Genomic DNA, 88,249 nt, shown 5'->3' with positions numbered 1-88,249 from the left:
TCTCCTCACCCGAGACCCGGCGGCTGATCTCCAGCACCGCCCGGTACTCGGCCGCCGCCTCCTCCAACCGCCCCAGCGCCGCCAGCACGCCCGCCAGCTCGTTCCGGCAGATCAGCGTGTCCTTGTGCTCCTCACCCGAGACCCGGCGGCTGATCTCCAGCACCGCCCGGTACTCGGCCGCCGCCTCCTCCAACCGCCCCAGCGCCGCCAGCACGCCCGCCAACTCGTTCCAGCCGAGGAGCGTGTTCCTGTGCTCCTCACCCAGCACCCGCCGCCGCGCCTCCAGCACCGCCCGGTACTCGGCCGCGGCCTCCTCCAGCCGCCCCGACTCCTTCATCGTGTACGCCAGGTTGTGCCGGCTGACCAGAGTGGAGGGGTGCTCCTCACCCAGCACCCGCCGCTGCACCTCCAGCACCGCCCGGCGCTCGGTCTCGGCCTCGGCCTCCGTCAACCGCCCCAGCGCCTCCAGCACGTTCACCAGGTTGCTCCGGCACAGCAGAGTGGACAGGTGCTCCTCACCCAGCACCCGCCGCTGTATCTCCAGCACCGCCCGGTATTCGGCCTCGGACTCCTCCAACCGTCCCAACGCCTTGAGCACGTTCGCCAGGTTGTTCCGGCAGACCAGGGTGGACAGGTGCTCCTCACCCAGCACCCGCCGCTGTATCTCCAGCACCGCCCGGTACTCGGCCTCGGACTCCTCCAACCGCCCCAGCCCCCGCAGCACGTTCGCCAGGCTGACACGACCGTCCAGCGTGTCCGGGTGCTCCTCACCCAGCACCCGCCGCTGCACCTCCAGCACCGCCCGTTGCTCGGCCTCGGCCTCCGCCAACCGCCCCGACGTTGCCAGCGCGCCCGCCCAGTTCTTCCAGCTGACCAGCGTGTCCGGGTGCTCCTCACCGTCGTCTGCCCAGCGGACATACATCTCCTGCAGGAACCCTTCGGCGGCCAGGGGGTAGCGTCCCTGGTCCCACAGTCGACTGGCCACGGCTTTGAGACCTGGTGCATCGGCATGGCCGATGATGACCCGGACGATGTGGTCGGGCACCTGCGTGGGGAGTGCGATCTGTTGCTGACAGCGGTCGGCCAGGTAGCCGGACACCTCCACCTTCGCCTCATCGCCGGCTACCGGTTGAAGGAGGGCGGTGGCGGACCCGCGCTGCCGGGTCGCCCATGCCCAGGCCTGCTCCAGCGGTTCCGGCCGGAGCCGCTGTCCGCCGCGTCGGTCGAGATAGTCCTGATGCAGCTCCTCCAGCAACGCCTTCGGAAGGGGAGACGGGTAGCCGGCGCGAAGACAGTCGACAGCGGCTGCCACCAGAGCCACACCGCGAGGGTTACGGTCGTCCGCCCAGGGTTCGTCATAGGCGTCCCGCACATACGGCCCCGCCGTCAAGAACTCGGCGATGCCGTACTCGCTCGCGTGGTCCAGCGCATCGGCGATCCGCTCGTCGGCCACCTGTGATCGGGCTCTCTCCAGCTCCGCAGGGCTGAACAGCCGCTCCAGGCGGATGCGCTGCGCTTGCTCCAGCACCTGGCCGGCCTGTTCGCGCAACTCCCTCTGGCCGGCGTCGGCGTCGGCGGGCACCTGCGCGAGCTGATCCTCCTCGGCGCCGCGCAGCGTGGCAACGATCGCCTTGTGCCCCCTGCCGCCCACGATGCGGGCGATCTGCACGGGTGTGATCGCGCCTGAGCGGAGAAAACGCTCTAGGTCGTCCAGCCACAGAACCGCGCGCCGGGATCGAGCGATCCGGTCGACGATCGCGGCCATCACGTCCTTGCCGATGTTCTTGTCGCCCGGCACGAAAAACTCATGACCGGAAAGCCGGGCGTGCACGGCTTCAAAAGCCGTCCGCGATTTACCCGCCGTGGAGTCCCCGATCAGGAGCACGAACCCGCCCCTGCCGAGACAATCACGGAGCTCGGCATCGACATCGCGCCGTACATAGACCGGCACCCGTTCCGGCTGCGAGCCTGCCACCGAAGCCGCAGCGCAAGGATGGACGCCCAATGCCAGCGGGTCACGCACCTGGCGCACCTTCGGTACCCGGCCCGATTCGAGCGTCAGCAAGCCGTCGGCAACCGTGAACCGCTGCTCGCCGCCATGCTGCGCCAGCCTCATGAATGCGGCGATTCGGCCCTGCCTCATCCCGCGCCTCCGGCCCTCGCGATCTTCTTAATGTCACCCCCGATAAATCACAGGAAAACGCAATTCACACGACCGCGCCAGCCCATTTTTGAACCATTTCCTCCCGGGTCTGTCGCGTGGCTCGCACGCTCGTACCTGCGGGGCTCCAGCCACCTGCGAACCTCGGCTCACGCAATCACTTCGGAGCCGAACGCCGGAGACGCAAGAAGATCACGACCCGGGGCCGACCGGCCCCATGCCCTGAGGAGCGAGAGCCACGGCAGGTAGGCGGTCATGCCACCTGACCCCTAATGCTCCAGCAGCAGGAACGAGGCGGTAGCCGTACCGGTGAACCTTGGCAGGGGAACGGCCAGGACACGTGGCGGCACGGCCCTGAGCAGCGAAAAGGCCCGTCAGGTGGATCACCTGACGGGCCTTCGTCGTGGTGGAGCTATGGGGATTTGAACCCCAGACCCCTTCGATGCGAACGAAGTGCGCTACCGGACTGCGCTATAGCCCCAACGACCTCGACTAGATTAGCAAACTCTGCGGGGTGTTCGCGCCACCGACTCAGTCTCCGGCCGCGCGCCGTCCGTCGGCGTACTGGTCGAAGACCTGGACGCGCTTGCGCGCCTCGAACTTGATGATCTCCGCCTCGCGGGCTGCCGCGGCCAGGGCGCGGCGGCGTTCCCGCCGGCGGCGCAGGTGCTCGGCCCGCGCCAGGGCGGCCCTCTCCCGCTGCTCCCTGTCCACGCGTACGGCCACACGCAGCACGATGAGATAACCGACGAGGAGCACGCCCGAGGGCGCGACCGCCCACCAGGGCATCACGCGGACGGCCGCGGTGACCACGGAGGCCAGCACGAGCAGGATGCTCCACAGGAGCCGCCGCCGGCGCCGGGCGAGGATCCGGGCACGCCGGTGGGCGGCGACACGGCGGGCCCGTGCGTGCCGCTCCGCCGCGACCTGGTCCGCGGCCCCGGCCTCGGCGCCACGCACCGCCGTGGAAGACGGAGCGGGATCGGCGGATTCCGCGGACGTGGCCGGGGGCGTGATGACGGTGTCGGCGTCGCCCCCGTCCGCGTCACCAGCGCCGTCGAGGCTCTCGGCGGCATCGTCGGAGCCGGTTTCCGCGTCGTCGGCGGCGGGCGGCTCGGTCAGCGTGAACGCCTCGCCGGGCTGCTCCTCGAAGAGATCGTCGTCGGTGTGCCGATCACGGCGCAGCCACATGGGCAGCAGGACGCTGAGCCACATGACGACGATGGCGAGATAGAGCAGGGCGCTACCCATGCGCCCACCCCCGCACTGCCGTACGGGCACGCCTGCGGGCATGGTGAACACGTCCGTGGACCTGTGTCGGCGGAGAGGTGTTCACGTCACGCACGGTAGGACTGCGTGTCGCTGAATGACGAGTATTCAGTCCGGTGTGTCGCGAGATCGTCAAAGCTCTTCGTGTAATTCGATCCCGAGGATTCCGCGTGGTCCTCACGGACCACGCGGCTCACGGGCTCGACCGGCCGAATCTCGCGGCCTTCCCGGGTGTTCCGGCCCGCACGATCAGGGCCCACGCAATCAGGGCCCGGCCACCAGGGCCGAACGATCCGGGCCCGGGCGGTCGGCCGGCCGATGTGCTGCGGGAGATCAGCCCTCGAAATACACCGTGGCGGACCGGTACCAGGTCTTGCCGTTCTCGTCCCCGTAGTGCATACGACCGGTCATGACCTTGCCGGCCTTCGCCTGCCAGTTGTGGCTGCTCTCCGTGTACTCACCGCTCGTGTCCCCGTCGATCAGCGTCACCTGCCGCCCCTGCCAGTACAGCGCGGCGGTGCGGTACCTCGTGTCGCCGTTCTCGTCGCCCTTGTGCCACCTGCCGGCGATCACCTGGTTGTTGGGGGCGCTGTAGTCGGCCCTGCTCTCCCTCTGCGGGCTCGTCCAGTCTCCGGAGTGCACCTCGACCTGCTCGCCGTTGATCAGGATCCGGCTGCAGTAGTAGATGGTCTGCCCTCTCTCGTCGCCGGAGTGCGAGCGGCCGGTGAGCACCTGGTTCGGCGGACAGGTGACCTGGGTGCCGGTCGATTCCCACACCGACCGGGTCGAGACCTGTTCCACCTTGATCGTCACCGCCGCCGAAGCGGGAGCGGCCATGGTGGCGGCCGACAGAGCGGCGGCCACGGCGACGACGGACAGAGCCTTGCCGTACGTCCTCATCATCGTCTGTTCCTTAACTAGTGGAGTGATGCGCACGGCGGCGAAGATCGAAGAGAGTCCGGCCGGATATTCCCGGGTGCCGATGCACACGGGAATGGTCAGGTTCGGCCGGTTGCGCCGCCGGCGCGACGGTCGGTCGCCGCCCCTATGACGTGAGCGGCAGCGGCGGGGTCAGCCCGCGACGGTCACGGTGGCGTACCGGTACCAGGTCTTGCCGTTCTCGTCCCCGGTGTGCTTACGGCCGGTCATGACCGTGTTCCCCTGCGCCTGCCAGTTGTGCTTGTTCTCGTAGAAGTAGCCGGTGGAGTCCCCGTTGGCCAGCAGCACCTGCCGGCCCTGCCAGAAGATGGTGGCCGAGCGGTATCGCGTGTAGCCGTTCTCGTCGCCTTCGTGCCACCTGCCGACGACGGCCTGGTGGTCGGGGGCGCTGTAGTCGGCCTTGCTCTCCTTCTGGCGGGTGCCCCAGTCGCCGATGTACACCCGGGCCTGCTCCCCGTTGATGAGAATGAAGCTGCAGGTATAGGTGGTGTCCTGCATCTCGTCGCCGTGGTGCGAGCGGCCGGTGAGCACCATGTTCGTCGGGCACGTGATCGGGTTCAGCCACTCGATCACGGTCTCGGTGTGGGCGGGGACGATCTCGATCTTCACCGCCGCGGCGGACGCGGGTGCGGGTGCCACCGTGGTCACGGCCGCGGCCAGAGCGGCCGCTGCGATGAATAACGCCTTTTTCCTCATGTGGGTGTCTCCCCGTGATGCGGTTTCGCTTACGGCCACGAAGCATCACGGGGCCCACTGGTGATCCACTTGTGCGTCGGTTGCGGCGGCGGCGAGGGCGTGCACCGCCCGGACCCGCGTCTCGAGGCGCACGGAGCTGTCGGCAGAACGCTCTGACGATCCGCTTGTGACTCGGTTGCAACGGCGGCAGGACAGCCCTCGTGGCTATCCGGGGCTTGACTCGCTGCGGCGGGCGGCCGAGTTCATGGTGCGGCGCCATTGGACGAGCAGCCCGCGCGGCACGTCCTCGACGGTCAGCGCGTAGCAGATGTGGTCGCGCCACGCGCCGTCGATGTGCAGTTGCCGCCGGCGGATGCCCTCCTCACGGAATCCGAGCTTCTCCACGACCCTGCGACTGGCGTGGTTCTCCGGCCGGATGTTGGCCTCCAGCCGGTGTAAACCGGTCGTGAAGAAGCAGTGGTCGACGGCCATGGCGAGCGCGGTCGGAGTGATGCCCCGACCGGCCAGCGCGCCGTCGATCCAGTAGCCCACCTGGGCGGAGCGGGCCGAGCCCCACACGATCGCCCCCACGGTGAGCTGCCCGGCGAACCGTCCCTCGTACGTGACGACCCAGGGCATGGCCATCCCCTGGCGTGCCTCGCGGCGCAGCGTGCCGACCATCGAGACGTACGGCCCGAGACCTGTGCGGAACAGCGGGGTCTCGGGGTTGCTGGGCTCCCAGGGACGGAGCCATTCGGCGTTGCGCAGGCGCGTGTCGCGCCAGTCCCGCACGTCGCGCAGGCGCAGCGGCCGCAGCCCGACGGGTCCCTCGGCCATGGACGCCGGCCAGCCGCGAAGTCGATCCATTCGTCAATCATCCACCGGAACACGGTCAACGCGCCACGCGGGACGCGCCTCATCCTCAGCGGGCTCAGCGGGCTCCTCAACCGGCATGGTCGCCGCCGTGGATCTGGTCGACGACATGGCCCAGGATCGGGGTCAGCACGGCCATGCCGTCCCGTACGCCTCCGGAGGACCCGGGCAGATTGACCACCAGCGTCTTCCCGGCCTGCCCGGCGAGGCCGCGCGACAGGATCGACGTCGGCACCTTCTCCCGGTTGACCTGGCGTATCGCCTCGGCGATGCCGGGGATCTCCCGGTCCAGCACCCGCGCGGTCATCTCCGGGGTGAGGTCGAGGGGCGTCACCCCGGTCCCGCCGGTCGTGACGATCACGTCGTACCCCTCGGCGACGCCGTCCCACAGCGCGGCCTCGACGGCGTCACCGTCGGGGACCACGCGGGGCCCGTCCACCTCGTGGCAGCCCGCCTCCCGCAGCAGGGAGGCCAGCAGCGGCCCGGAGCGGTCCTCGTAGACGCCCGCCGACGCTCTGTTGGACACCGTCACCACCAGCGCGCGCACGCCTTCACTCCTGTCCGGAACGCGTCCAGTGGCCGGTCTTGCCGCCGGTCTTCTCCTCGACCCGCACGTCGGTGATGACCGCCGCCGGGTCCACCGCTTTGATCATGTCCACCAGGGCGAGCGCGGCGACGGTGACGGCCGTCAGCGCCTCCATCTCGACGCCCGTCCTGTCGGCCGTACGGACCCGGGCGGTGATCTCCACGCCCTCGTCCACAACGGCCAGGTCGACCTTCACGCCGGTCAGGGCGATCGGGTGGCACAGCGGCACGAGGTCGGGGGTGCGCTTGGCGCCCATGATCCCGGCGATCCGCGCCACGCCGAGCGCGTCGCCCTTCGGCACGTCCCCGGCGCGCAGCACGGCCACCGCCTCGGGCGACAGCAGCACGCGCCCGGTCGCGATCGAGGTGCGCGCGCTCACGTCCTTCTCTGAGACGTCCACCATCCGGGCGGCCCCGGTCTCATCGACATGTGTCAGTCTCACAGCGGGATCACCTCCACCTCGGCGCCCTCGGGCAGCGAGGTCACGTCTTCGGGCACCGCGATCAGCGCGTTCGCCCCGGCCAGCGCCGCGAGCTGGTGCGAGCCCTGCCTGGTCACCGGCTCGACTGTCTCGCCGGACAGCACGGCGCGCAGGTACGACCGTTTCCCCTCGGGAGAGCGCAGCGGCGCGGTGACGGTCGCGCGGACCGTCGCCGGCGGTCCGGCCGGAAGTCCCTGCATGACCCGCAGGGCCGGCTTGACGAAGAGCACGAACGACACGAACGACGAGACCGGGTTGCCGGGCAGCGTGAAGATCGGCACCTGGTCCGGCCCCACGACGCCGAAGCCCTGCGGCATGCCCGGCTGCATGGCGACCTTCTCGAACGTCACCGTGCCCAGCGGGGACAGCGCCTCCTTGACCGGCTCGTACGCCCCCATCGAGACGCCGCCGCTGGTGATCACGGCGTCGGCCCGTACGAGCTGGGCGTCCAGCGTGTCCATGAACTCCTTGGGGTCGTCGGTCACCGAACCGGCGCGGTACCCCTCCGCTCCCGCCTCGCGCACGGCGGCGGCGAGCATGAAGCTGTTGGACTCCCAGATGCGGCCCGCGCCCAGCGGGGTGCCGGGCTCGGCGAGCTCGGCACCCGTGGACAGCACGACCACCCTCGGCCGGGGCCGCACCCGCACGCGGCGGCGGCCGACCCCGGCGAGTATCCCGATCTGCGCGGGCCCGATCCTGGCGCCCTCGCGGAGCACCACGTCGCCCGCGCGCACGTCCTCCCCCGCCCGCCGGATCGCGTTGCCGAGCGGGGCCGGCCTGTCGATCCGTACGCGGACGGTGCCGCCGTCGGTCCACTCCACCGGAACGACGGCGTCGGCTCCGGTGGGCAGGGGCGCCCCGGTCATGATGCGGGTGACCAGTCCGGGACCGAGGGCGTTCAGCCCGCCGTCCCCCGCCGCCACGTCTCCGATCACGGGCAGTGTGACGGGCGCGGCGGCCACGTCCTCGGCCCGTACGGCGTAGCCGTCCATCGCCGAGTTGTCGAACGGCGGCAGCGGGACGGGCGAGGCGACGTCCTCGGCCAGCACGGCGCCGAGGGCGGCGTCGATCTCGACCTCGAGCGGTGCGAGCGGACGCACCGCCGCGAGGATGTCGGCGAGATGGCGGTCGACGGGCTTCATCGGCTCACTGTCCGGACTTGTCGAGGAACTCCCGCAGCCACGGCAGGAACTCGGGGGCGAGGTCGTCCCGGTTCGCCGCGAACTGCACCACGGTCTGCAGATACTCCAGCTTGTTGCCGGTGTCGTAACGACGGCCGCGGAACAGCACGCCGTGCACCGGACCACCCTCGTCCGAGCTCGTCGAGGCCAGCGTACGCAGGGCGTCGGTGAGCTGGATCTCGCCGCCGCGCCCGGGCGGGGTGCGCTCCAGTACGTCGAACACGGCGGGGTCGATCACGTAGCGGCCGATGATGGCCCAGTTGGAGGGCGCCTCGTCGGCCGGGGGCTTCTCCACGAGGTCGGTGACGCGGACGACGTCGTCCTCGTCGGTCGGCTCGATGGCGGCGGCGCCGTACAGGGAGACGTGCTCGCGCGGCACCTCCATCAGCGCGACGACGCTGCCGCCGTAGGTCGCGCGCACCTCGATCATGCGCTTGAGCAGCGGGTCGCGCGGGTCGATGAGGTCGTCGCCGAGCAGGCAGGCGAACGGCTCGTGGCCGACGTGCTGCTTGGCGCACAGGACGGCGTGGCCGAGGCCCTTGGGCTCACCCTGCCGCACGTAGTGCATGGTGGCGAGGTCGACGGGTTCCTTCACCTGGTTGAGCCGCTCCTCGTCGCCCTTGGCGCGAAGAGCGTCCTCCAACTCGTACGCTACGTCGAAGTGGTCCTCGATCGAGCGCTTGTTGCGGCCGGTCACCATGAGGACGTCGAGCAGCCCGGCGGAGACGGCCTCCTCCACGACGTACTGGATGGCCGGCTTGTCGACGATGGGCAGCATCTCCTTGGGGGTCGCCTTCGTCGCGGGAAGGAAGCGGGTGCCGAGACCCGCGGCGGGCACGACGGCTTTGGTCACGGGATCGAAGTCAGCCATGAGTAGACACTAACGGAGCGGTCTTTGGACAAGATGAACCTGCGTCGGCGTATCCTCCGCGGCCGGTCGGAACTCGATCCCGGGACGCTGCGCGAGTCGTCGGCGGCGATCAGGGAGTTACTCCTCGACCAGCCGTGGGTGCAGATGGCGGGGCTGGTGGCCTGCTACTGGTCGACCGGCACCGAGCCGTCCACCCAGGGACTGATCCTGGCCCTGTGGAAGCACGGCGCCACGGTGATCCTGCCGGTGCAGCGCCCGGACGGCGACCTCGACTGGGCGGTGTACGACGGCCCGGACTCGCTGGCGCCCGGCCCTAACGGGATCATGGAGCCGGTGGACGTCCGGCGCGGCGTCGACGCGATCCGCACCGCCGCGCTGGTCATCGCGCCGGCCCTGGCCGTGGACCGGGTCACCGGCGTACGGCTCGGCCGCGGCGGCGGGTTCTACGACCGGGCGCTGGCCCGCGTCGGGCCGAACGTGCCGACGGTGGCCCTCCTGCACGAGGGCGAGCTGGTGGAGGGGGTGCCCACGGAGCCCCACGACCAGCGGGTGCGCTTCGCCGCCCTCCCGAGCGGAATCACCCGTTTGGTACAGATATGACAAGATTGTCGTAAGGGACAGCGAAGGGAGCGGTGGGTCTGAACGTCTGGCTGCTCCTGTCCGCCGCCGTCGTCATCGCGTGCGTCGCGTCCGTACGGATCGCGCACCGCACCGGCCTTCCCACCCTGCTCATCTACCTCGGCCTCGGCCTGCTACTCGGCGAGAGCGGCATCCACTTCGACAACGCCCAGAACGCCCAGCACCTCGGGCTCGTCGCACTCGCCGTGATCCTGGCCGAAGGCGGCCTGACCACCAACTGGAGCCACGTACGCAACGCCGTGCCGGCCGCGCTGGTGCTGGCCACGGTCGGCGTCGCGGTCAGCGTGATCGTGCTCGCACTGGCCGTCTGGCTGCTGCTCGGCATGGACTGGCGAACGGCGCTGCTGCTGGGCGCCATCCTGGCCTCGACCGATGCGGCGGCCGTCTTCTCCGTGCTGCGGCGGCTGCCGCTGCCGCCCCGGCTCGCGGGCGTCCTGGAAGCCGAGTCGGGTTTCAACGACGCTCCGACCGTCATCCTCGTGATGGCGCTCAGCGCGGCACCCACGCTGACGCTCTCGCTGTCGGCCACCCTGCTGGAGACCGTGCTCGAACTGGCCGTCGGTGCGGCCATCGGCCTCGCCGTCGGGCCCGCGGGGGTCTACGCGTTGCGCCGGGTCGCGCTGCCGGCCTCCGGCCTGTACCCGATCGCGGTGATGGCGCTGGCGCTGGCCACCTACAGCGGGGCCACGCTGGTGCACGGCAGCGGGTTCCTCGCCGTGTACATCGCCACGGTGATCCTCGGCAACGCCCGCCTCCCCCACCGCGCCGCGACGCGCGGCTTCGCGGAGGGCGCCGCCTGGCTCGCCCAGATCGGGCTGTTCGTCATGCTCGGCCTGCTGGCCGACCCCGGTGAGCTGCCCGCCGTGTTCGTCCCCGCCCTGGTCTCCGGGGTGCTGCTCGTCCTGGTCGCCCGGCCCGCGTCGGTCGTGGTGTCCGCCCTGCTGACGCGGGTGCTGCGGATCGGCGCGATCTCCTGGCGGGAGCAGGTGTTCCTGTCGTGGGCAGGGCTGCGCGGCGCGGTGCCGATCGTGCTCGCCACGATCCCCTGGGCGGCCGGGGTGCCGGGGGCGAAGAACCTGTTCGACGACGTGTTCGTGATCGTCATCGTGTTCACGTTCCTCCAAGGGCCGCTGCTGCCGCACCTCGCCCGCAGGCTCCGCCTGTCCGCCGAGGGCGAGGCCCGTGACCTCGACGTGGAGGCCGCGCCCCTGGAGGAACTGAACGCCGACCTGCTGCAGGTCCGCATCCCGTCGGGTTCGCTCATGCACGGCGTGGAGATCTTCGAGCTGCGGCTGCCCGCGAACACCATGGTCACGCTCGTCGTGCGGAAGGGGCAGTCGTTCGTACCCACGAATACGACCCGGCTGCTGGCCGGGGACCAGCTTCTCGTGGTCACCACGGCCGCCCAGCGGGAGACGGTCGAACGCCGCCTGCGCGCCGTGAGCCGCCGCGGCAAGCTCGCCGGCTGGTACGGAGAGCGCGGCGGCTGACCATCGTCGCCCGGTTCGCGCGGGTCTCATGGCGGAGATCGTACGGGTCTCGTCGTGAAGTTCGCCCGGGTCTCATGGCCGAGATCGCGCGGGGTCCGCGGACTGGCGGTTTCGCGGGCGGACCGGGGAGCGGCGAACGGGACGCCGTGGGGCAATAAACCGGGCTGGAGTGGCGTTTGGGCTTGTTGACTGCTTACCATTAGCAATCGACCCGGTCGAGTGCCAGTCTCAGGAGGAGCGAGTGCCTACCTACCAGTACGCCTGTACCGCTTGCGGTGAGCAGCTGGAGGCCGTCCAGAAGTTCTCTGACGACCCGCTCACGGAGTGCCCGGCCTGCCAGGGCAAGCTGCGCAAGGTCTTCTCCGCCGTTGGCATCGTGTTCAAGGGCTCCGGCTTCTACCGGACCGACAACCGTTCGTCGGGCTCGTCGACGACCACGTCCAGCACGGCGTCGTCGTCCGCGAAGCCGTCCGGTGACTCGGGCAAGAAGGAGACCGCCTCCACGAGCTCGTCGAGCACCTCCTCGTCGAGCACGTCGTCCTCCGGCTCCACCGCCGCCGCCTGAGGTTATCCACAGGGGCCGACGAGTCGCGGCGGGTGTGCGGCGCCGTTCGCTAGGGTCGGCCCATGGTCAATCGCGCAGACATCGGGGTCATCGGCGGTTCGGGGTTCTACTCTCTGCTGGAGGACGCCGAAGAGATCGACGTGACGACGCCGTACGGCCCGCCCAGTGACTCGATCACCGTGGGCCGCATCGGCGAGCGGACCGTCGCGTTCGTCCCCCGGCACGGCCGCGGCCACACCTTTCCTCCCCACCGCATCCCCTATAGGGCGAACATGTGGGCCCTGCGATCCCTCGGCGTCCGCCAGGTGCTCGCGCCCAGCGCGGTCGGGTCCCTCCGCCCGGAGATCGGTCCGGGCGCCCTCGTGATCCCCGACCAGCTCGTGGACCGCACACAGGGGCGCGAGCAGACCTACTACGACACGGGCGGCGCCGTTCACGTGTCGTTCTCCGACCCCTACTGTCCCTCCGGACGCGCGGCCGCCGTGGCCACGGCACGCGAGACGGGCTGGGACACGGTCGACGGCGGCACCCTGGTCGTTGTCCAGGGGCCCCGCTTCTCCACGCGGGCCGAGTCGAAGTGGTTCGCGAACGCGGGCTGGTCGATCATCGGCATGACCGGGCACCCCGAGGCCGCGCTCGCCCGCGAGCTCGCCCTCTGCTACACGACGCTCGCCCTCGTGACCGACCACGACGCCGGTGTGGAGGCCGGTGAGGGGGTCACCCACGAGGAGGTCCTGGCCTTCTTCGCGGCCAACGTCGAGCGGATGCGCACTCTGGTCGCGCAGGTCGTCGAGACCCTTCCGGAGGAGCGTCCCTGCCCCTGCGGCAACGCCCTCGACAGCATCAAGTTGCCGATCGAGCTCCCCTGACACCGACGCGTGCCCGGCGAGGGGCGCGATTCGCACCGAGGTGGTCATGCGTGCCCTGAAACGGCTGTCGGCGCGCCGTCGCCGTCCGATCGCCGCCGTGCTCGCCGGTCTCGCGGTGGCCTGCGTGCTGCTGGCCGTCCGTGCCCCCGGCGGGGTGGAGGTCCTCGCCGCCGCCCGCGACCTCCCCGGGGGCCGGTTGGCCGCCTCCGACGTCGTGGTCGTACGGCTCCCGCCCGACGCCGTACCCGCCGGGGTGTACGCCCCCGGAACCCCCGTCTCGGGCCGCGTGCTCACGGGTCCGTTGCGTCGCGGCGAGCCCCTCACCGACGCGCGACTGCTCGGCCCGGGCCTGTTCCGCCAGGCCCTTGAGGGGCAGGGACCCGGCGGGCAGATGGCGAGTCCTCGGGCAACGGGAGACCAGGCGACGGAGACGGGGACGGGGATGGAGACGGGGATGGGGATGGTCGCGACGCCGGTCCGGATCGCCGACCCCGACGCCGCCCGCCTGCTGTCCCCGGGGGACGTCATCGACGTCATGGCTGCCTTCGCCGAGGGCCCTTTCCAGGCCCGGACCGTCGCCGAGGAGGTGCGGGTGATCGCACGGCCACCGAGCCGTACGGACGGCGGCGCGCTGCTCGTGCTCGCCACGACTCCCGGGCAGGCCGCCCAGCTCGCCCAGGCCCAGGCACAGGGCAGGCTCTCGGTGACCATCCGCCCTCGCTGACGAGCCACACCGGCAGGCCATGGGCGGGCGAGGCGGGCGGTGGTCAGTCGGTGCCCGCGCCGGCCTGCCGCCAGGCCCGCTGGTCACGCGTGACCTGATGGAGAATCTCCTTGAACCCGGCATAGCGCTCGGCACCGAGATTCCGTTCGTGCCGCTCTTCGATGGCGGCGAGGATGGCGCGCGCTTTGGCGATCTCGTCGATGCCGCGCTCGGTGGGGACGACGAGCTTGGCCCGGCGATCGGCGGGATCGGGTTCGCGGGTGACATAGCCGAGTTTGACGAGTTCGTCGAGGATCGTCCCGACGATCTGCTTGTGCTGGCCGGACCGCGCCGCGAGGTCCGTCGCGCGCACACCCTTTCCATCGAGGAACGCCAGAACCGTCCCGTGCCGCGGGCGCACGTCGGGATGCCCCTGCTCGGCGAGAGTCTCGAACAGCTCGTCTTGAAGAGCACGCATCAACTGGCCGGCCAGCACGCCGATGTCAGGGACCCTCACAGTCCACCGTCTTTCCGCAATTTAGTCACGATCATTGACTGTCAACGACCTTGATTATACGCTGGCACCAGAACACGCACCACACCACCCCAGGAGATCGAATGCTGTACATCAATCTGCCGGTCAAGGACCTCGCGACCTCCCGGCGGTTCTTCACCGCGCTCGGATTCGCCTTCAACGACCAGTTCGCCGACGAGAAGATGGAGGCGATGATCATCGGTCCGGACACCTTCGCGATGTTGCTGACCGAGGAATACTTCGCGACCTACACCGACAAGAAGATCGCCGACACCGGCGAGGTGACGGAGGCCATCTTCGCCTTAGGCGTGGAGAGCCGGCAGCGCGTCGACGAGCTCGCCGAGGCCGCCGCGGCCAACGGCGGCGCTCTGTCCGGCGAGACGAAGGACCTCGGCTTCGCCTACACCCGGGCGTTCACCGACCCCGACGGTCACCTCTGGGAGGCCACGCACATGGACTTCACCGCGGCCCAGTGAGGAGAGCCACGACGATGACCACCAGCGAGGTCGACACCTACATCGAGACCAAGCTCGACCCGAAGTACCGCGAGATCGTCGCGGCCCTGCGCGCCCTCGTGGCCGAACAGGCCCCCGGGGCCGTCGAATGCCTCACGTACGGCTCGCCGGCCTGGCGGGGCAACAAGATCCTCGCCGTCATCAGCCAGAGCAAAACTCATCTCACCTTCGCCTTCGAGCGGGGCGCGGAGATGTCCGACCCGCACGGCCTCCTCGAAGGAGTCGGTAAGAAGACCCGACACGTCAAGATCAAGACGCTGGACGGGATGAACGAGGCCGCACTACGCGACTACATCGACCAGGCCGTCCGTCTCGACGCCGGCTGACTCCCGTCAGGACGACGCGTCGCGTGCGGGACCCTGCGATGTGTCCCTCGCTCAGGGACAGTCGCGAGCCACTCCTGGGCGGGCCCCCACCGGCTCCATGGGCAGGCCCGTCACAGGAGTGAGCCGAGCTTGGGGTCGTACTCCCAGTGCCAGGGCTCGAAGGGGCTGTGGTAGGCCCAGTCGGGGTGCATCCAGCCGTACCGCTTGCTGTTGGCCTCAAGCCAGTTGAACTGGACGGAGCGGAAGTTCTGCACACCACCGCACAGGTCGACGGCGAGTCCCAGCCCGTGGTTGCTCTTGCCGGGAGTGGCCGCGAAGCCGGGCCGCCGGTAGTAGATGGACTGCTGCTCGCTGAGGTTGCGATAGCTGTCGGAGATGCATATCGAGGTGCCGAACCGCTTCTTGTAGGCGATGTTGAGATCGGCGAAGGCGATGGCCGCGTCCGCCCGCAGTGTCTCTCCGGCCTGCGGCAGGGGGCACAGGATGTTCTTGGGCAGCAGGCCGTTCGGGTACTCCTCCGCCTGGGTGATCCTGGTGGGGTCGCAGCCCCCCGCCCCCTGCGTCCCTTCGCCGATCTTCACGCCGAGCTTGATCAGCGCCCTGGTTAGCGACCGGACCAGCGTGGATGAGCGCTTGCGCAGAGCGGTGACCTGGGCGCTCAGCTGCGCCTCCTGCAGGAGGCTCGCCGCCCGGAGCTCCTGAGCCTCCTGGGCGAGCTGCTGCTGCCGCTCCAGCAGCTTGATCGCACCGCCGAGCACGTTGTTACGTCCGGCGACCAGGTGGTCGAGGTCGGCGATCCTCCGGAGGGTGCTCGTGCCGCCTCCCGCCCTGAAGAACGGGCTGAGCCCGTCGAGCGAAGGGTCCTGGTATGTGGATGAGACGAGGTCGGACAGCGGCTTGCGTAGTTCGTTGAGCTCCGCCGTGGCCTTCTGGAGACCTTCGAGCTTGGTCGCCAGCTCCTTTTCCACGGCGCCGAACTTCTTCTGGCGCGCCACCAGCGCTCGGTTCGCGTCCTCGATGGACTTGTACGCCTTCTGGGCCTCCCGCCGCAGCTCCGTCAGCGTGGCAGGCTCCTTGCCGAGCTCGCCGGTCCGGGCGCTTCCCCCTGCGGCTTCCGTGCGAGCCTCCGCGGTCGTGACGCCGGCCGAGGCCGCCGCGGCCGTGCCGTACGGCGCGGAAACGGCCAGCGAAGTCATTGCCGTGACGACCGCGATCAGCGTGGCTGATCGAGGAGATGGCACGATCGACTCCCCCGTTTGCGAACTCGTGACCTGGGTCAGGGACGCACGTTACTACAGCGTCCTGTGTGCCCGAGCCCCGGTTCGCGCAAGCGCTATCGACCGGTCACGTCGCATTTGCGCGTTTCCAGCTCGATCACTCGCCCTCGGACCGACTCTCACGTTCGCGGCAGAGCTCCCACAGCCACGTGTCCCGCCACTCCGGCGCACACGTGAAGGTCGTCTCCTCGTGAGGTTCCGGCTTTTCGTCCACCGGCCGCCGCACCTCCTTCGGGGCGTCCCCGGGGACGACATTCCGGACGGGTCGGACGACTGGAAGAACCCGTACGAGCCCCTCGTAGAGACGCGCGGGACCGGACGGCTCGGGCACCGGCGTCGGATTCAGCAGGGGCTCCCTCACCGCTCCCGCCATCGGGACCACGGCGATTCTCGGGGCCTCCCGGCCGTTCGCAGCCGCGCCCGGGACGTTCTCCGCCGGCGGCACGGCCGGCCGCGTGCCGGGCGTCCCGGCGGCGGCCCCGCCATCCCTGGTCCCGCCGGCGGGTCCGGGGGGCACTGCGGCGCGTCCGCCGCCCGATTCCGCGCGTACGGCCGCGCCTCGGGAGAGAACACCCCGCGCCCGATCCCCGTAGCCGATAAAGTCGGCCATGAGCATGCCCGAGGCCAGGATCACCGGTGCGATCAGCGCGGCGACGAGCACCACCGATCGCAGCCCGCGTGCGGATCCACGTCGCGTTAGGGTCACGGTCAGCGACGGTAACCAGCCTCGCCACCACGAGGTACAGCGACTTGCCCTGCCTTTACCGCAGGTCAGCCCGCCGGTGACCGGCGAGCCCGAAACGACACCCCCAGTGGAGGCGCGAGCGGGGCCAACCTTTCGCTAGGCTTACTGGTGCACATCACGCCTCCGTAGCTCAGGGGATAGAGCACCGCTCTCCTAAAGCGGGTGCCGCAGGTTCGAATCCTGCCGGGGGCACTCTTTGATCAGGCCCAATAGCCCCTCACCTGGGGTTTCTCTGTAGCCACGCGGCGATCATGTGCAGCCGTAGGCAGCTGCATGTCAGTGATCGCGAAATATACGCGAAATGATCTTACGGGTGTTTCCCCAGGTCAGGCCGCACATGCGAAGAGGCACGCTGCGCCCCGCCCCTTGGGCCACCTCGGCTGCCGGAACGCCCGCGTTCAACCACAGCGAGACGGTCGGCTGTCACGGTCGCATGGGACCGGGGTACGCGCAGGGTGATCCGCGCCCTCATCAAGGGTCGTAGCGCCAGAAACGCAGCTTGAACAGCTCTACGCGAAAGATGTCAGGCGGGAAGTCCGGATCGACGTCGTTCTCTAGCGTCTTCGCGTGCACTTCGACCGACCATTCGACATCAGCGCATCCCAGGTCGAACGTCTTATGGTTGTCACCCCCGAGGTACTCGCGCGCCTGGACCTTGCCTGATGGCACGCGCACCCGGCCGCCCCACGAGCGCTCCCAGGAGGGATCGACAGCCGGGGGCGGACCGCTCCACAATTCGAACCGCACGTAGACGCTGCTTTCCCTGTCCGCGCTGCGGAGGAAGAACTTGTCGTCAGTCTCGATCCACCAGTAGTCCTCCCACGCTTCTGTCAGCGACGACACGGTCAGATCGTCACCGCTGTCGCCGTCCACGATGTCGAAGCCCCCATAGAGATCCTTGATCTCTTCTACGAAACTCGTCAGACATTCGGCCACGCCGTACCTCATCTCACGCTCGGAGCCCGCATCAGGGATCAAAGCAGGCAGGTACGACAACCCCAGCAGAGCGATCAACGACCGCTGGCACTAACCCCCACGTCCCGCGAAAGCGAAGGGCCCCGGGTAGCCCGAGGCCTTTCCGAGGTAACCCTGTCTCAGTCGTTCAGAGCGGCTGTGATCTTGTGGTTCACCTGGAGTTCCTGGCCTTCCACGCACTTGGCGTAGACGCGTTGGAGAACCTCCACACAGTGCCCGGCACGCTGAGTGCAGGTCGGCCAGCGGAAGCGACGCGGTTTCCAGCCAGCGCAGGACGGCCGCCCGGTTTCTGGGCAGCTCCGCGCGCCGGTCTACCGGGAGCAGGGCGTGATCTCGCAGCACCTCTCGCAGTTCCGCATCGTCAGGCTTACTCGGCAGGTCCTTGACGAAGGCAGCGGCCGGGCCAGCCTGGGACGCGCGGCCGTCGCCGTACGCCAAATCCACTCTGAAAGATTCAGGAAAGTTCGCCTAGAAAGTTTCTCTGCTTGCGAGCGCTTCAGATCGGCGTCGACGACAAAGGAGCTGGTTATAGGTGCAGTGGACCAGTCGGCGAGAGGGCGAGGCTGCCCGCGTAGGGCGTCAGTGCCGAGGTCGGGTGGACCGAGACGCACCTAATCCCTAGATTATGTTTCGTGCTACTCCAGTGGAAAGTTTCTGTTCTGAGATGGTGCGGCGGGTCGCGCGGACCGCTCCTCATCAACGGAGAGTCCCTGGTGCGCACGAGGCCTAGTACGCGCCGATCGTCTCCATCTACCTGTCCACATACCTGATCGTCCGCTGCCGTTCAGCAAGGAAGTACTGATCGGCGCCGCCAAGGTCGACATCGAGGGGGACCGATCGTGAAACCGCCTAGCTTACGAAAGTCCGCCTGCGGATCGGCGCGGTCCTCGCCACGCTGACCCCGCTTGTGTCGACGGGGATGAGCTCGCCTTCAGCGAGTTGAAGGACATGTGGGGCATGGAGATCATCCACGGTGTCGAATGGGTGGCCTGTGAGCAACGCGTCGGAGTCATGCTGACGGAGTGCGTGGTGGGGTTCGACAACATTCCCACGGCCGACCTCGTGACTCCTCCACTGACCACCGTCTGCCAGCCGAAACAGCAATGTGGCCAAATGGCCGTCGATCTTCTGGTCGACCTGCTCAACGAAGCGAACGGCCCGGCAACTCGCGCCGGATCGTGCCCATGCAACTCGTCGTGAGGAAATCAACCGCTCCCGGTCCGGCCTGACGGGCAGGGAAACGCACGTATTCACGCCGCTGATCCGCTGGGATCAGCCCTTTTCGAGAGGAAGTGATCGACTACCGGTCGTGATGCCAGTCGCTCAGGCCTCCATGCCCTCCCACAACAAGGAATCCCCGTGAAGATCAAACCTTTGGCGAAGCTATTAATCAGCACACTGCTTGCCGTTGGCGTTGGCGTCGGGACGACCGCCCTGGTGACGCCGGAGCACGGCGCGATTGCGGCGACCAGCCCTGCCGGCAACGACTCGGCCGCCCTGGCAGCCGGCGGCTGCGTCGCCGATCCCGCGCTGCCGGGCGCCACGAAGAGTTCCCTCTACACCGTCACGGCGGACGGCTCCCCGCTGTTCGTCGAGAAGATGACCAAGTACGCTCCCGAGATGCAGGTGCACTACGCGCACTGCTCGATGGCGGCAGCGGGCACCGCCAGGTTCTCCGTCACCGTCGCCCAAAGCTTCAACTCCTACACCGTCAGCCCCAAGAGCCGGAAGCTGGCGGTCACCAGAAGCGGCAACACCATCACCTTCGACAGCGGCCCAAACTATTTGGTCGTCCAGTTCGACTCCGCAGAGCTGCTGTTCATCCTCATCGACGCACCCGAGTCCGATGCGCCGCACCTGGGGGACGCCAACGTCAAGAGCCTGGCTGACTACGGGGTCGACAAAACCGGGGGGACACTCGTCACGGCCAAGATCCAAAGTGCCATCAACGCCGCGTCGGGAGCGACCCGCAATATCCTGTACGTGCCGCCGGGCAAGTACCTGGTCGGCGAGCTCTGGCTGAAAAGCAACATGACGTTGTATCTGGCCGCCGGCGCGGTCCTCTACGGCTCGAACAACAAGGCGGACTTCAACACCGGCAGCGGCGGGGTGAACATCGAGGGCATGCAGCACGCCTCCCTGCGGGTGTACCAGGTCAGCAACGCGAAGCTGCTGGGCCGCGGTGTCATCGACGGTAACGGGAAGTCGCTGCGGGCGCAGGGCCTGAATCTGGCGTTGCTGAAGATCGAGCAAAGCTCGAACATCCAGGTCGACGGCCCGATTGTCCGTGACTCCAGCTACTGGAACACGCTCGTCTACCGCAGCGACAAGGTCACCATCAAGAACTACAAGCTGATCAACTGTCGGCCCACGACGGGTTACAACAACACCGACGGTGTGGATTTCGACGAGTCGACCAACGGCCTGTTGTCCAACGCCTTCCTCTACACCGGTGACGACAACATGGCGACCAAGAACGAGGACACCACCGCCGGTGCGATCGACACCAAGAACGTCGTCCACGAGCATGTCGTCTGCTACAGCAATTCCGGCTGCGCGAAGATCGGGACCAAGACGGAAGGGCGGTCGATGGACGGGATCGTGTTCCGTGACATCGACGTGGTGAAGGCGGGACGCTCCATGGTGATCGACGCGGTCGACACGGCCGTTGTTTCGAACACCCGTTGGGAGAACGTCAGGGTGGAGAACACCGACAGCCTGATCGACCTGCAGGAGGACCGGCCGCCGTCCTGGCGAACCGTGAAGAACACCGCGACGATCCGCGACGCCTACTTCACCAACGTGTCCTCCGACGTGAAGAAGGTCGTCAACCTGCACGGTCGCTCGTCGAGCGTGAACATCAACGGCGTACACTTCACCAACTTCATCGTCCAGGGCAAACCCGTCACCAGTTCGACCGACGCGGACGCGAGCTGGAACATCAACTCCTACGTCTCCAACATCACCTTCTCCACGGCCCCGACCTCCTCGCCCTCGCCGTCGCCCTCGCCCACCGCCACGCCCTCGCCCACCGCCACGCCCTCGCCGAGCCCCACGCCGTCGCCGAGCCCCACGGCGTCGCCGAGCCAGTCCGGCGCCTGCGAGGTGGGCTACACGATGAACTCCTGGAACGACGGGTTCACCGCCAGCATCCACATCACCAACCGTGGCACATCAACGATCAACGGTTGGACCTTGGCGTTCACCCTTCCTGGCGGGCAGACCATCACCAACGGCTGGAACGCCACCTACTCCGGCTCCAGCGGTCAGATCTCCGCGCGCAACGTCTCGTACAACGGGACGCTGGCAGCAGGCGGATCCACCGACATCGGCTTCCAGGCCACCCATACCGGCAATACCGGCAAGCCTGACCAGTTCGCCCTTAACGGCGTCAGCTGCGCCATTTCCTGACGGGAACGTCGGGTCACCGTGCGCCGTCCGGCAGCAGTTCACGGCGCTCGCTGAAAAGGCCCGGCGGCGAGGACGTCTCGCCGCCGGGCCGTCTCACTGGGGAGGGGTCAGCTCCGGGTCCACTTCTGGCTGGTCGTGCCGGCGCAGGACCACAGCTGCACCTTCGTGCCGTTCGCCAAACATCCCCTCACCTGGGGTTTCTCCCAATCCACCGGGATGGCATCGGCTGTGTTCGTGCAGGTCACATGCCAGGAGTGACAGACCTTGGGATACCCGATGCCCGCCCTTCTGATGAAGGATCAGGTGCGTGTGACCTGCGCTATGACGTGCGCGCTGCCACGGCTGTCGTCCGGCGCGTAGTTCGAGACGTCAGTTACGGCCACGGTGCCGTCCTTGACCTCCACCTTGATGCGACCGTCGTCGTAGAGGAACAGGCCAAGCCCGTTGGGCCAGTCGTACTTGTCGTGATCCCACTGGTCGTTGCGGCTGGCCTGCGGCTGACCGTGACGCAGGTCGACATGCTGTCCGATGGTCTCGCCGTCGCTGTTGTGAGTCCTGTCGAACCAGCCGATGATGTCGGCGACGGTGCCGATCTTGGCAATCCGCTCGTGGAGCGCCCGCTGATCGTGGCCCGGAATGAAAGTGCTGCGGGAGACTTCACCGCACCCGCACTTACATTCCGCGAGGTCGAATGAGGAATCGAGGTAGACGACCGGGTTGCGGGCGCCCTCTATGGGATTGCCAACGTGAGCGTCGTGGGCGCGGTGTCCGGGCTCCAGTGTGCGGCCTTCAATGGCCTTGCGGTCGTGCTCACCTGGAACCTGGACCTGAACGATCTTGTCGATGTGGACGGCGCGGACGACGACCAGCCCCCGTCGCTTTCGATGCCCGAGAAGATCGCGTACTGCTCGCGCTACCTCGTCTCACGCCCGGAGCCTTTCTCACGGCATCCAAGCGGGCAGGTACGACAACCCCGGCAGAGCGTTCAGCGACCGCCGCAGAAAACGGAAGGGCCTCGGGACAGCCCGAGGCCCTTCCAGACAGTTGCCGGGGCGCGTGTAGAGGAACATACGCGCACCGGTTGCGCTCTTCACATGACCGCGGCGGGCCCGGCCTCGCGCCGAGCCCGCCGCTTAGAACTCCACCGGCCCTTATCGCGTTCCGTGTCGACGCTCACCCGCTTCGGCGTACGCCTCCCGCAGTGAACGCCGGGGACATCCGAGCCGGACCGTGTCACACCGTCAGCGCTGCAGGGTCAGCACGCCCGGCCGGTAGGGCAGGAGACCGTAGTCGCCGCCGGAGCTGGGGCTGCGGCCCTGATAGAGCAGCTGCAGGTTGCAGGCGTCGACGGTCTTGGTCTGGTCGGGGTTGTTGCGCACCAGGTCGCCGTGGCTGATGTCGTTGGTCCAGGTCGCGCCGCTGTTGGCCTTGCCGGCGAACGGGGCGCTCTCGCTGGTGGCCTGCGGGGTCCACGAACCGCTCAGGCTGGTGGCCGTGTAGGAGCGGAAGTAGCGGCCCTGGGAGCCGATCGACTCGACGAGCATGAGGTACTTGTTCAGGCCCTGGAGCTTGTAGACCTCGACCGCCTCGAACAGGTTGTTGGTCGAGTCGCTCATGATCTGCGTGTAGTTGGAGCCGAAGCTGCTGGGGAAGTTGCCGATGGGCATGCTCTGCCGGTAGATCTTGCCGTTGTCGCCGGCGAAGAACAGGTACATGTTCTGGCCGTCACCGATCAGCGTCTGGTCGATGGGACCGGTGCCGGAGCCGGAGATGCTCGCGGTGGACAGAGTCTGCTGCGCCGACCAGCCGTTCGGGTTGGTGGGGTCGCTGGAGGTGCGGTAGGAGAAGGCGGTCCCGCCCCACTGGTAGGCCAGCACCCAGATGTTCTTCGGCGCGAAGTAGAACAGCGTGGGCGCGACAGCGGAGAAGTTCATCGTGTTCTGGCTGGCCGAGGCCATGTCGGACCAGTTCGTGAAGAGGCCGAAGTTCATCGACCCCCAGCTCGATCCCGTGTTGTGCGTCGTCGCGTAGACGAGGTGCTTGCCGTTGTAGACGACGTTGGTGAAGTCCTTGAGCGAGACCCAGCCCGACTTCGGGTTCGCCAGCGAACCGGTCGACGTCCAGCGGTACGACGACGGGAGATCGCATGTGCCGCCGGTCGGCGTCACCGTCGGGGACGGCGTCGTGCTCGGGCCGCCGCCGCCGCGGATGCTCCACTTCTGGTTGGTCTGGCCGTTGCAGGTGTACAGCTGGATGGCGGTCCCGTTGGCCGTGCCCATTCCGGTCACGTCCAGGCACAGGCCCGACTGCACTCCCTTGATGGAGCCGTCGGCGTTCTGCTGCCACTTCTGGTTGGTCTGGCCGTTGCAGGACCAGATGACGACCTTGGTGCCGTTCGTGGTGCCCATGTTGTAGGCGTCCACGCACCGGGTGCCGTTGAAGGTCCGCAGCTCACCGGCCGAGGTGAACTCGAACGCCTGGTTGGCCCCACCGCTGCAGTCCCAGATCTGCAGCGCCGTGCCCAGCGCGTCGGTGTTGCCCGCCACGTCGAGGCAGCGGCCCGATCCGGTGCCCACCAGCGGCGCCGCCGCCGCCGACGCGGGCGCCGCCGTTACCAGCGCCGCCGCCAGCACCGTCACCAGCGCGGCGGTCAGACGCACCGCCACTGTGATGGGCGAACGCCACCGGCCGGCGAGCGAACGGATGGGGGGTGGTGAATGCATGTCTACTCCTGGGGGGTGGGTACGTGGGTCATACGACAGGAGCTGGCAGGTCCGGCTGAGCCACTCGCTACCCTTCCGAGGTGCTCGATGCAGCGGGCGAACCACTCGTCGCCGCCTGGAGATCCTCGGTGTGGGTGACCGGCGACGCGCCGGCCCTTAGGCTCCGATGTCCTACGGCCGGCCCCGGGCCCGGGGCGCTCAGGACGCCCCCTCCCGATGCCGGCCACGCCCGGGACGTCTCCACAGTGGCGCGCAGCCGGGAGCCGCTGCCGATCATGGAAACCTCCTTCCCGGGATCGTGACGTGTTAGCGCTAACATTTCGTCCGTAGCGCGAGAAGTCGCGCCCACCGGCCTCGATACCGGTGTTGAAGCCGGAGCAAACTAGGACTCGCCGGGTTGCGTCAAGGGAAAGATCAAGAGCTCGGTAACGCATCGCCCTCCGGGAACGCGCCCACCTGGCATTACCGGCCCCGGCCCGCACCACGTGCGAGACGGCTCGTGATGAAACTTTCAACCAAGCAGCAAGACCGCCGACCGTACGACGCGCGCCCGTCGGCGCCGATCACCCGCGCGCCTCATCGATCGTGCGCGCTCACCGGTTCCTCCATCACGGCGAGATGTCCGTCTCGATCGAACTTCAACCCGTAGACGATGGTGGTGGCCCGCTCGGTGAGCCTCCGGACAGGGTGGGCCGGGCCGCGCCGGCTCTCCCCCTCGCCTCGTCCGCTCACTCGACGGCTTCCCGCTCTTCGGGCTCGCCGGCGAGTGCGCGTGCGGCCGTGACCTCGTCGCCGTCCCAACCCCAGTGGCCTTCGCTCTGACGCCGGGCCTGTTCGTCGATCCACCGCTGGTGCGCTTCCCAGGCGGCCTGCTTGGTGGTTCCCAGCGCGGCACCGATCTGCGACCACGAAGCTCCGGCCCTGCGGGCCGATCGCACCGTGAGCTGACGGCCGTAGCTCGCCTTCCGTGCGATCACTTCGCCCAGCGCGAGAAGTTCCAGCGCCTCCTCCCGGGTCAGAGGCTTCGCGTCCTGGTCGATCGACGGGGATCCGGCCTCGTCCTCCTCCTCCGGTGGGGCGAGGGCCTCCTGAGTGCGCAGCGCGTCATAGCGCGCAGCCGCGGTCAGCAGCGTGAACCGACGCTCAAGATCGTCAGGATTGCTCATACGACCGAGTATCACGTCAGGACAGCCTGACGTCAAGGTGGCCTGACGATCAGATGGCGTGAAACATTCATCGCCGTCCGGACGGCCGGTCTTCCTCATGCACTCGCGAAGCACCTGTTCGAAAGGGATTCCACGTGGCGGAGGTGAGAACAGCGGGAGCCTCACCTCGTTGACTCACCCGTACTCGCCGGGATTGGCTCGCCGCGGCAGAGCACCGTCCGTGGATATCGGCGTCCCGAAACGTCTGCGCAATGACACCACGTCGCGCCGACGCCGATCCTCGACCGGTGTCCCACCAGGGCGTTGTTCGTCGTCCTGGAAACGTCACATCTCGGAGAGTGCGAAATTTCTATGCGACATGGCGACTCTGTGCGCTGGCGATTGCGGCTGTCGGCCGCCGCGGTCGCCGCGCTGCTGACCGCAGGCACCGCCGTGGCCGGTACGCACGCCGCCTCGGCGGCCACGGCCGGGTGCCAGGTCAGTTATCGCGTCACCAACCAGTGGCAAGGCGGCTTCGGCGCGGACGTCAGCATCCGCAACCTCGGTGACCCGATCAACGGCTGGAAGCTGACCTGGTCGTTCCCCGCCGGGCAGACCATCACCCAGCTGTGGAACGGCACCCACACCCAGTCCGGCTCCCAGGTCACGGTGACCGACGCCTCCTACAACGGCGGTATCCCCAGCGGCGGCAGCACGAGCTTCGGGTTCAACGGCAGCTGGAACGGCTCCAACCCGGTGCCGTCCAGTTTCGCCCTGAACGGCGTGACCTGCACCGGCGGCGTGACCTCCGCGTCCCCCAGCCCGGCTTCCTCCCCTTCGCCATCGCCGAGCCCCAGCACCACGCCGAGCACCGGCACCCCGGTCGAACGGCACGGTCAGCTGCACGTCTGCGGCACCACGATGTGCGACAAGAACAACGCGAAGGTCCAGTTGCGCGGCGTGAGCAGCATGTGGCTCAACTGGGAGACCGCGCCGTACGCCGAGAACCTGTCCGCGCTGAAGTGGATGCGGGACAACTGGAACCTGCAGGTGATCCGGGCCGCGATGGGTGTGGAACCGGCCGGCGCCTATCTGAGCGACCCGAACAAGGCGCGCTCACAGGTGGAAACGATCATCAACAACGCCGTCGCCGCCGGGGTGTATGTGATCGTCGACTTCCACGCGCATGAGGCCTACAAGGAGCAGTCGCAGGCGGTGGCGTTCTTCTCCGACCTGGCCAAGCGCTACGGTCACCTGCCCAACGTCATCTGGGAGGACTGGAACGAGCCGCTGCAGCTCAGCTGGACCGGCGTGCTGAAGCCGTACCACCAGGCCGTCGTGTCCGCGATCCGCGCCAACGACCCGGACAACATCATCGTGCTGGGCACCCCGACCTGGTCGCAGGACGTGGACTCCGCCGCGTCCAGCCCCGTCTCCGGCACCAACCTGATGTACACGCTGCACTTCTACTCGTGCACTCACGGCGCCTCCCTGCGCGCCAAGGGCGACGCGGCGATCAGGGCCGGGCTGCCGCTGTTCGTCACCGAGTGGGGCGCGAGCGACGCCGACGGCGGCCTCGACGGCAGGGTATGCCTCGACGAGGCGCAGACCTGGATCAACTGGATGAAGACGAACGGCGTCTCCTGGGCCGCCTGGAAGCTCGACGTCGGCACCGACTCCACCAACATCCTCTCCCCCGGCGCGCCGGTCACCGGCGGTTGGAACAACTACCTGCACGGCCACGCACCGTTCGTCGTCGCCAACATGAAGTAAGGCGCCGACCAGCTCGTCGCCGCCATCAGATCTGAGCTGACAACCGCGATCACCGCGTGTGGGCGGTACCCGCCGGGCATGCCCGGCGGGTACCGCCCATCGTCATGACCGGCAGCATGGCCCGGACGGCACCGGCAGGATCCGCGACCGGATGCCTGATCGCGAACCCTGCCCCGCAGCCCGGCACGGCGCCGACCGTGCACACGGATGGGACCCGGCGCACTCACGTCCGGAGGATCACCCGTCGAGAGATCGGCGACCGAGTGGGCGGGACCATGCGGACGCGGTGTCTGTCCCCTGGCCGTCCGGCACCCCGGTCGCCGACGGCACACGAGTCGGGCCGCGGTTGTTAACGCTCACAAGTGCACTGCCGATCACTATCGCCTCTCCATCGCCAGGTGGAGGTGGTGGTGGGCGGAGCAAACACGAGGCCGGGACACGCTGTCAATGGCCGCGTTGCCCGCCGGGCCGGCCCACGTGAGGCGAAGCGCGCCATCTGGGCCGTTCAGGCCGGCGCACCTCGACACCCGGCACATTGCGTGAAATTTTCATCATCTGCCGCCTCATTCGGCGTCGCCACAACCCTCGTCACACCGTCGCCCAACGTCGTCACCGCAATGTTTCGAGCTACGACACCATGCGTGAGACGAGGTCGAGGCTCAGGAAAGCCGAAACTTTTCAAAACACTCTTGACACATTTCGGCGCGGTTCCCACACTGAGTCCCCAAGGCGGTCCCCTGCCCGGTGGTGGTGCACTTGCAGGGGCCGCCGTTTACGACGCCCTCGTGGTGTGCGTTCCCAACAGGGGGCGCGGCGTCGGTTCCACGGGACTCCCCCGTGTCTTCCCCCCTTTCCGTACGTTCCTTTATGGAGGCTCAGGCATGGGCGCAAACGCCTTACCCCCGTCCGGAACCCGGCTGCGCCGGGCCCTGGTCGCCGGCGCCCTCGGCGTACTCGGCGCGGCCTCGGCGCTGGTGGCGGTGTCGATCCCCGCCGACGCCGCGGGCAGCACCTTGGCCGCCGCGGCCCAGCAGAGCGGCCGCTACTTCGGCACCGCCATCGCGAGTGGCAAGCTCGGTGACGGGACCTACACCGGCATCGCGAACCGTGAGTTCGACATGATCACGGCCGAGAACGAAATGAAGATCGACGCCACCGAGCCGAACCAGAACCAGTTCAACTTCAGCTCCGGTGACCGCATCTACAACTGGGCGACGCAGAACGGCAAGAGGGTGCGCGGCCACACCCTGGCCTGGCACAACCAGCAGCCCAACTGGATGCGGAACCTGTCCGGCAGCGCGCTGCGCCAGGCGATGATCAACCACATCAACGGCGTTCTGTCCCACTACAAGGGCAAGATCCCCTACTGGGACGTGGTCAACGAAGCCTACGACGACAACAACGGCGGACGCCGCCAGTCCAACCTCCAGGCCACCGGCAACGACTGGATCGAGGTCGCCTTCCGCACCGCGCGCGCGGCCGACCCGTCCGCCAAGCTGTGCTACAACGACTACAACATCGACAACTGGACCTGGGCCAAGACGCAGGGCGTCTACAACATGGTCAAGGACTTCAAGGCCCGCGGCGTGCCGATCGACTGCGTCGGCCTGCAGTCGCACTTCAACAGCCAGAGCGCGTACAACAGCAACTACCGCACCACCATCTCCCAGTTCGCCGCCCTCGGCGTGGACGTCGCAATCACCGAGCTGGACATCCAGGGCGGCTCGGCCCAGACCTACGCCAACGTGGTCAACGACTGCCTGGCCGTCCCCCGCTGCATCGGCATCACCGTGTGGGGCGTGCGCGACAGCGACTCCTGGCTCGGTGCGAACACCACCCCGCTGCTGTTCGACAGCAACGGCAACAAGAAGGCCGCGTACAACTCGGTCCTGAACGCCCTCAACTCCGCCACGCCGAACACCTCGCCCAGCCCCGGCACCTCGCCCAGCCCCGGCACCTCGCCCAGCCCGGGTGGCGGGGACGGCAGCGGCACGATCAAGGGTGTCGCCTCCGGGCGATGCCTGGACGTGCCGAACGCGAGCACCTCGGACGGCACCGCGGTCCAGCTCTATGACTGCCACGGCCAGACCAACCAGGTGTGGAGCTCCACCTCTGCCGGTGAGATCCGGGTGTACGGCAACAAGTGCCTCGACGCGGCCGGCACCGGCAACGGCGCCAAGATCCAGATTTACGGCTGCTGGGGCGGCGACAACCAGAAGTGGCGCGTCAACTCCGACGGCACCATCCAGGGCGTCCAGTCGGGGCTGTGCCTCGACGCCGTCGGACAGGGCACCGGCAACGGCACCCAGCTCCAGCTCTACTCCTGCCACGGCGGCAGCAACCAGAAGTGGACCTGGTCGAGGTAACCCGGTCCCGACCGGCGCCCCTCACCCGGCGCCGGTCCCGCCGGAGCGGCGGATGACCCCACCGCTCCGGATCAACCTCACGCTCTGATTCTCACCGGCCTCCGGTGTGGCGCGATCCGCCACACCGGAGGCCGTCGCCGTCTGCGCGTCCCGCCGTCCGACGCCCTCAGCGCCGCCGCCTGCCGAGACTCCGCGTCGATCCTGGTGTCCGGCCCGCGTCGGCCGTCAGGGGCCCCACGGCGCCCACCGGGCCGACGCCTCAGATGGTCACCGAATCTGAAATCAGTTCATCCCTTGCGACCTGCCGAAAGGCGGCCGGACCGGACGCGGCGGCAGATTCGCTACGCATGGAGTCGGCCTATATGGGGAAGGTCTCCACAATCCCTCGGAAGTGACACGGTTTGGCAACAAATTGGCCAGTCGCTTCAGCCGGGCACCGGGGCAGACCGCTCCGGTACGACCGCCGCCAGTGTTCGGCGGAGACCATAGGACCGAACGATACGGAGGAACGGTGATGCCGACCAACCCCCACCGCCCGCGGAAAGGACTGTCGTCCGGAGCGGGTGGGCCACGCCGGCGCATCTCCCATCCCATGATCCTCGCGACCGCGTTCGTACTCACGGGCGGTGTCGGAGCGACGGCGGCCTCCGCCGCCACCCCCGTCACCCCGCCGGCCGAGACTTCGGACCCTGTCGTGACGGCCACGGTGACGATCACGCCGACGGCCGGTCCGGCGGAGACCGCCACCGGCTTCCCCACGCCGACGCCCACCTCCGCTCCCGCCGCCGCGGAGGTGCCCCTGGTGGGTCCGTTCCTCGGCGCGCTGCACGGCGAAGTGGTCGTGCCGGCCAAGGACGGGTGTGGCACCGTCACGGTGTTCACCCAGACCGGGCAGGCCGTCGCCGTGGCGGAGGGCTCGATCACCGTCCGCAGCCAGGACGGCTTCGAGCGGTCGTACGCGATCGGCGACTCCAAGGTGTTCACCGCCCGTCGCGGTGGTGAGGTCCGGCAGGACGCCTGGGTCTCGGTGATCGCGGCCGCTCAGCCCGGCACGGCGACCCCCACCCCGCAGAGCCCGGAGAGTCCCGTCCCGGAGAGCCCCACGCCGGAGATCCCCGCCCCGCTCCCGACCGGCACGACTCCCGCAACCACGCCGACGCCCACAGGCGTTCCGGCTCCTTCCTCGGGCACACCCGAGGGCACGCCCACCGAAAGCACACCCACGACTCCCGAAGGCACCCCTGTCCCCGGCGAGGCCTCGACGGCGCCCGCGTCGCCGAGCGGAACGAACTCCGGCCTGCCGCAGACCGAGGAGACGACGCCCGCCGCCCCTCAGGGGGAGACGGCGACGGCCGCCTACGTCTTCGACCTCTCGCGGCCGAGCAAGCGGCTGTGGTATTTCGGCAAGAGCGCTCCGCACACCCTGAAGTGGCGCTCGGGCAAGCCCGCCTGGCGCACCCCCGAGCCCTGTCCGACGCCGACGCTCACCCCGACCGAGCCGCCGGCCGAGACATCCGTTCCGACCACGCCCCCCACCGAGACCACGCCCCCGACCGAGACCACGGCTCCCGTTCCCGAGCCGTCGCCGACGCCGACGCCGACGCCCACGGACACACCGACCCAGGCTCCCAGTTCCTGATCCGCCCCAACCGGCCCTCACCTCCGCGGCGAGGGCCGGCCTGTCGCTGTTCCCGGACGGACGGTCACGCGGCCCGCTTCGTCACATCCGGCGACGGCGTGCCCGGTGCGGTCCCGGGGCCGTCCGCTGATCGGTTCGCCGTCCCGCTGCGGCCGTACGAATCACCCGCGAATCCGTCGAGCCGTCCCTAGCATGGTCAGCGATGCGACGGAAATCTCTGACGGGAGAGGGAAATCAGTAGCGACGGGCTTTTCCACATCGACGAGAAGAACGGCCTTGTTGCGATGCGCGTAGCGCCGTACGAAGCCGAAGATGTGCTGCAGGAGTTACTCGCCACCCACCCCGACCTGCTCGCCGGTGGGCAGATGACACCCGATGTTCCTCGCCGCTGGCTGCTGGTACGGCGCGAGTTCGGCGTTCCCGACCGCGACGGCGGCGCCGGCCGCTGGAGTGTGGACCATCTTTTCGTCGACCAGGACGGCGTTCCCACTCTGGTCGAGGTGAAGCGGTCGAGCGACACCCGGGTGCGCCGTGAAGTCGTCGGCCAGATGCTCGACTACGCCGCCAACGGAGTGCGGTACTGGCCCTTGCAGGACCTACGCGTGCACTTCGAGCAGACGCAGCGCGACGTCGGCCAGGACCCTCAGGACGCCATCAGCCGGCTCTGCGGCGACGCGATGATCACTGTGGAGGAGTTCTTCACCAAGGTCGCGGAGAATCTGCGCACCGGCCGGATACGCATGGTTTTCGTCGCCGACGTCATCCCCGACGAGCTTCGCCGGATCGTGGAATTCCTCAACGAGCAGATGAATCCCGCGGAGGTGCTCGCGGTGGAGGTCAAGCAGTACCTCGCGGAGGGCTACCCGGGAAAGACGCTCGTTCCGGTCGTTTACGGACGCACCGCCGCCGCATCCGTGAAGACCACCCCGCAGCGGCCCAACCTTCAGGAGATGCGGCAGAACGCCGACGACCATGTCCGCGCGCTGTGGGAACGGCTCGAACAGTGGGCGCGACAGCAGGGACGTACGCTGCAGAACGCACCGAGCGGTGTCCGTGTCCTGAGCCAGAGCGGCCTGCGGATAGTGCAGCTCTACCCGTTGGACGCGGTCCTCTGCTTCAACCTCGACCCCATGCGGCATCGGGGCCACGAGTCGCTGGCCGCGTCCTGCCTCGCGTCCCTGCGGGCCCTCACCGCGAAGACTCTCACCACGGCCTATCCGAGCGTTCCGGCGCGCGATGCCGTCGCCGGCTGGGACCGCGTCGAGGAACTGCTCGATCGGCTCTCGCGTCTGTGACGGCCGCACGGGCACCTGTACGACGTCTCGGCGGCCTTCCCGGACCACACCGGGAAGGCCGCCGTCGAGGGTGTGCGGCCGGTCAGGTGCGGGCGAGGGTGAGGTTTCCCGCGCCGCTCTTCCTGACGACGACGACCGCGTAGACGCCGGAGACCTTCGGGTCCGCGATGGTCACGCGTTCCGCCTTGCCCGGCCCTCCGCCGATGGAACGGGCGGCCTTCCCACGCGACAGGCCCCACGCGCCGGAGTTCGGCGTCAGCACGAACAGGTCGACGTCCTGCCCGTTGCGGGGCGTGACGGTGAACGTCGCGGGCGCGCTCTGCTCGATCCGGGCCGTACGGATCTCGACCAGCCGGTCGGCGGCCATCGTGATCTCCTGGGGAGTGCCCTTCACGAGGTCGCCGTCGGGCGCCTCGGCCACCTCCAGCGCGTACTCCTGGTAGTCGACGTCCGAGGGGACGCTCGCCACGTAGGCGTCGTCGTACGAGGCGGCCTGCACGACGACGAAGTCCGGGTTCGCCGCGGTCGCGTCCGAACTGGAGACGGCCTGGCCGCCGCCGCCGACGGGATAGACGTCGAGGTCGACGTTCGCGCCGCCCGTGGCGGAGACGGCCGCCACCACGGACCACTTGCCGGTCGTGGCGGGGAAGACCGGCACCAGCGGGACGTTGGCGGGGAAGTGCGCCGTCTTCCGGTCGAAGAGGTCCTCGTAGCGCTTGTCGCGGATCGTGTTCTGGAACAGCACGGGCTCGGCGAGAGCCTGGTCCTGGGGGCTCAGCCCCTTCAGGAACTGGTCGACGTCGTCGGCGGGCGCCTTCCTGAAGGCGGCCACGACTCCCGCGGGGCCGATCCCCGCGACGTCCCAGTACTTCTCGTCGCGGGCGCCGGAGTCGGCCAGGTCGAGGAGGGCGCCGGCCACACGCCCCTCGACGTCGGCCCCGTTGTCCCAGCCCGCGGTGAACCAGGTCGGGCTCTCGACGTCGACCGGGGTGTCGGTCGGGCCCCACCGGTAGTGCGTGTCGTCGTACGTCTGAACGGCGACCCAGTCGGCCCACCCCTCGGACCAGGCGCAGGCCGGGGTCTCCGAGGTCTTGAGGAAGTGGTCGTCGCAGGAGGAGCCGTAGGGCGGCATGCGGCCGTGGGTGTAGTCCATGATGAAGTGCCCGAGCTCGTGGGCGACCGTCATCTTCTGCAGGTGGGCCGAGGCGCTCAGGTGGATCTGGAAACGGGCGTCGCAATCACCGGTGATGACGGCCGGGCAGTAGTACGAGTGCGCGAGGACCTGGTCGGGGGCCCATTTCACGACCACCTGCCGGCAGGCGGCCTCGCCCGGCTTCCAGCAGTCGTCACCCGGCTGGTTCAGCCATCGGGTGTACGCCTTCCACGTGTCGTAGGCGGCGGTGAGGATCCGTAACGCGCCCTCCATCTCGTCGCCGGGCTTGGCCGCGTAGTCGATGGTGGTGGTGTCGGTGCCCTTGGGCACGTCGTTCACCACGGTGCTGTAGTCGAAGTAGAACAGGTTGTCGCCGGCGCCCGGCTCCACCACCTTCCACAGCGGGCTGACGGTGTGCACCTGGAGATAGACGTCCTGCGCGCCGCCGTCTTCGTCGGTCCCGGGGAAGCACACCTTGTAGTCCCCCGCGTCGTCGGTCAGGACCTGCCCGAGCAGGTTGCTCCTCTCGGGGTCCTTGTCCCACGCCTCCACGGTGACTTTGGGCACGCCCCTGACGGCGCCGTCCTCCGCCTTGACGTGCGTGACGCGCCCGTGCACGCAGGTGTCGCCGGCGAGGGCGGTCAGGGGCGCCTGCGGCCGCGGGAGCGGCTGCCGGTCGTCGCGCGTCCGGCCGAACACGGCCGACCGCTCCCCGATCGTGAGGTAGGCGAGCCCTTCACTGCCCGGGCCGGGCCGTCCGTCCCGCGCCTGGACGCGGATCGAGGCGGGCCCGGGGGCGACCGCGGTGACCACGCCCTCGTACCGGACCGGCCTGCCGCGCCGGGCACGTTCCGTACGGCTCGCGCGGTCCACGGGACTGCGGCCGATCGCCGCCGCGGCGTGGGAAAGCCCGGCGGGCGGGCGCACCCAGCGCAGCGTCTCCGGCAACTCGATGATCGTCGTGGCGTCCGGCAGGTCCTCCTTAGCGGTGACCTCGACCGTGAGCGTCGCGGTCTGTCCCATGGCCGGGGCGCGGTCGAGCTTCACGTCGACGGTGAAGCAGTACCCCGGATCACACGAGGGCGGCTTCGCGGGGGCCGCGTGGGCCGGGGCCGCGGCGAGGCCCGCCGCGGCCAGTCCGGTGGCGGCCAGGGCGGCCGCCATCAGTCGGCGTAACATCCATTTCTCCTGATCAGCCCGCGCAGGCGACGGGCGAGTCGAAGTGTCCGGGTGAGGTGGGGTAGGGCGAGCCGCTGTCGCCGGTGGGGATCGCCAGCTCGCGCTGGGCCGAGGGGTCGTTCAGCGCGCGGCCCGCGCCGGCGCCCCAGGCCACCTTGGCCAGGAAGTCGAGCATCGCGGGCGAGTGCTGGCGGACGATGTTGTGCCCGCCGTTCGCCGGACCACAGTGGGTGTACAGGTTGAACGAGCCGTTCCAGTCGATCATCTTGTCGCCCGGGTTTGGCCCGTTGGCGGTGCGGTCGCCCTGCAGCACGTCGCGGTCCGCGCCGCCGTACTGCCAGTCGACGCCCTGGTGGTGCTGGTCGTCGGCGGCGGACGCGTTGTCCTTGTCCGTCATCCGGAACCACAGGCACGGGTCGACGACGGTGGTGAGCGTGCCCTCGGGCATGCGGCCGGGGGCGCAGTCGCCGGGGTAGGAACCACGGGGGTTGTAGTCGAGCAGGTCCGCTCCGGCGCCGCCGAAGACGTGGTCGACGAAGCGGTCACCGGTGCCCCGGGCGGCCGGGTCGAACGCGCCGCCGCTGAGGCAGTCGGCGGTCGCCGCGTCCAGGACGGGGTCGCAGCCCTTGCCGCCCCAGATGACGTCCGCGCCGTCGTCGCCGAAGACCTCGTCGCCGCCGCTGTCGCCGTTGATCAGGTCGTCGCCCGCGCCGCCGTGCATGCTGTCGCGGCCCGGTCCGCCGCGCATGCGGTCGTCGCCGCCCTTGACGAAGCCGTCGTGCGCCATCGCCGAGGTGACCCAGGTGTCGCCGTCCGCGTCGTGCAGCAGGTCGGTACGGCGGTCGTAGGAGCCGGCCGGGAAGCCCCGGTAGGTCTCCTTCGGCGGGGCGTTGAGGCTGACGGTGAAGCCGAGCCGCTGGGCGTCGCCCGCGTCGATGCGCTCGTTCACCACGCCACCCCGGTCGCCCAGCATGGCGTCCTCGCCCGCGCCGCCGTCCATCTCGTCGTCGCCGAGCTCGCCGAACATGTCGTCGTCGCCCGCGCCGCCGTACAGACGGTCGTCGCCGTCCTGTCCCCACAGCCCGTCGTCGCCCGCGTCGCCGTACAGGCGATCGGCGCCGAATGAGCCCTCAGGTTCGCACGTCGGCTGGGCCTGCGTGCAGAACCGGGTGGAGTCGCCGGGCAGGGCCGGGTCATGCGTACGGCTGCGCGTCGCGTCCGCGGGCGCCTGGCCCGCCGGGTAGCGCTCGGTGTAGACGCGCTCGGCGTTCCCGGTCAGCGTGCGGACGAGCGAGCCGTTGTCGCCGAGCAGCACGTCGGCCGCGCCGCCGCCCTCGATGGCGTCGCCCTTGTCGGCCGCGCCCGGCTTCGCCGAGCCGCCGATCAGGTCGTCCTGGCCGGGAGTGGCGTCGTCGCCCTCCAGTTCGGCGGGCGCACTGGCGACGCCCTTCCAGCCGGGGTCGGCGAGCGGCTTGCTCTCGGTCTGGGTGGACTCGGCCGACAGCGGGAGGTCGCCGCGGATCTGGTCCGCGCCGCCGCCGCCCTCGGCGTAGTCGCCCTGGCCGCCGCCGGAGATGTAGTCGTCGCCGTCCTGTCCCCACAGCACGTCGACGCCCGAACCACCGGAGACGCGGTCGTCGCCCGAGCCTGCGCCGAGGAGCGTGACCGCCCGCGGGGTCATCGGTGCACCGGCCGAACCGAGGCGGACCGTGGCCCGCGTGGGCGTGCCCGCCAGTGTCACCACCGCGTTGTCGCCCGTGACGACGTCGTCGCCGGGGCCGCCGAACAACGCGTCGGCGGCGTCGTCCGCCGCGACGTGAGAGCCGCCCACGATGTCGTCGTCGCCCTGGTCGCCCTCGACCCAGTCGACGCCCGCGCCGCCCTCGGCGTAGTCGTTCCCCTCCTGGCCGCGGAGCCGGTCGGCGCCGCCCTGGCCGAAGATCGCGTCGTTGCCCGTGCCGCCGTCGGCGACGTCCGCGCCGGAGCCGCCCGCGAGCGGCTCCACCCGGTGGGTGTGCGCCTGGCCGGGCCGTACGGCGACGGAGGTGGCCGTGCCGGACGTGCTGAGCACGGCGTTGTCACCGGCGATCACGTCCGGTCCGTCCCCGCCGAGCAGGGTGTCGCCCGCGTCGGGGTGCGGCCCGGAGCCGCCGCCGACGAGCTCGTCCTCCCCGGCCTCGCCGAAGACCCGGTCGGCGCCGTTGCCGCCCTCCAGGTGGTCGTCGCCGGTGTCGCCGTGCACCTCGTCGGCCCCGATGCCGCCGAAGGCGGTGTCTTCGCCGTCGCCGCCGTGGATCACGTCGGGCCCGCCGGCCTCCTCCGGCGTCCCGTCCAGGTCGAAGGAGCCGCCGGCATCTCCGTTGTCACCCACGAGGCGGTCGGCCCCGGCGTCGCCGTAGAGCGTGTCGCCCGCGTCGTCGCCGCCCGCCGTACGGCTGCCGCCGACGAGCAGGTCGTCGCCGTCGCCGCCGAACGCGGTGTCCTCGCCGGCCTCGCCGACGACCACGTCGTCCTGGGCCCCGCCGTACAGGGTGTCGTCGCCCGGCCCGCCGGTCACCTCGTCGGCTCCGTCGTCGCCGTAGGCGATGTCGTCGCCGGAACCGCCGCTGACGTCGTCGTCGCCCGCGCCGCCGTACAGGACGTCGTCGCCCTTCTCGCCGCAGACGCGGTCCTTGCCGCCGCCCGCCTCGACCCGGTCGGCTTTCCCGCCGGCCGAGACGGTCTCCGTGCCGGCGCCGCCGAGGACGAGGTCACGGCCGTCGCCGTCCGCGCCGGGCCCTGTGTCGGCCTCGGCGCAGGGCTCGTCGCGCTGCCTGTCGCCGAAGATCGTGGCGCCGCCGTCGCCGCCCACGACGTGGTCGTCGCCGTCGCCGCCGACCAGCAGCTTGACCGAGGGCTCCACCCCCGCGGGCAGCGGCAGGTGCCGCACCCGCCTGGCCGGACCGTAGTCGTCGCGGCCCTCGGCCTCGCTCACGTCGGACGGCTCGGCGATCACCCAGTCGTCGCCGGGGCCGCCGAAGATCTCGTCCTTGCCGTGGCCGCCCGCGAGGACGTCCTCACCGCCGCCGCCGAGGATCCGTGCGGTCTCTCCCGGGCGGGAGTGCCCGGCGACCAGGTCGACGGCCTGACCGCCGTACACCCTGTCGGCGCCCGCGCCGGTGTCGACGTAGTTCGGCCCCGAGTCGGCCGGGCCCGGCGCGTCCGGCCCGAACTCCTCCCGCGGACCGGTGTGGATCTCGTCGGCGGCCGATCCCCCGGTGAGGGTGTCGGCGCCGGGCCCGCCGACCAGCAGACTCGGCTGGGCGCGGTAGCGGGGCGACGGGTCGGTCGCGGCGAGGGGACTGTCGGAGGCGACGCCGATGGTGTCGTTCCCCCCGTTGCCGTACAGCCGGTTCTCGCCGAGCCCGGCGGTGATCCGGTCGTCGCCGTCGTCCGGCCCGTCGGCCGGCGCTCCGGGCAGACCGTCGGCCGTCCAGTCGGCCACCTCGGCCGTGCCGACCTTCCGGGTGGCGGGGGTGAGGTGGCCGTCTCCGGCCACCCAGCCGCCCGCGCCGCCGATCGTCAGGTAGTCGTCGCCGGGGCCGCCGGCCACGATCGGCGCCGGTCCGCCCTGCTCGTGGTAGGAGTCGGTGCTGGTGATCTGGTCGTCGCCCTTGCCGCCGTCGATCACGTTCCGGCCGGCGCCGGCGAGGATCATGTCGTCGCCGTCGCCGCCGAAGGCGACGATCTTCCGGTCGAACGGGTACGGCGCGCCCGAGTCGTCGGCGTATCCCTGGAAGACGAGCGTGAGGCCGCCCTTGGCGCCGCGGCCGTCGGCCAGCACCCGGTCGAGGCCGGCAGTGTGGTGCTCCTCGCGGACGCCGAGGGCGTTGACCACGAATCCCTCGTCGCCGGGGAGCTGGGTGACCGTCCACCGCTCGGCGTCGTCGCCCGGCTTGGCCGTGCTGCCGCCTCTGGCCGCGCGCATCGGGCCGATGTGCAGCACCAGCGCGTCGCCGCTGACCGTTGCGAGCTTGGGCGGGGCCTCGTCGCACTTCGGCTTGGCCGAGAAGTCGAGCAGCGTGGCCTCGACGATCGTCCAGTCGAACCGCTTCTTGAAGATCGAGAGGCCGATCTCCACCCAGGCCTTGAGATAGACCTTGAGCTTGCCCTCCATGGTGAACAGGCACAGCGGGTTGCGCAGCAGGACGCCCGCGAACTCGAAGAACCTGAACTTGCCGTCGTTGGTCGGGTCGGCCCAGAGCATCGAGATCCCCAGGGCGATGCCCCCGCTCACGCCCGCCTTGACGAGCAGCAGATCGACTCCGGCTCCCGCCTCCAGCGTTCCGTACAGGCTGATCGCCGGCAGGGGGCGGCCCCGCTCGTCGGTGGTCTTCAGGTAGAGGCTGTCGAGGATCTGCAGGTCGGCCTTGCCCTGCTCGATGGCCTTACGGATGCCGTAGGTGTCGAAGCCCGCCCTGATCCGCGCCTCCACCCCGGCGGTGCCGGAGATGACGACCATGATGGGCGGCGGCGCGTAGACCGGGCCGAACGACTGGCTGTAGGTGAAGCCCAGCCGCAGCGGACCGGAGTCGAAGGCGACCAGCTCGACGTCCTTGCCCATGAGCAGGCTGAAGACCGACCGCCCGGCGTTCTCCAGCACCGGGAAGCTGAAGCCGGCCTTGGCCGACTGCTGCATCGGGCCCTGCGCGTCCGCCGCGGCCTTCGCGGCGGTGGCGGCCTTGCCCTTGTCACAGGTCCTGGCGCCCTGATCGAGCGCCGCGAACAGGTCGTCCGTCTTGGGCGCCACGTCCGCGATCAGCGAGTCCGCCACGTCCGGCGAGTTCTCCGTGGTGAGCGCCCTGTCGCCGGCCACGGTGAAGCTGCCGATGGGGATGTGCAGCTCGCCCCGGCAGTCGGGCAGCGAGGTCACCAGCTTGGTGATCTCGATCATCCGCTCGATGAACTGGGTCGTGCTGTTGCCGCCCAGGGTGTTGAACTTCTTGGCGATCGTCATCAGGTTCACGTCGCCGCCGCCCGCGGCCCTGCTCAGGTCCGACAGCACCGGGATGGGCGCGTACAGCTGGTCGACGACCGGCCGCACCGGGTCGGTGACCCGCTTGACCTGCGTCACCACCGGTCCGAGGACCGTACGGAAGAAGTCGCCGGCCTCCAGGTTCACGTCGGTGAAGGCGATGGACAGGTTGGCGGGGTCGGGAGAGCCGCCCTTGGTGAGATCCCAGGCCAGGTGGAAGTCGCCGAACAGCCCCGGCAGCATCGGCGATCCGGGCGTCACGGTGAAACGCCAGTCGACGGCCGCGTTGGCGTGCAGCGACGTCTCCACCAGGTCGGAGGCGTCGGCGAGCTGGGAGAGCCCGATCTTGCCGACCGGCTTGAGCCCGACGGTGAAAGTGCCCGCGAACAGGTCGGGAGACTGCGGCGAGCGGTTCTTCACGGTGACGTCGAGGATGGACAGCTTGGCGTTGATCTCGTCGGGCAGCGACACGTTCACGCCCACGGTGGCCTGCGGCCGCTTGCCGGGTGTCGCGTCGATGTAGAAGCCGTTGACGCGGTCGAGGCCCACGGTCACGTCCACGTGCCAGCCGAGCTCGGCCCGCACGCCCTTGCCTGGGCCCTGACGCAGCGCGAGACCGGGAACGCCGATGTCCAGCTGCCGTTCCAGGGCCGCGCAGCCCTCCACGCAGCCCTGCTGCGGGTCGACCACGCCCTTGCCGATGCTCATCGTGAACTTCACGCCGGTCAGCTCGGTGCCCTTGGCGGCGTCACAGGCGGTGGGGTCCGCTGGCTCCGGCGCCTGCACACAGGTGATCACCGGTTGCACGCCGGGCCCGACCTTGGGGGCCAGCTCGGCGTTGTACCACTCGCGCAGGTCCTTGCCGGTGGGCACCCGGCCGCCGTTCGGCAGCGTGGCGATCGCCGCCTTGATCTCCTGACGCTTGACGCCGACGAAGTCCGCGCCCTGCTGGAGGTCGTCGCCGACCAGGGGCAGCCTGCCGCCGTAGGAGACCGTGCGCATGCCGGCTTCCAGGGCGGTGAGGTAGCGGTCGATGCCGTCGCCGAGGTTGGTCCAGTCGAGCTCCAGCCCCGCGGGCAGGGTGGAGAAGTCGAACTCGGGCACCTCGAGCCGGTCGATGTCGCCCGGCAGCTTCGCGGTCAGGTCGAACATGTCCGCCAGCGGAGCGGCCCTGGGCAGACGCAGCACGAGCGCGTGCCTGCCGTCCGCGGTGATCGGGCTGCCGTTCACGTAGGCGGGCAGCACCGCGCACAGCGCGAGGTCGGTCTCGTCGCGCCGCGGGTCGCGGTCGCAGGTGACCGGATCGGTCGTCTCGTTGAGCGCCAGGTCGAGCCCGGCGAAGAAGTCGGCCGGCGCCACGGCGTCCTGCGCCTCGCCGTCGTACCGGAGACTCACGCCGTACGCGAGCCTGGCCTGCATCGGGTCGCCGTCCGCCTTGCCGACGGAGACCGGCAGCGGGCCGATGTTCGCCTTGATCGCGCCGTCGAGCCGGGCGTCCGCCTCCAGGTCGAGGCCGGAGTCGGTGTCGACGAGCAGGTCGCGGGCGAGGTCGAAGTCGCGCTTGAGCGCCACCCGCAGCCCCAGCCGGATCTGCCCGCCGACCGAGGCGTCGAGCGTGCCCGAGCCGGAGGCGGCGACCAGGCTGCTGTCGCCGAAGGAGAAGCGCAGCGGCTCCCGCAGCGCCGCCTTCTTGTCGTACGCGAGCGACAGGTGCAGCGCGCCGTCCTCGTAACCGATGCGGGCCTGGCCGCCCAGCGCCTTGTTCAGCTCGGCCACCAGCGCCTGCACGGTGTCCGGCGGGGCCGCGGTCAGCCGGTCGATCGCGTCCCTGAGCGGCGAGCGCAGCGCGTACGCCGTGCCCGGCTCGGGACGGGTCTGGCCGAACGTGGCGGTGAACGCCATGGTGTGCTCGCCGCAGACGGCCCCGACGGTCATGACGCGTGTGCCGATCACGACGCCGCGTCCGATGTGCGCCTGGGTGAACGTCCGCGAGGGGTCGGTGACGAAGCCGTTCTCGCTTCCACAGGCGCCGTCGCCGTACACGACGCCGGGGCCCGAACCCGTCTCGTCGGCGGCGACGAGGTCGGACAGCGAGCGGCCGAGGAGCGGCAGCTTCGTCGTCATCGCCGTGCCGACCGGTCCGTTGGGCTTGACGTGATCGAGATAGGTGGCCAGCGCGCCCAGCGACTTGACCAGCGCGCCGAACAGCGCCTGCGGGTTGCCGGGGTCGAAGGCGAAGTCCTTGACCTTGCCGATCTGGTCGAAGCCGCGGAAGGTCACGGTGCCGGGCGTGCGGACGTCCGGCATCTGCACATCGCCGGTGACCTTGCCGCCGAAGAAGTCGGCCAGTCCGGGGACGCCGAGGGTCAGCCTGGCCGTGGCGGTGGCGTCCACCTGGGAGGTGAGGATGCCGGCCGGGTCGCTCGCCAGACGTTCGAACAGCCGCGTCAGCGGCACGTCCCCGGCGTCCTTGAGCGCGACCTTCACCACGTCGCCGCCGGACCTGCTGCTCATGGACAGGTCGCCGGTGAGCCGTACGCCCAGGTAGCCGACGACGGCGTCCACGTTGACCGAGGTGAGGACCGACGCGCGCACGCCGAACAGATCCCGGCCGGTACGCAGCATGATCCGGTCGGCGGGCCGGGGCAGCTCGGTGACCACGGTCGCGCTGCCGTCGGGGTTGATGTGCTTGTAGGGGCACGCCTTCTGCTGCCCGTCCGGCCGATTCGCGCACTCCTGCCCGGTGGCCGGGTCGCTCAGGTCGAGCACGACCGTGGCGGCGGCGTGGTAGCCGCGCATCACCCCGGCGACCGCGGTGGTCGCGTTGGCCTGGGCGAGGCCCGCGCGGGCCTTGAAGGTGTCGCCGAAGGTGACCTGGCCGATCATCGGGTCGGCGGCGGCGACGCGGTAGGCCGCCCCGGCCGCCGGCACGCCTCCGCGCCAGCCGTCACCGGTCAGCGTGACGACGTCGGCGGTGTTGTCCGCCACCATGCCGGTCGACGTGCCCGCGGTGATCGTACGGCCGGCGAACTCGCCGGGCGTCCACTTCTGGCCGGCGTGCCTGAGCGTCGTGGCCGTGTAGGTGACGCCGGCGCCCACACCGCTGGTGGCCTGTCCGGCCGGGTTGAGCGGCTCGGGCGCGGCGTTGACGGGACGGTCGACGACGAGCGTGAAGGCGATCTTCTTGGTGGCGTCGTCGTAGCCCGCGTCGGCGACCTTGATGATCGCGCCGCCGGGCAGGTTCCGCGCCCTGCCGAGCGCGGCGAACATGTCCTGGATCGAGGTGAAGGTGGGCTGACCGGTGTTCCGGTCGACGCTGTCGGCGACGAACTTGTCGATGGCCTCGGAGATGCGCACCGCGTCGGCCAGGGAACCCCGCATGAACGGCAGGTCCACGTCGCCCTGGCCGCCCTGATCTCCCTGGTCGCCCCAGCGGGCCCGCTGCACGGCGGTGATCGCCTCGGACAGATGCGTCAGCCCGTCGAGCAGGTCCTTCGGCGTGAGCGTCTGGAAACGGTTCAGCCGGGCCAGATCCGGCTGGCTCACGCTCACCTGCGGCCCGCCGGTGGCGAGATCGGGCCAGTTCACGTCGACGGTCGCGGTGGCGCCCTCGACCTGGGCCCCGGCGAACGGCTGCGCGGTGACCGCGAGCCTGGCGGTCGCCGAGCCCTTCCTGGAGAAGGTGAACAGCCCGGCCGCCGCGCCGTCCGCGCCCAGCTCACGCAGGTCGAGCCTGCCGTCGCCGTCCGGGTCTGAGGCGGTGGAGGTGAACGCGGCGGTGAAGGACAGCGACGAGCTCGGGGACAGGTCGACGCCGAGGATGCCGAAGGCGGCCGTGGGCGCGGCCCCCGCCGCCAGCCGGCCGTCGGCCTGCACGGTCACCACGGCGTCCTTGCCCAGCCAGGCCGTCTTGGTGGCGGGGTCGTAGGCGAAGGGGAGCTTCGCGCTCAGCTTCAGTGTGACGTCCACGCCCCCGGAGGTCGCCAGTGAGACCCTGGGCTCGGTGCTGCTGACGGAGACCGGCCTGCCGGCGACCGTCCTGGCCACCTCCAGGGTCAGGTCGAGGCGTCTGACCCCGCCCTGCGTGCTCGCCTTCGCCAGCAACCGTCCGGTACGCGGACCGGAGAGCGGATACTCGTCCTCCAGGCCGGACAGGCCGGTCAGATTCTTGAGCTGGTCGTACACCGCGACGTCGAACAGGTCGCCGAGACCCAGGCCGTCCTCCCCGCCGGGGACCAGGCCGACGAGAGGCAACTGCTCGCCCATCGGGCCGAGCGCGGCCATGCCGTCGCCGACGGCGGCGAAGCGCTGCACCACGGACAGCAGCGCGGTGGTCTCCTCATCCCGCTGCTCGGCCGCCGACGCGGTCTGCGGCAGGGCGATGAGCACCCCCCAGAGCGTCCCCAGAACGCACAGCACGCTGATTAATCGCCGCCACACCACAAGAACCCCCAGAACCGGCCGATCACATACCGACGACCTGTTCTAGTGAGGGCGACTTGTGATCCGGTTGGAGCCGGCTTCAGCGCGCCGCTCGAGCCCGCCCGGCCCGGGCACGGCGCCCCTCCGCGTACGGCGGTGGACGCGGAGGGGCACATCGAGGTGTGCGGCCGCCGCTCCGGCTCCCCGCCGGAGAATGCGAAAAGTCCGGGCTCCGGCGGTTGAACCGCCGGAGCCCATGCCCTGCTCTGGGGAATGAACGCCGTTTTGTTCATTCCCCAGGACGTCAGGCCGGCCTTTTTAGAAATCGCAGCCGAACAACGCGGGGAGTACATCGGAGCAGTGGCCGGCGACGCAGACGTCCCAGAGGATGTCGTCGAGATCCGAGCAGGTGTTCCGGGAGCATCCGTTCTGGGAGCATCCGTTCCGGAAGCCGTCGTTCCGGAGGCTGGTGTTTTCGAAGGTGTTGTTGAACCCGTTGTCGAACTCATTGGTACCCGGGTTGGTACAACCCCAGCACGTTGGAGCGGTTGACGCGCTCGCCGCCGCGGCGCCCCCGGCGAGGGCGCCACCGCCGAGCGCGGCGGAAAGTGCGAGTCCGGCGATGACCTTCTTGAGCTTGGGCATTTTATATCCCCCTCTAAAGGCACAACTGCCTAATATGTGCGTCATTCCCAAATAGACAGGAATGGCGCTTAATGACCGCTAAGTGGCCATTGCCCCGCGATGTCATATTTTCCAGGCCAGACGAGCGGCAAACGGTGATCAAGGGTGTTTAACGCGTTATTAGCGAATGGGGGGCAGCAGCCGAACACTTATGCCGCTTTCATCCCTCAATGTCCGATTTCCCTGAGTCGCGACCTCAGCCCGCGCGCATCATGGTGACGAGCCCGTGCGCGACGTCGAGGAACTGGTCACGCGACGAGCTCGTCGTCTGCAGGTCGACGAACGCCTCGTGTGCCCCGGCCTCGGCGAGGGTCAGCAGGTAGTCGGCGACCTGGCGTACGGTTCCCGCGTGCGGCACCTGGTCGGCGGGCACCGGTGCGTCCGTGATCTCCGGGTTGACACGCACCACCATGCGCAGCGCGGACGGGTCCCGGCCCGCGCCGGACGCGGCCCGCAGCGCCATGTCCCACAGGCCGGTCAGGTACGGCATGGGCATGGCCGCGCTCAGCCAGCCGTCGGCCCGCCGGCCGACCCTCTCCAGCGCCCCCGGCGTGTAACCGGCCAGCAGGACCGGAGGACGTGGACGCTGACAGGGCTTGAGGTCGATGTGCGACGGCGGCACCGTCCAGAGCGCGCCCTTGTGCTCGACCACCTCACTCGTCCAGACGGCCTCCATCAGGTCGAGCGTCTCTTCGAGCCGGTCTCCCCTGCCCCGCCAGGGCACACCGGTCGCGGTGTACTCGTCGCGCAGCCAGCCGAGGCCGATGCCGACGTCCAGCCGTCCGTTGCTGAGCAGGTCGAGCGAGGTCAGCGTACGGGCGAGCAGGACGGGCGGCTGCCACAGCGCGTTGAGCGTGCTGGTTCCCAGCCGGATCTCGCGCGTGCTGACCGCGGCCAGCGTCAGCGCGGTGAGCGGGTCGAAGAACGTCCCGAAGGCCGGGGGCACCGTCCCGTCCCCTCCCGGGTACGGGTCGCTGGGCGCCAGCGGCAGCAGGATGCGGTCGCCCGCCCACAGGCTGTCGTAGCCCATCTCCTCGAGATCCGCGCTCGCCCGCCGCATGAAATCCGGGTCGGCGAACGCGCCGTACTGGGGAACCGTGTATCCGAGCCGCATGAGTGTCTCCTCGCACTTCGCCGTGGTGGAATCGCCCTGATCGGGCGTCGGCGGAGAGGCTAGAAAGACCCACTTGCGGAAAACTTGGACCTTCCGCCGCCCGTACGGAGGCGAGACCGTGCTGTCGCGGACGTACCCGCGCCGCGGCGGCAGCACCGGGCGGTGACCGGGTGACAAAGCGAACGCCCGGCCGGGACGCCTGTTACGACGTCCGGCCGGGCGTGACCGCTTGCCGGCGTCCGGTCAGACGCCGGCCCCCACTTCGGCGGGCGCCTCCACCGGCTCCGCGCCGGACTTGCCGGTGACGTCCTCGGAGGCGTCCTCGGGGGCGGCATCGGGGTGCGCCGCGATGAACTGCTCGATGACCTCGTCGGCCATCTTCCCGCGCGGGGGCACGTCCAGCCCCTGCTCGCGGGCCCATTCGCGGACGTCGGTCAGGGTGTAGCCGCGCAGGCGCGGGGAGGTGTCGGCGGCCTTCTTGGACCGCGTCGCCTGCTTCACCTCACGGGCGTTCTCCAGCACTTGCTCGATGAACGCGAGAGCCTCGCTCAGCCGCTGCTGGTTCGCGTCGGACAGGTCGATGGCGAAGGTCCGGTTCAGCAGCGGGAACTCCCGTCTCGCCACATCCTCGCCCTCGGAGTGGTCGAGGTCGTCAACCAGAATCACCTTCTGCGCCACGTGCAGCCCTTCCAGGGTGGATCTCCGTCTAACTGGACCGTGGCATCCTACTCGCGCCCGGTCCACCGGCCCGCCTTCCCGGCCACCTCGACCCGAGCACGAGGGCCACGGCGGCGACGGCGTACGCGACCGCCCCGATCAGGAAGGGCACGAAGGTCACCGGACCTTCGTAGGTGAAGTCGGGCTGACTGCCCGCACTGATCTCCGCCGGCGTGATCAGCGCAGGCGGGAGCATGTCCACGGCCACCACCAGATCGACGGCCGCCATGACGCCGAGCGCGACCGCCACGACCGGTCCCGCCCACCGCCGCGGTCCGATGGGGAGGGCCGCGACCAGGACCAGCAGCGGCAGCCAGCCCGCGACCATGAGATCCGGGGCCCAGAACCAGAACCGCCGGGCGGCCAAGCCGTCGACCATGGCCACCACCGAGAAAACCGGCAGATAGGTGGGAAGGCCGTTCCACGTCAGGTTCACCAACCCCGCCGGCACGAGCGACGCGCACACCGCCAGGACCAGCCACGGCCATGCTCGGCGCGCTTTCACCTGACGCGGCGGACGGTGCTCGGACACCACCGAAGTATCCCAGAACTTCGGCACCTCATCAGCGGGCGCGCATGCGGGAGTCAAGGACACGTCGCGACGCCTCAGCGTTTGCGCTTCCTTCCGCCGGTACGGCCCCGGGCGCCGGGTCGCGGGCCGGGCACGAGCCTGAACGGGTGGGCGGGCGCGCGCATGCGGTCGAGCACCAGCCTGCGCAGCTCCTCCATGCTCTCCCCGGCGGGGTGGCCGGAGCCGGCCATCGCCTCGACGAGGGCGAGCGCGTTCGGCCCCGCCATGGCGCGCAGCTGCTCCAGCACCTTCTCCGGCCCCGCGATCTCCAACAGGCCGAGCACGCCCTCCGTCGTCACCCGCAGATGCTCCTCGGCCCCGAGGTCGTCCGCGCCCGGCTCACCGCGCTCGGAGAGCTCCAGCAGGACGAGGGGGCCCAGCACCGGATCCGTACGCAGGCCGGGCAGCATCGACCGCAGGCCCGGATGAATTTCGGTCAGAAGGGAGAGCATCGCGGCCGCCCGGGTGCGGAAGGAACAGGCGCGCACCGCGTCCAGCAGCGGCCCCACGTCGCCTCCGTGCGCCGCGAGCCAGCCGTCCAGCTCCCGTGCGGCGGCGCCCGGCGGGTAGTGCTGCATGAGCACCCCCAGCAGCTCGGCGGCCGGAGCGTCCGCCAGCTCGCCGATCAGCGGGGCGTCCCTGCCCGCGGCCAGCATCCGCTCCCGCATCGCCCTCGCGCCGAGCGGCGTCAGCCGTACGAGGAGGCCCGGCTCGGCGAGACGCCGCAGCAGCCGGGCCCGCGCCTCGCCCGGCAGCGGAAGCCCGTCATCGCCGGTGGGGTCGTCGTCGGACAGCTCGTCGCCGGGAAGATCGCCCGTGAGGTCGCTGGAGTACAGCCCGTCGGCCACGCCGTGGCTCAGCTCCACGGCGCCGAGCTCGGCCAGCACCTCCAGCGCCCGCGTCAGGTCCTGCCCGATCCGATCGCGCCATATCTCCTCCGGCACGCGACCGGACGGAACGTAGTCCTGGCAGACCAGCCAGACCGTCTCCTCCAGCCGGGCCACGGGCATCGGGCTTGCCATGCCGTAGACGCTGTTGAGCACGTCGGGCATCAGCTCGTCGAACGCCGGCCACAGCATCGACGGCGGCGACATGTCGGGGCCCAGCTCGAAGTACGCCTCGAATGCCCGCGACCACAGCGTCGCCGGATCGCGCAGGAGCGGCGCGGCCTTGGCGACGCGGAGCAGGCGGCCCTTGGCCGTGCGGACGAGCCGGGCGCGCTTCGCCCAGGCGAGCATGAGGCCGACACCGGGCAGCTCGGCCGCGCTGCGCCACTCGAGGTCCTCCTCACCCGTGCCGAGCAGTCCGGCCAGCTCGCGGGCATCGGCGACGCGAAGGTTGCCGGCCTCGGTGAGCGTCCTGCCCTCGCCGCCCACCCAGTCGGCCAGGGCCGTCAGCCGTCGTACGACCTCGCTGCGCGCCGCCGCCTCGGCGAGCTCGCGTGCGGGCGGCAGCGCCAGCGGAGGTTGCGGGAAGGCCCGTTGCTCGTCGAGGTGCGGGCGGGCGAGCCTGGCTTCGACCACGCTGTCGAGGGCCTCGGCGTCGTAGGGCACCTGGCCCGCCTCGACGTCGCGGGGGAGCCGCTCCAGCGCCTTGTGGTCGGTCAGGTCGATGCCGTTGTCGAGCGCCGTCTGCGCCCAGAACTTCGCGAGGCCCATGCGCGCGGGATCGTCGAGCGCCGCCGGATAGTCCGCGACAGCGTCCTGCACCGCCCGCTCCAGCTCGGCCGGGGCGCCGCCCCGGGGGTCGCGCAGCCCCTTCGCGGCGAGGTACCGCAGCAGGGTCAGCAGGCTCTCCGGGGCGGTGTCCAGCTCGTGCCGGGGAGCGGTGACGTAGCGCGGGATCCACTCCAGCAGGAACCTGCGCACCTGCGCCTCGTCCCAGTAGGCCGGCCGGCCGTCGACGCTGCGGTGGCGGGAGTCGAGGGCCGCCCCCAGCACCAGCGGGTCGGCGGCCATGCCGCGCTCCCCCGCCCAGACGAGGCAGCGGCGGACCAGCAGGTCCTTGGCCGCCTCGAACTCCTCGTCCTCGTGCGGCTCGAACCAGGTGCGCATCAGACCCCCTCATCCGTGACCATGCAGCGGAGGGTAGCCGTACCCGCAGGCGCGGCACCGGGGAACGGCCCCAATCGAAGGAGCAGGATCAGGAGCCCGTGTGCAGGCGGCGGTGCAGGGCGCGGACCTCGTCGGCCAGTGCGGGCACGGGCCCCGCCACCCGCACCCCGGGCGCGACCTCGCCGACCGGGAGCGTACGCACCGGCGGAGGCGGCACATCCCACTCGGCCAGCCATCGCGCGAGCTGCGCCGACGACGCGACGTAGACGATCCGCCCCAGCCCCACCCATGCGTGCGCCGCCGCGCACATCGGGCAGTGCTCGCCGGAGGTGTAGACCGTGGCCTCCGCGCGTTCCTCCGGCGTCATGTTCCCCGCGGCCCAGCGCGCCAGCTCGAACTCGGGGTGGCGCGTATGGTCGCCGCCCGCGACCCGGTTGCGGTCTTCGGCCAGCACCTTCCCGTCGCCGGAGACCAGGACCGAGCCGAACGGCTCGTCGTCCGCCTCCAGCGCTTCGGCCGCCAGCTCCACACAGCGGCGCAGATGCCGCATCTCCTCAGGTGTCGGCTCGTAACTCATGATCGACACGGTAGCCCGTAAACGGCGCGGGTAGGGCGAGGGCATGCCGGAAGGGCATCTGGTCCATCACTACGCGGACGAGCAGCACGAGGCGCTAGCCGGGCGCGTGATCAGCGCCACCAGCCCGCAGGGCAGGTTCGACGCGCGGCCGTACGACCACAGGGTCGTCGAGGGTGTGGAGGCACTCGGCAAGCACCTGCTTTACCGGGTGGAAGGCGCTCCGCCCATTCACGTGCACCTCGGCATGCAGGGCCTGTTCCTGCGGTACGACGACCCGGCGGCCCGGCCGCGCAAGGGCACCCGGCTGCGGCTGGCGACCGGCGACGTGGCGTTCGACCTGATCGCGCCCGCGCGATGCGAGCCGATGGACGAGCGGGCGCTGGCGGCGCTGCGGGCCGCGACCGGACCCGACCCGCTGCGTGGTGACAACGACAGAACCGAGGCGGTACGACGCCTGCTCGCCGCCCGCACCGCGGTCGGCGCGGCGGTGCTCGACCAGGGCGTGTGGTCCGGAATCGGCAACGCCTGGCGGGCGGAGCTGCTCTTTCTGACCGGGCTCGACCCCAGCGCCCGTGACATCGGCGCCGAGGCCGCCGGGCGGCTCTGGGACACCGCCGTGCGGTATCTCGCGCTGGGCCGGGACGCCGGGCAGGTGGTCAGCGATCCGGACGCCCCGGATGAGCGCTGGGTCTACAAACGTGAGCGCTGCCGCCGCTGCGGTGCCGCCGTACGGACCTGGACGCTCGCCTCGAGGACGGCCTACGCGTGCCCGGCCGACCAGCATTTGAAGGCCGCCTGACCTGGGAAGTTGCACCGTTACCAGGTTGTTATATTCAGGTGAACGAAGGCCAGAGACTGCTGGACATCCGCCGTATCTACGTCGAGCCCGCCGCGGCCGAGCTGCCGCGCGGCAAGGAGATCCTGGAGCACTACCCCGAGGCCGAGCGGATCGATATCGAGGCCCACCACCGCATCCCCGAGCTGTACGGGGACGAGGCCAACGTGGCCCGCTGGGTCAGGATCAAGACCGAGGCGCTGGTCCTCGGCGTCAAGAAGTCGCTCACCGCGCGGCCGAACGGCCGGTCGAGCGACTTCATCGCCCCATCGACCGCCAACGGCTGCGCGATGGCCTGCGCGTACTGCTATGTGCCGCGCCGCAAGGGCTACAGCAACCCGATCACGGTGTTCGCCAACATCGACAAGATCACGGGCTACCTCGCCAGGCACGCCGGACGACAGGGCGACAAGCCCGAGCCGAACCAGGTGGACCCGCACGCCTGGGTCTACGACATCGGCGAGAACTCCGACTGCTCGGTGGACGCGACCATCTCCGGCAACGTGCGCGACCTCGTCGATCTCTTCCGCGACCTGCCGAACGCCAAGGCGAGCTTCGCCACCAAGTACGTCAACCGCGACCTGCTCGGCTGGGACCCGCAGGGCCGTACGCGCGTCCGGTTCAGCCTGATGCCGGCCGCCGACTCCAAGCTGCTCGACATCCGCACCTCTCCCGTCGCCGACCGGATCGCGGCCATCGACGACTTCGTCGAGGCGGGGTACGAGGTGCACGTCAACTTCAGCCCCGTGGTCGTCCGCGACGGCTGGCTGGAGGACTGGGCGGAGCTGCTCGGACAGCTCGACGACGCGCTGAGCCCTGCTGCCCGCGCGCAGCTCGCCGCCGAGGTCATCTTCCTCACGCACAACGACCGGCTGCACGAGGTCAACCTCGGCTGGCATCCCAAGGCCGAGGAGGTGCTGTGGCGTCCCGACCTCCAGCAGCCGAAGCGCTCGCAGACGGGCGGCTGGAACGTCCGCTACAAGACGGGCCACAAGGGGCGCTACGTCACCGCGCTCACCGACCTGATCGCCGAGAAGATCCCGTACTGCCGGGTCCGCTACGCCTTCTGACCACAGCCCGGCAGCGCGAGAGCGCGTACGGCGAGCTCCACCCATCGCACCCGGGCGGGCTTCGAAGGTCCCAGCGCCGGGCGCCCGCGTCCACCAATCTCATGGTCGCATTCAGGGCGCGGTGTACTTAGTACGAACCAGCATCGGCATACCTATTTCTACAGAAAGCACGCAACGCACAAACTGCATTCTTAACAAGATGTCATGCTAAGTTTGGACAAAATCCGATTCATGAGCCGTTGACCCTGTTGCCGGAGGAGATCTACCTTCGCCGTACGTAGGCGAACTCACCCCTCGCCGCGTCCATATATCCAGGGGGATCGATGGCGATTGAGTTCAGGGTGCTCGGTCCGGCGGAAATAGTCATTTCCGGAAAGAGCGTCGTACTTCCGTCCAACAAGCCCAGCATCGTACTCGCGACCCTGCTTCTTCACCCGAATGAAATCGTCGCCGTGGATCGTCTGTATGACACCATCTGGGGCGAAAGGCCGCCGGCCAGCGCGCGAGCGACCCTCCAGACATACGTCATGCGATTGCGCCAGCTCCTCGTGAAGTTCGACGACAAGTGCGCGATCTCAACCTCTCCGGGCGGTTACTCGATCACCGCGACGGCGGCGAACCTGGACCTGCTGAAGTTTCGTGAGCTACGCGACCGCGCAAGGGACTTCCGCGGCGAACCGGAGGAAGAATCCCTCTATCTCGGGCAAGCGCTCTCGCTGTGGCGCGGCACGCCCCTCGCCAACATCCCGTCCGACACCCTTGTTCGCGACGGGATCCCACAGTTGGCAGAGGAACGCCTGGAGGCCGCCGAACGGCGGTTCGAACTCGAACTCGCGCTGGGTAGACACCGGACCATCATCGGCGAGCTACGCGCGTACACGGCAGCGCACCGCGAGCGGGAGCAATTCTGGGAGCAGCTCATCGACGCGCTCTACCGTTCGGCGAGACAGGCCGAGGCGTTGGAGGAGTACGCCAAGGTCAAGCAGTACTTACACGACGAGCTGGGAGTGGACCCCTGCCGCAGGCTCCAGGAACTCGAGGTCAAAATCCTGCGCGGCGAACAGCAGCCCGAGGCTCCTCCGGCAGAGCCCGTCAGAACGGTCGCGGCTCCCCCGGCGGTCACACCGATCGCTGACCCGGGTCCCCGGCTGTACCAGCTCCCTCCGGAAGTGGCCGACTTCGTGGGCCGCGAACAGCTCGTTCACGATCTTCTGGCCGACGTGCGGCACGATCTGAGCACAGGACGGCCATCGCTGACGCTCATCCACGGCGCCGCGGGCATCGGGAAGAGCGCCCTCACTGTGCGGGTGGCCCATCGCTTACGCAACCTGTTCTCCGATGGCCAGTGGTACGTGCAGCTGAGCGGCGCCGACAGCAGACCGCGGAGCCCTCTCGACATTCTGGAAGAGCTCCTTGTCACGGCAGGAGTGGACCCTCACGCGGTCCCCTGTGGACTGGCCGCCCGCGCCGCGGCGTTCCGGTCCGCCATCGCCGATCGCAAGATCCTATTTCTGTTCGACGACGCCGCCGACGCCCAGCAGGTGTGGCCGCTGCTGCCCGGCACGCCCGGCAGCACCGTTCTGCTGACCAGCAGGATGCGGATGACCGAGCTCACCGCCCTGCTGAGTTCGCGCTCCCATCTGCTGCCGCCGCTCGACCCGGCCCAGTCATTGGAGCTGCTACGGCTCTTCCTCGGCCGGGGCGCGGTACGGATGGAGCACTCGTCGGCCGTCGAACTGGCCGAACTGTGCGGACATCTGCCGCTCGCCCTGCGCATCGCCGCCGCCCAGATAAGCGGGCTGCCCGGCCAGCGAATCTCCCACCATCTCAACTGGCTGCGGGCCGACGTACCCCGGCGCATGTCGATCGGGCATCACCCGCGGCTCTCGCTCTTCCATCTCTTCGACGTCTCCCTGGCCCGGCTCAGCGAGGCCGCGAGAGCGTTGTTCCTGCGCCTCGGGCACCTGCCCGCCGGGTCGGAGTTCACCTTGAGAGATCTCGCCGCCGGACTGGACGCCAGTGGCGACGAAATCGAGTTGCTGCTCGGCGAACTGCGTGACGCGAGCATGGTGCTCTATCTCGCTCCCGGACGCTACGCCCTCCACAGCCTGGTTCACACCTACGCGGCGTTCCGCTGCGTGGAGGGCGCAGTGGCCGTCTGAACTCGTCAGGGGAACGGATGCGGCACCCGGTGGAGATCCGCGTCGGTCAGGTCGCCGGAACGCAGGCCGGCGCGGCGGGGGGCATGGCGGAGGCGGGGCAGGTGCAGGGCCCGCTGCTTGCTCCAGCCGAAGTCGATCGGAATGAGTCCGGGCACGATCACCGACACCGTCGACAGACCCAGCAGCCGCTGCTCCGGGCTCGTCTGATCCACCACAATCACATCGAGTCCGGCAGCGATCAGGACATCGCGGCAGAACCGCAGGTCGTCCGTGAGGTTCAGGCCGTTCGGCCGTTCGGCCGTCCAGTCGGCGTACAGGTCGGCCACGGACCGCTTGGGGCGCTCGCCTAGCAGGAAATCCGCCGTGCCGGCCATCGCAGGATGGCCGAACAGCGTCGCGTGGTCGGCCAGTTCGCGTACGCGCGAGTAGTCGCGGACCATCTCCTCGACGGCATCGCGGCGCTGCGCCACCCGCTGCGGCAGTGACGGAATGTACGACGCCACCTCGCACAGTGCGGCGCGCACGGCGTCCTCCGGCTCCAGGCCCGCGCCCGCCGCGAAACACAGCGTCCCCATGTCTCCGTCCCGGCGGACCGCTACGGCGGTGACGACGGGGATTCGCAGGTCGATGCGATTGTCGAAGAGGCGGACATCGTAGCCGTTGAGGCGTATCCGGTCGCACATGAACCGTATCGCCCGATCCGTGCACGTGGCCGGGTCTATCTCCGGCAGTTCGAGCCTGCCGTACCAGCCGATCAGGAAGGCATCACGCTCCACGAGTTCGAGGATGCCGTGCAACGTCGCCTCCTCGATCGACCCGCCGCCCGCACAGCCGTTGGAGCACTCGTGCACGAAGTTGTCGGCTCCCCCGTGGCGGCCCATGTAGTACGCGATCCGCTCGGGAACGAGCACCGGCCGTTCGTCGCGCAGCGAGTAACCCCATACCCAGGGAATCGGCGTCCCTGGGTCGAAGGGGCGCAGCAGCGGCTCGGAGCGGTAGACCTCATCCGAGTACACTCCGCACTCCCGGGGATCGAGCGCATCCTCGCGGATCTCGTCCAGAGCGGCGACCAGCGGCTCACCCGTCCGGCGGCGGCGACCGCCCGCATAGCGCTCCAGCCCTTCGAAGACACCGAGCACGCCGCTGTCGTCGAAGGAGTCGGCATGACCGCCCCAGTACACGTCGAACAGACGGCCCGACACCCGCAGGCGCATCATCCCGTTCACCGGGGCCGTGGTCGGGCAATCGACCTCGGGTGTCGCCGCCATGCCCAGCATGCCGCAGACGGGATTGGCGAAGGCTTTGAGGTCGAGCCCGTAATCACGGGCGTGCTTCACCCGGTAACGGCCGGGGGCCGGTTTGCGCCGGCTCCTCAGCGTGATTACCGCCGACTCCGCACTGTCGGCGACCGAACCACCGCAGACCCGGCAATCCGGATCTGCCAGCAATGGAAACGACCGCACCCGCAGGGACCGCAGGTCCAGTTCGTGAACGCGGCCCGGCACGGGCGCGACGTCCAGAACCCAGCGGCATATCAGGCGGGCGGCCTCCAGAGTGGACTGGGTCAGGTAGGGCGAGGGTGCCAGGCGATTGACCCGCCGGCCTTCCTCCAGTGCCTCTCGCTCCGGGGCCGTCCGGATCTTCTGCCAGCGCAGCGCGAGGCAGCCGCCGCAGGGGCCGCTGCCGTACGGGCCGAAGATGATCGACTCGGGGGTCAGCCACACGGGGTAACCCGGGAGATCGTGGTCCTCCTCCAGGGCGTCCCGCAGGCCGAGCGTGCGCACGCTGACCCCACTTTCCTCGGCAAGGTGGGACGCGAGCAGCCAGTAATCATCCGGCACTGCAGGGGAATCGATGTCGAGAGCGCTCATGGCCGTCACCTCTCATGGAACAGGCGGGCCGGCGGCACGCACCGGCCCGCCGGAAATGGGAGCCTTACCCGCAGCTGATGCAACTGGTGCAGCTGGTCGTGCTGCTGCTGGTGCTCGTGCTGCTCGTGCTCGTCCCGCAGCTCGTGCTCCCGCCCATCAGCTCCTCGTGGTTCTCGACGTGATCGGAGATCTCGAACGTCTCCGCCTCCAGGAGTTCCAGCTCGGCCCGAAGGGTGGAGAGCCCGCCGTTCATGGAAGTCACCATCGGCCGATCACCCGCAGCTTGCGCAGCTGGTGCAGCTGGTCGTGCTGCTGCAGGTGCTGGTGCTGCTGGTGCTGCTGCACCCGGCCAGTTCCTCGACGACCTCCTCATAGTCCGTGATCTCGAACGTCTCGGCCTCGAGCATCTCGAGCTCGGCCCGGAGAACGGAACCGACGTCGCTCATCATCTTCTCCCTACGCGGTCGGCTCAGCCGCAGCAGCTTGTGCTGCTGGTACTGGTGCAGCTGCTCGTGCAGCTGGTGGTACTGGTGGCGGCGAAGTCGTCGGCCACGTCGGTGTAGTCCTGGACTTCGAAGGTCTCGGCCTCCAGCAGCTCCAGTTCCTCGCGAAGCGCCTGATTCGGGTAGCCGTTCATGTGATCCCTTCCCTCAACCGCAGCAGCTCGTGCCGCTGCTGCTGGTGCAACTGCTGGTGCAACTGCAGCAGCTGGTGGTGCTGGCGGCGAGGTCCTCGCCGGCCAGCTCGGTGTAGTCCTGGATCTCGAAGGTCTCGGCCTCCAGCAGCTCCAGCTCCTCGCGGAGGGCCTGCTCGCCTCTCCGGTCCTGAGCACGATTCATGGCCCCGTCCTCTCCTCGGTTGGATGCGTCAGCCGCAGCAGCTCGTGCCGCTACTGCTGGTGCAACTGCTGGTCGTGCTGCAGCAGCTGCTGGCCATGAGGTCCTCCTGCGGGCCCTCGCTGTAGTCCTGGATCTCGAAGCTCTCGGCCTCGAGCAGCTCCAGCTCCTCTTGCAGGGGCGAGGGCCAGGTGCGCGCCATCGCGGCTCACTCCCTTCCTGTTGTCCGGGTTCTGAGCGGAACACGGACCACTGTGGCGAGCGGCGCTGGAGGAGCGGTGGCTGGGCGCTATCAACCCTCTGGCGGCCGGCTGGTCACCGCCAGATCGATGGCTGTCCAGGCGAGGCAGACGGCGGCGTCGATCACCGCTCTGTCGGCCGCGGGAGTGACGCAGTGGCCCGCGAACTCGGGCTGGTGCGGATAGATCCGTCCCGCGCCCACGTCTATCACCAGATGCAGGGACGGCACCGCGTGCGAGACGTTGCCCATGTCGGTCGAGGCAGCGGGAGCGATCGGCACCGGACGGCGGCCGAGGGCGCGGAGATGGGCGTCGGCTCTCGCGGCCAGGGCCGGGTGGGCGGCGAACTCCAAGTAGTCGGGTTCGGGCCGGCCGATCTCGACCTCGCAGCCGGTGGCGAGCGCCGCGGCGCGCAGGCAGTCGGTCACGCGCGAGGTCAGTTCGCGCAGACCGGCTGCGTCGGCCGCGCGTACCTGGTAGGTGCCACCGCTGGCGGCGGGCACGACATTCGGCACACCGTCGCCGGAGTGGGAGGGCGCTCCATGAATGCGGGCCGTCGGCGGCAGATGCTGGCAGAGCAGCCCCACGCCGACCTGTGCGAGCGTGAGCGCGTCGGCCGCGCTCCTCGCGTGATGCGGGGCGGCCGAGGCGTGGGCCGCGCGACCGGTGTAGGTGAAGGAGAGCGTGGATCGGGCGTAAGACCGGAACCACCCGCCGTCGAGACATCCTGGATGAGCCATCAAGGCGCCGTCCACGCCGTCGAAAGCGCCGCGCTCCAGCAGCATGACCTTCCCGCCGCCACTTTCCTCCGCCGGGGTTCCGAGCACCCTGACGGTGAGACCGGCGGCATCGGCGACGGCGGCAAGCCCGATCGCGGCGCCCACTCCTGCGGCGGCGATGATGTTATGGCCGCACGCGTGGCCGATGCCGGGCAGTGCGTCGTACTCGCAACAGATCGCGACCACACATGGGCCATGGCCGGCCTCGGCGACGAACGCCGTCGGCAGGCCGAACGCGCCGGTGTGGCCCGGCACGCCGTGTCGTTCGAGTTCCTCGACGCACCAGGCGGCGGCGGCGTGCTCGTCGAACGCTGTCTCGGGGTGAGCGTGGATGCGACGGCTGAGGGCGAGCACGGCCCCCGCGGCACCTCTGATACGACCGGCCGCGATCTCGTGCAGGGCCCGGCCCGGCGAGCCGATCACCGTTGACTTTTCATCGCCATAGAATACTTTGAATAGCAAACGGCTCTCAGGAGGGGCAAGGGATGGGCCGCGACCAGGCGCCGGACGCGGAGACGGCTCCGGCTGATCCCGGATCCCTTCTTCGGCTCATCCAGACCGAGCAGCGGCAGGCCCGTCACCGTCTGTACGTCAATCCTTTGTCGGTGCACGTCCCGTGGGGTCTGGCGTGGCTGATCGGCTATGGACTGATCTTCCTCCGCTACGGGCCGGACGGACGGGTGATGCTCGACACCCCGCGGGTGCTGCCGTGGCTGGTGCTGATCCTGTGCTGCGCAGCGGCGCTGACCGCCACCATCATCGGCATCCGGCGCGGCACCCGCCACATCAGCGGGCAGTCCTCTCACCAGAGCATGATGTACGGCCTGGCCTGGTGTTTCGGCCTGCTGTCCGTGACCGCGGTGGCGGCGCGGCTCGACGAGATGCTCGACCTATCCCATCGCATCCTCATGTGGTCGTCGTTGACGACCGCCGTGGTCGGCATGCTCTATATCGCAGGAGCCGCCATCTGGCACAGCTGGTATCTGTTCGGCTGTGGCCTGTGGATCGTCGTCGCGAACTCCGCCGGCCTGGTGGCCGGGCCCGGCTGGCACGCGCTCGTGACCGCCCTGGCAGGCGGAGGCGGGCTCATCGTCTTCGGCGTCCTCCTGCGCCTGCGCGGAGGCAGGGCCGGAAGGTGACGCCGGCCGACCCGATGGGCGAGCTCGATCCCGTCATCCACGCACAGGCGCGGCTGCGGGTGGTGGCCATCCTGTCGACCCTGGCCGAGGGAGACTTCATCACATTCCCCTCACTGCAGGGCCTGCTGCGAATGACCGCGGGCAATCTCTCCGTGCATCTTCGGAAGCTGGAGGACGCGGAGTACATCACCATTGTCAAGACGCACGAGGGGCGTACGCCCAGCACCTTGATCAGCCTCACGTATCGGGGACGGGCGGCGTTCGAGGCCTACACCGCCGCGCTGCGGCGGCTTCTGGACTCTGTGGAATCGAACTTCCCAAGACCGGAGCAGGAGCATCGCACCGGTTGATAGGAGCGACGATGAGACTTCTGGTTGTCGAGGACGACAGACGTTTGGCCGACGCGCTCGGCGTCGCGCTTCGCAGGCGTGGCTACTCCGTGACGCACGCGGCGACCGCCGCCGCCGCAAAGGCCGTGACCGACTTCGACCTCATGTTGCTGGATCTGCGACTGGGCGGTGAGGACGGTCTGGAGGTATGCCGTCACTTCCGCCGGTCCAGTGACGTCGGCATCATCATCCTCACCGCCCGCTGCGCGGAACGCGACCGTGTGCTCGGCCTGCGTACCGGCGCCGACGACTACGTCGTCAAGCCGTTCAGCATGGCGGAGCTCGAGGCCCGCATCCAAGCGGTCCTACGCCGGTCGAGCCGCCGGCCACCGAGGACCTTGACGTACGGCGACCTGCGGCTCGACCTGAACATGCACGTTGTCACCTATCGGGATCAGCCGATCGATCTCACGCCCAAGGAATTCGCCCTGCTCGTGCGACTGGCCCGCGCCGAGGGCCAGGTGGTCTCCCGTGACCAGCTGCTGCTGGACATCTGGCAGACGGTGTCCCGCGAGGCCTCGCGCACGCTCACCGTGCACATGACGACTCTGCGTGCCAAGCTCGGCGATCCCGCTCTCGTGGGGACGCTGAGAGGCGTCGGCTACCACTTGAACATCGCACCGGCGCCCGGCTCGGCAGCCTAGGGGCGCGCAGTGCGCCGACGGCTGCACCTGATCTTTCAAACGCTGCTGGCCGTGAGCCTGTGCATGCTGGCGATCCCCCTGGGCATCGCCACGGCGGGCGAGGCGACGCGCGAGCTGTACATCGACCGCTTGGCCGACACCGCCAGGTTCGCCGAGCTGGGCGAGCCCGCCCTGCGGACGAGCCGCCTGCGGGGAGTGGCCGATGAGATGACCCGCTACAACGAACTTTTCGGCATCCAGGCCGCATTGCTGAACCGATACGGCGAGGTCGTCGCGTCCGCACCGTTGGCCCTTCGGATGACGCCCGCCATGCGCGCGAGCGCCGAGCTGGTCATATCGGGAGGACAGCTCACCCCCGAAAGCGCGATCTGGCCGTGGCAGTCACGTCCTCTGATCGTCGGCGCGCCGGTCGTGGCGGGTGACGAGTTGATCGGGGTGGCGCTGACGGTCTCCTCGACCGAGCACCTGCGCGGCCGGGTGTTCCTCGTGTGGATTTCCTTCCTGCTCGTCTGCCTGGTGGCGCTGCTGGCGTCTAACGCGGCGGTGCCGTGGCTGATGCGCTGGGTGCTGCGTCCGGTACGCGACCTCGACAAGGTGGCCAGGTCGATCGCGGACGGCAACCTGTCGTCGCGGGTAACGCTCACCACCGGCCCGAGCGAGTTGCGCGGGCTCACCGCATCGTTCAACGCGATGTCGGAGAAGGTGGAGAAGATGGTGGAGAACCGGCGCAACTTCGTCTCGCACGCCAGCCACCAGATCCGTACCCCGCTGACCGTGCTGCGGCTGCAACTGGAGAACGTCGGCGACCACCTGCCCGAATCGGGCAAGGCGGAACTGCAATCGGCGATCGACGAGGTGGACCGGCTCACCCGGATCTGTCATGCGCTGCTGCGGTTCGCTCAAGCCGAGATCGAGGATCCCGCCGACACATCCGTGGACGTGAGCGAACTGGCCGCCGAGGCGGTGCTGCGCTGGGGCCGGGTGGCCGAGAAGGTCGACGTCGGCCTGAGCCTCTCAGGTGTCGGCGTCTCTGCGCGGGTCAATCCGGATCTGCTCAATCAGGTGTTGGACGCTCTGATCGACAACGCCATCAAATTCTCGCCTCCATCCGGGCGCGTCGTCGTCGAGATCCGGGCCCGCCCGCCATGGGCGGTGATCAATGTCGTCGACAACGGCTGCGGGATGTCCCGAGAGGACGCCAGGAACGCGCTGGAACCCTTTTGGCGCGGCGCCGGCACCCAGAACGTCCACGGCTCAGGCATGGGGTTGGCCATCGCCGCCACCCTGATCGCCCACTCAGGCGGACGGCTGACGCTCATCCCCGGCGGCGAGCGCGGGTTGACCGCACGGGTGCTGCTGCCCATAGGAGTCGCGGGGCAGCCGTATGTGTAAGACGCTCGCCCGTGTGGTGATGGCGCTCGCACTGGTCGTCTGCGCTTCCGCCTGCGTCTCGCCGCCCGCGCCTCCGCGTCTCGTCATCGCCACCGGCGGGGCGGGCGGCATCTACGACCGCATCGGCGAGGCGCTGGCGGCGCTGCTCCGGAGCCGGCTTCACGCCTCCGTGACCGTGCTGCGCACCGCCGCCTCCGTAGAGAACCTCAAGCTGGTCGGCGACGGCGGGGCGGACATCGGGTTCGCGTCCGTCGACGCCGCCGCACTCGCCGTCGCCGGCTCGGCTCCGTTCACCAGGCCCCTGCCGATTCAGTCCTTCATGCGGCTGTACGACGAGTACCTGCATGTCGTCGTCCGCGCGGACGGCCCCGCCAGGGACATCGGCCATCTAAGTGGTCTGACCCTGTCCACCGGCGCATCGGAATCGGGCACGCAGTTGCTGGCCGAGCGGGTCGTCGAGGGGGTGGGTGCGAAGAACGTCACCCGCATCCACCTCGGCGTCGCGGAATCGGCCAGGGCCCTGGAGAACGGCCGTATCCAGGGGTTCTTCTTCACCAGCGGTCTGCCCACCCCGGCGATCGCCGATCTGGCGCGCCGTGTCCCGATCCGTCTGCTGGCCTGCGATCAACTGGTCGAGCCGTTCCAAACGCGGTACGACAACGTCTACCTGCGCCGCCTGATCCCCTCACTCGTTTACGGGCTGCCGGCCGACACTCCGACGATAGGCGTGCCCAACCTCCTGGTCGTCAACTCCCGCATGGACCACGGGCTGGCCCGTCGCATCACCGAGCTGGTCTTCCAGTCGCGCGACGAACTCATCAAGGCCCATGTCGAGGCACGCAACCTTCATGAGCGGACGGCGACAAGAACCTTCCCCATAGCCCTGCACACCGGCGCGGTCGACTACTACCGCGACCAGAAGATCTCCTGACGACGGCGTCCAGCCGGGTGCGAGCGGCGCGCTACCGGAATGCCAGCAGTCCTTGTGAACCTGAAGTCCTGATCAAGGGCTGAAGGAGGCATCACGTGGACAACGCCGCCGCGCTCATGGAGGTACGCCCGCGGCTCGGGCATGACGTGCTCTTCGCCGATACGGGCGACGGCGTGCTCCTGCGGCGCAACGACACAGGGTTCATCGTCAGGGGACGCTCGGCCTACCGGCTTGCGTCGATGCTGCTCCCGCACCTGTCCGGAGACCACGCGCTGGGGGACCTGTGCAGGGACCTGAGTCCGGCGCACAGCACGATGATCCGCGACCTGGTCGGCACCCTGCTCGACCGTGGTTTCGCCCGCGACAGCAGACCCGGGCCGAAGGCCGATCTGGCGCCGGAGGTGCTGCGCCGGTTCGAAGGCCAGATCAACTACATCGAGCACTACAACGACGACGCGGCGGTGCGCTTCCAGCGGTTCCGTACGGCGAGAGTGCTCCTCGCGGGTGGCGGGCCCATCAGCCGGGCGGCCGGGCTCGGCCTGCTTCGCAACGGGCTGCGGCGTCTCGACATCGCCACGGACGGGTCCGTCCCGGCCAAGCTGGCCGAGACCGCACGGCAGCTCGTCGCCGACGGTTGCGAGGCGTCGGTCCAGCTGTTCGGGCGGACGGAAGCACTGCTCGACCCGGCGGTTCTCGAACCATACGACCTGGTCATCGCGCCGGCCGAGGAACTGGGCCCGAAGCAGGTGTTGCAGCTCGCGCGGCTGCGCGTGCCGAGCGGGCCCATACTGCTGCCCGCCGTCGTGATCGGTGGATCGGCCGTTATCGGGCCCGCCGGGCATCCGGCCGGCACCCCCTGTTGGAGCTGTGCGATGCTGCGGCTGAGCGAGAGCCAGGATCAGCGTGACATCGCCGCACTGTGGCGGGACGTCGCGCTCGGTCTCGGGCGTCCCGCGGACGTGCCCGGCGAGGTCCTCGCCGCGATGATCGGCAACATGCTGGGCTACGACGCGTTCCGATTGCTCGCCGGTGACCTGGGCGCGGGCCCGGAGCGGCTCGGCGCCGAAAGCGAGGGCGCGGTGGTGATCCAGGACCTGCGGACCCTGGAGGTCACACGAGAGCGTGTGCTCCCCCACCCCCGCTGCCCGAACTGCCGGGAAGAGCAGCCCACGCCGCCGCGTGTCCTCGTGCGGGAACCGGCCGAGGCGGGACGCGTGCCGAACGGACCGGACGCCGAGGCGCTGCGCGAACGGCTGAAGCGTCACACCGAGCTGGTGGGGCGCAACTGCGGCATCCTCCTGGATTTCGCCGACACGTCCATCGACCAGTCACCGCTCAAGGTGGGCCGGGTGCGGCTGGGCCACGACCGGGTCATCACCGCTTTCGACGTTCACCTCGTGCCGATCGCCCGTGCCCGGGCGGTCCAGGCCGGCGTGCTGGCGTACGTTCACGCGAACGCCGACGTTCATGAGGCGGTGCGCAACGGGCCGGACTCCCTCGACCTGCTCGCCCACCTGATCGTGCCGCATTCCGGGCTCGCCGTCCGCAGCGGAATCCCCGCCGACCCGGCGTCCGAATCCTGGTGGATGCCGGCCACGTCGCTGGTCAGCGGACATGAGCGACTGGTCCCGGCGGCGGCCGTCTACCCGCTGTCGGAACACAACCGGTTGCGCGTCATCGAGCCGACCGCGGCCGGCGACGGCGCCGGAACCGATGCGGCGGGCGCCGTGCTCGACGGCCTGCTGTCCGCGCTGGCCTACGACGCGCTCCTCTCGTCCGCGGCGGGCGGTGCCGCACACCGCATCGTTATCGGCGAGCAGACGGCCGGCACGGAAGTCGATTTCCTGCTACGGACCGCCGGCAACTACGACCTTGAGGTGGAGCTGCTCGATCTGGCTCCCGAGGGACCTGCTCATGTCGTGCTCGCCAGGACCGTCTCCGGCCCCGGCACGTGCTGGGCGGTCGGGGCGGAGCTCTCGCGCGAGGACGCGGTCGTGACGGCGATGCGGGACCTGCTCGGGCAGGTGCAACTCGACGACCCGTCGCTCGATACGGGTTCACCGCTGGTGGCCGATCTCGACGTGAGCGTCATCCGGGTGGACGGCGACGCCGCCGAGCGGCCCGCCGTGGCCGCGAAGGACCTGCCCGGGTTGATCGCGAGCCGTGGCAGGGACGCGTTCGTGGTGCAGACGACCACGCCGGACCTCGGCCTGAGTGGCGGCCTGATCACGGTTCGCGTCCTGCTCACTCCGGAAGCGGGAGCCCGGTCGTGACGGTGGACATGACTCAGGCGGTCCCGCTCCCCGCCGCGGAGCGGTCCCGGCGGGAGGTGGAGGAGCCGCTCATCGCCCGGCTCAACGGAATCACCCCCTTCGTACGGATCCTCGGATTGCGCGACGAGCTGGAGTCCCCGTCTCCGTGGACGCCACCCGGTGCGAAGGCCGTGCTTCCCGTCTACCTGTACGACTCTTCCGCGATCGTCGGCCCGGTCGCCGACATGACCCCGTCCGGACCGAGCACCCCCTGCCCTCGCTGCGTGGCGGGCGCCTGGCAACAGCTCCGGACAGAGGATGAGCGTGACGCGCTCGAGGAAGGCTCCGGCTTCGAGATGCCGCACCCCGTGCCGTTCGTGATCCCGTTCAGTGTGGAGACGCTGTGCCTGGTCGCCGAGGTCGCGCGCCAGCGACACACCGACCACGCGGGGCACCCATACATCTACGATGTGCGCCTCGACACCGGGGAGGTGCGCCGGTTCCCGCTGGTGTCCAACCCCGACTGCGGGCTGTGCGGCGTGAAGACGCCCGACAGTCCGGATGAAGCGGTCATCACCCTGCCGCTCAGCCCGAAGCGATCGGCCGACTCCTTTCGCGGGTGCCCATCCGGCAGCTACAACCTGAGCGTCGACGCCTACGCCGCCCCCGTGGTCGGCGCGCTGGGCAAGGCGGCGCGGCACCGGCTCGACAGCACGACGGCCGCTCCGACCATCGGCTACGTCGCCGTACGCGGCGACGGCTACATGCACTACGCCTTCTGGGGCGGCCACGCGGACAACTTCGACGAGAGCGTGCGGCTGGGCATTCTGGAGGGACTGGAGCGCAACGCCGGCCAGCGGCCGAGGCGCATCGCCGGCTCGGTCGTCGGGAGCTACCGCGAGCTGGCAGGCCAGGCCCTCGACCCGAAGGAGTGCGGCGTCTACAGCCCCGAGTTCTACCGGCTGAATCCCCAGTACACTCCCTACTCCGACGACCTGGACGTGCCCTGGGTCTGGGGCTACTCATTGCGGGACGAGCGCCCGATCCTCGTGCCCGAGGTCATGGCGTACTACCACGTCAACGGACTGCGCAACAAGTTTCTCCAGGAGTGCTCCAACGGCTGCGCCGCAGGCGGCTCAATGACCGAGGCCATCCTGTACGGCCTGCTCGAACTCGTCGAGCGCGACGCCTTCCTGCTCACCTGGTACGGCCGGCGCACTCCGCTCCGGATCGACCCGGCGTCCTGCGACGAGCCGGCGACCCGGGCGATGATCGACAGGATCTCGCTGTCGGGTTACGACGTTCACCTCTTCGATGCCCGCGTCGACCTGGACATCCCCGTCGTCGTCGCGATGGGCGTGCGCAGGAACGGCGGCTACGGCACCGTCTGCTTCGGCGCGGGGGCGAGTCTCGACCCCCGGCAGGCGGTGGACGCCGCTCTCTGCGAGATCGCCTCGACCGTGCCGGGTTTCGCCTTCCACGCCGAGGAGGAGGCGGACGAGCTGCGTGCCCTCGCGGCGAACTACTGGCTGGTCGTCAGCCTGCACGACCATCCCCGGCTGTTCGGGCTGCCCGAAATGGCGCCGACCACGGCGTTCCTGACCGAGAGCGACGCCCCGCCGCTTCCGCTTGCCGAGGTCTACCGCGACTGGAACCGGGTCCGGCCACGCACCCTCGACCTCCGCGACGACCTGCGGTTCTGCGTGGAGCGTATTACGGACGCCGGGATGGACGTGGTCGTGGTCAACCAGACATCACCTGAGCAGGAGCGTATCGGGCTGCACACGGCCGCTGTCATCGCTCCCGGACTGCTGCCCATCGATTTCGGCTGGGCCAGGCAGCGGTGCCTGCGCATGCCGCGGATGCGGAGCGCGTTCCGGCGGGCCGGCTGGCGGACCACCGACCTCCGCGACGACGAGATGAACCTCGTTCCTCACCCCTTCCCGTAACACACCTCGCCACAGGGGACCCCCATGAGCCTCGCCCATGATTACCTCAACGCGATCGTCCGGCGCCGGCGGGAGCCGATGGAGCCGCTCGAATTCGAGCCCGATTGGAACGACAAGCCACGAAAGTTCAAAGTGTACGAGGAGGCGACCAGCTTCCCGCTGCCCACGCGGGAGGCCCTGCCTCCCGCGACCGTGGCCGCCGGTCTCGACCCGTCACCGCGTACCGGGACGTTCACCGTGGCCCGGCTGGGGCAGATGCTGCGCGAGTCGTACGGCATGCTCGGCCGCCGCCTCGGCGTGCAGGGCAACAACGACCGGCTCACGTTGCCTCGTTATCACAATGCCGTCTATCACAGGGGCACGGCATCCGGAGGCGGCCTGTACCCGGCGGAGATCTACTGGGTGCGAGGGAGGAGCACGGGCACGATGCCCGGCGTCCACAGCTACTCACCGCCCCACCACTCCATGGAGCGCCTGCTCGTCGGCGACGTGTCCGGGCAGGTCAGAGACGCGGTGCCGGGCCTGGAGGGGGACCAGTTCCTGCTGGTCGGCATCAAGTTCTGGAAGAACGCCTTCAAATACAACAGCTTCAGCTACCACGTCGTCACGATGGACCTCGGCGCGCTGCTCGGCTCCTGGCAGACGTGGGCGCGCGCGCACGGCATCGAACTGCGGCCCCGCCTCAGTTTCGACGAGCTGCGCCTGAACCGCCTCCTCGGCCTGGACACCGCGATGGAGAGCGTCATGGCCGTCGTGCCGTTGCCGGGCGCACTGCCCGACGGACACGACGGTCACGATCGGGCGGCCGGCGGGCACGGCGCCGGTGACGGGGCTCGCGTCAGGATGCGCGAGTCCGAGCGGTCGAAGACCGTCATCAGGTTCCCGACCACGGAGGCGGTGCACGCCTCGATCGTGGCCGACACGACGCCGGTGGACGAGACATCCCTGATCGGGGCCCGGCCGGTGGTGCCGCACAGCGAGGACTGGCTTCCGCTGCCGCCGCCACGGCCGCTCACCGCCGACCTGAGCACCACCCTGCGCTCGCGGCGCAGCAGCTTCGGCAGGTTCTCCGCCCGTCCGGCGCTCCGGCAGGCGGAATTCAGCGCGTTGCTGCACGCCGGCTCGCGAGCGGGAGCGCTAGCCTCCGACGCCAAGCGCGGCGACGGCGGCCCCGCGCTCACCCGGCTCGTCGCCTTCGTCAACCACGTGGACGGCCTGTCCTCCGGCGTCTACCACCACGACGCGGAACGCCACGCGATCGCCCTGGTGCAGGACGGTGACCCCGGCCTGTTCCTGCAGCGCAACTACTTCCTCAGCAACTACAACCTCGAGCAGGCGGCCGCCGTGCTTGTGGTGCTCGCCCGGCCGGGCGCGGCGATGGACACGATCGGGCCGCGCGGCTACCGGTACGTGAACGCCGAGGTCGGCGCGGTCGCCCAGGCCGTCTACACCGCGAGCGCCGCGCTCGGCGTCGGCTGCGGCGCGGCGCTGGGTTTCGACAACGTCTCCTTCGCCGAGCAACTCGACCTGTCGGGCACAGGTGAGTGGCCCCTTCTGCTGCTGATGGTCGGCAACGAACGCCGCGGCGAACCCGACTTCGACTACCGGCTCGATTGAACGGGGGAAGGCCAGATGACATCGACCACAACCGCGCAGGCGGCCGGCCTGGCCGGCGAGTGGACGCTCAACCCGCTGTTCGTCATGCGCGTGGGCGGACTGCCCGCCGACGTGGTGCGCGGCCTGCGCTGCCCGGAGACCGTCCGGTGGGCCGAGCGGACACTCGTCCTGGAGGATGCGCTCGCGGGATCGCGCGTGCGAGTCGCCGACGCCCTGGAGACGGTGATCGCGGACTGCCGGGACGGAACCCGGCAGGCGCTGATCGAGCTGCGACGGGACGTCTTCAACACCCGGCTTCCGCGCGATCTCCCCGCGACCCGCACTCTCACCGCCGGGCTCACGCAACCGGCCAGGGACGAGGTGAGCGACTGGCTGGACCGCAGGGCCGAGTACGAGCGAGTGCGGACCGCGGGCGCCGCGCTGCTCGCCGGGGAGGTCGAGGAGTGCCGGGCTCACCTGCGCTCCGTGGCCGCCGATCCCCGGCTGCGGCACGGGCTTCAACTGGCGTCCGGGTCGCTCGACCGTTACCTGCCCACCTATCTCGACGCCGGCCCTGGCCGGCTGGGCAAGCGGGCCCGGCGCATCGAGCGGTCGCTGCTGGAGTACGTCTTCCGTACCGCGTGCAAGACGAGTCCGTTCAGCACTCTGACCACGGTCGCACTCGGCCGCTTCGACGACGTCGCCGGGGAGGTGCTGCGCCTGGAGGGACTGGACAGGCCCGCGCGCAGCCACGTACGGCTCAACGTGGCCGCGCTGGCCCGGCTCACCGACGCGATCGTCGCCAATCCGGACCGATGCGCGGACGTGCCCGTCGAGATGACCTCCGGTTTGCGTGCCGACAGCCGCCGCATCCGCTATGTGCGCCGGGTGCGGCAGGCCGGCGACGACGAGGCGTCCCTGAGCTTCGACTCTCTGCAGGAGGACCTGTTCTATCTGTCCAACGGCACGATGCTGCAGGAGTTGATGACCGCGCTGAAAGGCGAGCCGCGCATGCGGCTTGGCGACCTCGCCGCCGCGCTGCACCGGGCGGACCCGGCGGGCCGCGAACGCGCCACCATCGATTTCTACCTGAAGCGGCTGCTGCAGCTCAGCCTGCTGCGGGTGCCGCAACTGCACATCGACATCCACAGCGACGACCCACTGGCCGATTTCGGCGCCAGGATCGCCGCGCTCGGCCAGCCATGGGCCGACGCCGCGGCCGGGCGCATCCGGGCGATTTCCGCGTTCGCCGCGGAGTTCGGTCTCGCTGCACACGCACGCCGCGGCGAGCTGATCGAGGCGATCCGCGGCGAGCTCACCGCGATCCAGCACGACCTGGCGGCCGAGCAGGCGAGCGTCCCCCGCACGCTGCTCTACGAGGACGTCTGTCTGCCCGAGGCGACGGTCACCGCCGCCCGCCCCCGGTGGGAAGAGGGCATGCTCCCCGCCCTGCGGGACGTGATGCGGATTCTGCCGCTGTTCGACATGACGTTGCCCGGCAAGCTGTCGTTCAAAGGCTTCTTCGTCGCCAGGTACGGCCGGGGCGGCCGCTGTTCCGACGTGCTGCGCCTGATCCACGAGTTCCATCGGGACTTCTACGACCACCTCATCAAGGCCGCGCAACGCCGACGGGTCTTCGACGCCGACGGCGAGTACGTCCCCCAGGACAACTGGCTGCGGCTTCCCGAGATCACCATGCTCGACGACGCACGCCGCGAACTGGTCACGCGCCTGCGATCCGCGTGGGAGGCGCTGCCGGAGGGCGCGGACGAGATCGTTCTCGACCGCGAGTTCTTCGACGCCGTCGCCGCCAAGTTGCCGGAGTCGGTCGCTCACTTCGATCCGCGCAGTTTCTTCCTGCAGGTGGGCGACGTGGACGGGCGTCCGATAGGCGTGCTCAACCGCTCCTACAGCGGTCTGACGCTGCTCTTCTCCCGGTTCGCCCACTGCTTCACGGACGCCGGCCTGGTGGCCGAACTCCGCCGTACGCTGAAGGACCTCCAGCCGGACGGCGCGGTGTTCGCCGAGCTGACCGGCGGCTACGACACCACGAATCTCAATCTGCACCCGCCCGTGACGGAGTACGAGCTGGTTTGTCCCGGAGAGACCAGTTCCGTGGACCCGGCGGCGCAGATCGCCGTGGCGGATCTGGAGATCTACCACGACGAGGCGGCGGATCGGCTCGTGCTGTGGTCGCCGGCGCTCGGACGGGAGGTCATCCCCGTCTATCTGGGCTTTCTGCAGCCGCTCGCGCTGCCCGAGGTGCAACGGGCGCTGCTGCTCTTCTCGCACACCTCGATGGCCCCGCTCTCGGTGTGGGACGGCGTCGACCGGCCACTCGGTGACGCGGCGATCGGCGGGCACCCGCGCCTGCGTCACGGCGACCTCGTGCTGACCCGCAGGGCCTGGAAGGTCCACCCGAGCCGTTTGCCGAGCCGCGTCGCGGACGACGCCGAGTGGTTCCTGGCCTGGCAGCGCTGGCGCCGCGAGAACGGACTGCCTCGCCGCGTGTTCGCGATGGTCGACGCCGGCCGCGGCGAGGACGCCGGCGAAGCAGACCCGGCCGCCACTCTGCCCCGTAAGCCGCAGTACGTCGACTTCGACAGCCTCTTCTCACTCACGCTACTGGATCACCTCGTCAAGGACGCCTCCCAGCGCGTGGTCATGCAGGAGATGCTGCCCGACACCGACCACCTCTGGCTGCGCGCCCATGACGGCGCGTACGTCGCCGAACAGACCCTGGAAATCACTCGCCACCGAGGAGAACCCCGATGACCGGCAGCGACACTCCCGGCGAGTGGCAGGCCATCCACATCTTTTACAGCAGCGACCCCAGCCCGCTGTTGAGCGGCTGCGTCGCCCCCCTCGTGCGTCGGCTGCGCGCGGACGGTCTGATCAGCCGATACTTCTTCATCAACTACTGGCTGGAGGGTCCGCACGTCCGCCTGCGGCTCAAGCCGGTCTCCGCCGCCGCGACGGCGGAGACGCTGCGTATCGCGGAGGAGGCCGTCGACGAGTTCCTCCGGAGCCGCCCCGCCCTCTACGAGGTCGACTCCGAGTACATGCTGAACTTCTACGACGAACTGTTCCGCCTCGAGTACAGCGACGAGGAGCGGATCGCGAAGTACGGCGAGGGCGGCTCGATGCCCCTGCGCCCCAACAACAGCCGTTTCCGGATCCCCTACGAGCCCGAGTACGACAAGTACGGCGGAATGGCCGGGGTCGAACTGGCCGAGTGGCATTTCGAGAAGTCCAGCGACCTGGTTCTCGAACTGCTGACGACGACCAACATGCATGTCCGGACGGTGATGCTCGGCCTCGCCACCCAGCTCATGATGATCATGTCGATGAGCCTTCTACGTGAGCCCAAGGAGGTGGCGACGTTCATGGAGCGCTACCACCTTTTCTGGCACGAGTGGTTCAACCTGGGCGACGGCGATCGCGAGACTCGGTACGCCGCCAACCACGACCGGCTGGCCGAAGACCTCCGGCACCGCTTCAGCGAGATATGCCTGGCCGTCGGCTCCGGCCGGTTGGACCGGCTGACCCCCCTGAGCCGCGGGTGGGCGTCGCACTGCGCCGAACTGCGCACCCGTGTGACCACGCTCGCCGAGTCGGGCCTGCTCGTCTTCCCCAAGCGCGACGACCGCGGCCAGTTCCCGGTGCACGGCGGCGCCACCGAGCGTGAGCCGGTACGGGATCCGGAGGTGGCGTTGCGCATCCTGCTCTCGCCGTACCTGCACATGACCAACAACCGTCTCGGCACGAACGTGGTGGACGAGTCGTACCTGTCGTTCCTGCTGGCGCGCACGCTCCGCGAGGAGCCGTTCGCGGCGCTTCTCGCGTGGACTGCGCCATGAGCCCGGACACGCTGAGAGCCGCCCGTCCACGCCTGCGGGAGGGCGTCCGGCTGGGCCCAGCCGTGCGGTCCGGCCCCACGCTCGTGCACAGTGTCAAGGAGCCGGTGAGCGGACGGTACTTCCAGATCGGCCCGAGCGAGTTCTTCATCATGGCCCGTCTCGACGGCATCACGACTCTGGCGGAGATCGACCGGCAGTACGCCGTCGAGTTCCGGCGCCGCCTGACCGACGACCACTGGGCCCACATCCTCGGCACCCTCGGCCGGCGGGGCCTGCTGTCGGGTTCCGAACCTCCCCAGGCACCCGCGCCGGAGCAGCGGCGACGTAGCCTGCTCTACGTACGCCTGCCCGTGGTGGCTCCCGAGCGGTGGCTCGGGCGGTTGGAGCCGCGGCTGCGGCCGCTGTTCTCTCCGTATGCCGTGGTTCCGCTGCTGGTGGCCGTTGTCGGCATGGAGATCGCCGTCCTCGCGCGGGCCGGCGATTTGTGGGGGGCCACCACGCGCTTGGGGGAAGGCCGGCCGCTCGTGCTCGCCGCGGTACTCCTGGGCGTCTGGCTGACGGTCGCCGTGCACGAGGTCGCGCACGGGCTCACGGGTACCCACTTCGGCGGGACCGCGACCGAGATCGGTGTCGTGTGGAGATTCCCGATGCTCGCCCCTTACTGCCGGGTGAACGACATCGTCTTCATGGCCCGCCGGCACCGGGTTTATGTCGCGTTCTCCGGGATGTTCGCTGGATTGGTCGTGCTGCTCCCCGTCGCGATCGCCTGGCCGCTGCTCGGCGGGACCGCCGCCGACGCGGCCGGATCGGCCCTGCTGCTCGGCAGCCTGTCGGGCCTCATCAATCTGCTGCCGTTCTTCCGGCTCGACGGCTACGCGATGCTGAACCACGCGCTCGGCATGCGTGACCTGCAGGGGGAGAGCCTCGCGTACGTGCGGGGCCTGCTCCGGCGCGATCGGGCGCTTCCGCCCTATCCCCGGGGTCAGACCAGGATCTATGTCATCTATGTCACCTGCGCGGCTCTGGCCTGTGTCGCCTGGGTCTGCTGGATTGTGCTGTGGACGGTCCGCTCTTTCGGACACTGAAACGGAGCCGATATGACACTGGAGCCGGAGTTCCCCTCCAATCCCCGAATGAGGGTCGGCGAGGCCGACCGCGAGCGCGTGGCCGAGTTGCTCAACCAGGCGGCCGCGGAGCGGCGGCTCGAACTCGACGAGTATCAGCGCAGACTCGACGCGGCCTACGCGGCGGTGACGTACGCGGAACTGCGGCCCCTGGTCGAGGACCTGCCGGCCCCCGCCCCCGCGCATCCCCGGATCGGTGGCGTCCCCGGCTCACGTACATCGGTGGCGATCGCGTCCGGCGCTTGGCGCAAGGGCACCTGGGTGGTGCCCCGCGCCCACCGGTCGATAGCGGTGTGGGGTCGTGCCGAGATCGACCTGCGTGAGGCGTGCTTCGCGGAGCGTGAGGTGGTCATCACCGCGCTGGCGCTCCTCGGCGGAGTGGAGATCCTCGTACCCGAGGACGTGACCGTACGCATCGAGGGCGTGGGCGTCCTCGGCGCCTTCTATGGGGACGCCCAGGAGGCCGGGCCCGATGCCCCCGTCGTACGGATCCGAGGTCTCGCCACCTGGGGCGCGGTGCACATCAGGCGTGTCCCGCGCTGAGACCGTTCTTCCACCGTGGGCTTGACAGTGATCCCAAGAGGTTTGAAACTCAAAGTTATCTATGACGAAAAGCATGGAGGAAGAGCATGGCGGAGACCCTCGCGTACGCCGAGGACCTACGACGGCGCTACGGAGACGTGGCCGCCGTCGACGGCGTGACACTGCAGATAGGGGCGGGAGAGCTGCTCGGCCTCCTCGGGCCGAACGGCGCGGGCAAGAGCACACTCATCAACCTGTTCACCGGCCTGCGCGCCCCCACATCGGGGAGAGTCGCGCTCTTCGGCCAGGACCCGAGAAGTCCCGGCACCCGCCGCGCCATCGGTGTGACGCCTCAGGAGACCGGCCTGCCCGCCGCCCTGCGGGTGGGTGAGTGCATCCGTTTCGTCGCCTCCCACTTCCCCGACCCGCTGCCGGTCGGCGAGGTCCTGTCCCGGTTCGGTCTTGAGGGCCTGGCCCGCCGCCAGACCGGGGGCCTGTCCGGCGGCCAGCGCCGCCGTCTGGCCGTCGCGCTGGCCTTCGTCGGCAGGCCCCGGCTGGTCTTCCTCGACGAGCCCACCGCCGGGTTGGACGTCGAGGGCCGCCACATGCTGTGGGAGGCCATCAGGTCGTTCCACGCCGAGGGCGGGACGGTGCTGCTGACCAGCCACTATCTGGAGGAGATCGAGGCTCTGGCGACCCGGGTCGTCGTCCTCGGCCAGGGGCGTGTTCTCGCCGACGGCACGGTGGCCGAGTTGCGAGGCATCGTCGGCACCCGCCGGGTGAGCCTGTCCATCCGGGAGATTCCTTCGCTTCCCGGCATCCTTCATGTCGAGCGGGACGAGACTCGAGCACACCTTCTCACCGCGGACTCCGACCTGCTTGTCCGGGAACTGGTCCTGTCCGGAGTGCCGTTCGCCGACCTCGAAGTCGCGTCCACTCCGCTCGAAGAGGCGTTCCTCGCCATCACGGCCCTCCCGGCCGTTGCGACACCCGCGGCCTGACGACCATCGACGAGCGCCTGCTCCGAGGAGAGCCATGTCCCTCGCACTGACCCACGCCAAATACCAGTTTCTGGAAGGCGTCAGGATGCCCATCGCGGTCATCGGCGCCGCGTTCTTCCCCGCCGCCGCGATGATCTTCTTCGTGGTGCCGTTCACGGCCGACGATCCCATCGCCTCCACGTACGCGACCGCCAGCATGATCACCTTCGCGCTCATGACGACGTGCCTGTTCCAGTTCGGCGCGGGGATCGCCGACGACCGGGCTCAGGCGTGGGACCCCTTCACCCGCACACTGCCCGCCGGGCCGCTTCCGCGCTTCGCCGGGCGCATCCTCTGCGGGCTCGCCTTCATGGTCATCTCGATGATTCCCCTGTTGGTGATCGCCGCGGCCGCCACCGAGGCGCACATCACCCCGCTGCGTTTCGTCGCGAGTGCGGGTGCGGTCGCCGTCGTCGCGGTCGTCTTCACGCTCATGGGGCTGGCTATCGGCTACCTGCTGCCGTTCAAGGCGGCCCTCGCCGTCGCCCAGTTGCTGTTCTTCCCGCTCGCGTTCGGCGGCGGCTTGCTCGCCGCCCCCGGGCAGTCTCCCGGGTTCGTCGAAGCGATCGCACCGTACCTGCCGAGTCGCGGAGCGGTCGAGCTGATGTGGGCGGCCGTCGGCGACTTCCGGGTGAACTGGCTGTCGGTCGGAGCCCTCGGTGGCTGGCTCGTTCTTCTCGCCGTCGTCGCCGCCTGGGCCTACCGCGGCGACCAGGGCCGCCGTTTCCGGTGATGACCTCCCGGGGCGTACACGCCGAGACACTTGCCAACGGCTTGCTCGTCGTGGTCGGTGAGGACCGGAGGATTCCCGTCGTGAGCGTCCACCTGGCCGTCCCCGTAGGGGCCCGCGACGACCTGTCCGGACGCACGGGCCTCGCCCACCTCGTGGAACACCTGATGTTCACCGGCCCGGCGCGCTCCTACGCCGCGGACGTTCAGGGTTCGGGCGGCCGATTCACCGCCACCACGTCGTTCCAGCGAACGTCGTTCGGGCAGACGGTGCCGGCCGGCGAACTCGGCACCGCACTGGCTCGCGAAGCCGCCCGTCTCACCCATGTGCCGAGCGGCGTCTCTGCTGAGGATGTGGTGGTGCAGCGATCGGTCGTGACGAACGAACGGCGCCAGCGGTACGGGTCCCGGCCGTACGGCACAGCCCTGGCCCGCCTGTTCGGGCTCGCCTACCTCCCCGGCGACCCCGCAGGGCAACTTCCTCTGGGCCTGCCCGACGACGTGGCCGGGCTTACCGAAACCGACTGCCGCGAGTTTCTCGCCCGGCACTACCGGCCGTCCGGGATGGTCCTCGTGATCGCCGGGGACACGGACCATGAGACCGCGCTGGACGTCGCGGCGCGTCACTTCGGCTTGGCGCCGCGAACGTCCGCCGCGAGCACGCTGCCCTTCGCGGAGTCCGACGTCACCGGAGCGCGCGGTGAGTGGCGCGAGCATGTCCCCGCCGAGGGTCTGTTCGCGATGGTCCGTCTCCCGCCGGAAAGCGATTCCCGTTTCCCTGCCGCCCGGGCGGCCGTGCGGATCGTGGAAGCACGCCTGCCCGAACGGCTTGTCACGCAGGTTCGCTTCCGGGTGCTTCGGTTGGGCAGGGGCAGCACCATGGCCACGTTCCGGGCCATCGCCGCTCCCGGTGTCCGGGCCGCCTCGGTCGAGGAGCACCTACGACGAGTGATCGAGGACCTGGCTGCGGCGCCGCCGTCCGCCTGCGAACTCGCCCGCGCCCAGGCGTGGGAGGAACGCGACCGGCTCGACCGGACGGCGACCCTCGCGGGCTGGGCCGACGAGATGTCGCGGGTCGCCATGTTCCACGGTGGCCGGGCCCCGGCGTCCGGCCCGGTGGAGCCGGAGAAGGTGTCGGCGTCGGAATGGCTGCGCGACGGCATGTGGGCCGCCACCCTTCACTGCCTCCCCGACGCGGCCGCATGAGGCCGGGCAATCTCGTCGTCGTTCCGGCGGGGCGACGAGGACCGGCGGCGGCCTGCCTGCTGCTGCATACGGGGGCGGCAGGGGAGCGGGCGGGACGGGAGGGGCTGGCACGGGTGACGGCCTCCGCGGTCCTGGACGGCGTCCGCCCGCAGCTCGCCGACCTTGGGGCCACGGTGACGGCCACGTCGAGCCTGAGCTCGATGCGATTCGCCTTCACGGCCTCGGCAGCGGTCCTGCCCCGGGCGCTCGCCCTCGTCGGCGACGCGATCGCCGGCACACGCGTCAGTGATCCGGCTGCGGCCCAGGCGGTCGAGCGTCGCCGTACCGAGATCGCCCTGGAGGACGCGGTCCCCCGCCGGCGGGCCCTCACGCTGCTCAACGCGACGCTCTTTCACCCATCCGAGCGGCACAGTCGCCCGATCGGCGGGACCGTCACGACCATGTCCGCGATCACGCCACGGTCGGTCCGCTCCTTCGTGGCACAGGCACGCCAGGGCCCGATCACACTGGTGACGTCCGTGGACTCCGCCGCCATGGACGGGTTGCTCTCCGCCGCATCCGGACGGCCGGCCGAGGCCCCCGCTCCCCGCCTGGGGCTCCACATCGGCCCCCACGTGGCGGACAATCCGGCGAGCACGCAGGTCACGTACGCCCTCGCGCTGCTCCTTCCCGGACGCCGCCATTCCGACTGGTCCGCGCTGACCGTGCTCGCGCACGTGCTCGGCGGCGGCCTGGCCTCCCGGCTGAACGTGACGCTGCGGGACCGGCGCGGCGCCGCCTACGGATTGACAGCCGCCTGCTTGCCGATCCGGGGCGCAGGAATCCTGCTCATCGAGGGTTCGGTCGCCCCCGGGCGAGCCCGTGAGGCTCTCGACGAGATCGTCGAGATCCTCACCGATCTGCATCGATACGGGCCGACGCCCGCCGAGCTGGCGACCGCGGTTCGATATCTGGCCGGCGGCGCCCCCATCCGCCTCGAGACCGCGGAGCAGGTCGTCGCGGAGACGGCTTCCTTGGTGGCGGAAGGTCTCCCGCCCGCACTGCTGTGGAGCGAACCGGAAGCGCTCACCGCGCTCGACATGGCGACGGTGACGCGAACGGCCGGTCGCCACCTGTCACCCCACGGTCTCCACCTGAGCGCCATCGTCCCCACCGGCCTCACAGGCGTAGAGTTTCGCCTCGCGGGCGACCGCTGACACGATGCGTCCGGGTGCATGATCCCTCGGCGGGGCGGATCACCGCCGAGGGCGCCGGCCTCGCGCCGTGATGTCGCGTACGACGTCCGGTTCGTTGGTGATGACGCCGTCCACGCCCGCGCCGATCAGGCGGCGTACGGCGGCGGGATCGTCCACGGTCCAGGCGAGGACCTTCATCCCCAGCCGGTGGACGCGCCGGACGTACTCCGCCGTGACGTCGGCGTACGGCGGGTTGATCTGGTCGGCGAACCGGGCCAGGCCGGGCAGCTCCGCGACCCGGGGCGTGCCGAGCAGGCCGATCGGCACCCGGGGCATGAGGCTGTGGAAACGGCGCATCGAGTTCCAGTCGAACGACTGGACGACGATTCTGCCGCGCCAGACGGGGTCGCGCCCGATCTCCTCGGCCACCCGGGCCTCGATGCCGGGATAGAGCCGGGGCTCCTTGATCTCCAGCAGCAGGCCGAGCCCGCTGTCGCGCATCGCGCGCAGCGCCTCGCCGAGCGTGGGCACCGCCTCCCCGGCGTACTTCCGGGAGAACCCCGCGTTTCGAGAGAACCAGGAGCCGGCGTCCAGCCTGCGGATCTCGGCCAGCGTCAGGTCGCCGACCCGCCACGGCGCCCGGCCGGGGAGGACCTCCTCCACGTCGGTCGTACGGCCGAGCGTCGTGTCGTGCATCAGGACCAGGTGGTGGTCCCTGGTCTCCTGGACGTCGAGCTCGAACATGTCCGCGCCCCGGTCGCGGGCCAGTTCGAAGGCCGCGACGGTGTTCTCCGGCGCGTACGCGGACGCGCCGCGATGGGCCACGACCAGGGGCGCCGACGCCGCCGTGGCGGGGACGACAGGGGTAAGGGTCGAGGTGAGGGCGATCAGGACGATCGCGGCGATGAGGCCGAGTCGCCGGCGCATGGTTCTCCTCGGAGTCGGGAGCGACTACGAGGAGAACTTGACCACGCACCATTACACGCAGTTGATGTTTCGATGGCGACGCGGTGCCGGCTCGGTGAGCATCGCCCCGCCTCCGGGCGTTCCGCCCGTAACGGTCAGGTTCGCGTCGCGGTCACCGCCACTGTCACGTAGGACACCGTGAAGCCGCCTCCCATCGCGTCGATGGCGGCCCCGACGTCTGCCAGCACCTCCGCGAGCCCGTCCGGGGGAAGACGCGTGAGAACGCCGGACGTGGGCATCTGGTCGAGCCACTCGTCGCGGGTGTAGAACCGCCGCCAGTCGTACCGCCACTCCTCGGGGTCGCCGAACGCGCCCGCGTCCCTGATCCCGTCGGCGGCTTTGTCGAACAGCGGCCGGTAGCCGTCGAGGGCCGACCCCGCGGGCCGGTCCTGCGACGGGAAGCCGGGCATCACCCGCCGGTAGACCGCGGTGTGGGCCTCCGCCATGGCGGGCGGAGGCTCGAACACGTGCCAGAACAGCGCCACCCGGCCGCCGGGGCGCAACACCTCGGCCGCCTTGGCCGCGCCGGCGACCGGATCGACCCAGTGCCAGGCCGTCCCCGCGACGACCGCGTCGAACGTGCGACCGGCGGGGTCCCAGGCCTCGAAAGTCGCCACCTCGACCTCGAGTCCCCGGCGGCGCGCGAAATCGGCCATCCGCCCGTCGGGTTCGACGCCGAGCACCGTGCAGCCCGCCGCCTGGAACTGCCGGGCTGCGATGCCGGTGCCACAGCCGACGTCGAGGACGTCCGGCCCGGGACTGGCGGCGACGATGCGCTCCACCATCGCATCGGGGTAGGCGGGCCGGGTGCGGTCGTAACGCTCGGCGTCCACGCCGAACGACTCCGCCATGCCTCTGGCCTTGTGCGGTTCGTTGTCGGAAGCTTGAGTGGGCATGCGCCCACTATGAGTGGGCAAGTGCCCACTCGTCAAACCGGATAAAGTCGACCACGGACAAGGAGGGGATGGAACGGTGCCGACGGGGGTTGCCCTCCGCGACGCGCGGCAGCAGTTGTTCGAGGCCGCCGAGCGCGTCCTGCTCAGGGACGGGCCGAGCGCGCTGACGAGCCGGGCGGTCACCACCGAGGCGGGCTGCGCCAAGGGCGTGTTGCACCGGCACTTCGCCGACTTCGACGCCTTCCTCGCCGAGCTCGTGCTCGACGGCATCGCCAGGGTCGACGCCCAGGCGGCCGCCCTCCGCCGGTCCGCCGGGACCGGCACCGTCGCCGGCAACCTCACCGGCGTGCTGACGGACCTGTTCGGGTCGGTCGCCGTGGCGGTCGTCGGTCTGATCATCTCCCGGGACGGGCTGCGCGCCCGGCTGCGCGAGGCCAGGCCGGGCCATGGGCTCCCGCTGTTGACCGAGGCGGCGGCCATGCTCGCCGCCTACCTCAGGACGGAGCGCGATCTGGGCCGCATCGCGCCGGACGCCGACGTCGACACGCTCGCTCCCACGCTGCTCGGAGCCTCACACCTGCTGTTCGCCGACCGGGACGGCGGCCCGCCGCAGGCCGACGCCGTCCACAGGATGGTCACCACCGTCATCTCCGGCGTCGTACGGGACACGGACGGCGATCAGCCGCAGTAATCACATGAGCGCCGAAAGCGGGGCGAGTAACGTGATCAGATGAGACGAGGCTGGCGCTCACACCGTCGCCGACGTGACCGAGGCGATCGGCATCCTGCTGTCTGAGGACGGGCGGTAGCGCGGTTGCTCCGCCGCACGTGCAGCCAGGACGCCGCCCGCTACGACCGGATGCGGCTCGGCGGCGGATCGGCGCCCGATCCCCCGGAGAGGGTACGGATCACCTTCCCGACCATGCTGTTCGCCGGAACATAGCCGAAATGGCGGGAGTCCAGGCTTTCATCGGGGTTGTCGCCGAGGAGGACCAGGCACCCCGCCGGGACCAGGGTCTCCCCCGCCCGCCGGGGCACCGAGTCGGGGACCGGATCCCCTGGGACGGCGGCGACCCGCTTGACGACCCGGCTGACGGTGTCCTCGGCGCCCGGGGGCCACGCGGACCGGCCGCCCATGTCGGCCAGGCGGAGCCGCGGTTCGCGGTGCTCCTCCCAGACGGTCTCCCCCGGCTGCCGGGCGATCTTCCCCGATGGGAGCGCCGGTCCGTTGTCCGGGACGACCGCGATGTCGGCCACCACGATGTCCCCCGGGCGCACCCGGTCGCCGGGCACGCGCCGCACCAGCACCTTGTCACCCGGCCGGTAGGTGGGGTGCATGCTGGTGCCCAGGACGTCCGCCGCCAGCAGGCTCCTGCGCGCCCAGACCGTCGCGGCGGCGACGGCCGCGAGCGGCACGAGGACCAGGAGGAGCGGACCGGTCACCGCGAGGCCCGCTCGGGAAGGGCGTCCAGGTAACCCTCGGCCTGCATGGAGAACAGGCCCGCGTAGACGCCGCTCAACGCCATCAGCTCCTCGTGGGTGCCTCGCTCGGCCACGACCCCCTCGTCCAGCACGACCAGCACGTCGGCGTCGCGCACCGTGTTGAGCCGGTGCGAGATGAGCACGTTGGTACGGCCCGTCCGGAACTGCCGCAGCTTGTGGTGGATCTCGTACTCGGCCTCGGCGTCCAGACCGGAGCTGGGCTCGTCCAGGATCATCAGGTCGCGCCCGGACCGCAGGTGCGCGCGGGCCAGCGCCAGGCGTTGCCACTGGCCTCCGGACAGGACCACGCCGGCACCGTCGTCGGCGCCGTTGACATCGTCCCCCTGGAAGAACAGCCGGGACAGCAGGGTGTCGTAGGAGCGGGGCAGCCGCTCGACGAACGTGTGCGCCCCGGCCCGCTCGGCGGCGGCGGCGATGCGGTCGCGGTCGGTCGCGTACGCCAGGTCGCCCAGGCCGATGTTCTCCGCGGCGGTCAGGTCGTACTCCATGTAGTCCTGGAAGACCGCGCCGATGCGGGCACGCAGCTCGGCGGGATCGAGGTCGCGCAGGTCCACGCCGTTCCACAGTACGGCGCCGCGCTCGGGATCGTACATCCGGCACAGCAGCTTGATCAGAGTGCTCTTGCCGGCGCCGTTGCGGCCGATCAGCCCCACGGTCCGTCCGTTCGGGATGGTGAGGTTCAGGCCGCGCAGCACCCAGGGGTGATCGGGGGAGTAGCGGAACCACACGTCCTTGAAGACGATGCCGTGCTCCAGAGGAGTGATGGCCGTGGGCGGGGAGGCGACGGGCAGGTCGGGCCCGGCGGCGACGACCTGGAGGTAGTGGTCGAACAGGATCAACTGCTGGTGGAAACCGGCGATGGTGTGCACCAGCGACGTGGCCGCGCTCTGCACGCCGCCGACCGAGGCCACCAGTAAAGAGATGTCACCGATGCTGATGTCGCCGCCGGCTGCGGCCAGCACCGACCAGAACAGCGTCCCGCTCGCCACCGCGGTGCCGAGCAGGCCGATCAGCGCCTGGGCGCTGATCTGGCGCAGGTCCATCCGCCGGTTCTCGACGTTGGACCTGCGCCGCTGGGTCGTCATGCGCTCGCGCAGGTAGGCGCCGATGCCGAACAACCGGATCTCCTTGGCGGCCTGGGTGCTGGTGAGCAGGTCGCGGAAGAACATCTCCCGGCGTTCGATCGGGCTCAACCGCCACGACAGGTTCGCCCGGCTGCGGGCCAGCCACAACTCGGTGGCCAGCACCGGAACGGCCGAGGCCAGGATCACCACCGGCATCCAGGGGGAGATGACCAGCAGCGAGCCGAGGAAACCCAGGCCGGTGACGACGGAACTGACCGTCGACAGGATGGCCGAGACCAGTACGCCGGGGGTGGTGCCGCCGTGCTGCATGGCCATCTGGATCCGGTTGAGGAAGACCGGGTCCTCGAACCTGGCCATCCCCACGAACCGCTCGGTCGCCGTGAACAGGCGTTCCTGGGCCAGGAGTCCGACGCGGCGTTCGGTCTCGCGGGAGGCGTACTGGGTGAGATTCGGGATCAGACCGGTCACCAGGCCGGCGGCGGCGAGTCCGGCGGCTTTGCCGAGCACCGCGCCGGGCCCGGCTCCGGCGATGATGTCGTCCAGCACCAGTTTGGTCAGCCACGCCGTCACCACCGGCATCGGCGCGGTCAGCAGGGTGAGCGCGACGAACACCATGGTGAACCACGGGCTGGCGCGCCAGGTCAGCCGCAGCGCTTCAACGATCCCACGCATCGATCAGACCTTTTCCAGGGCGATCGCCACGTCCTGGATCAGCGTGCCCGAGGCGCGCACCACACCGCCGGGCTCGATGATCCCCAGCGCCGGGTACGCCTTGGCCCCCAGCGAGGTGCAGAGCGGACCGCCGTAGGTGTCCTCCACCACCACGGTGGCGACCGGCTTCAGCCGCTCGGCCTTCTCCTCGGTGCCTTGGGCGCCGATCACCAGGGCCAGGACCCGCTCCCGCCCTCCCGGGAAGGCCGCGGCGAACTGGAGGAACTCGGGGAACCGCTCCTCACACGCGGAGCAGCCGATCGAGAACGCCCCCACCAGCGTGGAGGTCGCGTCGAAGAACGTCTCATCGACCGGCACGCCGTCAACAGTCGTGGTGCTGAACGCGCTCGTCCGCTCCCCCGCCACCCGCATCACCGGCGGGAAGTGATTTCCCGGCATGGACCCGGAGGGGTTCGCCAACAGCTCGTTCTGGGTCCGCAGCCGCCGGGCCATGCCCAGGGTGAGGACGGTGTTAAGGACGCACAGCACGCCGACGACGGCGACGAGCACCGCCACGATGGTCAACACGACAACCCCCTAAGTTCAACGGTCATGTCGCCGCTCTCGGCGACGATCAGGCAAACGGCTGGAACAGTTCGGCGATGTCCTCGGTGAGCAGCACCAGGCCGGCTCCCAGCAGGCCGGCGACCGTCGCCGTGAAGACACCGATCGGCTCCAGGGTCAGCGAGGTGGTGCTGAAGGCGAGTACCGCCCCTGTCGACGAGGCGGCCAGCAGCACGCCGTTTCGGATGAGCTGAGCCGGTCCCACCGGAATGGACGAGGTGCCGAAGCAGTTGCAGGCCACCCGCCGCCGAGAGCGCACCGCCATCGTGATGGCGGCCGTGAACGCGGCCAGCAACGCCATCGCGATCACGAACCCGACGCCGACCGTTGCCGGAACGGCGAGCAGGAGGGCCGCGGTGAGCTCACCGGCGATGACCGCGGGCGGCACGAGTGCCCGCGGGATCAGCGGGACCTTGGGCGTCAGTTCCCCGGCGGCGATGCGGAAGGAGGTGTACGCGCTGCGACTGCGCACCTTGCTCACCGCCGACGCCACGAAGACCGCGCCGATCAGAAGGCGGCAGCAGACCAGGACATACTCCATGAAAACCCCTAATCCCGATAAGGGTGTCGCGACTTTTCCCCGTTCACGGCCCCCTGTTTCCTCCCGCGTGCCCGGGAGCGGTCACACGGCCGATCCGGGCGAGGCGGGCCGGTCGTCCTTCTTTTCCTCGACCCTCCTCAGCAGAGGGGGTCGAACGCTGTGACACGGTCAAGCTAGAGACCTTGCGCATGGAAACGGCATGGCGGGAGACCATGACCGATCGCATAGGGGACAGTCACCCCCTGTGTCCGGCGGCCGGCGCCCGAAACGCCGGGAACCCAGACCCCGCCCCCTGATCACGGAGATCGACGGAATGTGCGGGAAACGAGGAGGGCGCCGTGACTGTTTCAACGGCCACGGCGCCCTCTGCGCGTCGGAAGGCTCCCGAACCCGGTCAGCCCCGGACCGTCAGGTCATCCGGCCGGCTCCGCAACCGATCAGTACGGCGCGCACCCGGAGGCGTCCGGCACGCACCGACCGGACCAGGAGACGGCAGTCCTGCGGCAGCCCCCCTGCGGAACACCCTGTGACCCGGCCCACCCGACGGGAACCGGCCCTCGGGACGGAATCAACCGGGGCGGACCCGATCAGGGGCAGGTGTTGTACGGTCCGGGCACGCACGGGCACGGGTACCAGGGAGTGAAGTCTCCGTACTGGTTGTATCCACCGCAGACCGACGTGCCACACGGCCGGGTCTCCAGCAGGGTCACCGTGCTACCGCACTTCCTGAACTTCTTCATGCTGCTCGACGTGGCGTAGGGGAGGCTGCTGTTGGTGTAGCACGGTTCCACCGTCCAGTACTCGGTGCACGGTGCCGCCCCTGCCTGCGTGGCGGGCACCAGGCGCTCCAGCAGTCGGTCGGCGAGCGACCGGACAGTTCCAATCATCAATTGGCCTTCTCTCTTCCGGCGGCCCCCTCACGGGAGCCGAAATGCTGCGACACGGCCAATTTAGGAATCATGCGCATGGAAACGGCATGGTTGGAGAACATGACCGTCGAGGGTCGATCGATCGCCCACCGTGCCCGAAAATCGAAAGAAAACCCCTACTCGCTCGCCATTCCTGAGTCGGAATTGACCCGAGTGCAGCGGCGCGGGCGGGATGCCCCGATTCCCCGCCGCTCTCCACTCCCGGAGGGCGGCCGGCGTCGCCTGCCACCTCACCCGGTTCGCCCTGACGGATAGGCCCGGCTGACCGGTCAGCCCGGCAGCGGCGCGAGCGCCGCCTCCAGATCCGGAACGCCGGTGAACAGGACGGCCGTCATGCCGAGCGCCCCGGCCGCCTCGACGTTCTCCGCCCGGTCGTCGACGAACAGGCACCGCTCGACCGGGACGCCCGCGCGCTCGACGGTGATCTGCCCCAGCAGCGCCGGCCGGTCGACCTCGGGCGCGAAGAGGACCTTCATGGTGGCGCCCTCGGCCAGGCCCACGGTCCGTTCCAGCTCGGTCAGTTCCGTCTGGTCGAAGAAGCGGATGACGCCGTCGAAGTCGCACAGCACCGCGTCGTACGGCCGGGGGATCGTCACCGCCCATGCATACCACGGGTGGCCGCTCTCCCGAATGGTTGGCATCATCGGCGGATGACGGTCAGACGGCTGCCTCTCGTCGTCCTGCGCACAGTCCTGCGCACGGTTGCGCGCACGGTCCTGGGCGTGGTGCTGTGCGGGGTCCTGTGCGCGGCGCTGTCGGCCTGCGGCCACGTCCTCGCCGGAGCGGGGAGCGAGGGCGAGGACATGCTGGGCGCGGCGGACCTGTACGGCGCGCGGCCGTCCGAGGTGTCCGGCGCGCATCCGCCGCTCGCGCCCGCGCCGTGCGCCGCCGAACCGTTCCGCAGCGACACCGCCCGCCTGGACACGCGGGCGATCACGGCGAGCGTGTCTCCCGGGGGTGGCGACCGCCGCTTCCAGGTTTACGAGTACGTGGCCGGCTACCGCCCCGGCGGCGCGCAGGCGTACCTCGACGAGCTGGGCGAGCGGCTCGGACGCTGCCGGGACGAGACGGATCACTACTCGCTCGTCGCCAGGGACGTCGGCGTGCCCGGGACGATGCTGATCCAGCACGACTACCGGGAGGACGGCGCCGAGAAGACGGGCGTCTACCTCGTCGGCAGGGCCGGCGACCGCCTCGTGTCGGTCCTGGAGAGCACGGCCGGGGACGCCACTCTCGTGAACGAGTTCGGCGTCCGGGCGCTGCGCCGGGCGGGCGCGACGGGAGAGGCCACGCCCTCGGCCGTGACACACGAGGACACCTCCCGGTGGGTCACCTATGCCGTGTCCGCGGTCACGGAGGTCCGCATCTCCCCCGACGGCAGGGTCCTGACGCTCGACGCCCGGGTGCCCGACGGTCCCGACGGCTGCCTGCGCGGGCCGACCGGCAGGCTCGACGGCTTCGAGCCGAAGCTGGTCCGCGTCGACATCCGCTTCGAGTCCCGGCTCCTCATGGCCGGGAACGGCTGCCCCGGCGAGCGTACGGTGCCGGTGGAGGTGCGGCTGCCGAAGCCGCTCGGCAAGCGCGACGTGGTCGTCAACCTCGACCAGCTCTACACCCCGGACCGGCCGGGCCTGCTGCGCCGCTGCGGCGAACTCGGCTGTCACCCGGCGCCGACCGGCTGCACCCCCGACTCCTATTACCAGGCCGCCAGGGACGCGGACGCACCGCAGCACAGCTATCACCAGGAGCGGGGATGCGACGGGAAGTGGCTCGTCATGGACATCTCGGTCAACAGCGGACCGGTCTGTGAGAGGCCGGGTGAGTGCGCGGGCGCGTCCCGGGCGACCCGGTTCTTCTACCGCGCGACGCCCTCCGGCTGGCGGGTGATGATGACCACGACCAAGCCCGGCTGCGACGACGTGCTCGCCGCGGAGCCGCGCTTCCCGCGCGAGCTCTGCGCGACGCTCACCGCGCCCTGACCGGGCCGCCCCGGCCGCCGGGAGACGGCGTCAGCGCAGCATGTCGAGGGCACGAGCCGTGCCGAGGGAGTCGTCGGCCGCCGTGTGCCGGGGCTCGGCCTCTCCGCGCAGCACCTCGTGGATGTGCCGGATGCCCCAGGAGAACGCCGTCCCCTCGCCCGGCTCGTGCCGGGCGACCAGGCGTCCCTCACGCCACACTTCGAGCACGTCCTGCGCCTTCGGGTGGAACGGGTTGGTCAGCCGGATCTCCCCGCCGGTGCCGACCAGGCGGGTGTACGTCGTGAACGGCAGGTCGAAGCTGCAGCTCAGCAGCAGGCGGCCGGTGGCGAACTCCAGAACCCCGGCGGTCTCGATGTCCACCCCCGCCTCGCCCTTGACCGCGACGGCGTGACCGGCGACGGCGTCGCCGCCGAACAGCAGATGCGAGAGCCGTACGGGGTAGCAGCCCACGTCGTAGAGCGCGCCGCCGCCGAGGGCCGCGTCGAGCCGGATGTTCTCGGCGCCCTGCAGCTGGAAGTGGAAGGACGACCAGATCTCCCGCAGTTCACCGATGGCGCCCTCCGCCAGCAGGCCGCGCAGCCGCGCCGTCTGCGGGTGGAACGGGAAGACGAACGCCTCCCAGAGCGGCCGGGCCGACCGGCCCGCCACCTCGACGACGTTCTCGGCCTCCGCGGCGGTGAGGCACAGCGGCTTCTCGCACAGGACCGCCTTGCCCGCCTCCAGGGCGGCGATCGTCCACTGCGCGTGCAGGGCGTTCGGCAGCGGAACGTAGACCGCGTCGATCGACGGGTCCTCGATGACGGCCTCGTAGCCGCACACGGCCCCGGCGACGCCGTTCCGCTCGGCGAACGCCTCGGCACGGGACAGGTCGCGGCCCGCCACCACGACGGCGGCGCCCCCGCCGGCCTCGCGCAACGCGGGCAGGAACGAGCGGGCGGCGATGCCCGCCGTGCCGAGGATCCCCCACCGGACAGCCCCACTCATAGCGATCTCCTACTCCTGCGCCGCCATTGCCGACATTTCACCACTCGATGGGAAATATCTGCCGGGACCGTAGCACAGCGAGGCTGAGTGAACTTTTGCCACCAGAGTCCGGTATTGAGCAGCTTGTGGGGGTACGTGACCGCCGATCCCGACCGGACGCGATGCGAGCGGACGAGGGAGGCGCGTCGGCGTCTCCGAGGCGGGAGTCTCCTCGGAGGTTCTGATGAGCGAGGAAATACGGCGTTTCACCCATCTGCCAAGCGACCGGGCCCCCGGGCCCGACTATTCGGGGCCCGGCGTCGAAGCGGAGCTCACCGGGCAGATGCCCGAGGGCCGCCCCGAGGAGGGGGCCGGACGGCCTGAACGGCATGACCGGCGCGGTGGTGGCGGCTCCTACGACGATCTCTACACGGCCCGGGCCTCGTCCGCCCTCGGCAAGGTGGCGTCGGACGACGGCATGCTCGACGTCCGTATCAAAGCGCCGGGGGAACTCGGCGGCCCCGGCGGGGCCACCAACCCCGAACAACTGCTGGCGGCGGCGTACGCCTCCTGTTTCCACAACTCGCTCACGCTGGTCGCCGGCCGGCAGGGCGTGCGGACCGCCGACGCGACCGTGGACACGGCCGTCACGCTGCGCAAGCGCGGCACCGCCGACGACTACACGATCACCACGGACCTGACCGTACGTCTGCCGGGGGTCGAGCCGGAGGCGGCCCGCAGGCTGGTGGAGCAGGCCCACGGGGAGTGCCCCTATTCGCGGGCCTTCATGCAGGGCGCCGAGGTGCACGTCCACCTCGTGTGACCGGCGCCCGGCATCGGCTTGCCGAACCACCCCCGCG

The 88,249-nt window shown here is 69.9% G+C and carries 73 protein-coding genes, 2 tRNA genes and 1 pseudogene; 37 read left to right on the top strand and 39 right to left on the bottom strand.

The window, feature by feature from the left end; genetic code table 11:
* From AB0O28_RS24180 to galU, 10 genes are all read right to left on the bottom strand, one after another.
* The coding region (locus AB0O28_RS24180) for a tetratricopeptide repeat protein (RefSeq protein ID WP_363643733.1) at window positions 1–2,116 on the bottom strand (2,116 nt) is incomplete at its 3' end.
* 449 nt (window positions 2,117–2,565) lie between these two features.
* A tRNA-Ala gene (locus tag AB0O28_RS24175) sits at window positions 2,566–2,642 on the bottom strand.
* A 50-nt stretch (window positions 2,643–2,692) separates the two neighbouring features.
* Complete coding sequence (locus tag AB0O28_RS24170) at window positions 2,693–3,412, bottom strand: hypothetical protein (RefSeq protein ID WP_363643731.1); 720 nt, start codon at window positions 3,410–3,412, stop codon at window positions 2,693–2,695.
* A 351-nt stretch (window positions 3,413–3,763) separates the two neighbouring features.
* Window positions 3,764–4,333: a hypothetical protein gene (locus AB0O28_RS24165; protein ID WP_363643729.1), complete on the bottom strand. Its 570-nt coding sequence runs from the start codon at window positions 4,331–4,333 to the stop codon at window positions 3,764–3,766.
* 168 nt (window positions 4,334–4,501) lie between these two features.
* Window positions 4,502–5,065, bottom strand: a complete 564-nt coding sequence (locus AB0O28_RS24160; protein ID WP_363643727.1) for a hypothetical protein — start codon at window positions 5,063–5,065, stop codon at window positions 4,502–4,504.
* A 204-nt stretch (window positions 5,066–5,269) separates the two neighbouring features.
* Window positions 5,270–5,911, bottom strand: a complete 642-nt coding sequence (locus tag AB0O28_RS24155) for a GNAT family protein (RefSeq protein WP_363643725.1) — start codon at window positions 5,909–5,911, stop codon at window positions 5,270–5,272.
* 76 nt (window positions 5,912–5,987) lie between these two features.
* Window positions 5,988–6,464: a MogA/MoaB family molybdenum cofactor biosynthesis protein gene (locus AB0O28_RS24150; protein WP_363643723.1), complete on the bottom strand. Its 477-nt coding sequence runs from the start codon at window positions 6,462–6,464 to the stop codon at window positions 5,988–5,990.
* Window positions 6,465–6,468: 4 nt separating this feature from the next.
* Complete coding sequence (moaC, locus tag AB0O28_RS24145; RefSeq protein WP_363643721.1) at window positions 6,469–6,945, bottom strand: cyclic pyranopterin monophosphate synthase MoaC; 477 nt, start codon at window positions 6,943–6,945, stop codon at window positions 6,469–6,471.
* Window positions 6,942–8,126 carry a gephyrin-like molybdotransferase Glp gene (gene glp / locus AB0O28_RS24140; protein ID WP_363643719.1) on the bottom strand — a complete coding sequence of 395 codons (1,185 nt, stop codon included), beginning with the start codon at window positions 8,124–8,126 and terminating at the stop codon, window positions 6,942–6,944. The genes moaC and glp overlap by 4 nt, the downstream gene beginning before the upstream one ends.
* A gap of 4 nt (window positions 8,127–8,130) precedes the next feature.
* On the bottom strand, window positions 8,131–9,036 hold the full coding sequence (galU, locus tag AB0O28_RS24135) for a UTP--glucose-1-phosphate uridylyltransferase GalU (RefSeq protein ID WP_363643717.1): 906 nt from the start codon (window positions 9,034–9,036) through the stop codon (window positions 8,131–8,133).
* 33 nt (window positions 9,037–9,069) lie between these two features.
* On the opposite strand from galU, the gene AB0O28_RS24130 reads away from it, so the two are divergent.
* From AB0O28_RS24130 to AB0O28_RS24120, 3 genes and pseudogenes are all read left to right on the top strand, one after another.
* Window positions 9,070–9,636: a 5-formyltetrahydrofolate cyclo-ligase gene (locus AB0O28_RS24130; protein ID WP_363643790.1), complete on the top strand. Its 567-nt coding sequence runs from the start codon at window positions 9,070–9,072 to the stop codon at window positions 9,634–9,636.
* Window positions 9,637–9,668: 32 nt separating this feature from the next.
* Window positions 9,669–11,165: a potassium/proton antiporter gene (locus AB0O28_RS24125; RefSeq protein ID WP_363643715.1), complete on the top strand. Its 1,497-nt coding sequence runs from the start codon at window positions 9,669–9,671 to the stop codon at window positions 11,163–11,165.
* A gap of 169 nt (window positions 11,166–11,334) precedes the next feature.
* Window positions 11,335–11,547: pseudogene (locus tag AB0O28_RS24120) on the top strand (FmdB family zinc ribbon protein); the annotation flags it as partial.
* 14 nt (window positions 11,548–11,561) lie between these two features.
* Here AB0O28_RS24120 and AB0O28_RS24115 read toward each other — a convergent pair.
* On the bottom strand, window positions 11,562–11,717 hold the full coding sequence (locus AB0O28_RS24115) for a hypothetical protein (RefSeq protein ID WP_363643796.1): 156 nt from the start codon (window positions 11,715–11,717) through the stop codon (window positions 11,562–11,564).
* A 75-nt stretch (window positions 11,718–11,792) separates the two neighbouring features.
* Here AB0O28_RS24115 and AB0O28_RS24110 point away from each other — a divergent pair, with 75 nt between their 5' ends.
* Together AB0O28_RS24110 and AB0O28_RS24105 are read left to right on the top strand one after the other, a co-directional pair.
* The gene (locus AB0O28_RS24110; protein ID WP_363643713.1) at window positions 11,793–12,599 is read left to right on the top strand and encodes an S-methyl-5'-thioadenosine phosphorylase; all 807 of its coding nucleotides are present in this window, start codon (window positions 11,793–11,795) and stop codon (window positions 12,597–12,599) included.
* A gap of 46 nt (window positions 12,600–12,645) precedes the next feature.
* Window positions 12,646–13,323 carry an SAF domain-containing protein gene (locus AB0O28_RS24105; protein WP_363643711.1) on the top strand — a complete coding sequence of 226 codons (678 nt, stop codon included), beginning with the start codon at window positions 12,646–12,648 and terminating at the stop codon, window positions 13,321–13,323.
* A 43-nt stretch (window positions 13,324–13,366) separates the two neighbouring features.
* On the opposite strand, the gene AB0O28_RS24100 is transcribed toward AB0O28_RS24105, so the two are convergent.
* Entirely contained in the window at window positions 13,367–13,798 is a 432-nt protein-coding gene (locus AB0O28_RS24100; protein ID WP_363643709.1) for a MarR family transcriptional regulator, read from the bottom strand.
* Between the two features lie 122 nt (window positions 13,799–13,920).
* Between AB0O28_RS24100 and AB0O28_RS24095 the strand changes: the two genes are divergently transcribed.
* The gene (locus AB0O28_RS24095; protein WP_363643707.1) at window positions 13,921–14,313 is read left to right on the top strand and encodes a VOC family protein; all 393 of its coding nucleotides are present in this window, start codon (window positions 13,921–13,923) and stop codon (window positions 14,311–14,313) included.
* A gap of 14 nt (window positions 14,314–14,327) precedes the next feature.
* Window positions 14,328–14,678, top strand: a complete 351-nt coding sequence (locus AB0O28_RS24090) for a DUF1801 domain-containing protein (protein ID WP_363643705.1) — start codon at window positions 14,328–14,330, stop codon at window positions 14,676–14,678.
* A gap of 110 nt (window positions 14,679–14,788) precedes the next feature.
* On the opposite strand, the gene AB0O28_RS24085 is transcribed toward AB0O28_RS24090, so the two are convergent.
* On the bottom strand, window positions 14,789–15,919 hold the full coding sequence (locus tag AB0O28_RS24085; protein ID WP_363643703.1) for a M15 family metallopeptidase: 1,131 nt from the start codon (window positions 15,917–15,919) through the stop codon (window positions 14,789–14,791).
* Between the two features lie 900 nt (window positions 15,920–16,819).
* Here AB0O28_RS24085 and AB0O28_RS24080 point away from each other — a divergent pair.
* Window positions 16,820–16,892 (top strand) — tRNA-Arg (locus AB0O28_RS24080).
* Between the two features lie 279 nt (window positions 16,893–17,171).
* On the opposite strand, the gene AB0O28_RS24075 is transcribed toward AB0O28_RS24080, so the two are convergent.
* The gene (locus tag AB0O28_RS24075) at window positions 17,172–17,714 is read right to left on the bottom strand and encodes a hypothetical protein (RefSeq protein WP_363643701.1); all 543 of its coding nucleotides are present in this window, start codon (window positions 17,712–17,714) and stop codon (window positions 17,172–17,174) included.
* A 918-nt stretch (window positions 17,715–18,632) separates the two neighbouring features.
* Between AB0O28_RS24075 and AB0O28_RS24070 the strand changes: the two genes are divergently transcribed.
* The 3 genes from AB0O28_RS24070 to AB0O28_RS24060 all read left to right on the top strand — a co-directional run bounded on the left by AB0O28_RS24070 (window position 18,633) and on the right by AB0O28_RS24060 (window position 21,781).
* Window positions 18,633–18,875 (top strand): substrate-binding domain-containing protein, encoded by a 243-nt coding sequence (locus AB0O28_RS24070; protein WP_363643699.1) that lies wholly within the window; start codon window positions 18,633–18,635, stop codon window positions 18,873–18,875.
* 159 nt (window positions 18,876–19,034) lie between these two features.
* A complete protein-coding gene (locus tag AB0O28_RS24065; protein WP_363643698.1) occupies window positions 19,035–21,086 on the top strand; it encodes a cellulose binding domain-containing protein in 2,052 nt (683 codons plus the stop codon).
* A 254-nt stretch (window positions 21,087–21,340) separates the two neighbouring features.
* Window positions 21,341–21,781, top strand: coding sequence for a hypothetical protein (locus tag AB0O28_RS24060; RefSeq protein ID WP_363643697.1), 441 nt, complete (start codon window positions 21,341–21,343; stop codon window positions 21,779–21,781).
* Window positions 21,782–22,327: 546 nt separating this feature from the next.
* On the opposite strand, the gene AB0O28_RS24055 is transcribed toward AB0O28_RS24060, so the two are convergent.
* Together AB0O28_RS24055 and AB0O28_RS24050 are read right to left on the bottom strand one after the other, a co-directional pair.
* Window positions 22,328–23,809, bottom strand: coding sequence for a non-reducing end alpha-L-arabinofuranosidase family hydrolase (locus AB0O28_RS24055; protein ID WP_363643696.1), 1,482 nt, complete (start codon window positions 23,807–23,809; stop codon window positions 22,328–22,330).
* A 728-nt stretch (window positions 23,810–24,537) separates the two neighbouring features.
* A complete protein-coding gene (locus AB0O28_RS24050) occupies window positions 24,538–24,975 on the bottom strand; it encodes a hypothetical protein (RefSeq protein ID WP_363643695.1) in 438 nt (145 codons plus the stop codon).
* Between the two features lie 369 nt (window positions 24,976–25,344).
* Here AB0O28_RS24050 and AB0O28_RS24045 point away from each other — a divergent pair, with 369 nt between their 5' ends.
* The 4 genes from AB0O28_RS24045 to AB0O28_RS24030 all read left to right on the top strand — a co-directional run bounded on the left by AB0O28_RS24045 (window position 25,345) and on the right by AB0O28_RS24030 (window position 32,027).
* Window positions 25,345–26,727: a cellulase family glycosylhydrolase gene (locus AB0O28_RS24045; RefSeq protein ID WP_363643693.1), complete on the top strand. Its 1,383-nt coding sequence runs from the start codon at window positions 25,345–25,347 to the stop codon at window positions 26,725–26,727.
* An 881-nt stretch (window positions 26,728–27,608) separates the two neighbouring features.
* A complete protein-coding gene (locus AB0O28_RS24040) occupies window positions 27,609–29,093 on the top strand; it encodes an endo-1,4-beta-xylanase (RefSeq protein WP_363643691.1) in 1,485 nt (494 codons plus the stop codon).
* A 592-nt stretch (window positions 29,094–29,685) separates the two neighbouring features.
* On the top strand, window positions 29,686–30,732 hold the full coding sequence (locus AB0O28_RS24035; RefSeq protein WP_363643689.1) for a hypothetical protein: 1,047 nt from the start codon (window positions 29,686–29,688) through the stop codon (window positions 30,730–30,732).
* A 284-nt stretch (window positions 30,733–31,016) separates the two neighbouring features.
* Entirely contained in the window at window positions 31,017–32,027 is a 1,011-nt protein-coding gene (locus tag AB0O28_RS24030) for a hypothetical protein (protein WP_363643687.1), read from the top strand.
* An 82-nt stretch (window positions 32,028–32,109) separates the two neighbouring features.
* On the opposite strand, the gene AB0O28_RS24025 is transcribed toward AB0O28_RS24030, so the two are convergent.
* From AB0O28_RS24025 to AB0O28_RS23990, 8 genes are all read right to left on the bottom strand, one after another.
* Window positions 32,110–34,359, bottom strand: coding sequence for a hypothetical protein (locus tag AB0O28_RS24025; RefSeq protein ID WP_363643686.1), 2,250 nt, complete (start codon window positions 34,357–34,359; stop codon window positions 32,110–32,112).
* 13 nt (window positions 34,360–34,372) lie between these two features.
* The gene (locus AB0O28_RS24020; protein ID WP_363643684.1) at window positions 34,373–43,813 is read right to left on the bottom strand and encodes a calcium-binding protein; all 9,441 of its coding nucleotides are present in this window, start codon (window positions 43,811–43,813) and stop codon (window positions 34,373–34,375) included.
* A 300-nt stretch (window positions 43,814–44,113) separates the two neighbouring features.
* Complete coding sequence (locus tag AB0O28_RS24015) at window positions 44,114–44,440, bottom strand: hypothetical protein (RefSeq protein WP_363643682.1); 327 nt, start codon at window positions 44,438–44,440, stop codon at window positions 44,114–44,116.
* Between the two features lie 235 nt (window positions 44,441–44,675).
* Entirely contained in the window at window positions 44,676–45,593 is a 918-nt protein-coding gene (locus tag AB0O28_RS24010; RefSeq protein WP_363643680.1) for a TIGR03619 family F420-dependent LLM class oxidoreductase, read from the bottom strand.
* A gap of 243 nt (window positions 45,594–45,836) precedes the next feature.
* The gene (locus tag AB0O28_RS24005) at window positions 45,837–46,271 is read right to left on the bottom strand and encodes an Lsr2 family protein (RefSeq protein ID WP_363643678.1); all 435 of its coding nucleotides are present in this window, start codon (window positions 46,269–46,271) and stop codon (window positions 45,837–45,839) included.
* 28 nt (window positions 46,272–46,299) lie between these two features.
* On the bottom strand, window positions 46,300–46,842 hold the full coding sequence (locus tag AB0O28_RS24000; protein ID WP_363643676.1) for a hypothetical protein: 543 nt from the start codon (window positions 46,840–46,842) through the stop codon (window positions 46,300–46,302).
* Window positions 46,843–46,916: 74 nt separating this feature from the next.
* Complete coding sequence (locus tag AB0O28_RS23995) at window positions 46,917–48,935, bottom strand: hypothetical protein (RefSeq protein WP_363643674.1); 2,019 nt, start codon at window positions 48,933–48,935, stop codon at window positions 46,917–46,919.
* 88 nt (window positions 48,936–49,023) lie between these two features.
* Window positions 49,024–49,512 (bottom strand): nucleoside deaminase, encoded by a 489-nt coding sequence (locus tag AB0O28_RS23990; protein ID WP_363643672.1) that lies wholly within the window; start codon window positions 49,510–49,512, stop codon window positions 49,024–49,026.
* 43 nt (window positions 49,513–49,555) lie between these two features.
* Here AB0O28_RS23990 and AB0O28_RS23985 point away from each other — a divergent pair, with 43 nt between their 5' ends.
* The 3 genes from AB0O28_RS23985 (at window position 49,556) to AB0O28_RS23975 (ending at window position 53,579) form a co-directional block, all read left to right on the top strand.
* Window positions 49,556–50,311: a DNA-formamidopyrimidine glycosylase family protein gene (locus tag AB0O28_RS23985; RefSeq protein WP_363643671.1), complete on the top strand. Its 756-nt coding sequence runs from the start codon at window positions 49,556–49,558 to the stop codon at window positions 50,309–50,311.
* Between the two features lie 38 nt (window positions 50,312–50,349).
* Window positions 50,350–51,417: a spore photoproduct lyase family protein gene (locus AB0O28_RS23980; RefSeq protein WP_363643669.1), complete on the top strand. Its 1,068-nt coding sequence runs from the start codon at window positions 50,350–50,352 to the stop codon at window positions 51,415–51,417.
* A 323-nt stretch (window positions 51,418–51,740) separates the two neighbouring features.
* Window positions 51,741–53,579 carry a BTAD domain-containing putative transcriptional regulator gene (locus tag AB0O28_RS23975; protein WP_363643667.1) on the top strand — a complete coding sequence of 613 codons (1,839 nt, stop codon included), beginning with the start codon at window positions 51,741–51,743 and terminating at the stop codon, window positions 53,577–53,579.
* Between the two features lie 5 nt (window positions 53,580–53,584).
* Here AB0O28_RS23975 and AB0O28_RS23970 read toward each other — a convergent pair whose 3' ends face one another.
* From AB0O28_RS23970 to AB0O28_RS23945, 6 genes are all read right to left on the bottom strand, one after another.
* Window positions 53,585–55,450 carry a TOMM precursor leader peptide-binding protein gene (locus AB0O28_RS23970; protein ID WP_363643665.1) on the bottom strand — a complete coding sequence of 622 codons (1,866 nt, stop codon included), beginning with the start codon at window positions 55,448–55,450 and terminating at the stop codon, window positions 53,585–53,587.
* A gap of 272 nt (window positions 55,451–55,722) precedes the next feature.
* Entirely contained in the window at window positions 55,723–55,896 is a 174-nt protein-coding gene (locus AB0O28_RS23965) for a thiazolylpeptide-type bacteriocin (protein WP_363643663.1), read from the bottom strand.
* Window positions 55,897–55,919: 23 nt separating this feature from the next.
* Window positions 55,920–56,087 carry a thiazolylpeptide-type bacteriocin gene (locus AB0O28_RS23960; RefSeq protein WP_363643661.1) on the bottom strand — a complete coding sequence of 56 codons (168 nt, stop codon included), beginning with the start codon at window positions 56,085–56,087 and terminating at the stop codon, window positions 55,920–55,922.
* Window positions 56,088–56,100: 13 nt separating this feature from the next.
* The gene (locus AB0O28_RS23955; RefSeq protein ID WP_363643659.1) at window positions 56,101–56,289 is read right to left on the bottom strand and encodes a lantibiotic protein; all 189 of its coding nucleotides are present in this window, start codon (window positions 56,287–56,289) and stop codon (window positions 56,101–56,103) included.
* 28 nt (window positions 56,290–56,317) lie between these two features.
* Entirely contained in the window at window positions 56,318–56,488 is a 171-nt protein-coding gene (locus AB0O28_RS23950; RefSeq protein WP_363643657.1) for a thiazolylpeptide-type bacteriocin, read from the bottom strand.
* Between the two features lie 90 nt (window positions 56,489–56,578).
* Window positions 56,579–57,727, bottom strand: coding sequence for an amidohydrolase (locus AB0O28_RS23945; RefSeq protein WP_363643655.1), 1,149 nt, complete (start codon window positions 57,725–57,727; stop codon window positions 56,579–56,581).
* A gap of 62 nt (window positions 57,728–57,789) precedes the next feature.
* Between AB0O28_RS23945 and AB0O28_RS23940 the strand changes: the two genes are divergently transcribed.
* From AB0O28_RS23940 to AB0O28_RS23865, 16 genes are all read left to right on the top strand, one after another.
* On the top strand, window positions 57,790–58,443 hold the full coding sequence (locus AB0O28_RS23940) for a hypothetical protein (protein WP_363643653.1): 654 nt from the start codon (window positions 57,790–57,792) through the stop codon (window positions 58,441–58,443).
* Window positions 58,440–58,793 carry a transcriptional regulator gene (locus AB0O28_RS23935; RefSeq protein ID WP_363643651.1) on the top strand — a complete coding sequence of 118 codons (354 nt, stop codon included), beginning with the start codon at window positions 58,440–58,442 and terminating at the stop codon, window positions 58,791–58,793. Before AB0O28_RS23940 ends, AB0O28_RS23935 begins: the two co-directional genes overlap by 4 nt.
* An 11-nt stretch (window positions 58,794–58,804) precedes the next feature.
* Window positions 58,805–59,476 (top strand): response regulator transcription factor, encoded by a 672-nt coding sequence (locus AB0O28_RS23930; protein WP_363643649.1) that lies wholly within the window; start codon window positions 58,805–58,807, stop codon window positions 59,474–59,476.
* A gap of 9 nt (window positions 59,477–59,485) precedes the next feature.
* Window positions 59,486–60,868 carry a HAMP domain-containing sensor histidine kinase gene (locus AB0O28_RS23925; protein ID WP_363643647.1) on the top strand — a complete coding sequence of 461 codons (1,383 nt, stop codon included), beginning with the start codon at window positions 59,486–59,488 and terminating at the stop codon, window positions 60,866–60,868.
* A gap of 13 nt (window positions 60,869–60,881) precedes the next feature.
* Window positions 60,882–61,799 carry a TAXI family TRAP transporter solute-binding subunit gene (locus AB0O28_RS23920; RefSeq protein WP_363643645.1) on the top strand — a complete coding sequence of 306 codons (918 nt, stop codon included), beginning with the start codon at window positions 60,882–60,884 and terminating at the stop codon, window positions 61,797–61,799.
* A 95-nt stretch (window positions 61,800–61,894) separates the two neighbouring features.
* A complete protein-coding gene (locus AB0O28_RS23915) occupies window positions 61,895–64,072 on the top strand; it encodes a TOMM precursor leader peptide-binding protein (RefSeq protein WP_363643643.1) in 2,178 nt (725 codons plus the stop codon).
* The gene (locus AB0O28_RS23910) at window positions 64,069–66,000 is read left to right on the top strand and encodes a TOMM precursor leader peptide-binding protein (protein ID WP_363643641.1); all 1,932 of its coding nucleotides are present in this window, start codon (window positions 64,069–64,071) and stop codon (window positions 65,998–66,000) included. The genes AB0O28_RS23915 and AB0O28_RS23910 overlap by 4 nt, the downstream gene beginning before the upstream one ends.
* Before the next feature lie 24 nt (window positions 66,001–66,024).
* Window positions 66,025–67,617: a nitroreductase family protein gene (locus AB0O28_RS23905; RefSeq protein WP_363643639.1), complete on the top strand. Its 1,593-nt coding sequence runs from the start codon at window positions 66,025–66,027 to the stop codon at window positions 67,615–67,617.
* 15 nt (window positions 67,618–67,632) lie between these two features.
* On the top strand, window positions 67,633–70,371 hold the full coding sequence (locus AB0O28_RS23900; RefSeq protein WP_363643637.1) for a lantibiotic dehydratase: 2,739 nt from the start codon (window positions 67,633–67,635) through the stop codon (window positions 70,369–70,371).
* Complete coding sequence (locus AB0O28_RS23895) at window positions 70,368–71,456, top strand: lantibiotic dehydratase C-terminal domain-containing protein (protein WP_363643635.1); 1,089 nt, start codon at window positions 70,368–70,370, stop codon at window positions 71,454–71,456. The genes AB0O28_RS23900 and AB0O28_RS23895 overlap by 4 nt, the downstream gene beginning before the upstream one ends.
* A complete protein-coding gene (locus AB0O28_RS23890) occupies window positions 71,453–72,541 on the top strand; it encodes a hypothetical protein (protein WP_363643633.1) in 1,089 nt (362 codons plus the stop codon). The genes AB0O28_RS23895 and AB0O28_RS23890 overlap by 4 nt, the downstream gene beginning before the upstream one ends.
* A gap of 12 nt (window positions 72,542–72,553) precedes the next feature.
* Complete coding sequence (locus AB0O28_RS23885; RefSeq protein ID WP_363643631.1) at window positions 72,554–73,123, top strand: DUF1707 domain-containing protein; 570 nt, start codon at window positions 72,554–72,556, stop codon at window positions 73,121–73,123.
* An 86-nt stretch (window positions 73,124–73,209) separates the two neighbouring features.
* On the top strand, window positions 73,210–74,103 hold the full coding sequence (locus AB0O28_RS23880) for an ABC transporter ATP-binding protein (protein ID WP_363643629.1): 894 nt from the start codon (window positions 73,210–73,212) through the stop codon (window positions 74,101–74,103).
* Between the two features lie 34 nt (window positions 74,104–74,137).
* On the top strand, window positions 74,138–74,875 hold the full coding sequence (locus tag AB0O28_RS23875) for an ABC transporter permease (protein ID WP_363643627.1): 738 nt from the start codon (window positions 74,138–74,140) through the stop codon (window positions 74,873–74,875).
* Window positions 74,875–76,077, top strand: a complete 1,203-nt coding sequence (locus tag AB0O28_RS23870; RefSeq protein WP_363643625.1) for a pitrilysin family protein — start codon at window positions 74,875–74,877, stop codon at window positions 76,075–76,077. Before AB0O28_RS23875 ends, AB0O28_RS23870 begins: the two co-directional genes overlap by 1 nt.
* Window positions 76,074–77,273 (top strand): insulinase family protein, encoded by a 1,200-nt coding sequence (locus tag AB0O28_RS23865; protein ID WP_363643623.1) that lies wholly within the window; start codon window positions 76,074–76,076, stop codon window positions 77,271–77,273. Before AB0O28_RS23870 ends, AB0O28_RS23865 begins: the two co-directional genes overlap by 4 nt.
* Window positions 77,274–77,312: 39 nt before the next feature.
* Here AB0O28_RS23865 and AB0O28_RS23860 read toward each other — a convergent pair whose 3' ends face one another.
* Together AB0O28_RS23860 and AB0O28_RS23855 are read right to left on the bottom strand one after the other, a co-directional pair.
* A complete protein-coding gene (locus AB0O28_RS23860; RefSeq protein ID WP_363643621.1) occupies window positions 77,313–78,179 on the bottom strand; it encodes a glycerophosphodiester phosphodiesterase family protein in 867 nt (288 codons plus the stop codon).
* A gap of 134 nt (window positions 78,180–78,313) precedes the next feature.
* The gene (locus tag AB0O28_RS23855; RefSeq protein ID WP_363643619.1) at window positions 78,314–79,114 is read right to left on the bottom strand and encodes a class I SAM-dependent methyltransferase; all 801 of its coding nucleotides are present in this window, start codon (window positions 79,112–79,114) and stop codon (window positions 78,314–78,316) included.
* A gap of 76 nt (window positions 79,115–79,190) precedes the next feature.
* On the opposite strand from AB0O28_RS23855, the gene AB0O28_RS23850 reads away from it, so the two are divergent.
* Window positions 79,191–79,805: a TetR/AcrR family transcriptional regulator gene (locus AB0O28_RS23850; protein WP_363643617.1), complete on the top strand. Its 615-nt coding sequence runs from the start codon at window positions 79,191–79,193 to the stop codon at window positions 79,803–79,805.
* A gap of 158 nt (window positions 79,806–79,963) precedes the next feature.
* Here AB0O28_RS23850 and AB0O28_RS23845 read toward each other — a convergent pair whose 3' ends face one another.
* The 6 genes from AB0O28_RS23845 to AB0O28_RS23820 all read right to left on the bottom strand — a co-directional run bounded on the left by AB0O28_RS23845 (window position 79,964) and on the right by AB0O28_RS23820 (window position 85,091).
* The gene (locus AB0O28_RS23845) at window positions 79,964–80,557 is read right to left on the bottom strand and encodes a S26 family signal peptidase (protein WP_363643615.1); all 594 of its coding nucleotides are present in this window, start codon (window positions 80,555–80,557) and stop codon (window positions 79,964–79,966) included.
* Entirely contained in the window at window positions 80,554–82,374 is a 1,821-nt protein-coding gene (locus AB0O28_RS23840) for an ABC transporter ATP-binding protein (RefSeq protein WP_363643613.1), read from the bottom strand. Before AB0O28_RS23840 ends, AB0O28_RS23845 begins: the two co-directional genes overlap by 4 nt.
* A gap of 3 nt (window positions 82,375–82,377) precedes the next feature.
* Window positions 82,378–82,941: a hypothetical protein gene (locus AB0O28_RS23835; RefSeq protein WP_363643611.1), complete on the bottom strand. Its 564-nt coding sequence runs from the start codon at window positions 82,939–82,941 to the stop codon at window positions 82,378–82,380.
* Window positions 82,942–82,987: 46 nt separating this feature from the next.
* The gene (locus AB0O28_RS23830; protein ID WP_363643609.1) at window positions 82,988–83,518 is read right to left on the bottom strand and encodes a MauE/DoxX family redox-associated membrane protein; all 531 of its coding nucleotides are present in this window, start codon (window positions 83,516–83,518) and stop codon (window positions 82,988–82,990) included.
* A gap of 587 nt (window positions 83,519–84,105) precedes the next feature.
* Complete coding sequence (locus tag AB0O28_RS23825; protein ID WP_363470621.1) at window positions 84,106–84,405, bottom strand: hypothetical protein; 300 nt, start codon at window positions 84,403–84,405, stop codon at window positions 84,106–84,108.
* Between the two features lie 311 nt (window positions 84,406–84,716).
* Window positions 84,717–85,091, bottom strand: coding sequence for an HAD-IA family hydrolase (locus AB0O28_RS23820; RefSeq protein ID WP_363643607.1), 375 nt, complete (start codon window positions 85,089–85,091; stop codon window positions 84,717–84,719).
* Window positions 85,092–85,097: 6 nt separating this feature from the next.
* On the opposite strand from AB0O28_RS23820, the gene AB0O28_RS23815 reads away from it, so the two are divergent.
* Window positions 85,098–86,426 (top strand): hypothetical protein, encoded by a 1,329-nt coding sequence (locus AB0O28_RS23815; protein WP_363643605.1) that lies wholly within the window; start codon window positions 85,098–85,100, stop codon window positions 86,424–86,426.
* Between the two features lie 30 nt (window positions 86,427–86,456).
* Here the strand turns inward: AB0O28_RS23815 and AB0O28_RS23810 are convergent, their stop codons facing one another.
* The gene (locus AB0O28_RS23810) at window positions 86,457–87,410 is read right to left on the bottom strand and encodes a Gfo/Idh/MocA family oxidoreductase (RefSeq protein WP_363643603.1); all 954 of its coding nucleotides are present in this window, start codon (window positions 87,408–87,410) and stop codon (window positions 86,457–86,459) included.
* A 223-nt stretch (window positions 87,411–87,633) separates the two neighbouring features.
* Here AB0O28_RS23810 and AB0O28_RS23805 point away from each other — a divergent pair, with 223 nt between their 5' ends.
* A complete protein-coding gene (locus AB0O28_RS23805) occupies window positions 87,634–88,212 on the top strand; it encodes an Ohr family peroxiredoxin (RefSeq protein WP_363643601.1) in 579 nt (192 codons plus the stop codon).
* The last annotated feature ends 37 nt before the right edge of the window (window positions 88,213–88,249 follow it).

The organism is Microbispora sp. NPDC088329, assembly GCF_040685655.1.
In the GTDB taxonomy this organism is placed as follows: Bacteria; Actinomycetota; Actinomycetes; order Streptosporangiales; family Streptosporangiaceae; genus Microbispora.
The sequence above is the reverse complement of the archived record's forward strand: the minus strand, read 5'-3'. Positions and strand labels throughout refer to the sequence as shown.

Coding starts and splice junctions, on each gene's coding strand:
- AB0O28_RS24170 (WP_363643731.1), bottom strand. CDS start 3,412: ATGGGTAGCGCCCTGCTCTATCTCGCCATCGTCGTCATGTGGCTCAGC.
- AB0O28_RS24165 (WP_363643729.1), bottom strand. CDS start 4,333: ATGATGAGGACGTACGGCAAGGCTCTGTCCGTCGTCGCCGTGGCCGCC.
- AB0O28_RS24160 (WP_363643727.1), bottom strand. CDS start 5,065: ATGAGGAAAAAGGCGTTATTCATCGCAGCGGCCGCTCTGGCCGCGGCC.
- AB0O28_RS24155 (WP_363643725.1), bottom strand. CDS start 5,911: ATGGATCGACTTCGCGGCTGGCCGGCGTCCATGGCCGAGGGACCCGTC.
- glp (WP_363643719.1), bottom strand. CDS start 8,126: ATGAAGCCCGTCGACCGCCATCTCGCCGACATCCTCGCGGCGGTGCGT.
- galU (WP_363643717.1), bottom strand. CDS start 9,036: ATGGCTGACTTCGATCCCGTGACCAAAGCCGTCGTGCCCGCCGCGGGT.
- AB0O28_RS24130 (WP_363643790.1), top strand. CDS start 9,070: ATGAACCTGCGTCGGCGTATCCTCCGCGGCCGGTCGGAACTCGATCCC.
- AB0O28_RS24110 (WP_363643713.1), top strand. CDS start 11,793: ATGGTCAATCGCGCAGACATCGGGGTCATCGGCGGTTCGGGGTTCTAC.
- AB0O28_RS24105 (WP_363643711.1), top strand. CDS start 12,646: ATGCGTGCCCTGAAACGGCTGTCGGCGCGCCGTCGCCGTCCGATCGCC.
- AB0O28_RS24095 (WP_363643707.1), top strand. CDS start 13,921: ATGCTGTACATCAATCTGCCGGTCAAGGACCTCGCGACCTCCCGGCGG.
- AB0O28_RS24090 (WP_363643705.1), top strand. CDS start 14,328: ATGACCACCAGCGAGGTCGACACCTACATCGAGACCAAGCTCGACCCG.
- AB0O28_RS24070 (WP_363643699.1), top strand. CDS start 18,633: ATGGAGATCATCCACGGTGTCGAATGGGTGGCCTGTGAGCAACGCGTC.
- AB0O28_RS24055 (WP_363643696.1), bottom strand. CDS start 23,809: ATGCATTCACCACCCCCCATCCGTTCGCTCGCCGGCCGGTGGCGTTCG.
- AB0O28_RS24050 (WP_363643695.1), bottom strand. CDS start 24,975: ATGAGCAATCCTGACGATCTTGAGCGTCGGTTCACGCTGCTGACCGCG.
- AB0O28_RS24040 (WP_363643691.1), top strand. CDS start 27,609: ATGGGCGCAAACGCCTTACCCCCGTCCGGAACCCGGCTGCGCCGGGCC.
- AB0O28_RS24035 (WP_363643689.1), top strand. CDS start 29,686: ATGATCCTCGCGACCGCGTTCGTACTCACGGGCGGTGTCGGAGCGACG.
- AB0O28_RS24030 (WP_363643687.1), top strand. CDS start 31,017: ATGCGCGTAGCGCCGTACGAAGCCGAAGATGTGCTGCAGGAGTTACTC.
- AB0O28_RS24025 (WP_363643686.1), bottom strand. CDS start 34,359: ATGTTACGCCGACTGATGGCGGCCGCCCTGGCCGCCACCGGACTGGCC.
- AB0O28_RS24015 (WP_363643682.1), bottom strand. CDS start 44,440: ATGCCCAAGCTCAAGAAGGTCATCGCCGGACTCGCACTTTCCGCCGCG.
- AB0O28_RS24010 (WP_363643680.1), bottom strand. CDS start 45,593: ATGCGGCTCGGATACACGGTTCCCCAGTACGGCGCGTTCGCCGACCCG.
- AB0O28_RS23995 (WP_363643674.1), bottom strand. CDS start 48,935: ATGCGCACCTGGTTCGAGCCGCACGAGGACGAGGAGTTCGAGGCGGCC.
- AB0O28_RS23990 (WP_363643672.1), bottom strand. CDS start 49,512: ATGAGTTACGAGCCGACACCTGAGGAGATGCGGCATCTGCGCCGCTGT.
- AB0O28_RS23985 (WP_363643671.1), top strand. CDS start 49,556: ATGCCGGAAGGGCATCTGGTCCATCACTACGCGGACGAGCAGCACGAG.
- AB0O28_RS23975 (WP_363643667.1), top strand. CDS start 51,741: ATGGCGATTGAGTTCAGGGTGCTCGGTCCGGCGGAAATAGTCATTTCC.
- AB0O28_RS23970 (WP_363643665.1), bottom strand. CDS start 55,450: ATGAGCGCTCTCGACATCGATTCCCCTGCAGTGCCGGATGATTACTGG.
- AB0O28_RS23965 (WP_363643663.1), bottom strand. CDS start 55,896: ATGAGCGACGTCGGTTCCGTTCTCCGGGCCGAGCTCGAGATGCTCGAG.
- AB0O28_RS23960 (WP_363643661.1), bottom strand. CDS start 56,087: ATGAACGGCTACCCGAATCAGGCGCTTCGCGAGGAACTGGAGCTGCTG.
- AB0O28_RS23955 (WP_363643659.1), bottom strand. CDS start 56,289: ATGAATCGTGCTCAGGACCGGAGAGGCGAGCAGGCCCTCCGCGAGGAG.
- AB0O28_RS23950 (WP_363643657.1), bottom strand. CDS start 56,488: ATGGCGCGCACCTGGCCCTCGCCCCTGCAAGAGGAGCTGGAGCTGCTC.
- AB0O28_RS23940 (WP_363643653.1), top strand. CDS start 57,790: ATGGGCCGCGACCAGGCGCCGGACGCGGAGACGGCTCCGGCTGATCCC.
- AB0O28_RS23930 (WP_363643649.1), top strand. CDS start 58,805: ATGAGACTTCTGGTTGTCGAGGACGACAGACGTTTGGCCGACGCGCTC.
- AB0O28_RS23905 (WP_363643639.1), top strand. CDS start 66,025: ATGAGCCTCGCCCATGATTACCTCAACGCGATCGTCCGGCGCCGGCGG.
- AB0O28_RS23900 (WP_363643637.1), top strand. CDS start 67,633: ATGACATCGACCACAACCGCGCAGGCGGCCGGCCTGGCCGGCGAGTGG.
- AB0O28_RS23895 (WP_363643635.1), top strand. CDS start 70,368: ATGACCGGCAGCGACACTCCCGGCGAGTGGCAGGCCATCCACATCTTT.
- AB0O28_RS23890 (WP_363643633.1), top strand. CDS start 71,453: ATGAGCCCGGACACGCTGAGAGCCGCCCGTCCACGCCTGCGGGAGGGC.
- AB0O28_RS23885 (WP_363643631.1), top strand. CDS start 72,554: ATGACACTGGAGCCGGAGTTCCCCTCCAATCCCCGAATGAGGGTCGGC.
- AB0O28_RS23880 (WP_363643629.1), top strand. CDS start 73,210: ATGGCGGAGACCCTCGCGTACGCCGAGGACCTACGACGGCGCTACGGA.
- AB0O28_RS23875 (WP_363643627.1), top strand. CDS start 74,138: ATGTCCCTCGCACTGACCCACGCCAAATACCAGTTTCTGGAAGGCGTC.
- AB0O28_RS23870 (WP_363643625.1), top strand. CDS start 74,875: ATGACCTCCCGGGGCGTACACGCCGAGACACTTGCCAACGGCTTGCTC.
- AB0O28_RS23865 (WP_363643623.1), top strand. CDS start 76,074: ATGAGGCCGGGCAATCTCGTCGTCGTTCCGGCGGGGCGACGAGGACCG.
- AB0O28_RS23860 (WP_363643621.1), bottom strand. CDS start 78,179: ATGCGCCGGCGACTCGGCCTCATCGCCGCGATCGTCCTGATCGCCCTC.
- AB0O28_RS23855 (WP_363643619.1), bottom strand. CDS start 79,114: ATGCCCACTCAAGCTTCCGACAACGAACCGCACAAGGCCAGAGGCATG.
- AB0O28_RS23840 (WP_363643613.1), bottom strand. CDS start 82,374: ATGCGTGGGATCGTTGAAGCGCTGCGGCTGACCTGGCGCGCCAGCCCG.
- AB0O28_RS23830 (WP_363643609.1), bottom strand. CDS start 83,518: ATGGAGTATGTCCTGGTCTGCTGCCGCCTTCTGATCGGCGCGGTCTTC.
- AB0O28_RS23825 (WP_363470621.1), bottom strand. CDS start 84,405: ATGATTGGAACTGTCCGGTCGCTCGCCGACCGACTGCTGGAGCGCCTG.
- AB0O28_RS23820 (WP_363643607.1), bottom strand. CDS start 85,091: ATGATGCCAACCATTCGGGAGAGCGGCCACCCGTGGTATGCATGGGCG.
- AB0O28_RS23815 (WP_363643605.1), top strand. CDS start 85,098: ATGACGGTCAGACGGCTGCCTCTCGTCGTCCTGCGCACAGTCCTGCGC.
- AB0O28_RS23810 (WP_363643603.1), bottom strand. CDS start 87,410: ATGAGTGGGGCTGTCCGGTGGGGGATCCTCGGCACGGCGGGCATCGCC.
- AB0O28_RS23805 (WP_363643601.1), top strand. CDS start 87,634: ATGAGCGAGGAAATACGGCGTTTCACCCATCTGCCAAGCGACCGGGCC.